The 115,343-nt window shown below is 61.5% G+C and carries 94 protein-coding genes and 1 pseudogene (1 of these 95 cut by a window edge); 42 read left to right on the top strand and 53 right to left on the bottom strand.

Annotated features, from left to right (window positions below; all coding sequences use genetic code 11):
• On the bottom strand, positions 1-456 hold the 5' end (the start) of the coding sequence (locus tag PLH32_07410; protein ID HQJ64425.1) for a T9SS type A sorting domain-containing protein. 2,577 nt of this gene lie to the left of the window's left edge; the window shows 456 of its 3,033 coding nt (coding positions 1-456); the start codon lies at positions 454-456; its stop codon lies off the left edge, out of view.
• Positions 457-1,238: 782 nt separating this feature from the next.
• Here PLH32_07410 and rfbA point away from each other — a divergent pair.
• A complete protein-coding gene (gene rfbA, locus PLH32_07405) occupies positions 1,239-2,108 on the top strand; it encodes a glucose-1-phosphate thymidylyltransferase RfbA (protein ID HQJ64424.1) in 870 nt (289 codons plus the stop codon).
• 25 nt (positions 2,109-2,133) lie between these two features.
• On the opposite strand, the gene PLH32_07400 is transcribed toward rfbA, so the two are convergent.
• Entirely contained in the window at positions 2,134-5,151 is a 3,018-nt protein-coding gene (locus tag PLH32_07400) for a hypothetical protein (GenBank protein HQJ64423.1), read from the bottom strand.
• Between the two features lie 431 nt (positions 5,152-5,582).
• A complete protein-coding gene (locus PLH32_07395) occupies positions 5,583-6,002 on the bottom strand; it encodes a hypothetical protein (GenBank protein HQJ64422.1) in 420 nt (139 codons plus the stop codon).
• A 152-nt stretch (positions 6,003-6,154) separates the two neighbouring features.
• Between PLH32_07395 and PLH32_07390 the strand changes: the two genes are divergently transcribed.
• From PLH32_07390 to PLH32_07370, 5 genes are all read left to right on the top strand, one after another.
• Entirely contained in the window at positions 6,155-7,873 is a 1,719-nt protein-coding gene (locus PLH32_07390) for a succinate dehydrogenase/fumarate reductase flavoprotein subunit (GenBank protein ID HQJ64421.1), read from the top strand.
• Positions 7,874-7,897: 24 nt separating this feature from the next.
• Positions 7,898-8,332: a succinate dehydrogenase, cytochrome b556 subunit gene (locus tag PLH32_07385; protein HQJ64420.1), complete on the top strand. Its 435-nt coding sequence runs from the start codon at positions 7,898-7,900 to the stop codon at positions 8,330-8,332.
• Positions 8,333-8,398: 66 nt separating this feature from the next.
• Positions 8,399-8,764, top strand: coding sequence for a hypothetical protein (locus PLH32_07380; protein ID HQJ64419.1), 366 nt, complete (start codon positions 8,399-8,401; stop codon positions 8,762-8,764).
• Positions 8,761-9,585 (top strand): succinate dehydrogenase iron-sulfur subunit, encoded by an 825-nt coding sequence (locus PLH32_07375; GenBank protein ID HQJ64418.1) that lies wholly within the window; start codon positions 8,761-8,763, stop codon positions 9,583-9,585. The genes PLH32_07380 and PLH32_07375 overlap by 4 nt, the downstream gene beginning before the upstream one ends.
• A gap of 173 nt (positions 9,586-9,758) precedes the next feature.
• Positions 9,759-11,330, top strand: a complete 1,572-nt coding sequence (locus tag PLH32_07370) for a glycerol-3-phosphate dehydrogenase/oxidase (protein ID HQJ64417.1) — start codon at positions 9,759-9,761, stop codon at positions 11,328-11,330.
• Position 11,331: 1 nt separating this feature from the next.
• On the opposite strand, the gene thrC is transcribed toward PLH32_07370, so the two are convergent.
• From thrC to PLH32_07355, 3 genes are read right to left on the bottom strand one after another with little or no spacing between them, the layout of a single operon-like run.
• Positions 11,332-12,639: a threonine synthase gene (thrC, locus tag PLH32_07365; protein ID HQJ64416.1), complete on the bottom strand. Its 1,308-nt coding sequence runs from the start codon at positions 12,637-12,639 to the stop codon at positions 11,332-11,334.
• On the bottom strand, positions 12,636-13,589 hold the full coding sequence (locus tag PLH32_07360) for a homoserine kinase (GenBank protein HQJ64415.1): 954 nt from the start codon (positions 13,587-13,589) through the stop codon (positions 12,636-12,638). Before PLH32_07360 ends, thrC begins: the two co-directional genes overlap by 4 nt.
• A complete protein-coding gene (locus PLH32_07355; protein ID HQJ64414.1) occupies positions 13,589-15,058 on the bottom strand; it encodes an aspartate kinase in 1,470 nt (489 codons plus the stop codon). Before PLH32_07355 ends, PLH32_07360 begins: the two co-directional genes overlap by 1 nt.
• A gap of 229 nt (positions 15,059-15,287) precedes the next feature.
• Here PLH32_07355 and PLH32_07350 point away from each other — a divergent pair, with 229 nt between their 5' ends.
• The 4 genes from PLH32_07350 to PLH32_07335 all read left to right on the top strand — a co-directional run bounded on the left by PLH32_07350 (position 15,288) and on the right by PLH32_07335 (position 20,994).
• Positions 15,288-16,508 (top strand): galactokinase family protein, encoded by a 1,221-nt coding sequence (locus PLH32_07350; GenBank protein ID HQJ64413.1) that lies wholly within the window; start codon positions 15,288-15,290, stop codon positions 16,506-16,508.
• 73 nt (positions 16,509-16,581) lie between these two features.
• Positions 16,582-17,316 carry a nucleotidyltransferase family protein gene (locus tag PLH32_07345; GenBank protein ID HQJ64412.1) on the top strand — a complete coding sequence of 245 codons (735 nt, stop codon included), beginning with the start codon at positions 16,582-16,584 and terminating at the stop codon, positions 17,314-17,316.
• A gap of 57 nt (positions 17,317-17,373) precedes the next feature.
• Positions 17,374-18,858 carry a pitrilysin family protein gene (locus PLH32_07340; GenBank protein HQJ64411.1) on the top strand — a complete coding sequence of 495 codons (1,485 nt, stop codon included), beginning with the start codon at positions 17,374-17,376 and terminating at the stop codon, positions 18,856-18,858.
• A gap of 24 nt (positions 18,859-18,882) precedes the next feature.
• The gene (locus PLH32_07335) at positions 18,883-20,994 is read left to right on the top strand and encodes a pitrilysin family protein (GenBank protein HQJ64410.1); all 2,112 of its coding nucleotides are present in this window, start codon (positions 18,883-18,885) and stop codon (positions 20,992-20,994) included.
• Positions 20,995-21,151: 157 nt separating this feature from the next.
• On the opposite strand, the gene PLH32_07330 is transcribed toward PLH32_07335, so the two are convergent.
• From PLH32_07330 to PLH32_07320, 3 genes are all read right to left on the bottom strand, one after another.
• A complete protein-coding gene (locus PLH32_07330; protein ID HQJ64409.1) occupies positions 21,152-22,027 on the bottom strand; it encodes a DUF3078 domain-containing protein in 876 nt (291 codons plus the stop codon).
• A gap of 132 nt (positions 22,028-22,159) precedes the next feature.
• The gene (locus PLH32_07325) at positions 22,160-23,545 is read right to left on the bottom strand and encodes a pitrilysin family protein (GenBank protein HQJ64408.1); all 1,386 of its coding nucleotides are present in this window, start codon (positions 23,543-23,545) and stop codon (positions 22,160-22,162) included.
• Positions 23,542-24,876: a pitrilysin family protein gene (locus PLH32_07320; GenBank protein ID HQJ64407.1), complete on the bottom strand. Its 1,335-nt coding sequence runs from the start codon at positions 24,874-24,876 to the stop codon at positions 23,542-23,544. The genes PLH32_07325 and PLH32_07320 overlap by 4 nt, the downstream gene beginning before the upstream one ends.
• Positions 24,877-25,092: 216 nt before the next feature.
• Between PLH32_07320 and PLH32_07315 the strand changes: the two genes are divergently transcribed.
• From PLH32_07315 to PLH32_07275, 9 genes and pseudogenes are all read left to right on the top strand, one after another.
• Entirely contained in the window at positions 25,093-27,261 is a 2,169-nt protein-coding gene (locus PLH32_07315; protein ID HQJ64406.1) for a CHASE2 domain-containing protein, read from the top strand.
• A gap of 67 nt (positions 27,262-27,328) precedes the next feature.
• Positions 27,329-28,063, top strand: coding sequence for a 23S rRNA (guanosine(2251)-2'-O)-methyltransferase RlmB (gene rlmB, locus PLH32_07310; GenBank protein HQJ64405.1), 735 nt, complete (start codon positions 27,329-27,331; stop codon positions 28,061-28,063).
• A gap of 454 nt (positions 28,064-28,517) precedes the next feature.
• Positions 28,518-28,718, top strand: a pseudogene (locus tag PLH32_07305) (GHMP kinase).
• Between the two features lie 516 nt (positions 28,719-29,234).
• The gene (locus tag PLH32_07300) at positions 29,235-30,146 is read left to right on the top strand and encodes a UTP--glucose-1-phosphate uridylyltransferase (protein ID HQJ64404.1); all 912 of its coding nucleotides are present in this window, start codon (positions 29,235-29,237) and stop codon (positions 30,144-30,146) included.
• 193 nt (positions 30,147-30,339) lie between these two features.
• A complete protein-coding gene (locus tag PLH32_07295) occupies positions 30,340-30,798 on the top strand; it encodes an Rrf2 family transcriptional regulator (GenBank protein HQJ64403.1) in 459 nt (152 codons plus the stop codon).
• A 1-nt stretch (position 30,799) separates the two neighbouring features.
• The gene (locus PLH32_07290; GenBank protein HQJ64402.1) at positions 30,800-31,915 is read left to right on the top strand and encodes a 4Fe-4S binding protein; all 1,116 of its coding nucleotides are present in this window, start codon (positions 30,800-30,802) and stop codon (positions 31,913-31,915) included.
• On the top strand, positions 31,908-33,161 hold the full coding sequence (locus PLH32_07285) for a DUF438 domain-containing protein (protein ID HQJ64401.1): 1,254 nt from the start codon (positions 31,908-31,910) through the stop codon (positions 33,159-33,161). The genes PLH32_07290 and PLH32_07285 overlap by 8 nt, the downstream gene beginning before the upstream one ends.
• 309 nt (positions 33,162-33,470) lie before the next feature.
• Entirely contained in the window at positions 33,471-34,187 is a 717-nt protein-coding gene (locus tag PLH32_07280; protein ID HQJ64400.1) for a class I SAM-dependent methyltransferase, read from the top strand.
• Positions 34,188-34,353: 166 nt separating this feature from the next.
• Positions 34,354-35,724 carry an MmgE/PrpD family protein gene (locus tag PLH32_07275; GenBank protein HQJ64399.1) on the top strand — a complete coding sequence of 457 codons (1,371 nt, stop codon included), beginning with the start codon at positions 34,354-34,356 and terminating at the stop codon, positions 35,722-35,724.
• Positions 35,725-35,769: 45 nt separating this feature from the next.
• Here the strand turns inward: PLH32_07275 and PLH32_07270 are convergent, their stop codons facing one another.
• Together PLH32_07270 and PLH32_07265 are read right to left on the bottom strand one after the other, a co-directional pair.
• Entirely contained in the window at positions 35,770-36,213 is a 444-nt protein-coding gene (locus PLH32_07270; GenBank protein HQJ64398.1) for a MauE/DoxX family redox-associated membrane protein, read from the bottom strand.
• On the bottom strand, positions 36,206-36,715 hold the full coding sequence (locus tag PLH32_07265) for a rhodanese-like domain-containing protein (GenBank protein HQJ64397.1): 510 nt from the start codon (positions 36,713-36,715) through the stop codon (positions 36,206-36,208). The genes PLH32_07270 and PLH32_07265 overlap by 8 nt, the downstream gene beginning before the upstream one ends.
• Positions 36,716-36,848: 133 nt before the next feature.
• On the opposite strand from PLH32_07265, the gene PLH32_07260 reads away from it, so the two are divergent.
• The 4 genes from PLH32_07260 (at position 36,849) to PLH32_07245 (ending at position 41,020) form a co-directional block, all read left to right on the top strand.
• The gene (locus PLH32_07260; protein ID HQJ64396.1) at positions 36,849-38,438 is read left to right on the top strand and encodes an aspartate:alanine exchanger family transporter; all 1,590 of its coding nucleotides are present in this window, start codon (positions 36,849-36,851) and stop codon (positions 38,436-38,438) included.
• Positions 38,439-38,526: 88 nt separating this feature from the next.
• On the top strand, positions 38,527-39,018 hold the full coding sequence (locus tag PLH32_07255) for a ferritin (GenBank protein HQJ64395.1): 492 nt from the start codon (positions 38,527-38,529) through the stop codon (positions 39,016-39,018).
• 74 nt (positions 39,019-39,092) lie between these two features.
• Entirely contained in the window at positions 39,093-39,680 is a 588-nt protein-coding gene (locus PLH32_07250; GenBank protein ID HQJ64394.1) for a YecA family protein, read from the top strand.
• Positions 39,681-40,258: 578 nt separating this feature from the next.
• A complete protein-coding gene (locus PLH32_07245) occupies positions 40,259-41,020 on the top strand; it encodes a hypothetical protein (GenBank protein ID HQJ64393.1) in 762 nt (253 codons plus the stop codon).
• 197 nt (positions 41,021-41,217) lie between these two features.
• Here the strand turns inward: PLH32_07245 and PLH32_07240 are convergent, their stop codons facing one another.
• The 4 genes from PLH32_07240 to PLH32_07225 are packed head-to-tail and all read right to left on the bottom strand — an operon-like array spanning position 41,218 to position 44,673.
• Positions 41,218-41,952: an ATP-binding cassette domain-containing protein gene (locus PLH32_07240; protein ID HQJ64392.1), complete on the bottom strand. Its 735-nt coding sequence runs from the start codon at positions 41,950-41,952 to the stop codon at positions 41,218-41,220.
• Positions 41,953-41,955: 3 nt separating this feature from the next.
• Positions 41,956-43,065 carry an MlaE family lipid ABC transporter permease subunit gene (locus PLH32_07235; protein ID HQJ64391.1) on the bottom strand — a complete coding sequence of 370 codons (1,110 nt, stop codon included), beginning with the start codon at positions 43,063-43,065 and terminating at the stop codon, positions 41,956-41,958.
• Between the two features lie 2 nt (positions 43,066-43,067).
• Positions 43,068-43,688: an ABC-type transport auxiliary lipoprotein family protein gene (locus tag PLH32_07230; GenBank protein HQJ64390.1), complete on the bottom strand. Its 621-nt coding sequence runs from the start codon at positions 43,686-43,688 to the stop codon at positions 43,068-43,070.
• A gap of 1 nt (position 43,689) precedes the next feature.
• The gene (locus tag PLH32_07225) at positions 43,690-44,673 is read right to left on the bottom strand and encodes an MlaD family protein (GenBank protein HQJ64389.1); all 984 of its coding nucleotides are present in this window, start codon (positions 44,671-44,673) and stop codon (positions 43,690-43,692) included.
• Between the two features lie 160 nt (positions 44,674-44,833).
• On the opposite strand from PLH32_07225, the gene PLH32_07220 reads away from it, so the two are divergent.
• Both PLH32_07220 and lysM read left to right on the top strand, forming a co-directional pair.
• Positions 44,834-46,063: an anion transporter gene (locus PLH32_07220; GenBank protein ID HQJ64388.1), complete on the top strand. Its 1,230-nt coding sequence runs from the start codon at positions 44,834-44,836 to the stop codon at positions 46,061-46,063.
• Between the two features lie 155 nt (positions 46,064-46,218).
• A complete protein-coding gene (gene lysM / locus PLH32_07215) occupies positions 46,219-46,662 on the top strand; it encodes a peptidoglycan-binding protein LysM (protein ID HQJ64387.1) in 444 nt (147 codons plus the stop codon).
• A gap of 70 nt (positions 46,663-46,732) precedes the next feature.
• Here the strand turns inward: lysM and PLH32_07210 are convergent, their stop codons facing one another.
• From PLH32_07210 to PLH32_07200, 3 genes are all read right to left on the bottom strand, one after another.
• Positions 46,733-47,677: a D-Ala-D-Ala carboxypeptidase family metallohydrolase gene (locus PLH32_07210; protein ID HQJ64386.1), complete on the bottom strand. Its 945-nt coding sequence runs from the start codon at positions 47,675-47,677 to the stop codon at positions 46,733-46,735.
• A gap of 51 nt (positions 47,678-47,728) precedes the next feature.
• A complete protein-coding gene (locus PLH32_07205; protein HQJ64385.1) occupies positions 47,729-49,327 on the bottom strand; it encodes a L,D-transpeptidase family protein in 1,599 nt (532 codons plus the stop codon).
• A 242-nt stretch (positions 49,328-49,569) separates the two neighbouring features.
• The gene (locus PLH32_07200) at positions 49,570-50,175 is read right to left on the bottom strand and encodes a CDP-alcohol phosphatidyltransferase family protein (GenBank protein HQJ64384.1); all 606 of its coding nucleotides are present in this window, start codon (positions 50,173-50,175) and stop codon (positions 49,570-49,572) included.
• A gap of 498 nt (positions 50,176-50,673) precedes the next feature.
• Between PLH32_07200 and PLH32_07195 the strand changes: the two genes are divergently transcribed.
• Positions 50,674-51,102 carry an Hsp20/alpha crystallin family protein gene (locus PLH32_07195; protein ID HQJ64383.1) on the top strand — a complete coding sequence of 143 codons (429 nt, stop codon included), beginning with the start codon at positions 50,674-50,676 and terminating at the stop codon, positions 51,100-51,102.
• 77 nt (positions 51,103-51,179) lie between these two features.
• Here PLH32_07195 and PLH32_07190 read toward each other — a convergent pair whose 3' ends face one another.
• A complete protein-coding gene (locus PLH32_07190) occupies positions 51,180-51,611 on the bottom strand; it encodes an HIT family protein (GenBank protein HQJ64382.1) in 432 nt (143 codons plus the stop codon).
• Between the two features lie 16 nt (positions 51,612-51,627).
• Entirely contained in the window at positions 51,628-52,107 is a 480-nt protein-coding gene (locus PLH32_07185; protein HQJ64381.1) for a nucleoside deaminase, read from the bottom strand.
• Between the two features lie 245 nt (positions 52,108-52,352).
• Here PLH32_07185 and PLH32_07180 point away from each other — a divergent pair, with 245 nt between their 5' ends.
• The 3 genes from PLH32_07180 to PLH32_07170 are packed head-to-tail and all read left to right on the top strand — an operon-like array spanning position 52,353 to position 55,262.
• Complete coding sequence (locus PLH32_07180; GenBank protein HQJ64380.1) at positions 52,353-52,931, top strand: nitroreductase family protein; 579 nt, start codon at positions 52,353-52,355, stop codon at positions 52,929-52,931.
• Complete coding sequence (locus PLH32_07175; GenBank protein ID HQJ64379.1) at positions 52,931-54,304, top strand: MFS transporter; 1,374 nt, start codon at positions 52,931-52,933, stop codon at positions 54,302-54,304. Before PLH32_07180 ends, PLH32_07175 begins: the two co-directional genes overlap by 1 nt.
• A gap of 13 nt (positions 54,305-54,317) precedes the next feature.
• On the top strand, positions 54,318-55,262 hold the full coding sequence (locus PLH32_07170; GenBank protein ID HQJ64378.1) for an AEC family transporter: 945 nt from the start codon (positions 54,318-54,320) through the stop codon (positions 55,260-55,262).
• On the opposite strand, the gene PLH32_07165 is transcribed toward PLH32_07170, so the two are convergent.
• From PLH32_07165 to PLH32_07085, 17 genes are all read right to left on the bottom strand, one after another.
• Positions 55,259-55,825: a manganese efflux pump MntP family protein gene (locus PLH32_07165; GenBank protein HQJ64377.1), complete on the bottom strand. Its 567-nt coding sequence runs from the start codon at positions 55,823-55,825 to the stop codon at positions 55,259-55,261. The genes PLH32_07170 and PLH32_07165 overlap by 4 nt on opposite strands.
• Positions 55,826-55,838: 13 nt before the next feature.
• On the bottom strand, positions 55,839-56,483 hold the full coding sequence (locus PLH32_07160; protein HQJ64376.1) for a rhomboid family intramembrane serine protease: 645 nt from the start codon (positions 56,481-56,483) through the stop codon (positions 55,839-55,841).
• 76 nt (positions 56,484-56,559) lie between these two features.
• Positions 56,560-58,647, bottom strand: coding sequence for a hypothetical protein (locus tag PLH32_07155; protein HQJ64375.1), 2,088 nt, complete (start codon positions 58,645-58,647; stop codon positions 56,560-56,562).
• A 13-nt stretch (positions 58,648-58,660) separates the two neighbouring features.
• Positions 58,661-60,019, bottom strand: a complete 1,359-nt coding sequence (locus PLH32_07150) for a glycosyltransferase (GenBank protein ID HQJ64374.1) — start codon at positions 60,017-60,019, stop codon at positions 58,661-58,663.
• Positions 60,016-60,879 (bottom strand): D-glucuronyl C5-epimerase family protein, encoded by an 864-nt coding sequence (locus PLH32_07145; protein ID HQJ64373.1) that lies wholly within the window; start codon positions 60,877-60,879, stop codon positions 60,016-60,018. The genes PLH32_07150 and PLH32_07145 overlap by 4 nt, the downstream gene beginning before the upstream one ends.
• A 215-nt stretch (positions 60,880-61,094) precedes the next feature.
• Positions 61,095-61,841, bottom strand: a complete 747-nt coding sequence (locus PLH32_07140) for an ATP-binding protein (protein ID HQJ64372.1) — start codon at positions 61,839-61,841, stop codon at positions 61,095-61,097.
• Between the two features lie 15 nt (positions 61,842-61,856).
• The gene (locus tag PLH32_07135) at positions 61,857-63,995 is read right to left on the bottom strand and encodes a tetratricopeptide repeat protein (GenBank protein HQJ64371.1); all 2,139 of its coding nucleotides are present in this window, start codon (positions 63,993-63,995) and stop codon (positions 61,857-61,859) included.
• Positions 63,996-64,115: 120 nt separating this feature from the next.
• Positions 64,116-64,922, bottom strand: coding sequence for a histidine kinase (locus tag PLH32_07130; GenBank protein HQJ64370.1), 807 nt, complete (start codon positions 64,920-64,922; stop codon positions 64,116-64,118).
• 16 nt (positions 64,923-64,938) lie between these two features.
• On the bottom strand, positions 64,939-66,996 hold the full coding sequence (locus PLH32_07125; protein HQJ64369.1) for an alginate lyase family protein: 2,058 nt from the start codon (positions 66,994-66,996) through the stop codon (positions 64,939-64,941).
• Positions 66,993-68,192 carry a DNA polymerase IV gene (dinB, locus tag PLH32_07120; protein HQJ64368.1) on the bottom strand — a complete coding sequence of 400 codons (1,200 nt, stop codon included), beginning with the start codon at positions 68,190-68,192 and terminating at the stop codon, positions 66,993-66,995. Before dinB ends, PLH32_07125 begins: the two co-directional genes overlap by 4 nt.
• 17 nt (positions 68,193-68,209) lie before the next feature.
• On the bottom strand, positions 68,210-68,632 hold the full coding sequence (locus PLH32_07115) for a nucleoside 2-deoxyribosyltransferase (protein ID HQJ64367.1): 423 nt from the start codon (positions 68,630-68,632) through the stop codon (positions 68,210-68,212).
• Positions 68,633-68,659: 27 nt separating this feature from the next.
• The gene (locus PLH32_07110; GenBank protein HQJ64366.1) at positions 68,660-69,520 is read right to left on the bottom strand and encodes a class I SAM-dependent methyltransferase; all 861 of its coding nucleotides are present in this window, start codon (positions 69,518-69,520) and stop codon (positions 68,660-68,662) included.
• Positions 69,510-71,018 carry an oligosaccharide flippase family protein gene (locus PLH32_07105; GenBank protein HQJ64365.1) on the bottom strand — a complete coding sequence of 503 codons (1,509 nt, stop codon included), beginning with the start codon at positions 71,016-71,018 and terminating at the stop codon, positions 69,510-69,512. The genes PLH32_07110 and PLH32_07105 overlap by 11 nt, the downstream gene beginning before the upstream one ends.
• Positions 71,019-71,030: 12 nt before the next feature.
• On the bottom strand, positions 71,031-72,095 hold the full coding sequence (locus tag PLH32_07100; GenBank protein HQJ64364.1) for a uroporphyrinogen decarboxylase family protein: 1,065 nt from the start codon (positions 72,093-72,095) through the stop codon (positions 71,031-71,033).
• Positions 72,095-72,736: a fumarylacetoacetate hydrolase family protein gene (locus PLH32_07095; protein HQJ64363.1), complete on the bottom strand. Its 642-nt coding sequence runs from the start codon at positions 72,734-72,736 to the stop codon at positions 72,095-72,097. The genes PLH32_07100 and PLH32_07095 overlap by 1 nt, the downstream gene beginning before the upstream one ends.
• A gap of 501 nt (positions 72,737-73,237) precedes the next feature.
• Positions 73,238-73,768, bottom strand: a complete 531-nt coding sequence (locus PLH32_07090; GenBank protein HQJ64362.1) for a hypothetical protein — start codon at positions 73,766-73,768, stop codon at positions 73,238-73,240.
• Positions 73,768-74,361: a sigma-70 family RNA polymerase sigma factor gene (locus PLH32_07085; protein HQJ64361.1), complete on the bottom strand. Its 594-nt coding sequence runs from the start codon at positions 74,359-74,361 to the stop codon at positions 73,768-73,770. Before PLH32_07085 ends, PLH32_07090 begins: the two co-directional genes overlap by 1 nt.
• Before the next feature lie 247 nt (positions 74,362-74,608).
• On the opposite strand from PLH32_07085, the gene PLH32_07080 reads away from it, so the two are divergent.
• Positions 74,609-74,932, top strand: a complete 324-nt coding sequence (locus tag PLH32_07080) for a hypothetical protein (GenBank protein ID HQJ64360.1) — start codon at positions 74,609-74,611, stop codon at positions 74,930-74,932.
• Between the two features lie 224 nt (positions 74,933-75,156).
• The gene (gene trmB / locus PLH32_07075; GenBank protein ID HQJ64359.1) at positions 75,157-75,813 is read left to right on the top strand and encodes a tRNA (guanosine(46)-N7)-methyltransferase TrmB; all 657 of its coding nucleotides are present in this window, start codon (positions 75,157-75,159) and stop codon (positions 75,811-75,813) included.
• 133 nt (positions 75,814-75,946) lie between these two features.
• On the opposite strand, the gene PLH32_07070 is transcribed toward trmB, so the two are convergent.
• The 11 genes from PLH32_07070 to PLH32_07020 all read right to left on the bottom strand — a co-directional run bounded on the left by PLH32_07070 (position 75,947) and on the right by PLH32_07020 (position 86,093).
• The gene (locus tag PLH32_07070) at positions 75,947-76,813 is read right to left on the bottom strand and encodes an MlaD family protein (protein HQJ64358.1); all 867 of its coding nucleotides are present in this window, start codon (positions 76,811-76,813) and stop codon (positions 75,947-75,949) included.
• Positions 76,803-77,534 (bottom strand): ATP-binding cassette domain-containing protein, encoded by a 732-nt coding sequence (locus PLH32_07065; GenBank protein HQJ64357.1) that lies wholly within the window; start codon positions 77,532-77,534, stop codon positions 76,803-76,805. The genes PLH32_07070 and PLH32_07065 overlap by 11 nt, the downstream gene beginning before the upstream one ends.
• A complete protein-coding gene (locus PLH32_07060) occupies positions 77,531-78,322 on the bottom strand; it encodes an ABC transporter permease (GenBank protein ID HQJ64356.1) in 792 nt (263 codons plus the stop codon). The genes PLH32_07065 and PLH32_07060 overlap by 4 nt, the downstream gene beginning before the upstream one ends.
• A gap of 14 nt (positions 78,323-78,336) precedes the next feature.
• Positions 78,337-79,161: a bifunctional DNA-formamidopyrimidine glycosylase/DNA-(apurinic or apyrimidinic site) lyase gene (gene mutM / locus PLH32_07055; protein ID HQJ64355.1), complete on the bottom strand. Its 825-nt coding sequence runs from the start codon at positions 79,159-79,161 to the stop codon at positions 78,337-78,339.
• 125 nt (positions 79,162-79,286) lie between these two features.
• Positions 79,287-80,411 carry an ABC transporter permease gene (locus tag PLH32_07050; GenBank protein ID HQJ64354.1) on the bottom strand — a complete coding sequence of 375 codons (1,125 nt, stop codon included), beginning with the start codon at positions 80,409-80,411 and terminating at the stop codon, positions 79,287-79,289.
• 3 nt (positions 80,412-80,414) lie between these two features.
• Positions 80,415-81,524: an ABC transporter permease gene (locus tag PLH32_07045; protein HQJ64353.1), complete on the bottom strand. Its 1,110-nt coding sequence runs from the start codon at positions 81,522-81,524 to the stop codon at positions 80,415-80,417.
• On the bottom strand, positions 81,521-82,273 hold the full coding sequence (locus tag PLH32_07040; GenBank protein HQJ64352.1) for an ABC transporter ATP-binding protein: 753 nt from the start codon (positions 82,271-82,273) through the stop codon (positions 81,521-81,523). Before PLH32_07040 ends, PLH32_07045 begins: the two co-directional genes overlap by 4 nt.
• Before the next feature lie 8 nt (positions 82,274-82,281).
• Complete coding sequence (locus PLH32_07035) at positions 82,282-83,199, bottom strand: ABC transporter ATP-binding protein (protein ID HQJ64351.1); 918 nt, start codon at positions 83,197-83,199, stop codon at positions 82,282-82,284.
• 11 nt (positions 83,200-83,210) lie between these two features.
• Positions 83,211-84,101 (bottom strand): efflux RND transporter periplasmic adaptor subunit, encoded by an 891-nt coding sequence (locus PLH32_07030; protein ID HQJ64350.1) that lies wholly within the window; start codon positions 84,099-84,101, stop codon positions 83,211-83,213.
• Positions 84,102-84,112: 11 nt separating this feature from the next.
• Positions 84,113-85,462, bottom strand: a complete 1,350-nt coding sequence (locus PLH32_07025; protein ID HQJ64349.1) for a TolC family protein — start codon at positions 85,460-85,462, stop codon at positions 84,113-84,115.
• 1 nt (position 85,463) lies between these two features.
• Positions 85,464-86,093 (bottom strand): TetR family transcriptional regulator, encoded by a 630-nt coding sequence (locus tag PLH32_07020; GenBank protein HQJ64348.1) that lies wholly within the window; start codon positions 86,091-86,093, stop codon positions 85,464-85,466.
• A 372-nt stretch (positions 86,094-86,465) separates the two neighbouring features.
• Between PLH32_07020 and PLH32_07015 the strand changes: the two genes are divergently transcribed.
• On the top strand, positions 86,466-86,648 hold the full coding sequence (locus PLH32_07015; protein HQJ64347.1) for a hypothetical protein: 183 nt from the start codon (positions 86,466-86,468) through the stop codon (positions 86,646-86,648).
• A gap of 71 nt (positions 86,649-86,719) precedes the next feature.
• Here the strand turns inward: PLH32_07015 and PLH32_07010 are convergent, their stop codons facing one another.
• A complete protein-coding gene (locus tag PLH32_07010; GenBank protein ID HQJ64346.1) occupies positions 86,720-88,240 on the bottom strand; it encodes a FumA C-terminus/TtdB family hydratase beta subunit in 1,521 nt (506 codons plus the stop codon).
• 235 nt (positions 88,241-88,475) lie between these two features.
• Here PLH32_07010 and PLH32_07005 point away from each other — a divergent pair, with 235 nt between their 5' ends.
• From PLH32_07005 to PLH32_06995, 3 genes are all read left to right on the top strand, one after another.
• A complete protein-coding gene (locus PLH32_07005; protein HQJ64345.1) occupies positions 88,476-91,505 on the top strand; it encodes a fibronectin type III domain-containing protein in 3,030 nt (1,009 codons plus the stop codon).
• Between the two features lie 120 nt (positions 91,506-91,625).
• Positions 91,626-92,147 (top strand): cyclic nucleotide-binding domain-containing protein, encoded by a 522-nt coding sequence (locus tag PLH32_07000; GenBank protein HQJ64344.1) that lies wholly within the window; start codon positions 91,626-91,628, stop codon positions 92,145-92,147.
• An 11-nt stretch (positions 92,148-92,158) separates the two neighbouring features.
• Positions 92,159-93,199: an AI-2E family transporter gene (locus tag PLH32_06995; protein HQJ64343.1), complete on the top strand. Its 1,041-nt coding sequence runs from the start codon at positions 92,159-92,161 to the stop codon at positions 93,197-93,199.
• Positions 93,200-93,255: 56 nt separating this feature from the next.
• On the opposite strand, the gene PLH32_06990 is transcribed toward PLH32_06995, so the two are convergent.
• Positions 93,256-93,954: a cyclase family protein gene (locus PLH32_06990; GenBank protein HQJ64342.1), complete on the bottom strand. Its 699-nt coding sequence runs from the start codon at positions 93,952-93,954 to the stop codon at positions 93,256-93,258.
• Between the two features lie 231 nt (positions 93,955-94,185).
• On the opposite strand from PLH32_06990, the gene PLH32_06985 reads away from it, so the two are divergent.
• The 4 genes from PLH32_06985 to PLH32_06970 are packed head-to-tail and all read left to right on the top strand — an operon-like array spanning position 94,186 to position 99,212.
• A complete protein-coding gene (locus PLH32_06985) occupies positions 94,186-95,373 on the top strand; it encodes a hypothetical protein (protein HQJ64341.1) in 1,188 nt (395 codons plus the stop codon).
• Between the two features lie 18 nt (positions 95,374-95,391).
• Positions 95,392-96,276 carry a cytochrome c3 family protein gene (locus PLH32_06980; GenBank protein HQJ64340.1) on the top strand — a complete coding sequence of 295 codons (885 nt, stop codon included), beginning with the start codon at positions 95,392-95,394 and terminating at the stop codon, positions 96,274-96,276.
• A 23-nt stretch (positions 96,277-96,299) separates the two neighbouring features.
• Positions 96,300-97,664: a hypothetical protein gene (locus tag PLH32_06975; GenBank protein HQJ64339.1), complete on the top strand. Its 1,365-nt coding sequence runs from the start codon at positions 96,300-96,302 to the stop codon at positions 97,662-97,664.
• Between the two features lie 12 nt (positions 97,665-97,676).
• The gene (locus tag PLH32_06970; GenBank protein ID HQJ64338.1) at positions 97,677-99,212 is read left to right on the top strand and encodes a fused MFS/spermidine synthase; all 1,536 of its coding nucleotides are present in this window, start codon (positions 97,677-97,679) and stop codon (positions 99,210-99,212) included.
• A gap of 78 nt (positions 99,213-99,290) precedes the next feature.
• Here the strand turns inward: PLH32_06970 and PLH32_06965 are convergent, their stop codons facing one another.
• Positions 99,291-100,403, bottom strand: coding sequence for a hypothetical protein (locus PLH32_06965; GenBank protein HQJ64337.1), 1,113 nt, complete (start codon positions 100,401-100,403; stop codon positions 99,291-99,293).
• 461 nt (positions 100,404-100,864) lie between these two features.
• Between PLH32_06965 and PLH32_06960 the strand changes: the two genes are divergently transcribed.
• Both PLH32_06960 and PLH32_06955 read left to right on the top strand, forming a co-directional pair.
• Positions 100,865-103,636, top strand: a complete 2,772-nt coding sequence (locus tag PLH32_06960) for a FlgD immunoglobulin-like domain containing protein (protein ID HQJ64336.1) — start codon at positions 100,865-100,867, stop codon at positions 103,634-103,636.
• A 72-nt stretch (positions 103,637-103,708) separates the two neighbouring features.
• Positions 103,709-105,208: a NapC/NirT family cytochrome c gene (locus tag PLH32_06955; protein HQJ64335.1), complete on the top strand. Its 1,500-nt coding sequence runs from the start codon at positions 103,709-103,711 to the stop codon at positions 105,206-105,208.
• Between the two features lie 121 nt (positions 105,209-105,329).
• On the opposite strand, the gene PLH32_06950 is transcribed toward PLH32_06955, so the two are convergent.
• Both PLH32_06950 and PLH32_06945 read right to left on the bottom strand, forming a co-directional pair.
• On the bottom strand, positions 105,330-106,766 hold the full coding sequence (locus tag PLH32_06950) for a sodium:proton antiporter (protein ID HQJ64334.1): 1,437 nt from the start codon (positions 106,764-106,766) through the stop codon (positions 105,330-105,332).
• Positions 106,767-106,928: 162 nt separating this feature from the next.
• The gene (locus PLH32_06945) at positions 106,929-115,133 is read right to left on the bottom strand and encodes a FlgD immunoglobulin-like domain containing protein (GenBank protein HQJ64333.1); all 8,205 of its coding nucleotides are present in this window, start codon (positions 115,131-115,133) and stop codon (positions 106,929-106,931) included.
• Between the two features lie 15 nt (positions 115,134-115,148).
• Between PLH32_06945 and PLH32_06940 the strand changes: the two genes are divergently transcribed.
• A partial coding sequence (locus PLH32_06940; protein ID HQJ64332.1) for a hypothetical protein occupies positions 115,149-115,343 on the top strand: 195 nt, incomplete at its 3' end.

Genomic DNA, 115,343 nt, shown 5'->3' with positions numbered 1-115,343 from the left:
GTGGGGGCCGGGTGTCAGTGGAAACGAGGCTTCAAAACCCTGAACGTGGTTAGGATTGCCGTCAAAACCCACGCCCACCCAGGCGAAATCGGGGGGCACGCCGTTGTTGTCGGAGGTGCCCGAAACGATCGTGGCATTGCCGAGATCGGTCGCCTTGATCCAGCTGAGCGTGGGATCGAGCAGGCCGGGATAGCCGGTCCGGGTCAGGACCAGGACGAACATGGTCTGTGTCGCGCAGTCGTAGCGCAGATAGAGGTCGGATTGATACTCTTTGGAGGCCTTCCAGGCGCGGTGCATCTGGGACACCCAGTCGGTGGTAAGGTTCCAATCCGTGATCTGGCCGTCGACCACGGGCGCTGCGGACGGGAGAACCGCAGCGGCAGCGGGCCAAACCAGCAACGTCAGCAGTACGGCCAGCGTTCCTGGTCTGAGAATGGAGAGTAGATACTTGGTCATGCTAGGCTCCTTTGTTCGTGAGACTTGCAGGCAGCTGCGGGAACGTAGCAGGAGTTGGCAAGACCGGAGGCGTAGCGCTGGAGCCGATGCGGGGCACGGGAGCCGGAGAGCAGGCATCCCGCGCTGCGGATGGGGAAAAAGAGGCCGACAGTGCCCGAGGTCATGGCAACACTTCCCTGTGGTCCCGGTTGCCCGGTTAGTGCTGCGACGCGCGCCCGATCTCGTTATCCGGACTGTGTGAAGCGGACAACGGTGGGCGCTCCAGCGTGTGCCAGGCCCGGGTGGATGGCCGCCGGGCTTGGAACCGGTCTGGAAAAACGCCGCGGTTAAAGTACGACCGATAAAGTCGACGTATGCACATCAACCCCTAAACCGCAGAGAAACACTGCCCCAGGTACGTCGAAAGTGACGAAGTATATCCGCATTTCAAAAAATTAACTTATTTAGCGGTTTTTCGTCACTTATTAATATACGCGTTAGGCCGGTCAAAGTCAAGCGAATGTTCATTCTTTGCACATTATTTTTCAGGATGCGGGAGGGGCTGGCGCCCACCTCCATCCGGCCCCCGCCCCACGGGCCCGGCGGCCCCCTTCCATCTCGTCTCCACCCCGCCGGCTTTTACCGCGCCGTCCCGGATCGTTCTAGAAGATTATTTTTTCTGGTGCATGGAAGATAAAAGTTTGTTATTTTAAACCCGGTCGAGGCGGAGATTTTCTGTTCCGCAACACGCTACGCACAGCCGGGGGTTTGCAGGTACGTATTCAATAAAAAGGAAGTCTCCTGTGAAAGGCATCATTCTCGCCGGCGGCGCCGGCACCCGCCTTTATCCCATCACCCAGGCGGTGAGCAAGCAGCTTCTGCCCATTTATGACAAGCCGATGGTCTACTATCCCCTCTCCGCCCTGATGCTGGCCGGACTGAGGGAGATCCTGCTCATCTCCACCCCCGAGGATCTGCCGCGCTTCGAGCAGCTGCTCGGCGATGGCTCGCAATTCGGTCTGAGCATCAGCTACAAGGTGCAGCCCGCCCCCAACGGCCTGGCCGAGGCCTTTCTCCTCGGCGAGGCGTTCCTTGCCGGAGACAGCGCCTGTCTCATCCTCGGCGACAATATCTTCTATGGCCACAATTTCAGCGGCCTGCTGGAGGCGTCGGTGCGGCGGATCGAGCGCGAGGGTGGCGGTGTGGTGTTCGGCTATCAGGTGAAGGACCCCGAGCGCTACGGCGTCGTCGAATTCGACGCCTCCGGCCGTGCCCTCAGCATCGAGGAAAAGCCGAAACAGCCCAAGAGCAATTACGCGGTGGTGGGGCTCTATTTCTATGATCAGGAGGTCGTGCGGGTGGCGAAGAGCATTCAGCCCTCGGCGCGCGGCGAGCTCGAGATCACCGACGTCAACCGGGTCTATCTCGAGCGCAACCGGCTGCAGGTGGAGATCCTCGGGCGCGGGTATGCCTGGCTCGACACGGGCACCTATGAGAGCCTGCTCGACGCCGGGGCCTATGTCAAGACCATCCAGGAGCGGCAGGGGTTCCGCATCGCCTGCCTCGAGGAGATTGCTTTCAACAAGGGGTGGATCGACCGCGGCCAGCTGCTCGCCCAGGCTCGGCGGCTGGAGAAGAATGAATACGGCAAATATTTGAAATCGCTGGTGTAATAACAGGCTGGAGGCTCCCGCCTGTTCAGACCAAAACCTCCCCGATCAGCTCCTGCATGATCTCCTCCCCCCTCTTCAGCTCGCGCTGAATGCGCGCCTCGAGGGTCTCGGGGCGCTTCTCGCGCAGTCCACGGATCCGCCAGGTCTCCAGCACGGGGTGGAGGTGCTCCAGATCGACCTGGTCGTCGGCCGCAACGGCGAGGCGGTTGAGATTGCGCACCAGCCGCAGCAGTTCGTAGTGACGCGAGAGTTCTTCGAGAGCCTCGGCGTGCGCGGGCAGGATGGCCTCGAGTTTTTTGAAGAGGCGGTAGTTCGAGTTTTCGTGGATCTCGAACCGGGCGCGAAAAATGTCCAGCAGCATCTCGACGTCGCGCAGGCCGCCGGGTAATTCCTTGAGGTTCAGTCCGGCCGGCGCGGCCGCGTGGCTCCCCTCCGGCCCGGTGGGAGCCGGCGGGTGGGCAGGAGCCGGCGCGAGGCCGTGCGCGCAAAACCGCTGCCGCCCGGTGATCTCCTCCAGCATCGCCGCAATGTAAGCCTCCTTCTGCGCCAGGATCACCTCCTGCACGATCTCCCGGTAAAAAGTCTCCCACTGTCGGCGTCCGCCGACGATCATCCTCGCCCCCAGCAGCTGCGACATATCGATAAAACGCTCCGCATTCTCCGGCCCGAGCAGCGAACGGATCTGCGCCGGGGTGCAGATGAACGAACCGAAATGGTCGCCGAGGCGGTAGTGCGGCAGAATCCCGCTACGGCTGATCTCGCGGTGTATGCGCTTGAGGATGTCGATGTAATAGGCGTGGTCGCCGGGCTCCTCCGAATCGAGAAGGATGATCAGGTCGTGGTCGTCGTCGAAGGCGAGCATATGGCCATACCCCCCGGTGACGAGGATCGCCAGGGCAGGCCGCTCGCGGCGCGGATGCCGTCCGGTCTCGTCCACCCGCTGCTTGCAGGTATCATAAAGGAGGCGGATATAGGTGTCGGAAAAGTAGATGAATTCGTCGGCGATCTGGCCTGAAGTGGCGTTGCCGAAGAGCAGCAGGCAACAGCGGAAGAACTCGAAATCGTGCCAGGCGGCGATGCCATGCAGCCGCTCATGGTAGGCGGGGGTGCGGTTGATCTCCGCCAGCAGCCCCTTGCCGAACTCCTGCAGCCGCTCGGGGTCGTCGAGCAGGCGGTAGACGGCGGGGTGTTGTTCGAGCACCCGGTTGGTGATGCGCTTGAGGTAGCGCGAGGAGGCGTAATGGAGGCCGGCGAGGTAGCTGAGACGATTGCGCGCCGGCACGAGACGGGTGTCCCAGAGCGCCCCGGCGATGATCTCCTGAAAGCGGCGCTGCTGCTCGCCGGTGAGGCTGCCGAGGAAGGCATGGACCTCGTGCGGCACATATTTAAAGACCGTGGCGAAGCGCTGGACGATCTCGGTGCCGATGGAGCGTTCGAAAAAGAGTTCGACCATGCGCCGGTGCAGCGGCCGTCCGCCGGGATGGCGGTAAAGCAGGTTGAGGAAGGAGAAGAGGGCGATGAAGGAGTTCCAGCCCCACTCGATATATCCCTGCAGCAGCGCCTCGGTCCGCTCCGGATCAGCGGTCAGGTCGTTGACGAGACGGCCGAGGAGGGCGTGATCCTCACGGCGCAGGACGGCGATGATATCATCCCAGAAGCGGGTACCGCGGAAGAATTTCGTCTCCTCGAGGAAGCGCACGGCGAGGTTGCCGACGCGGGTCTCGCCGGAGCGGGTCACCTTGCGGCGGTGCATGAGGCGGCCAAAGGTGGTGATGGTGCCGAGATGGGTGATGACGTCGGGAAGGAGTTCGCGGACCGTCCCCTTGGCCAGCCGGGCCTTGGCGTAATAATCGGCGAGGAAAAAGTCATAGGCCGCGGCTGTGCCCGTCCGCTGATAGCCCATATAGCCGGCGACGAGGGCGAGGTTGTCGCGCGTGGCCGGATCGCCGACATAGATCTCCTCCTCCTGGCTGACCAGGAGGTGGTAGAGGAAGCGGAAGACCTCGAGATAGGTGAGGCTGACATCGAGCTTTTCGTAGAGGTGGGCGCGGCGCTTGTCGCGCAGGCGCAATGCGTCGATCAGGGCCCAGGCGTTGACCTGGCGGAGGTTGAAGATGGTCTTGGCGGCGAAGAGGCTGGCCTTGATCATGCGCAGGCCGTCGACCTTGGGATCGAGGCGGTCGTCGGCGAAGGACTTGAACATGAAGGAGCGGATCTCGCCGGTGATGCCGCGCAGGTAGCCCTCATGGAATTTATGCAGCTCGGGCCGGTCGGGCTGGAAATAGTAGCGGCTGGTCACCTGGCGGAGGAAATCGCTGAAGAGCGCACGGCTGCCGAGGATGCGCGCGGCGCCGAGCATCTCGTTGATGATGACAAAATCGTGGATCTCGGTATCGAGCAGGGCGTTGTAATCGGCGATCGAGGCGGAGAAGGAGGCCTCGCGGCAGACGTTCTCGGAAAGGTGGTAGTGGGTGACGATGGCCTTGCGCAGCATCTCGCCGTTGAGGCGGGCGATGGCGCTGGTGAGCTGGCCGCGGAGTTCGGGGCCGCTATCGACGACGCCGACGTCGATATCGTCCTGGTCGGAGCGCGTGCCGACGCCCATGAAGACGAAATCGCCCGGATAGGTATCGGGCAAAAAGATCCGCAGCAGCTCGGTCATGTAACCGGCGACGAGCTGGCGCACCTCATGGCCGACGTGGAGCATGAAGGCGCGGAAGACGCTTAGCCGGGCCTCGACGCGGGCGACGTCGAGGAGCATGGTGTCGAGGGCGTTGAGGTTGAGCTGGAGGAAGTGGAGGGCGAAGAAACAGCCGAGGTCGGCGAGCTTCTCCTCCTGGGATCGGCCCAGGCCGGCGACCAGACGCATCTCGGCGCGGTAATCGAAGGGACGTTGCCAGAGATGGACGCTCTCGCAGAGGCGGCACACCTCGAGGCGGGCGCAGAGGCCGTCGTAGCTTTTATCGATGACGTGAAGATATTTGTGGTAATGGTTGCCGAGGATTTGCGCCCGCCGTTTGAGGCGGGTCAGTTGGTCATCCATCGCTCCTCCGGAAAGCTTCTCGCGTCCGAAATCTCGCACCCACCCACAACATGCTCGTGCCCACCCGGGCCAGCTCGCGCACTCGCAAACACTTCGTGCCCACCCGGGCCAGCTCGCAGACTCCGTGAAATTACACTTTTGCCGCGACATTGTCAACGCTTTAGTTATACGCCTTTTTTGCGGCGCTGCACATGAAATGATTGGTGAAAATCGAAAAATACTTTAATATTACCGAAGTGTGTGGCGGGGCGGAGAAAAGAGCATGGCCGATACGAGTCAGATGCGACGTTTCGGGCCGATGCTGGCCCTGGCGATAATGGTGCTGGCCGCCGGGTATTGGCGCACCGTTGGCGACACGGTGGACAATGCCTGGATCACCTTCCGCTGCGTCGACCACCTGGTGCTACGTGCGGATTTGGCTTCAGGGAGCGTCAGGGGGCCAGGCCCAGGCTGGCCTGGATTGACGCGGGAAGAGTATACAGGCCGGCCGTCACTGGAGCCATAGAGAGGCCAGGCTGCGGGCCGATATAGCATTGCGCGATGAACTGGCGCGCCCGGCGCAGCTCGCGCAGAGCGGGGCGCCAATGCATCTGACCGGAGAGCAGATCGAGCAATTCCAGCGCGCGCTCCAGGCAGTAACGGTATTCCCGGGGATCATCCAGCAGATGGCTGGCCCGGTTCAATTCGTTGGCTACCATCTGCAGCTGCTGATGTTTGGGAAAAGAGCCAAAGCGTCCGGCGAGCGTCTTGTGCCGGCAGAATGCGCCGGGGGGCGCCCGGGTGGGAGCCAGATTGGAGGCCCGGGGGGCCGAAGCCGCAAGGAGGTGCAGATTTCCCTTGACATAATCCATTTAGAATCCTAACTTGAAATGCTTCCTTGATCATGAACTTGAGGCCCATCCCGCATGAAGCAGGCGTCGCCACATCGCTGCACCCCCCAAGATCATCATCCCTATACCATACCTGCCGTTGTATCACACCGCCTTAACAGAGGAGGAGATGCATGTCAAAAGTTTTGACCCATGATCTCGTCATATTCGGAGCCGGACTGGCCGGCCTGCGCGCCGCCATCGAGGCCTCACGCCAGGCCCAAGGCAAGATCGATATTGCGGTGGTCACCAAGAACCAAATGATGCGCGCCCACTCGGTCGCGGCCGAAGGCGGCACCGCCGCGGTCATGCGTACCGAGGACGGTGACAGCCTTGAGCTGCACGCCTGGGACACCGTCAAGGGCAGCGATTTCCTCGCCGACCAGGATGTGGTGGACCTCTTCGTCAACACCATGCCCGGCGAGATCCTCCAGCTCGACCATTGGGGCATTCCCTGGACCCGCCGCGACGACGGCCGAATCGCCCAGCGTCCCTTCGGCGGCCACAGCTACCCCCGCGCCGTGCTCGCCGCCGACAAGACCGGCTTTTTCGAGCTGCAAACCCTCTACGACACCCTGCTCAAGTATAACAACACCACCCACTACAACGAGTTCTTCGTCACCGCCATCCTCGTCGAGGGCGGGCAGTTCCGCGGCCTGGCGGCGATGAACATGACCACCGGCGAGTTCACCCTGATCCGCGGCAAGGCCCTGATCATCTGCACCGGCGGCGCCGGCACCCTCTTCGGCTTCACCACCTACTCGCAGACGGTCACCGGCGACGGACTGGCGCTGGCCTACCGCGCCGGCCTGCCCCTCGAGGATATGGAGTTCCTCCAGTTCCATCCGACCGGGCTGGTCCCCTCCGGCATCCTCATCACCGAGGCCTGTCGCGGCGAGGGCGGCACTCTGATCAACGCCAAGGGTGAGCGCTTTATGGAGAAATACGCCCCGCAGAAAATGGAGCTGGCCCCGCGCGACCTGATCTCGCGCTCGGAGATGACCGAAATCGAGGAGGGGCGCGGCGTCAAGGGACCCGGCGGGCTCGACTATATCTATCTCGACCTCACCCATCTCGGGGCCGACAAGATCAACGAGCGGCTGCCGCTGATCCGCGAGGTTTGCATGGAGTTCAATGACCTCGAACCGATCGATGAACCTATCCCCTGCCGGCCGGTCGCCCACTACTCGATGGGCGGCGTCGAGACCGACATCAACGGCGCCACCCGCGTGCGCGGCATCTGGGCGGCCGGCGAGGCCGCCTGCGTCAGCCTCCACGGCGCCAACCGCCTCGGCTCCAACTCCACCGGCGAATGCCTGGTCTGGGGCAAGATCACCGGGGCCGAGGCCGCCAAATATTGCGCCTCCCAGAGCGCTCCGCCGGATCTGGCAAAGGATCTCTTCGAGGAGGAGGAGAAGCGGATCTTCGGCTCGCTCCTCGGCAAGAACGGCAAGGAGAATCTTTACGATCTGCGTAAGGAACTGCGCGCCACCATGGACAAGTACGTCGGCGTCTACCGCACCGGCGAGGAACTGGGCAAAGCCCTCGAAATCATCCAGTCGCTGAAAAAACGTTTTGCCGACATCGCCATCCCCGACAAGAGTAAGGCCTACAACACCAACCTCGCCCACGCCCTCGAGCTGCAGAACCTCATCGATCTGGCGGAGGTGATGGTGACCGGCGCCCTGACCCGCACCGAGTCCCGCGGCGGCCACGCCCGGCGCGATTTTCCGGTGCGCGACGACGAGAATTGGCTCAAGCACACCCTGGCCTTCCATACCCCCTCCGGCCCCAGACTCGACTACAAATCCGTGACCATCACCAAGTGGAAACCGGTGGAGCGCAAGTACTAACCCGATCTTGATGAGGATTGACCTATGGCAGAACGCGCAAATCACTACCCCAACAAACTCGGCCTCTGGGGCTGGCTCGGCGGCGGGCGCTATGGCTTGGAGCGCTACGCCTATGCCCTGCACCGCCTCACCGGCATGGGAATACTATTCTATTTTGTCCTCCATATTTTCGTCACCGGCTCGCGCCTCGGCGGCGCCCAAAAGTGGGCTGCCGAGATGGGCTTTTTCGAAAACAACCTCTTTAAATTCGGCGAGTACCTCGTCTATGCGGCTTTCGCCTATCACGCCCTCAACGGCATTCGTCTCGGTCTGACCGAGCTGGGTTTCCTCATGGGCAAGCCGACGCGGCCGCTCTATCCCTACCGCAGCGCCGTGATGAGGCAGCGCCCGGTGCTGATCGTGGTCATGGTGCTGGCGGCGGTGCTGATCATCGCCGGCGGCGTGGATCTGTTCGAGTAAGCGCGGAATCGTGGCGGCGGGAAGCTCTCCCCCGTTAGCAGTGTTTCCGGATAAGGAGAATTGCGAATGCGTGAATCCACATTATGGTTCTGGCACATCATCGCCGGCGCGGTGATCCTGGTGCTGCTCGGCCTGCACATGGCGATCATGCACCTCGATGAAATCCTCGGCTTGTATATGGATCCCACCGGCTGGGAGTCGGTCATCGCCCGCAGTCAGCAGGGCTTCTTCATGGTGACCTATATTCTGCTGCTCGGCGCGGCGCTTTATCACGGCCTCTACGGCTTCCGCACCATTCTGTTCGAGCTCAACCTGCGCAAGGGGACGCAGAAGCTGATCACCTGGCTTTTTCTCATCGGCGGGCTCTTTCTCTTCGTCTATGGCACCTATGTCGCCATCGCGGTCTATCAAATGAAGGAGGTGGCGTCATGAGCGAAGCCCCCAGCAAAGTGACCTTTGAAGTGCTGCGTTACACCCCCGGCGCGGACGCCAAGCCGCGGATGCAGAGCTACGAAGTGCCGGCGCCCAAGGGACTGACCGTCCTCGACGGTCTGCTCTGGATCAAGGAGAATCTCGACCCGACTCTGAGCTGGCGTTCGTCCTGCCGCATGGGGGTGTGCGGCTCGTGTGCGATGTTCATCAACGGCCTGCCGCGGTTGGCCTGCGCCAATCAGGTCGCCCACCTCGGCGGCGCCAAGGTCGTGGTCAAGCCGCTGCCCAACTATGCGATCATCCGCGATCTCGTGCCGGATCTCGAGCCCTTCTTCGCCAAACACGCGGCGATCAAGCCCTACCTGATCCGCAAGCAGGTCGAGGAACTCGAACATCCGACCGGCGAGTATTTCCAGAGCCAGGAGGAATTGATCAATTATATCCAGTTCGCCTATTGCATCAAGTGCGGCGCCTGCCTGGCCGCCTGTCCGACCGTGGCGACCGACGAGTCCTATCTCGGCCCGCAGGCGCTGGCGCAGGCTTGGCGCTATATCGCCGACAGCCGCGACGAGGGGGCGGCCGCACGCTCGCAGGAGGTCTTTTCCGGCCATGGCGCCTTCCGCTGCCATTTCGCCGGTGCCTGCTCGCAAGTTTGCCCCAAGGGAGTCGATCCGGCTTTTGCCATCCAGCTGATGAAGCAGTACATGTTCCGGCAAAAGCTCGGCGCATGCAAGGAGCAGCATGGCACCGCGGTGGCGCCGCCGGTGGAGAACTGGACGCCGCGCGAGGGCGTTCCGAAGGCCCCGGAGCATTCGGTGTGAGCGGCCGGCCTGCAGCTTTCTGCTGATTGTATCTACCCAGGGGCCTGGCGTGGTCGACATGCCAGGCCCCTGGTGTTTACGGCCCGCTCTGGTTCCCGCCCGAATGACCGGTCGGCTATGAGGCGGCGGCCAGACGGAGAGAACGAGAAGGCGTCCAAAGTCAGGAAAAGTGCATGAACAGAGACCGATTTCTGCAGAATCTGACATCCGAGCCCGGTAAAATCTGGGATGTGATCATCATCGGCGGCGGGGCGACCGGTCTCGGCTGCGCGGTCGATGCCGCCAGCCGCGGCTTCACGACCTTGCTGGTCGAGCAGGCCGATTTCGCCAAGGGCACCACCAGCCGCAGCACCAAGCTCGTCCACGGGGGGGTGCGCTACCTCGCCCAGGGCGACCTCTCGCTGGTCTTCGAGGCCTTGCACGAGCGCGGACTGATGATGCAGAACGCCCCCCACCTGGTCCGCAACCAGCCGTTCATCATCCCGCTCTATGAGTGGTGGGAAGGCCCCTTTTACAATGTCGGCATGAAATTCTACGACATCATGGCCGGCAAGATGGGGCTTGGCCCCTCGCAAAAGATCTCCCGGGAGGAGACCCTGGCCGCCATCCCCAATCTCGACCAAAAGGGGCTGCTCGGCGGCGTGATCTATTACGACGGCCAGTTCGACGATGCCCGTCTGGCGGTCAATCTCGCCCAGACCGCCGTTGACAACGGCGCGACCTGCCTCAACTACCTCCGGGCCACCGGGCTGACCCGGGATCCGGACGGGCTGCTGGACGGGGTCAACCTGCTCGACGTGGAGAGCGGGAAATCCTTTCACGCCTCGGGCCGGGCGATCATCAATGCGGCGGGGATCTTCGTCGGCGAGATCCAGGCCATGGCTGAAAAGGAGGCTCACCGCGCCGTCCTGCTCAGCCGCGGCGTCCATATCGTCCTGGACCACTCTTTTCTCCAGGGTGAGGCGGCGATCATGATCCCCCACACCTCGGACGGCCGCGTGCTCTTCGCCGTCCCCTGGCACGACAAGGTGATCGTCGGCACCACCGACACCGAGGTCGAGGAGCCGCTGCTGGAGCCGCGGGCCTCGGCCGAGGAGATCGAGTTCATCCTCAAAACCTGCGAGGCCTATCTCAGCAAGGATCCGCGCCCTTCGGACATCCTCAGCGTCTTCGCCGGACTGCGCCCCCTGGCCGTCCCCGAGGAGAAGAGCGGCCCCACCAAGGATGTCACCCGCAAGCACCAGATCCTCATCTCCCCCTCCGGCCTGATCACCGTGACCGGCGGCAAGTGGACCATCTACCGCAAGATGGCCGAAGATGCCATCGACAAGGCGGTGCAGGTCGGCGGTCTCCCCGAAAAGGCGTGCATCACCAAAACCCTGCCGGTGCACGGCTATCTGCGCAATATGGAGTTCGACGCTCCGCTGAGCTATTACGGATCGGACCGGGGGGTGCTGGAGGAGACGGTGCTGGCGGAGGAGCCGGCCGGTCGTGAGCGGCTCCATCCGGCTTTTCCCTATCTGAAGGGGGAGGTGACCTGGGCGGTGAGGCACGAAATGGCGCGGACGGTGGAGGATTTTCTTGCGCGCCGGGTGCGAGCCCTCTTTCTCGACGCGCGCAGCAGCATCGAGGCGGCCCCGGCGGTCGCGGAGATCATGGCGCGGGAGTTGGGGAGGGATGCTGCCTGGACTCGCGGGCAGGTCGAGGCCTATTCAGCCCTTGCGAGGGGATACCTGGTGGAATAGGTCAAGCGAACGTTTCAAGCAAATAGTTCGAGAGCGCTGCCAACTCCGGCGCCATCGATACCGACTGTTTGGGCAGGGCGAGGCAGCGCACCAGCCGCTCGGGCAGTTCGGGCTCCTCTCCTGTCGCCCGCTTCACTGTTTCAGCGAATTTGCCCGGGTGCGCTGTGGCGAGGATCACCACCTGCGCGTCCCGCCGCGGCTTCTCCTCGATAAAATCCTCTGCGACCGCGCATCCCACCGCGGTGTGGGGATCAACGAGCACGCCGAAGCGGCGGTGCATCTGATTCATGCTCCAGAGGGTCCGCTCATCGTTCACCACTCCGCTTTTCACCACCGTTTTCATCGCCCGCCAGTCCCCCGCGAACAGCTGCTCCATGCGCTCGAAGTTGCCGGGATGGCCGACGTCCATGGCGTTCGACAGGGTGTGCCGCGAGGGGCGCGGCGAAAAGACTCCGCACTTGAGATAATCGGGAACGACATCATTGATGTTGGTGGCGGCGAGAAAGCCGGCCACAGGCATCCCCCAGTGCCAGGCGTAGAGTCCGGCGGTGAGATTGCCGAAATTGCCGCTGGGTACGCAAAACCAGGGTCTCTTTTGACGGAGGGTGGAGTGCTGCGACACCGCATGCAGATAATAGAAACTTTGCGGCAGGAGGCGGCCGATGTTGATCGAATTGGCCGAGGTCAGGCGCAGCGTGGCACGCAGGCGGCGGTCGCGGAAGGCCGCCTTTACCAGGCGCTGGCAGTCGTCGAAGCTGCCTCGGACCTCGAGGGCGTGAACGTTGCCGCCGAGGGTGGTGAGCTGCTGCTCCTGCAAGGCGCTGACGCGTCCCGAGGGATAGAGGAGGATGACGTCGATGTTGGCGCGGTTGTAAAAGGCGTGGGCCACAGCGCTGCCGGTGTCGCCCGAGGTGGCGACCAGGATCTGACAGCGCTCCCCCGCGAGCAGTTCCTCGATGCAGGCGGCGAGGAAATTGGCGCCGAAATCCTTGAAGGCGCAGGTGGGGCCGTGAAAGAGTTCGAGGAGGAGCATACGGCCGTCAAGGCGCACCAGGCGCGGGGCGAAGAAAAAGGCGCGGCGCGCGATACGCTGCGCCGCCGCCGCATCGATCTCCGGGGCGAACAGGGCCGCGCTGACCGCGGCGGCCAGATCGCCAAAAGTGACACTCTCGTCCAATCCGGCGATGAGGGTGGAGAGATCGGGATGATCGACGGGAAGGTAAAGTCCGCCGTCGGGGGCGAGACCTGAAAAAAGGGCCTCCCGGAAGCTGACCGGATCGTGCGGATGCAGGCGGCTGGCGAATTTCATGCCGCGCCCCCGTTTCCCGGGATCTCCAGGAGCTTCGGCCCCGCGGTGTTAACCTTCGAGATATAGAGATCGGAGGCCAGGCCGGCCTGCCGGAAAGCGGCGGTCATGGCGGCGCCGGCCGAAGCACAAGCCGCCAGATCGGCGCAGAGCGCAAAGACCGAGGGGCCCGACCCCGAGATCGAACAGCCCAGGGCGCCGGCGGCGAGCGCGGCCGCCTTGACCGCGTCGAAGCCGGGGATGAGCACCGAGCGCACCGGCTCGGCGACTACATCCTGAAGGGAACGGCCGAGCAGTTCGAGATCGCCGCGGTAGAGCGCGGCAACCAGGGCGGCGAGATTGCCCCACTGGCGGATGGCCACAGCGAGCTGGATCTCCTTGCGCAGGATGCGGCGGGCATCCTCGGTGCGCACCTCGGTGTGGGGATGGACGACGGCGCAGGCCAGCCCCGGCGGCACCGGCAGCTGGATGATATCAAGGGGTTCGGTGCTGCGCACTAGGACGAATCCGCCCAGCAGCGCCGGCGCGACATTGTCGGCATGGGCCGATCCGCAGGCGGCCTTTTCGGAGAGCAGGGTGAAGGGTAACAGCTGCTCTTTGCCGAGGGGGCTGCCGGCGAGGAGGTTGGCGCCGGTCACCGCGGCGACGGCGCTGGCGGCCGAGCTGCCGAGTCCCGAGGCCAGCGGCATGCGCTTCTCCACAACCAGTTCGAGGCCGAAGGGATCGCCGATCGCCGCGAGCAGGGCTCCGGCCGCGACCGCCGCCGTGTTCTTGCCGGAATCGAAGGGGAGACGTCCCTGGTCGCCGTGAATGGCGGTGACGCGCACGCCGGGCAGGCGTGTGCGGGTCAAGGTGACCACGTCGCCGGGCTGTTCGAGGGCGAAACCAAGGACGTCAAATCCGGAGGCGACGTTGGCCACGGTGGCCGGCGCGAAGACGCGGATCTGTTCCATCAGGCCTCTCTCCTGCCGGCGGGTGGCTCCGCCGCCGGGCGGCCGGCCGCTGTTACCGGCGCGGCGAGGAAAGCGGCATGGATGGCGCGCAGGGCCAGGGCGTGGTTCTTTTCCTCGATGACGATGGAGATGTTGCGCTCGGCCGAGCCCTGGGCGATAGCGAGGATGTTGACGCCCGCTTCGCCGAGTGCGGTGAAGAGACGGCCGGCAAGCCCGGGCTTGCCGCGCATCTTTTCGCCGATCACCGAGATGATGAGGAGTTCGTCGATGCGCTCGAGGGCCTGGATGCGGCGGCTGGAGAGTTCCATCGCCAGTTCGGTCTCGAGGGCGGCGAGGGCGCGGGCGGCCTCACCGCTGCGCAGTACCAGCGTGATGGTATGCTCGGAGGAGGCCTGGGAGATCATGATGATGTTGATGCGCTCGCGGGCGAGAGCCGAAAAGACCCGGGCAGCGATGCCGGGGATGCCGATCATGCCGCCGCCCTCGATGTTGACCAGCGAGATGTCCTCGATGGAGGCGATGCCGGTGATGGGGTGGCCGTTCTCCCCATCCCGGCCGTTGCTGCGGCCCTCGAGGTGGTGCGGCGCTCCGATCAAGGTGCCCGGCGCCGCCGGATTGAGGCTGTTCCGGATGCGGATGGGAATGCCCTTCTCCACGGCCGGCAGCATGGTGTAGGGATGCAGCACTCTGGCGCCGAAATAGGAGAGTTCCATCGCCTCCTCGTAGCTGATTTCGGGGATGACGTAGGCGTCGGGGACAAGACGCGGATCGGCGGAGAGGACGCCGTCGACGTCGGTCCAGATCTCGATCACCGCCGCGCCGGCCCCGGCGGCGACGAGCGAGGCGGTATAGTCCGAGCCGTTGCGGCCGAGGGTGGTGGTGACACCGTCGGCGGTGGCGGCGATAAAGCCGGGAAGGACGGCGACGCCCCGGAGGCCCTGCAGGCGGCTTCGGATGCGGGTGTAGGTCTCCGGGAAATCGACGCCCGCCGCGCCGAAAGCGGCATCGGTGCGGATCAGCTCGCGGGCGTCGAGGAGCAGGGGGTCGAGCCCGCGGCTTCGCAGATGGGCTGCGGCGAGGGTGCAGGAGAGGCGCTCGCCGAAGCTCATCACCAGATCGAGGGTGCGCGGCGAGCATTCGCGGATCAGCTCGATGCCGTGGAGTATCTCCTCGAGTTCATTGAGCAGGAAGCTCAGGGGGGCGATCACCGCCGACTGGCCGGGGGCGGCGAAGAGGTGGCGCACGGCGGCGAGGTGGCGGGCGCGGATCTCCTCGAGGGCGCTGCGCCCCCCTTCGGCGCCCTTGACCGCCTGGCGCGCAGCGGCGATGAGCCGGTCGGTCACCCCCTGCATGGCCGAGAAGACGACGGCGATGGAGTCTGCCGCGGCGGCGTCCGCGATAATGGCGGTAGCCGCCGCGATGCGCGGACCGTCGGCCAGCGAGCTGCCGCCGAATTTCAGAATTTTCATACAGCCCCGTTCCGGATGAGGATTTGCTTTAAAGATTGCAATATACTGGATCACGGTCATTATGTCAAGCAAAAACCACCGCGGCTCTCAGCTCCGATCCCGCTCGCGCCCGCGGCTTCTCCCCCCTCGTTCCCACCCGGCTCCGCCGTGGCGATTTTTTCCCTTGAATTGCAGCGGAATATTGCCTAAACTGTAAGAGGCCAGACTCTGCCCAGGGGGCAAAATTCCTATGTCCAACTCTCATAGCCAAAGCGAACGGATCATGCTCAAACACTTCCACTCTCTCTTTCCGGGGACACGCAAATCGGAGATCCGGCACGTCTACAGCCCCTATCGGGTCTGCCCGGTTGGGGCCCATATCGACCATCAGCATGGTCATGTCACCGGTTTTGCGCTCGACCACGGCGTCGATCTCCTCTATGTGCCGACCGAAACGGCTGTCATCAACCTTTTCAGCCGCAATTTTGAGGAGCAGGTGCTCTTTCCCCTCGAGAATGTTCCCCACAAATACAGCCATTGGGGCCGCTACGTCCAGGCGGCCATCTACGCCCTTTCCAAACAGCACAAGTTGAAGGTGGGCATTCAGGGGCTCATCTCAGGTTCTCTGCCGGTGGGCGGCCTCTCTTCCTCAGCCGCGGTGCTGCTCTGCTATATCATGGCCCTCGCCGACGTCAACGGAATCGATGTCGGTGAACTCGAGCTCATCCAGCTGGCTTTCGAGGCGGAGCGCGAGTACATCGGCCTCAACCTCGGCAAACTCGATCAAAGCTGCGAGGTGCTTTGCCGCAAGGATCACCTGCTCTACCTCGACACCAAGGATGAATCCTACCGTCTGATCCCGCCCGGTCCGCAAATGCCGCCATTCGATATTCTTATTTTTTTCAGTGGCTTAACCAGAACCCTCATGCAGACCGGCTACAACACCCGCACGGACGAGTGCAAGGTGGCGGCCTTTGATCTCCTCGCGTACGAGGGGCTGCCCTATGGCCTGCTTGCGGAAACGCGCCTGCGGGATGTCGATCAGGCCATCTTTGAGAAGTGGAAGGACAAGCTGCCGGCGCCGCTGGCCCGGCGCGCTTCGCATTACATGTCCGAGTTCGCCCGCGTCGACGAGGCCGTGGCGGCCTATCAGGCCGGCGATATCGTCCACTTCGGCCAGGTGATGTTCGCCTCGGGGCTGAGTTCGATCCAGCAGTGGGAATCGGGCTGCCCGGAGATGATCGCCCTCTACGAGATCATGCGCGATACGCCGGGCATCTACGGCGGCCGCTTCAGCGGCGCCGGCTTCAAGGGGTGCTGCGTGGCGATCGCGGATCCGGCCCGGCGCGAAGAGATCATGCGCTCGGTCGGCGCTCGCTACCTGGACAAGTTCCCGCGGCTGGAGGGAGAGTACTCAGCCCATGTCTGCAAGACCGCCGACGGGGCCGGCCACGTCGGGGCGCCGGCATGAGCCACAGCAGCGGGCAGCCGGCGCGCACGGCGCCGGGTGGGCGCGAGAAGGTTGGGAGAAGAGAGGAGGTGCGATGAATGGCCTGATCCTCGCGGCGGGCTATGCGACGCGCCTCTACCCGCTGACCCGAAACTTCCCCAAACCATTGCTGCCGGTCGGCGGCCGCGCCATCCTCGACCGCCTCCTGGAAGACCTCGAGGCCATCCCGGCCGTCCGCCGCCATATCGTCGTTACCAACGCCACCTTCTTCCCCCACTTTGAGCAGTGGAAAAGGCGGAGCCGCTATGCGAAAGAGCTCGTCCTGGTCAACGATGGCACCACCTCAAACGAGAACCGCTTCGGCGCGGTCCGCGACCTCCTCCATGTTATCGAGACCCTGCAATTGAATGAGGATCTGCTGGTGCTCGCCGGAGACAACGTCGTCGATTTTTCCTTCCGCGGTCTGGTGGACTACGCCGAGACTAAAGCAACGAGCTGCATCACCTGCCATCACGAGCCCTCACGGGCTGCACTGCAAAAGACCGGGGTACTGATCGCGGATGCGGATTTCCGCGTCGAGGCGATCCAGGAGAAACCGCAGCATCCGGCCTCGCACTGGGCCGTTCCGCCCTTCTATCTCTACCGCGCGAGCGATCTCGGACTCATCCGCAACGCGCTCGCGGAGGGTTGCGGCTCCGATGCCCCGGGCAACCTCGCGGCCTGGCTCTGCCGCCGCACCCCGATGCACGCCTGGGTGCTGCCCGGCCGGCGTTATGACATCGGCGATCTCGACTCCTACGAAGCGGTGAACAAGCTTTTTTCGGCCTGACCTCCGGAGCCGGAGGAGATCGCCTGACAGGATATGAATTAACCAAGGAGGAGAACCATGCGAAAAACTATCCTGCTGCTGCTCTTCGCCGCCGCCGGTTTGCAGGCCCAGGGCTATCTTGACCTCCAGAACCGGGTGGTCAAACACACGCTCGACAACGGCCTGCGGATCCTGATCCTCGAACGCCACGACGCTCCGGTGGTCTCGTTTGTCACCTATGCCGATGTCGGCGCGGTCAATGAGCGGATCGGCATCACCGGCATCTCCCACGTCTTCGAGCACATGGCCTTCAAGGGCACCCGCACCATCGGCACGAAGGATATCGACGCTGAGTTCAAAGCGATGGCCCGGGAGGATGAGACCTTTTACGCCTGGCGTGACGAGTATGCCAAAGGGGCGCTCGCCGATTCCGCCAGGCTGCAGCAGCTCGCCGCAGACCACAAGGCGGCCATCGAAGAGGCCAAGAAATACGTCGTCACCAACGAGCTGGGCCAGGCCGTCGAGATGGCCGGCGGCACCGGCCTGAATGCCTTTACCAGCTACGACCAGACCGTCTACTTTTACAACCTTCCTTCCAACAAGGTGGAACTGTGGATGTCGCTCGAATCGGACCGTTTTCTCAACCCGGTCCTGCGCGAATTCTACACTGAGAAGCAGGTGATCCAGGAGGAGCGGCGGCTCGGGGTTGAAAGCCAGCCGATCGGCAAACTGCTGGAGGAGTTTTTCGCCGCAGCTTACAAGGCGCATCCCTATGGCGGGCCGGTGGTGGGTCACATGTCCGATCTCAGGACCTTCAGCCGTCAGGATGCGATCGAATATTTCAAGGCCCATTATAATCCGGCCAATCTGGTAGTGGCTATCGTCGGCGATGTCAGAGCCCCCGAGGTGATCAAAATGGCCGAGACCTACTGGGGCCGTCTGCCCAAGGGCGCCGCACCGACTCCGGTCTTCACCGAAGAGCCGGCACAGCTCGGGCAGAAGCGCATCGAGGTGGAGGATGCGATGCAGCCGATCATCATCCTCGGCTATCACCGCCCCAGTATCTATTCAAAAGATGCAGCAGTGCTGGATGCGATCAGCGACATCCTTGGCAGCGGCCGCACCTGCCGCCTTTATAAGAGCCTCGTAAAGGAGAAAAAAATCGCCGTCCAGGTTTTGGCCGTCTCGGGGATCGCCGACAAGTATCCCAATCTCTATATCTTTCTGGCGGTGCCGGCGCAGGGCCACACCAACGCCGAGTGCGAATCGGCCATCCTGGCGGAGATCGAAAAGCTAAAAAAGGAGCCGCTGACAGCCGAAGAGCTGACCGCAGTCAAGACCCGCGCCAAGGCGGGCTTCCTCGAGGGGCTCAATTCCAACAGCGGTCTGGCGCAGCAGCTGGCCGAAGCCGAGATCCGCTTCCAGGACTATCATGAGATGTTCACGCGCGTCGCCAAGATCGAAGCCATCCAGGCCGCCGACATCCAGCGCGTGGCCGCCGCCATCTTTACCAAACGCAATTGCACCGCGGCGGAGATCGTTCCCCCGGCTAAAGCCAATTAAAGAAAGGGCACAGGAATGAAAAACATGATCAGAATGGTCCCGGGGCTGATCCTTTTCGCCCTGATCTTCAGCCTGGCCCCGCTCTCCTCCGGCCAGACCTATTACAAAAATCTGCAATACGGCAAGCTCAATGATGTCACCATCCCGCAGCCCAAAGAGGTGACCCTTAATAACGGCCTTCGTCTCTTCCTGCTCGAAGACCACGAACTGCCCTTCATCAAGATGGAAGCGCGCTTCGTGGCCGGATCGGCTTGGGAGCCGGCGGAGAAAGCCGGACTGGCCGGGATCACCGGCATGGTGATGCGCACCGGCGGCAGCCAGAGCATGCCGGGCGACCAGGTGGATGAGCAGTTGGAAAAGATCGCCGCTTCAGTGGAAACCGGCATCGGCCTCCTCGAAGGAAGCGCCGGCCTCTCCACCCTTAAGGAGCATTTCGACAAGGTGCTGGCCATCTATGCCGATATCCTCCGCCATCCCGCCTTTCCACCCGAAAAGATCGAACTGGCCAGGATCGAGTACAAGAGCGGCATCTCCCGGCGCAACGATGATGTCAACCAGATCGCCCGGCGCGAGTACACCCAGCTCATCTACGGAGCCGATTCGCCCTACGCCCGCGATGAGGAGTATGCCACCATCGACGCCATCACCCGCGATGACCTCATCGCCTTCCATCAGCGCTACGTCCAGCCCAAAGGCATGGTGATGGCGGTTTGGGGGGATTTCAAGACCGCCGAGATGCTCAGCAAGCTGCGCCGCACCTTCGAGGCCTGGCCTGCGGGCACCTCGCCCTTGCCCAAGGCACCCAAGGTGGAGTATGCCTTCAAACAGACGGTCAATCTCGTCGCAAAAACCGATGTCAACCAGAGCAATATCTGGCTCGGACATATCGGCGGGCTCAAGAACACCCCGGACGAAGCGGCGCTGGTGATGATGAATGAGATCCTCAGCGGCGGCTTTTCCAGCCGGCTCTTCAACCGCCTGCGCGCCACTGAAGGGCTGGCCTACCATGTCTCCGGAGCGTATGGCACTAATGTACTTTATCCCGGCATGTTCTACATGCTGCTGCAGACCAAATCGAGCCGCACGGTCGAAGCGATCCACTCCATGCTGCGCGAAATGAAGCTGATGGCTACCACGCCGGTGACCGAGGAGGAACTGCGCTATGCCCGCGAGAGCTGGCTCAACTCCTATGTTTTCAATTTCGATAGCAAGGATGAGATTATCCGCCGCATGGCTGGATATGCCTTCACCGGCTTGCCGCTGGATTACCTGCAGCGGCTGCGTCAGCAGATCGAAAAAGTGACGGTGGCGGATGTGCAGCAGGTTGCGCAGAAATATCTCCATCCGGAGGAGGTGCAGATTCTGGTAGTCGGCAATCCGTCCGAATTCGGCGAGCCGCTGAACTCGCTCGGAACTGTGAACGAGATCGACATCGCCATCCCGGTGCCGGGAGGCGCCGCCATGCCCGAGGCCACCGCCGAGACCAGGGAGCGGGGCAAGACGGCGGTCCTCTCGATGCTGGAGGCCATGGGCGGCGTTGACAAGCTCGCCGCGGTTACAAGCGCCGAATACACCGCAAAACTGGTGCAGTCTTCGCCGATGGGCGAAATGACCATGAACGCCAGAATCATGGTGGTCTTTCCGGACAAAAGCTGCAGCGTGATGAAGCTGCCGCAAGGGGAAATCAAGATGATCCTCAACGGGGAGAAGGGGTTGCTGGTGGCGCCGCAGGGGAGCATGCCGGCTCCTGAACCGGTGAAACAGAACATGATCGAGAACCTCTTCCGCGACCCCTTCATGCTCGCCCGCCAGCTCGGCGCGCTCGAGGTCCAGTGGGTGGGCGAGCCGGGCTATCTGGGCAAGCCGGCGCAGGAGGTGATCGTCGCCAAAGGCAAGCTCAGTTATCATCTCTTCATCGATGCGGCGACGCACCTGCCGCTGGCCATCCAGTATACGACGCTGAGCCAGCAGGGCCCGACCGAGGTGGAGGAGCGCTATGAGGAATATCGCCCGGTGAATGGCATTCAGGTGGCCTGGAAGACCCTGGGATTCGAGAAGGGGCAAAAGGTCTCGGAGACCCTTTTGGAGACAGCGGTGCTGGACGGCCCGGTGGATCTCACCGTTTTCGAGAAATGAGGCGGAAATGCGGTTCAGGCCCGCGTACACCGATTTCCGGGTGGGCGCGAACTCAAAAGCCCTGTGCGGTTGCACAGGGCTTTTTAATTGAGGCGGGCGCGAGGGCCCGCCGGGTGGGAACCAGAGTGTGGGGCGCCGGAAAGGGCCGGCTCAGCCGCTAAAAAAAGGTATAGTTCAACCCCAGCGAGACCGCCTGCTTGACCTGAGCGCGTGGCGAGACCCGCGGTTCGTTGATCGTCAGCACGTTGAACATCGCCGTGACATACTTGCTGACCTTGGCGGCCAGCGCGGTATTGGTCCGCAGCATTGGGTGACTGAAATCCGTGAACCCCGTAAAGCTCTCGATCAGAGAGGTGAGCAGGAGGTTCTGCGAAAGCTTCCAGTCCACATTGACCGCCGACTCGGCGCCGCCCTGGACCACCGATTTCTCGAGCTTGTCTTTCGTCTTCTTGTCATCGGTATAGATCGCGGCGTAATTGCTGGCCAGGGTCTCGCGCAAGCCGGCGCCGAGACGGATCTTGACCTGCGGCAGGGTCTGCCAGCCGATGCCGACCGTCTGCGTCAGGTAGGCCGGATCAAAGCTGCGTGAAACCTGGGTGCGCACATCCTTGGCGTCGTAGCTATAGCCCGGGGCGAACTGGGTCTTGAAGGTCGCCGCTACATAGGGATTGACGAACAAGTTGTATTTACGGGTGTAGATACTCTGCACCTCGAAGCGGTCATCGGTCTTGCGGGTGCTCTTGGAACCGAGCTTGGTATTGCCGAACCCAAGAATATAGGAGGTGCTCCAGTTGTTCTTCCCCGCCTCCAAGGCCGACTTGCCGTCGAGCAGCAGATTCCAGGCGATAGCATCCTCACCGCCCTGCTTCCAGTCGGTGAAAGAGACCTGGTTGCCGAGCAAGGAGCCGACCAGCTTGTGCGTCCAGGGGGGCGCCGGCTTGGCGGTATCCGCCGCCGCGGCACCCGCCGGGGCGGTCTCCTGCGCCCAGGCGGACAGGGAAAAGAAGAGCATCATACAGATCAACTTTTTCATAATGGCCTCCATGGTTTCCAAAACAGGCGGTACAGGGTGCGTCAAGCACTTTTAGTGGCGCGGAGATCAGAGTATGCAGTGGACCCGGACCCTTCCTCTCTCCGTGGCACTGCGCCTCAGTGTGAGGCCCAATCAGAATCCCGCCTCCTCGATGGAGCGCACCTCGAATGAGGCGAATTTCTCAAGTTGGGCGCGGATCTCCGCAGCCTTGCCAACCACAACCAGGACGACCGGATCGGCGGGCATCAGCGTTTGCGCCATCTCCCTGGACTGGTCGGGCTGCACTGTCGCGATCGACTGCAGGAAGCGGGTGTAATAGTCGCTGCCAAGTCCGTAGAAGTGCAGGTCGGTGTAGGCCTGCGCCTTGGCCATCTGGCTTTCGAGGCTGGGCGGAAACTGACCAAGGATGTAGTTGCGGCCGCTGGTGATCTCTTCGTCGCTGAATCCCTCCTGCCGCGCCTTGTTGATGAGGTCGAAGGTCACCTGCAACATCTCGCCGATTTTTTCGTTGCGCGTATACGAACTGATGGAATAGAGGCCGAGATGATTCCAGGACTGGAGGGTGGCGCGGGCGCCGTAGGTGAGGCCGCGTTTGACCCGCAGCTCGGTGACCAGCCAGGAGGTGAAGCGCCCGCCGAAGAGGGTGTTCATCACCGTCGCGGCGGGAATCCGGGGATCGCCCATCGGCAGGCCGGGGGCGCCCAGCATGAAATAGGCCTGGGTGGCATCGGGTTTGTCGATGAGCAGGTACCGGCTCTGACCGCGCGGAGGAAGCGCAGGCAGGCTGGCCGCTGCAGTGGCGCCCGAGGCGGCCTTCCAGCCGCCGAAATGCTTTCTCACGAGGGCTTTGAGGTCCTCGAGCCGGATGTCACCCACCACCGCCATCACCGCCATATTGGGGTGATAATGGGCGCGGTAAAAGGCGGCGGGCGCTTCCGGGGTCATGGCAGCCAGAGCGCTCTCGTTGCCGATGCTCAGCCGTCCGAGGGGATGCGCCCCGAACCAGGCTTTCTGGAAGTAATACCGGACCGCCTCCTGGGGATTATCCTTGATGGCTACCAGGTCATCGATGCGCCGGCCCTGCTCCAACTTGAACTCGCTGGCGGCGAAGGCCGGCTGCAGGAGGCACTCGCCCGCCAGCGCCATCAGCGTGGGCAGATTTCCACTCAGGGCGCTGCCGCTCATCTCGGCGTACTCGGCGCGGGCGCGGGTATCCAGTTCGGCGCCGATGAAGTCGATCGCCTCGGCAAGCTCGGCTGCGGATTTGCTCCTGGTTCCCTTCAGCAGCAGCTCGGCGGTCAGATCCGCCAACCCCTCCTGCTCCGCACTCACAGCGCAGTTGCCTGCGCCCGAAATGATCAGGCGGAAGCTGACCAGCGGCAGATCGTGCTGGGCCAGGTGATAGACGGTGAGGCCGTTGGCGAGGGTGAATTTTTGCGGCTTGGGCAGTTCGAAGGCCCCCGCCTGCAGCGCCAGGGCGGCGACCATCAGTCCGGTCAGAATCAACGTCGGTTTCATTCAGCACCTCCCTGTTCCGGAACCAGTACCCCGGTGGTCTTCTTCAAGGGTCCAAGCCACCTTTTCGCCGCGTTCTGGACCTGAGCGACGGTCACCGTATCGAAGCGCTCGGGCCAGGAGAAAAGCTGTTCCCAACCGCCGAAGAGCAGCTCGGCCGTACCGAGGATATTAGCCTTGCCGCTGATACTCTGCTGTGGACGGTAAAAATCGGTGCGGATGGTGTTGCGCGCCTTGGTCAGTTCCGCCTCGCTGATCCCCGCGGCGGCAATCTTCGCGATCTCGGCATCAATGGCCGCCTCGATCGTGTCGAGATCGGCCTCCTGGCGCGGATCGACATAGATACTGAAAAGCAGAGGATCGACGCTCTCCTGCATACCGCCGTGAACATCGATTGCGAGCTGACGGTCGCTCACCAGGCTGCGGTAGAGGCGGCTGCTCTCGCCGTGCAGCAGGGTGATTTCCAGAATGCGCATCGCCGGAAACGCCTCATCGAGGCAGGCCGGTGCATGCCAGGACATCTGGAAGTTGGGCGACTGGGCCTGCTTGTGCAGCGTCACCCGGCGCGCACCGATTTGTTCCGGCTCGGTCGTGGTCACCGCCGCCGGAGCGGGACTGGCCGGGATCTTATCGTAGTACTTTTTGATCATCGGCAGGATCTCGGCCGTCCTGAAATCGCCGACCACCACCAGCACCGCATTGTTGGGGGCGTAATAGGTGCGATAATAAGCAATGATCTCGTCACGGCGCCAGTTCTGGATATCGCTCATCCAGCCGATCACCGACCAGTGGTAGGGATGGGCCATAATGGCGGTGGCGCGGACGGTCTCATCGAGCAGGCTGGCATTGTCATTTTCGACGCCCATGCGGCGCTCGGAGGCGACCACGCCGCGTTCTGATTCGAGCACCTCGGGATCGAAGGTGAGGCCTTGCATGCGGTCGGCCTCGATGGCCATCATCTTCTCGAGGGCCGCGGCGGGAAACCAGTCGGTATAGGCGGTCAGGTCATCGCTGGTGTAGGCATTGTTGGAGCCGCCGTTGAACTCCATGATCTTGTCGAGCTGACCCGGACCGGTCTGGGCTGTGCCGTTGAACATCATGTGCTCGATGAAATGGGAGACGCCGGTCAGCCCCGGCCGCTCGTTGCGCGAGCCGACGCGGAAAAAGGTGAAATAGGCGATATTGGGAATGGCGTGATCCTCAAAGAGGAGGATCTTGAGGCCATTGTCGAGTTTGGCGCTGGTGATGTTCTCCCGGCTGAAGGTCGCCGCCAGACTGACAGTCGAGCCGAGCAGGAAGAAGAGGCCAAAGAGGGGGAGCAGTTTGAGGTGCATGGTGGTTCTCCTCTGATTTGTGATATCAAAGTATTCATTTCCAAAAACTTTAGCAAGGAAATTTCTTGGTGGGGGTCGGCGCAAGATGGCGCTGCAGCCGCGATGGCTGGCTGCCCGGATGGGCGCGAGGCGTCGCCTGCTTGGCCCTTGCATCTTTTCGCCAGGATGTCTATATTGTCGGTACCATATAGGGATCGTTGACCAGGAGGCCCTCGCATGCACAGCTCACTCTTGCGCCGCTCGCTCGCCGGCGGTGCCCTCGGACTTCTCGCCGCCCTGCTGGTGCTGCTGCTCACGTATGCCGTCGAGCCCCGGCTCTTCGACGCCTTCGAGGCCAAGTCCCTCGACTGGCGTTACCTCGGCCGCCTCAAGACCCTCTGGGAGCGGCGCCAGGGCGCGACCATCGAGGATATCATCGTCGTCGACATCGACGACCGCAGCCTCGAAAAACTGGGCCGCTTCGATCAGTGGCCGCGCGACTACCATGCCCGCCTCATCGATTATATCGCCGGTGGCGGCGCCCGCGCCATCGGCTTTGACGTCCTCTTCATGGAACCCGACCGTGACGCGGCGATGGACTCCGCCCTGGTCGCCGCCACCGCTCGCGCCGGCATGGTCTATCACGCCATGGCCTTCTCCAGCGCCAATCCCGACGCCTTTCTCTACCCTATGAAAGAACCGCCCGCGGGACTCGAGGCCGGGCGCCTCGCGCTGCAGCTCCATGCCGGCACCCTGCCCGGCATCCGCAGCGCCGACCGCATGGACGGCCGCCTGGTTCCCCTCTACAACGCCGCCGCCGGCATCGGCTTTGCCAACTTTTCGCCCGATAACGACAGCGTCATCCGCACCATGCCGATGTTCATCGGTTTCGCCGGCCGCCACTATTGCGCCCTCACCTTGGCCATGACCATGGGCATGATGGGAGCGCGACCCGAAGATCTCACGGTGATCCCCGGCAAGGCCATCACCATCGCCCCGGCCGGCAAAGCGGCCATGCGCATCCCCATCGATAAGGCGGGCCGCATGCTCATCAGCTACCAGGGCACCTTCCAGACCTTCCGCTATATCTCTTATTACGACGTGCTGATGCAGCGGGTGCCGCAGGAGACCTTCCAGGACAAGATCATCCTGGTCGGAACCTCGGCGGCGGGGCTCTCGGATATCCGACCGGTCCCTTTCCAGGATTCCTTTCCCGGCGTCGAGGTACACGCCAACGTCCTCTACAACATTCTCCAGCATCAGTATATCGAAAAACAGAGTCTGCTGTATACGGTTCTCACCCTGATCGGGCTGGCCCTGCTGGTCGCTTTCCTCACCGTGCTGCTCAAACCGGTCCTGGGCGGTCTCGCCGGCGCCCTGATCATCACCGGCTACGCCCTGCTCGGCCGCCACTGGTTCGCCGAGCAGGCCTTCTGGCTCGAATTGGTGCGCCCGGTGATGGCCATCGTCATCGCCTATCTCTTCGTCATCCTCTATCGCTTTATTGACGAGGAGCGCAACAAGCGCTTCATCAAGAATATGTTCCAGCACTATATCACCGCCTCGGTGGTCGACGAGCTGCTCAAGCGGCCGGACATGCTCAAGCTCGGGGGCGAGAAACGGATGGCCACCGCCTTTTTCTCGGACATCAAGAATTTCACCACCGTCTCGGAGAACCTCTCGCCCGAAACCCTGGTCGCACAGCTCAACGATTATCTAACCGCGATGACCGAGGTGGTCTTCAAGTATCAGGGCTACCTCGACAAATATGAGGGGGATGCGATTATGGCGGTTTACGGTGTGCCGGTCGAGATGAAAGACCACGCCCGCCGGGCCTGCCTCGCCGCGCTCGAGATGCAGAAGAAACTGGTCGGGCTGCGGCAACGCTGGCGTTCGGAGAACAAACCCGAGTTTCATGTGCGCATGGGCATCAACTCCGGGCCGATGATCGCCGGCAACATCGGCGGCAAGGAGCGCTTCGACTATACCGTGATCGGCGATTCGGTCAACCTCGCCTCCCGCCTCGAAGGGGCCAACAAGGCCTACGGGACCAGCATCATGATCAGCGAGTTCACCAAGGAACTTCTGAACGGGGAATTCCCGCTGCGCGAACTCGACCTGCTGCGCGTCAAGGGCAAGAACCAGCCGGTGCGGGTCTACGAGCTGCTCGGCGGCGCCGCGGCCGAGGTTGACGCCCGTGTCCGGAAGGCGGTGCCGCTCTATGAAGAGGGGCTGGCGCTCTACCGCGCGCAGCAGTGGGACGCGGCGATCGCCGCCTTCGAGCGCGCCCTGGCCGCCCATCCCGAGGACGGGCCGAGTCAGACCTACATCGAACGTTGTGCCTGGTTCAAGGAGAATCCGGTGGGCGCTGAGTGGGACGGGGTTTTCGAGATGAAGACCAAGTAGGGACGCCGCGCCGGCGATGACCGCCCCGACAGAGGCGGAAAACCGATACGTTCCGGAGAAGCATGCAATGTTAGCCTATATCTACGGCCGCAACCCGGTGCTCGAGTGGCTGCGCGCCGGCTACCCCGCCGAGAAGCTGCTCTTCTCGCGCGAATTGAGCGGTGCCGCCCTGCAGGAGATCGAAAAGCTCGCCGCCAGCCGCCGGATTCCATTTGAAACGGTGGCGCGTCCCGAGCTGAGCCGGGCCGCCGGCAGCGACCATCATCAGGGGGTGGCCGCGCGCATCCTTCTTCCCGATTACGTCGAGGTCGACGAGATCCTGGCGCGCGCTGAGCAGCGTAACGAGCCGCCCCTGATTGCCGTCCTCGACTGCATCCAGGACCCGCATAACTTCGGGGCGATCCTGCGCAGCGCTGATGGCGCCGGCGTGCACGGGGTGATTATCCCCAAAGACAACGCCGCCCCGATGACCGCCGCGGTGTTCAAGGCTTCAGCCGGCGCGGCTGCCCACGTCGCCGTCGCCCGCGTCACCAACCTCAGCCGCGTCATGGACGATTTGAAAGAGCGCGGCCTCTGGTTCGCCGGCACCGACGAGGAAGGGGATATACTCTATACCGAGTTGGATCTCAAAGGGCCGGCCGGCCTGGTGCTCGGCAGCGAAGGCAAAGGGCTGCGCCGTTTGGTCCGCGAAGAGTGCGATTTCATTGCCCGCATCCCGCTCAGCGGCAAAGTGAACTCCCTCAATGTCTCGGTGGCGGCCGCGCTGCTCTTTTTCGAGGCCCGCCGCCAGCGTGGATTCTGACATTTTTTCCATACAGGCTTCTCACGGAGGCACAAAGACATCAAGAGAAAAAGTGATTATCCAAGATCGTATTCCTTGTGCCTCTTTGGCTCCGTGAGAAAAGGTTTGCTTGTACAGCCTTAGAAGCACTCTGCTCTCTTAACCTATTGGAGATACAACAATGAAGCTTTTTGTGCCGGGGCGCATCTGTTTGTTCGGCGAACACAGTGACTGGGCGGGCGGGTATCGCCGGATCAACGCCGCCATTACCAAGGGCTATGCCATCATCGCCGGCACAAATCAGGGCCTTCATGCCAACGTCAAACCCCATCCGAGCAAATTCATCTTTCGCGCCACCCTCGGCGACGGCACCCGGCAGGGCCCTTATGAGGTCGCCATGGAACGCGACGCCCTTCTGGCCGAGGCCGAGAAGGGCGGCTTTTTCAGCTACGCCGCTGGAGTCGCCTATCAGATCATGACCAAGCATCGGGTGCGCGGGCTCGAAATCGACAATTTTCTCACCGATCTGCCGGTCAAGAAAGGGCTCTCCTCCAGCGCCGCTGTCTGCGTTCTGGTGGCCCGCGCCTTCAACCGCGTCTATGACCTCAAGTTGACCATCCGGGGCGAGATGGAACTGGCCTACTTCGGCGAAATCACCACCCCCTCCCGCTGCGGACGCCTGGACCAGGGCTGCGCCTATGGCAACCGCCCTATCCTGATGACCTTTGACGGCGACCGCATGGATGTCGAGGAGATCTCGGTGCCGAACGATCTTCACTTCATCATCGTTGATCTCCATGCCAGCAAGGACACGCGCGAGATCCTCAACCAGCTCAACCACTGTTACCCCTTCGCGGAGAACGAGGAGCAGCGCCAGGTTCAAGCCTATCTCGGGCCGATCAACGAGCGCATCGTCGCCGCGGCTGGAGAGGCCCTCACCTCCGGCGATGCGGCCCGCATCGGCGCCTGCATGACCGAGGCCCAGGCCGAATTCGACCGCCATCTCCAGCCCGCTTGCCCCTCGCAGCTTACCGCGCCGGTGCTGCACCAGCTCCTGAGCTGGGACAAGCTGCAGCCCTACATCTATGGCGGCAAAGGCGTCGGCTCGCAGGGCGACGGCTCGGCCCAATTCATCTGCCGTGACGAAAAGAGCCAGGCGCGCGCCATCGAATTGATCGAGAAGGAGATGGGGATGTCCTGCCTCAAGCTCGTGCTCAAGGCGGGCCGGCGCGTGCGCAAGGCAGTCATCCCCGCCGCCGGTTTCGGGACCCGGCTCTTCCCGGCCACCAAGGCGGTCAAGAAGGAGCTTTTCCCGATTATTGACCGCCAGGGGCGCGCCAAGCCGGTGATTCTGGCAATCGTCGAGGAGGCCCTCGCCGCCGGTGTCGAGCAGGTCGGCATTATCGTTCAGAGCCAGGACCGCGAGCTCTTCGAGGAGATCTTTTGCACGCCGCCGCCGATCGAGAACTTTAACAAGCTCTCTCACGAGGATCAGGAGTACAGCCGCTACCTGATGGAGATCGGCAACCGCATCACCTTTCTCACCCAGGATGTGCAGGAGGGTTTTGGTCATGCCGTCTACTGCGCCCATGACTGGGTGGGCGACGAGCCCTTTTTACTGCTGCTCGGAGATCACCTCTATGCCTCGGAGGTCGAAAAATCGTGCTCCCGCCAGCTGCTCGATCTCTACGAACGAGTCGGCGTCAGCGTCGTCGGTGCCAAGATCAATCCCGGCGCCGAGGTGGGTCATTTCGGCTGCATGACCGGGGTATGGAAGGAAGCACACGTCTCGCTCTCCATCACCGAGTTTTACGAAAAGCCTACGCCCGAGTATGCCCGCCAGCATCTCCATATGGAAGGCATGGGCGAGGATGAATTCCTGACGGTCTTTGGCCAGTACGTTCTCGACCCCAAAATCTTTGCCTATCTCGAGGAAAACATCCGGCTGAACCTGCGCGAGCGGGGTGAGTTCCAGCTCACCTCGTGCCTGGACCGGCTGCGCCAGGAGGAGGGTTTTGTCGGCTGTTTGGTCAGAGGACGGCGGTATGACATCGGCAATCCGGCCGCCTACCGTCAGTCGGTGATCGATTTCGCGTCGGCGTGAGCGGCAGCCCGCCGGGCAGTCTCCCACGCCCGCACCCTTTCGCGCGCACCCACGCCTACCCGGCCGCCTTCCGCGGCCGTCCCCTCTCAGCCCGATCGGATCCGGCCGGGCCAAAAAATGCTTGCATCCTTTCAATACTTGTGTTATATTTAAGACATAATACTCTTTTATCTTATAATAAGGCGGACCAACTATGATCCTCTCCAGGAGCTGCGACCATGCCATCCGCGCCTCGTTGTATATAGCGCTGCAAGCCGATCGTGCCTTTGTGCCCATCCGCGAGATTGCATCCGCGCTGGAGATCTCCTTCCATTTTCTCACCAAGATTCTCCAGTTGCTGACGCAAGCGCGCATCATGGCTTCGTTCAAGGGGCCCAACGGCGGCGTAACCCTGGCGCGGCCGGCCGCTGCGATCTCTTTGAAAGAGATCGTTCTGGCGATCGACGGCAACCGAATCTTCAACGGCTGCATGATCGGTCTGGATCACTGCGACGACGATCATCCCTGCCCCATACACGATCAATGGAGCGGGCTGCGCTCTAATCTGGAGCAGCTTTTCAGCGCCACAACCCTCGCCGACCTGGCCGAGCGGGTCTGTCAGGACGGATTCCGCCTGACTGATTTGCACTCGACTGAAGCCGTGAAATCATAATATGAAAAGCAGGCCGTTGTCACCTCAGCGCATCCGCCGCATCGTTCAGTGGGGCTTTCTCTTGCTCATCCTCTGGATTGGCGTGCAGTTCGTCCGCTTCGTCCACCAGGCCGGCGGCACCGGGCCAATCACCGTCACCCGTCCTCCCGGCGTTGAGGCCTTTCTCCCGATCAGCGCCCTGATCAGCCTCAAGTATTGGTTGCTGACCGGCCACTTTACGACCATCCACCCCGCCAGTCTGGTGCTGCTGCTGATCATTGCCGCCACGGCGGTGGTCCTAAAGAAGGGCTTTTGCGGCTGGGTCTGCCCCTTCGGCCTGCTTTCGGAGTATCTGGGCAGGATCCATCTCTGGATCTTCGGCCGTCCCCGCCGGCTGCCGCGATGGCTCGACTATCCTTTGCGCGGGGTGAAGTACCTCCTCCTCGGCTTTTTCGCCTATGCTATCTTTTGGGGTATGGACACGAACGCCCTGGCGGCTTTTCTCGACACCCCCTACAACCGCGCCGCGGATATCAAGATGTATCTTTTTTTCGCGCACGCCTCGGCCGTCACCCTCAAGGTGCTCGCCGCGCTGGTGCTGCTCTCCATCCTGGTGCGTCACTTCTGGTGCCGCTACCTCTGCCCTTATGGCGCCCTGCTGGGACTGCTGAGCGGGTTGAGCCCGCTCAAGATCCATCGCAAGGCCGAAAGCTGCATCGATTGCGGCAAATGCACCCGGGTTTGCCCGGCCGACATCAAGGTCGACAAGGCCCGCACGGTCTGGTCCGACGAATGCAACGGCTGCCTGCAATGTGTCGACGCCTGCCCTGTCAGGGAGACCCTGCAACTGTCGGTTACGGAACGGGGGGGGATTTTGCCGCGTCGCTGGTATCCCCTCGTTCTGCTCCTGCTCTTCGCGGCCGGCATTGGCGCCGCCCGTCTTGCCGGCCGCTGGCACAGCTCGATCTCGACCGAGGAGTATCGTCAGCATATCCGCAACATCAACCGTCCAGTATACAACCATTTCCGCGGCCAGACGCCGCCGTCAGTACCCGGGCCCGCGCCGGCAGCGCCCGGACAGCCGGAATCCCTCATCCATCATCCGAACGAACCACTAAAAGGAGTACCTCATGAATGAATTGATCGCCAACGACCGGCAGCGCAAGCAACTGCTCAAACATATGATCCTGCAACTGCACAAGGGGGCGGCGCCCGAGGCCGTGCGCCAGCAGCTCGCCGACCTGATGGGCCAGGTGCCCTATGAAGATGTGGTCGCGGTCGAGCAGGAGCTGATCGCCGAGGGGCTGCCGACCGAGGAGGTCCTCAAGCTCTGTGATATCCACGGAGCGGTGCTCAAGGGCCAGATCGACGACAGCGGCGCCCGGACCGCGCCGGAGGGCCATCCGGTGCACACCTTCATCCAGGAGAATCGCGCCCTCCAGCTGGAAATGGCGGCCCTGGAGGCGCTCTTCGCCCGCGCAGCGGAGGGCTACTCCACCGACCTCATCTACGAGATAGCCGATCATTTCAACGCCCTGGCCGAGGTGGACAAACATTACCGCCGCAAGGAGTATCTCCTCTTTCCCATCCTCGAACAGAAGGGGATCACCGGTCCGCCGACGGTGATGTGGGGCAAGCATGACGAGGCGCGCGCTAAGCTCAAGGCCGCCCGCGAGGCCCTGCAGGCCCTCACGCGGACGGACCAGGAGGCCCTGGCCGACTCCATCGATCTACTGCTCCGGCCGGCGGCGGATGCGGTCGCGGAGATGATCTACAAGGAGGAGCAGATCCTCTTTCCGATGTGCCTCGACAGCTTCACCGAGGGCGAGTGGGCACGGATCCAGGCAGGCTCGGCCGAGATCGGCTACTCTCTCTTCGCCCCGTCAGCCGTCTGGACGCCGGCCCCGGAGTCCCTTGCGGCCGAAGGAACGGCGGAGAGGGCCGCGACGGCCTTGGGCACCGCCCTCACCGGACGGATCCAGCTGCCCACTGGAAGTTTTTCGCTGGAGGAACTCACCGCGGTGATGAGCACCCTGCCCTTCGATATCACCTTTGTCGACGCCGAGGATACGGTGCGCTTTTACTCCGAGGGACGCGAACGGGTCTTCGAGCGCAATCTCGCCGTGATCGGCCGCAAGGTGCAGCTCTGCCATCCCCCGAAATCGATGCATATCGTGCAGCAAATCCTCGACGATTTCCGCAGCGGCCGGCGGAGCCGTGCTCCTTTCTGGCTCACCGTGGGCGGCAAATTCGTTCATATCGAATATTTCGCTCTGCGCAATGCCGCGGGCGACTATCTCGGCACCCTGGAGGTGACGCAGGACCTCACCGGAAAACGGCAGCTGACCGGCGACCAGCGCCTGCTCAGCTATGCGAAGGAGTAAACCATGAGTCTGGCCATCACCCAGGATACCAAACGGCATGACCTGCTCGAGGCCGTAGGCAAGAAAGGCTTTGCGGTCTGGATCCTGTAGGAGGAGACGGATCTCTTCCGCAACTATTTCTGCAAGGTCTGACGGAACAGGAAAGGAGCGACTGTGAGCCGCGGTGAGAAGAAAGAGCCGGCGGGTGGGAGCCGAAGTGCGGGGCCGGTATCGACGCGTGCGTCCCGGGGTGGGAGCGGGAGCGGGCGGGGGAGGCCGAGGGATAGGGTCAGCGGCCGCGATGCCGCCGCATTCTACCGGGAGATGGCGGTGCAGTATGACACGATGACGCGTTTTGGCGCGCGCTTGCCGGGGGAACGCGAGATGCTGTCGCACTGGCGGGAACGTTTCGGTTTCTCGCGCGCCCTCGATGCCGCTTGTGGCACGGGACTGCACGCCATCGCCCTGGCGCAGCTGGGGGTGGCGGTGACGGGCGCTGATCTCTCGCCGGAGATGCTGGCGCAAGCGCGCCGGCATGCCGCGGCGGAGAAGGTGACTGTGCGCTGGGTCGAGGCCGCCATGGAGCGCCTCGATCAGGCGGTCGCCCCCCCCTATGATCTTGTGCTATGCCTCGGCAATTCGCTGCCGCATCTGCTCGATGCCGGCGCGCTCAGCGCAGCCTTGAGCGGATTTCACCGTCTGCTGGCGCCCGGCGGCCATCTGCTTCTCCAGCTGATTAATTACACGCTTGTTCTGGCCTGGCAGCGGCGGGTGATCGGCCTCAGCCGCGAGGGAGAACGCGAATTCATCCGCTTCTACGATTTCGGCGAGCCCCTGCTGCGCTTTAATATCCTCGAGATCGACTGGGCACAGCGGCCGCCCGGACACCGGTTGCAGAGTGTTCCGCTCTATCCATGGCAGCGGCCGGAGGTGGAAGCGGCGCTGGGTGAGGCCGGATTCGGCGACCTCGAGATCTATGGCGATCTGCAGCGGGCAAGCTTTGCGGACGGGACCTCGCCGAACCTGGTGGTGGCGGCCCGGCGCTGAGTCGAGGCCGGGCCAGCGCCGGCCCTGTCGGCCTGAGCCGGACCAGGCCAAGCGAGCGGAGAGCGGCGCGCACGCCCTGAGGCGCTTTTTCTTTGCTTTCTCCCGCAGCTTTATTAAATTAGCCCGCCTGAATACTGCCACATTCCATTGTACAAGGAGAGCCCCCATGAGCATCACGCGACAAATGGCCCGCTTCGCCCTCGGTCTGCACTATGACGCCATCCCCGAACCCGCCCGCAAGGAGGCGCGCCGCTTTCTGCTCGACAGCTTCGGCTGCGCCCTGGCCGCCCTCGGCAATGAGGACATGCGCGCCGCGCATCGCTTCATCGAAAAGCTGGGCGGAACGCCGGACGCCACGCTTATCGGCAGCGGCCTGCGCACCAACGCCCCCAACGCCGCACTGATGAACAGCCTCCTGATCCGCGCCATCGACTATAACGACATTTACTGGAAGCAGGACCCGAGCCATCCCTCCGATATCATCCCGGCCGCTCTGGCCGCCGGCGAAAAGGCCGGCCGCGATGCCCGCGATCTCATCGCCGGCATCCTCATCGCCTACGAACTGGAGATGCGCTGGTGCCTTGCCGCAACGCCCGGCGTGCGCGAGGTCGGCTGGCATCACGCCACCCTCACCCAGTTCGTCTCCCCCTTCGTCGCCGCCCGCCTGCTTGGTCTGTCAGAAGAACAGACCGTGGCCGCCGCAGGCATCAGCGGTTCAAGCCATTTCACTCTCGGCGGCGTGGTCGCCGGCCACCTCACCAATATGAAAAACACCGCCGATCCGATGGCCACCGCCGCGGGCGTCGCCGCGGCCTTGCTGGCCGCCGAAAACTACACCGGACCGGTCGAGGTGATCGAGGGCAAAGAGGGCCTCTTTCACGTCCTCCACAACGTAAAGTGGTCGACTGAGGCGCTGCTCGATGGTCTGGGCGAGAAATGGCTCATCACCGAATGCGGCTACAAGCCTTTCCCCACCGAGGCCCTCACCCATCAAGCGATCTCCGCAGCGCTCGAATTGCGCGAACAACAGCAGCTGACCGAGGCCACGATCGCTCGCGTCCTGGTGCGGACCACCACCCGCGGAGCGGACATCCTCTCCGATCCGAGCAAATACAAGCCGACGACCAAGGAGACCGCCGACCACAGTCTTCCCTATTGCATCGCCGCGGCCCTGGTGGACGGCCATGTCCTCCCCTCCTCCTTCAGCGAGGAAAAGCTTGCCGATCCGCGCATCTGGAGCATGCTGGGCAAGATCAAGGTAGTGGCGGATGCGGAGATCGACCGGCTTTTTCCGGGGACCAAACGGGCGATTGTCGAGATCACCGATACCGCCGGGCGGACGCATACAGCCCAGGTGGACCATGCCAAGGGCAGCCCTGAGAATCCGATGAGCGATGCGGAGGTGGTCGCCAAATTTACGGCCAATGCGGAGGCGGTGATGGGGGCGGAGCAGCGGGAGCGGCTGATCGAGGCGACCTGGGCGCTGGGCACCCGGCCGCTCGCAATCCGCGATTACATGCAGCTGGTGGTGGTTTAAGGGATATCCGGTTCCCCGGTGCTGAGCCGGCGCGCTTGCACCGGCTCAGGCGAAATCCGGACGCGGCGCTGCGATGGCGCGCAGGTAGAGCCAGACGGCGGCGATCAGCAGCCCGAGGTCTTCGAGCAGACGCGTCACCCCGACACGGCTGCCCGCGCCGGAGGTGGAAAAGCAGCCGCAGGAGATATCGAGTCCCCGGGCCAGCGCCGCCGTGATGGCGAGGATGAAGAGCAGGTTCATCCCGGCGACGAGCAGGGTTGCGCCGGCCACGCCGCGGTTGAGCAGCAGCGCCAGGCCGCAGCCCAGTTCGAGCCAGGGGAGGATGGCGGCGAGCAGGGCCGCCAGGAAGCCGGGGAGCATCTGGTAGTGGCCGATAGCCACGGCGAAAGCAGCCGGATGGGCGATCTTGTCGAGGCTGGCATAGATAAAGAGCGCCGCCAGTCCCAGGCGCAGCAGGGTGGCGAGGCGGGCGCCGGCTGGGTTACTCATGGGCTTCCTCCTGCACCAGGGCATGGTGCTGCCGCCACTCCTCGATCCCGCCGCGGTACACCGCCACTTTTTTAAAGCCCCGTCCGACCAGCTCCAGCCCCAAATGTTCAGAGAGCTCGCAACCGCCGCCGTCGCAATAGCAGATCAGCCAGCGGTCGCGCGGCAGCAGTTCGATCCGCGCCCGCTCTTCGCTCCCGTCCTCGAAGGGGAGGCTGACCGCCCCGGGCAGATGGCCGGCCCGGTATTCGTCACGGCTGCGCGCGTCAAGCAGCAGCGCGGCCTCGCGCCCGAGCAGCAGCTGCAGCTGTACCAGGGTGATGGGACGGGGCAGTTCCGCCCCATCGCTCTCTTCCATGGCGGCCATGCCGGCTATAGCCGAGCCACCCGGCTGGAGCGCGACGCCGCGGGGATTGAGGTGATTGGCCACCAGGCCGGTCAGTCCGGCGGCGAGCAGCAGCAGCAGCGCCTGGCGCAGCGCCCAGGCGGGAAACCAACGCAACATCGGGGATATCCTTTCCAAGGAGATCTGCGGATTCGTGTACGTCTAATATAGAAAATTGACCCTCCATAGGCAAAATAATTTTGATATTTGCCTGAAATTGTCTAAATTTTCTCCCTTTTCGGAGAATTTGCAGATGACCGCCCTGTTCCAGTCCAGCGCCTTCATTCTCTTTTTCATCGTCGCCCTGGGTATCGTCCTCGGCCGCTTTCAGATCAAGGGCATCTCGCTCGACGTCTCGGCGGTGATTTTCGTGGCGCTGATCTTCGGCCACTATGGCTATCGCGTCCCAGCCGATTTTCAGAATGTCGGTCTGCTTCTTTTCATCTTCACCATTGGCATTTCCGCCGGTCCGGGTTTTTTCGAATCCTTTCAGCGGCGCGGCCTGCAGCTGGTACTGACGACGGTCCTGATCGTCGTCACCGGGGCCGGTGTCACGGTAGCCCTGGCCTATGCCTTTGACGTCGATTTCAAGATGGCCAGCGGTCTCTTCACCGGCGCGCTCACCAGCACGCCCGGGCTGGCGGCGGCGATCGAGGCGGCCGGATCGCCGCTCGCCTCGATCGGCTATGGCGTCGCCTATCCCTTCGGTGTGATCGGCGTCATTCTCTTTGTTCGTTTGATGCCTCGTCTGCTGCGCGCCGATCTCACCCTCGCCGCCCGCGACTATGCCGCCGAGGCCTTCATCGCCCATCCGGAGATCCTCAACCGCAATTTTATCGTCGAGAACGTCAATATGGACGGCCAACCCCTCGGGGCTTTGACGATCCGCTCGATGACGGAAGCCACGATCTCGCGGGTGATGCACAATGGCGTGGCGGTCACGCCTTCACCGGAAACCCGGCTCTATCTCGGCGATCTGGTCAAGGCGGTGGGCACCACCGAGGCCCTCGAGAAGACCCGGCTGCTGATCGGCCCGGAGACCGACCGCGAGATCCCCCTGTCCAAGGGGTATGAGGTCCAGTGGGTGCTGGTCACCAACCGCACGGTCGTCGGTCAAAGTCTGGCCACCCTGCACCTGCATACCAATTACAACGCCAACATCACGCGCATCCGTCGCGGCGATATCGACATCGCCCCCCGGCGCGGCAGTGTGCTGCGTTTTGGCGACAAGCTGCTGGTGGCGTGTGATTCGGATAACATGCATCAGGTGGTCAAGCTGCTCGGCAATGACGACAAGCGCATTTCGGAGGCCGATTTTCTGCCCATCGCTCTCGGCATCGTCGCCGGCATCCTGCTCGGCAAGATGCCGATACCGCTTCCGGGGGGCATGGAATTCAGCCTGGGATTGACCGGCGGTGTGCTTGCCGTCACCCTGATCCTGAGCCGCATCGGCAAGACCGGGCCGGTCATCTGGAGCCTCTCCGGGACCGCCAACCAGGTGCTGCGCCAGCTCGGCCTGCTCCTCTTTCTCGCCGCGGTCGGCACCGAGGCCGGCGCTCATATCAGCACGGCGATCGGGCAATACGGCGCGCGCATCTTTCTGATCGGCGCGGTCATCACCCTGCTGCCAATGATCGCCGGCATCGCCCTGGGCTATGGCCTGCTGCGGATCAACATTCTCACCCTCCTCGGCACGCTGACCGGGGCGATGACCAGCACGCCGGGCTTAGGCGCCCTCGATCCGATGAGCGACTGTGCCGCCCCGGCCGTCGCCTACGCCACCGTCTATCCGGTCGCGCTGGTCTGCACCATCATTTGCGCCCAGATTATTTCGCTTTTATGAAAGTCCGGAACTATTTCAGGGGATTTTTTGTTACAAGTGAGTGAATATTCTAATCAGCGCACTATGAAGCTTCGCAAAGGAGGACCTGATGATTTCCAAAAAGATGGAAGCCGCTATCAATACGCAAATCAACAAGGAGATGTACTCCGCTTATCTTTATCTTGCCATGGCAGCGGACCTGAAGGAAAAATATCTCGATGGTTTCGCCCGCTTCTTTGAGATTCAGGCCAAAGAAGAGATGGGACACGCCATGAAGTTCTACGCCTATGTCAACGAACAGGGCGGCCGTGTTGTCCTCGAGGCCATCGAAAAGCCCCAGACCAGTTACAAGGATGTCGAGGAGATCTTTGCCTTGACCCTGGAGCATGAAAAGTTCATCACCAGATCGATAAACGAGCTGATGGCGCTGGCCGTCAAGGAAAACGACTATGCCACCGCCGGCCTGCTTGACTGGTTCGTCAAGGAGCAGATCGAAGAGGAGGGCAACATGGACAAGGGGCTGCATCTGGTCAAAATGGCCAAGAATGCGCCGCATGCCCTGATGATGCTCGATGGACAGTTCGGCAAACGCGGAGACTGAACTTCCAGACCTGAATCCCGTCAAGGAATGGATCCAGCGGTCCATTCCTTTTTTTTTAATGTGAGGAGATGATCATGGCCACTTCGCCTACTCTGATCAAGCCCGCCGAGCTGGAACGGCGACTTGCGGCTCTCTGCAGCAGCACCCCTCCGCTCGCCGCCGCACACGGATTGATGACCGCCGTTATCGTCGGTCCCGAGCCGCTGCCGCCGCAACGCTGGATCCCCTTCGCCCTCGCGGCCAACGGCCAGCTGCCGGAGGGCCAGGACCAGCAGGAATTGGAGACCCTCATCCTCTCCCTTTTCGGTCTATATAACGATACCGTCGCCGACATTGCCGACAGCCGGTTCCAGCCCTGGCTGGGAGAGGCCATGGATCCAGAGACCCAGATGCAGAATCTCGGACTCTGGTGCGTAGGTTTTTCCAAGGGCATGCAATTCAATGAAGGGCGCTGGTTCACCGAGAAAGACAAAAAGGTGGCGGAGCTGCTGGTGCCCATTTTTTATTTCATCGATCCGGGCCGCTTCACCCCTCTTTATCTCAAGGAAGGGGCGGACGAGGAGGACCGTTTCGAGCTGGATCTGATCATGCAAAGCCAGCTCACCGAGTCGGTCCTGGCGATCCATGACTATTGGCATAAATCACAGGCGTCCGGGTGCTAACTCCAGTTTTCAGAGTTATCCACACTAGACTTATCCTTTGATTTCATTAGAGATAATGCACTAAATCCCGGCGCAATAATTTGACGCCAAAATCACCCCGTCGCCGGGCTCGCTCCTTTTCGGGGCCCGGCCAAGCCCAATAAATTCAATAATGGCGAAAATAAAATATTTTATATTTTTCCTTGCCTTTTTTGATTCTAGTTCTTAGATTCGCATCAGAAAAAATTCCCCTTGACGGGTATCTGCTCATTGTGATGGGATGGGGACGGGTGGAATACAGAACCGAGGCGCAATCTCCGGGCAGCCGGGTGCGCTGTTTTATCCCCTCCAAGACACCTTTTCAGCATCCGATAGTCTCCAGCAACTCAGAGTAATCCATAAGCGTCCGCGCGGATCTCATCCGCCGCGCTACGCCATTTAGCCCCGCCCCTCTCCGCTCTCTGCGCGGGCGCTATTGTATTGCTTCTGAGAACCAGCGTGTAGCATCAGCGTGACTCTGCCGCAACAAATCGCCGCATCCGTTTGAGAGTGCAGCATACCAGCGTTCTGTTCCGTTGTACGGGTTCAATGAGGAAAGCATGAGCAAGTCCATTTCTGCGCTGCTGTTGTCACTGGCCTGCGCCTGGCCGCTGCTTGCTGACGAACATCCCGCCTATTCGGTCCGGGATCTGGAGGTGACGCCGGAATTTATCATCCGGGATTTCTGCCTTTACACCTACTCGGATGCCTATCTGATGGGCTACTCGCGTCTGCTCTATACCGGCAAGCAGCCGGTCGATTACGTACGGCTGGAATGCCATTTTTACAGGCGCGGTTTGGCGGCAGGAACGGCGGAACTGTATGGAGACTATGGCACCTACGGCCAGAGCGGCATGCGGCCCGGCAGAGAGAATTATTTTTCCAGCATTCTTCACCGGACCGAATTTGACAGTATCGCCTTCAGCATCTCCTATGAGAGCAGCACGGGCATGAAACCCCTGCTCAACAAGGAGGGCCTCCAAGTGCTGCGCACGCGCACGATGCGATACGCCGCCGGCGAAAAAATCGTGGGCCAGGTCCGTAACAGTTCGAGGGCCCTGATCGCCTATCCCTCGGTGCTGATCTGCTTTTACAAAGGGGGGCAGATGGTGCAGTACCAGCGCGCATTCGCCGACGTTCCGGGCCACTGCCTGCAGCCGGGCGAATCCGCCACCTTTTACTGCTATATCGATCCCATGCCCTACGACGAGGTCATCTATCTTTCCAACACTGCGGTTCCGCAGCAGAGCAGCCAGCACCTTCATCCTGCCGGGATGCAGACTGCCGGCAACCCGGTTTTGTTCTATCTTTCTGAAATTTGACGACCCGGCTGCAGCGCCCGTTCCGCCGACGATCGTGCTCCCGACCCCGGGCTCTACTACCTCCTGTACCTCCGGAAAATGCAGCCGGGCCTTGTTCCGTGAACCACGTCGCCCGATACAGGCTGGCCTTGCCAGCAGTCGCGACACAAAAAAAGCCCCGATCCATTCGGGGCTTTTTTTATGCACCTCTCTCCGGCTCATCCCTCCCGGAAAAAACGCTCGATCTTCTCGATGCCGGAGCGTTCCGCCTCCTGCAAGGTCCCGGAAAAAAGCACTTGGCCGTGGTCAAGGAAAATGCAGCGGTCGGCGATGCGCTTGATGCTTGATACCACGTGGGTGACGATGACCATGCTCATCCCCAGCTCGTCGCGCAATTTGAGCAGCAGGTAATCGAGACCGGCGCTGGTGATGGGGTCGAGGCCCGCAGAGGGCTCGTCGCAAAAGAGAAGGCGGGGATCGAGAATGATGGCCCGCGCCAGGGCGGCGCGTTTGCGCATCCCGCCGGAGAGTTCCGCCGGCAGCTTGTTCAGTGCGCCCTCCATTTCGACCAGCCGCAGCTTGGTACGCACCAGCCGTTGAATCAGTTCCGGCGGCAGGGTGGTGTGCTGCTCGAGGGGGATGGCAACATTCTCGGCGATGCTGATCGAGTTGAGCAAAGCCGAGTTCTGGAAGAGCACACCGACCTGCTGCAGCAAGGCATCGAACTCGGGCTCATCCATGGCGGTGATCTCGTCGCCAAAGATCTCGATCGTCCCCCGGACCGGCAGATAGAGTCGGATGAGATGTTTGAGCAGAGTGGTTTTACCGCACCCCGAGGCGCCGAGAATGACCGTCACGTCCCCCTCAAAGGCACGGAGCGAGACATCGCGCAGCACCTCCTCGCCCTCATAGGCAGCATGCAGGCCATCCACTTTGACGATCTCGCGGGCCATCACTCAGTACTCCAATCCCTGGCCGAAATAAAAGATCAGGCCGAGAATGCTGTCGGCGAGGATCACCCAGAAAATCGAGGCCACAACCGCTGCGGTGGTCACCCGGCCGACATCCTCGGAGCCGCCCTTGGCACTAAAGCCGTAATAGGCCCCGACCAACACGATGATCAGTGCGAAGACCAGACTCTTGACCAGTCCGGTGACAATGTCGCGAAAAAACAGGACCGTCATCACCTCCTGGTAAAAGGGCTTGGGGCCGATGCCCAAATAGGTATAACCGATGACCATGGCACCGCCGATGCCGATGATGATCGCCAGGACGGTGAGCAGGGGCATGGTCAGGGTGATGGCGTAGATCTTGGGCACGACGACGTACCGGGTGGGATGGAGGGCCATCGAGCGCAGGGCGTCGGTCTCCTCGGTGACCACCATGGTTGCCAGCTCGGCGGCAATCGCCGAACCGCTGCGTCCGGCGAAGATAATGGCGGTGATCAACGGCCCCATCTCGCGGGTCATAGAGATGGCGATGAGATCGGCGACGTAAATCGCTGCGCCGAACTGCCGCAGTTGGGCTGCCGATTGGAGGGCGATGATGAAACCGATGAGAAAAGCGATCAGGGCGACGATGGGCAGGGCATTGACCCCGATCAGGATACATTGATTGACAAATTCGCCCTTGCGGATCCCCTTGCGGTTGAAGAGTCCGATTACCGCAAAAAAAGCGGCATCGGCGATGAGGTAGAGGATGGTGCGGGCGCTGCGGGCGATGCTCAGAGCGGAATCGCCGAGGCGGTAAAAAAAGCTCTCCTTCACCAGGGGTGCAACGGCGGGTGCTTCTAGACTGGAAAAGAGCTTGATCGCCTCCTGCGCCTGCGCGGGAATGCGCACCAGTTCCATAGCCGCGCCGCGCTGCTGCACCTCGGCGCGAAGCTGATCTAGAACGGCTACGCCGGCGCTGTCGATGCGCTCAAGCCCGGAGAGATCGATCTGCAGTTTCTCCCCCTGCCAGCGCTCGAGCCGCAGGCGGATCTCGGTCAGGGCCTCAGCTGCCTCCTCCCGGCTCAGGATGCCATTCAGGCTGAGGCTGTCGCCGATGAGCAAAATCCGTAGCATGTTTATTCCGGAGGATACTGATAATAGTCGGCAACGCGGAAGATGAACTCCTCCGCCTCGGCGAAGAGGGCCCGGCTGATCGCATCAGCGAAGCCATTCATGCTCCGGTCGCTGCGCAGGCGGGTGCGACGTTCGAAGGGATAGCTGAGCATGACGGTATTGGTGGGCAGATAGACCATCTGGAAGAGGCCGGAGATGCGGGCATATTCGGCTTTGGCCTCGAGAACCCGTTCCAGGGCATCGATCTCGGTCACAATCATCACATCGGCGGCGGTATGGTTCTGGCGCGTACAGCTCTTAAAGATCGCCGCCTGCTCAAAAGCGGTCTCCACCACTCCCACGATCATTTGGGCGGGTTTTTCGGCCCAGTAATGGTAATAGTAATAGACCAGCTCATTGGAGTTGCTGCGGTGGGCGATGCGCAGCCCTTCATAGGGCTCTGCGATCCGCACCGGACTGATATAAGCATTGACCAGAAAGGGGGAGGGCACCGCCAGCAGGCGGGTATCGACACGGGCATCGGATTCGATGAGGTAGTACCGGCGCACCAGGGTCGTCCGGCTGCCGCAGTGGACCAGCAGCAGCGCACCCAGCAGCACCGCTATCCCTTGCATCCGTCTCATCTCATTTCTCCAGTTGGTAATCCGGGATGCCTTTAGGCTTGCCGCCGCGCAAGAGGATCGAGGGGTCTTCGCTGATCTGGCGCGAGAACTCGTTGAGGTTGTCCAGCGTCTCCTGGGTCGCCTTGAGCGTCGCAGTGACCTCCGCCTCACTCTCGGTATACCGCCTTCCCATCTCCTTGAGTATGGAATTGGTGCGGTCGAGCGTCACATTGAGATCGTGGACGATCTTGAGCAGGTCGGCCTCGTTGATGGTGCGCGAAAAGCGGGCGAGGTTGCCGATGATCTCGCGCACGGAATCGGACTCGGCGTAGCCGCGCAGGCTTTTTATGGCGTATTTGGCCGAGGCCGCGCTCTCCTGCAGATCGCTGGAGATCGCCTCGCCGTTGGCCATAAGGTGGGTGAAGGGTGCATTGTTCTTCGCCAGGATATCGTTGAGTTCGGCCAGAGCGGCGTTGGTGTTGTCGATGAGGGTGAGCATTTTGGCGCGGTTGGCGGCATCGGTGAGCAGGGCGATATTGTTGAGCACCCGTTCCGCCTTGTCGGCGATCACCTCCGCCTTGCCGGTGATCTCGTCGGTGATCGACCGGCCGGTCCGGATGAACGCACCGGGCTGCAGGAAGGCCGAGGTGTCGCTGCCGGCATGCAACTCGATCACCTTGAGGCCGGTGATGCCCAGAAAGGTGATCTCCGCCTCAGTGTCGCGCTTGATCGGAGTCGCCGGATCGAGGCTGACCTCGACGATAACGCGGCGGATATTGTCGGGATCGATATAAATTTGGCTGACAAAGCCCACATTCAGACCGTGGTACTTGACCGTCCCGCCCTCGAGCAGGCCGGTCAGCGAGACATCGCTGAAGCCGATTTTGTAGGTTTCCCGTTTCTGAATGAAACGCGGCGCCAGCACGGCGACCAGCAGGGCGATCAGGGCGATCGCGGCTACAGTGAGGAAAAGGCCGAGGCGTATTTTCTGCGAACGCGTTACCATCGAGGTTCCTCTGCGAACAGACCGGTTTAGAATAATTTTACGATGATTTTAGTTGATAAGCAAGATTAAAATATACGCCGCTGCCGTCCGGAGTGATGATAAAATAGTGGCAAGAGAGGGGCAAAACCTGTACATTACTACGCTATTTGAGGAGTCGTCCATGCTGCACTATCCCTTGGGGCTTATCGTCACCCTGTTGGTGATCACCCTGACCGGCGTCGCGGTCGGCCGTTTGCCCCGGCTGCGCATGAACCGCGCCACCATCGCCCTGAGCGGCGCAACCCTGCTGGTGCTGCTCGGTGCCATACCGCTGCGCCAGGCCTATGCCGCCCTCGATCTCGACACCCTGGTCCTGCTGCTGGCGATGATGATCATCATCGCCAATTTGCAGTTGGCCGGCTTCTTTCGCCTCACCGGCCGCCGCGTGATGCAGTGGGCGCGCTCGCCGCGGCAGCTCCTCGCCTGGATCATGGCGGTGTCGGGGCTCTTCAGCGCCCTCTTTCTCAATGACACCATCGTGCTGATGTTCACCCCCCTGGTGCTCGAGATCACCCTGGCCTTGCGCCGCAATCCCCTGCCTTACCTGATCGGACTGGCCACCGCCGCCAACATCGGCTCGACCGCCACCATCACCGGCAATCCGCAAAACATGATCATCGGCATCGCCTCGGGGCTGAGCTATGCCCGCTTCTCGGCACGGCTACTGCCGGTGGCGGCAGTCGGACTGGTGATCGCCTGGATTGTTCTGGTGCTGTTCTATCGCAGCGAATTCGGCAAAGGGCGGCTCATGCCGCCCCCTCTCGAGGCGGTCGTCTGGCATAAAGCCCTGCTCATCAAGGGCTGCGCCGCCGTCCTCTTCATGCTGGTCAATCTCCTCTCTGGTCTGCCGATCCCGCTCTCGGCCCTGGCGGCCGCGGCCTTTCTGCTCATCACCCGCCGTCTCAAGCCGGAGCGCGTCTTCCGCGAAATGGACTGGTCACTGCTGGTCTTTTTCAGCGGGCTCTTCGTCGTCACCGGCTCCATCGAGGCGGCCGGATTGAGCGAGCGGATCTTTCGCTGGATCGCCCCGGTCGCCGACCGCGGCGTCGCACCGCTCGCGATCGCCTCCGCCCTGCTCAGCAATCTGGTTTCGAATGTGCCGGCGGTGCTGCTCTTCCGTCCCCTCATCCCCCACTTCACCCGGCCAGAGCTCTCCTGGCTCACTCTGGCCATGGCCACCACCCTGGCGGGCAACCTCACCCTGCTCGGGTCGGTCGCCAACCTCATCGTCGCCGAGTCGGCGCGCCAGCGCGGCGTGCTGATCTCCTTCCGCGAATACCTGCGCGCCGGTGTGCCCATCACCCTCCTGACCCTCCTTTGGGGCATCCTCTGGCTCACCCTGGCCGCCTGAGGAGCATGACCACCATGCCCTGAACCACCAGACCCCAGCGCCGGGCGATTTCATCACGCGCCGGGAAGAAATTCCCCTGCCGTGCTGTTTAAAAGGTATTGGCATCCTTGTTAATCAACGCAATCCGTACCTGACCCTAACCCGGAGGAAGTATAATGGGACTCATCGATTTCATTAAAAATGTTGGCGCCAACCTATTCGGCAAAGGTGAGGACGAAGCCACGACCATCACCAATCTGCTCAACACCGAACTGCCGAACCAGATCACCAACCTGCAGGTCAAGTTCGATGACGGCGTGGTCGATCTCTATGGCCAGGCCGCTTCCCAGGCCGTCAAGGAAAAGGCGGTCCTTCTTGCTGGCAATATCAAGGGTGTTGCCAAGGTCAATGACGTCTATCTGACTGCCCCGCAAGCTCCACCAGCGGAAGAAACGGTCTACTATGAAGTCAAGTCGGGTGACAGCCTGTCCAAAATTGCCAAGGCCTTTTATGGCAATGCCATGAAATACCCTGTCATTTTTGAGGCCAACCGTGAAGTGATCAAGAATCCGGACCTGATCTATCCGGGTCAAAAGCTGCGCATCCCCAAGATCAACTGAATCGGCGTAATGCCCAAAAAAAAGCCCGCCTCTCCCTGGAGAGGCGGGCTTTTTCATTGTCCGGGAGCGCTCAGTCCCCCCAGCGCGCACTGAAACCGCGCACATCCACATGCACAAAAGGACCATGGCGCCGGGTGGCGCGATACCGCGCCAGTCCGCCGACATAGGGCGTGAACCACTCCGCCCGGGATAGCCAGTCGGCCACCTGCAGGAGCACCCCGGCATCCGCGTAATCCCGCCGACCGTCCTTGTTGAGGTCGTCCATGATCTGATCGAGATCGGCATCGATATAGATATCCGCAGCGCCACCGTAACAATGCTGACTGTACTTGCGGTTGCCAATGTGGCGGTTATAGGCTGGGGTGCGATAGCCGCTCATGACCGCAAAGGTTTCGCAGGCGTAGCCTTTCTCGTTGACCTTTTGCAGCAGGTATTCCAGTTTGAAAAGCAGCCGCTCCTGCAGGACCATGTATTTCGGGAAATCGCCCTGCTGTTTGCAAACGAACTGGCCCAGGGTGAAATGGGGGGTGAGGCGGCGCTCCAGATCCGCCGCTGTCACCTTGATAAAACCTGCGGGGGGGCGGTAGACATCGAGTTCGCGCAAGGCGACCGCGGGATAATGGCCGATGAGATAGCCGTTCATCGTTTCGCCCTTCATGACGCTGCGCGGTACCATGACGAAGATCTGCAGATGCATGGTGTCAGCGCGGTCCAGGCTGATAATCTGTCCCTGGTGGAATCCCGGCGCTGTCGGCGCTGTATACAGCCAGGTGTTCAATCCCTTGAAGCGCAGGGTGCCGCTGTCGACCTGGACAACGAAGTGATGATGCGCGGCGTTCTCCTCAACCCGTAGTGAAATTTCATCGCCGGGGAGAAGGAAGATGGGCGCCCAGGTGAAGGAAGTAACTTCATTTTTAAAATGCAGGGTGAAACCAGCCGCTCCAGGCGAAAAGGCATGAGCAGCGGTCATCAGGAAGAGCAGCAAAACGGTTACGAGTTGTTTAGGGATTGCCATCGGGCGACCTTTTCGTTTAAAAGGGCGGCATCTGCCGCGCCATCCGCTGCATCAGGGCGTTGTCAGCTGCGCCAAAGCAGGCGCGGCATCGAGGCTTACCGGGATCGCCTTATCGCGCTCATAGATATCCTGGCGGAACTGCACGATCCCGTCTTCGTCGACCCATGCGGTCATATAGACCAGCATCACCAGGATGGGTCGGGGCACCTTGAGGACCGTCTCGACGCGTGAGGCGATGAGGCGGCGCAGCCGGGCTTCGTCCCAAGCCGGATCATCCAGGAGGTAAAGGGCCAGCTGCAGCGGCTTTTCGATGCGGATACAACCGGAGCTGAAGGCCCGGGTCGAGCGACTGAATAGTTCATGATGCGGCGTGTCGTGAAGATAGACATCGAACTGATTGGGGAACATGAATTTGATCGTCCCCAGTGAATTACCGGGCCCCGGATCCTGACGCAGGCGGTAAGGCAGACGATTCTTTGAAACCTTGCTCCAGTCTATGGCAGCTGGATCCAGTTCCGGGGCATTTTCGCTCCATCCCTCGTAGACTCTGATCCGCTCCTTTTTAAGATAGTCGGGATTCCGCCTTGCCTTGGGCACAATGTCGTTGAGCAGAATGGTGGTAGGGACCGTCCAGTAGGGATTGACCACCATATAGGTCATCATATCGCTGAAGACCGGGGTGCGCCGGTAGGTCTTGCCGACGACCACGCGCATTGTCAAGGCCACGGTGTCCGCCTCGAAGAGTTGAAGTTGGAAATCGGCGATATTGACCCGGATGTGGCGGTGTCCGGGATTGCGTGGCAGCCAGCGCCAGCGTTCCAGATTGACGGCCAGCTGGCGAATCCGCGCTTCGACTGGCACATTCATTTCGGCCAGCGTGCTCTTGCCGATCTTGCCGTCGGGATCCAGCCCATGGCGCAGTTGAAAGCGGCGCACGGCCTGTTCGAGCTCTGCGTCGAAGGTCCCTTCGACCGGGGCCGGTTTGAGGCTGAGATCGGCGGTGGCACGCAGCCGGGCGCGGACCTGCATCACCCGCTCGTCCCACATCCCCCTTTCCAGTTTGCGGCCTTCGGCGACGAAAGGCCAGCCGCCCTCGACAGCGAGCTGGCGGTAGTAGCCATAAGCTTCCACAAGGCGGCGGTAGTCCTCCTCTTGCGGCGGCAGACGGCGCAGGTCCTCGAGCAGGTTGCCCGATTCGGCCGCAGCATTGAGGCGGGTGACCAGATCCGCCTCGTTTTTATGGAGATACCACTCGGCATCCACCTCGTGGGGATTGTACTGTCCCGCCGCCAGGTGCACGCCAAGAACCAGATAAGCATCACTGAGCAGTAGTTCGAGATCGGTCAGCTGGACCGGGTCGACCGGCGCGGAAGCGAGACGATCGCGCCCGCTCCTGAGCAGGCCGGTGAGCGCCGCCAGATGATACCGGCCGGGATTCAGACCATGCGCTCTGGCATTGCGGATCAGAGCGAGAAGGGTATCGGCCTCGCTCCGTACGCCCGCTTCATTGACCCAGATCGGCCGGAATCCGCGCCGGCCATAGAGGGTCATAAGGTCTGGCGAGAGCCGCTCGACGCCGTAGCGGGTGGCGAGCTGGTTCTCGGCGGGCAGTTGCTGCAGGCGCTCCTGGATCAGGCCGTTCAGGCGCATCTGCAGCGCTCCATTCTGGGCCGTTAAGGGGGTAGCCAAAAGGCCGATTAGCAAGAGGATACCGGTTCCGGAGCGCAATGTCGTGCCTCTGGTTGGGAGTGATGCCACAGCGGCCGGGCTCGAGCGGCCCGTCACAAAATAAAACTCTCCAAGGAGAAAGACAATGTCAATTTTACACGTCGATCCGGCGCGCCGCAAACCGCGTGGGGGGACCCCCAGCGGGCGAACGCGCTATCCTCGCTTCACGCATAGTCCCGCGATTTGATGAAAACCAGCACGATCGATTGCACGACGGTCGCAGCCATCAGCGCCAGGGCGGCATAGACCAAGCCGAGGCTCCAGGCGGCGGAAAAGGGATTGACCAGAATGGCGGCGATGAAGAAGACGAGATACTCAATCCGCAGTGCGAAGCGCCAGACCACCTTTTCCGTCGGATCGGGCACCGCACCGCGATGGTTGGCATAGGCGACGATGAAGGGCGGCAGCAGGGTGCAAAAGAGGAGCAGGAAGAGCAGGATCTCCATGGGCAAAATCGCCGGCGGAAAGTCCAGTCGGAAGAGGCAGAGGATCATCAGGGCATCAACGAAGCGGTCGACAGTGCCATCCCAGAAGGCGCCGAGGCCGGTGGCGTGTCGGGTGTGACGCGCCACTTTGCCGTCCACCAGATCCATAAAGCCGCTCAGAGTGAAAAGAAGCGCCCCACTGACTGGCGAACCAAGGACCACCGCGCCATAAGCGGCGAGGGCGAGCAGCAGGGAGAGGGTGGTCCAGGAATTGGGCGACAGAAAGGCGAAGGCTTTGCCGATCCAGCGCTCGAGGCGCGGCATGTCGATGAATTCCTTGATCAAGGGGAGGGGTCTCCTGCCGGTTCGGATCCGGATTTTCGGCGGTTCAGGGAAACAAGTCTGCGTTATTAATAATTAATTTAACAAAACGGCCGGCGAAAACCAACAAAAAAGTGCCTGCGCGCAGGCCGATTCGCGCCCCTTCAACAATCTCGCGCTCACCCGGCGCTCCCCTCGTTCCCTCCCTGCGCTCCTCTCACGCCGACCCGGTCTCGAACCCGCGCCTCGGCGAAAGTCTCGTGCTCACCCAACATTTGGATTCCCGCTCCCTAGTCCACAGCATATCTGCCATTTTGTCAGCCTGTCCGATATAGTCTGTCTTTTTGTCAGTATTGTCGTCGTCCTGGCAGAACTCACGCGGAAACCGGAAACTGTTTCTAATTTAATTAATTTCAATTTATTAAGTCCTTCATTAAAATTTGGCACGCCATTTGTAACACAGGTCAACGAAAGCGTTCAAGATCAACCAATCCACTTAACATACATCAAAAGGAGGTCGTTATGTTTCTGGTAAAACGTGATCGTGAGAATCTGGTGCGCAATCCCTGGTTTGATGAAGCCTTCATGGGATGGCCGTTCTGGAGTCGTTACGAGGAAGATTCGATGGTTTGGTCGCCGCGCGTGGATGTGCGGGAAAATCCGGATGAGATCGTGGTCAAGGCCGATGTTCCCGGCATGGACAAAAAGGACCTCAAGATCTCGGTCGAGAACAACCTCTTGACGATCAAGGGCGAGCGCAAATCGGAAGTTGAAGAAAAAGAGGCGAACATCTACCGTTCCGAACGCCACTTCGGCGCCTTTCAGCGCACCTTCAGCCTCTCCAGCCGGGTCAAATCCGATGCAATTCGTGCGGATTACAAGGATGGTGTCCTGACCATCGTTCTGCCCAAGGTGGAAGAGGTCAAACCGCGCCAGATCGAAATCAACTAAACGCGCATAAACAAAAAGCCCCGTTCCTGAACAGGAATGGGGCTTTTTTATTTCTCTCCACAGCGATCGCAGCTGGATCAGCGGGCCTTGACCAGAGCCTGGCGGATCTGCTCTGCCGCCGCAGCCAGTTCGTTCTTGTCGGCTTCAGCGCCATAACCCGGCGGAAATTTCAGACCGAAGCCATCGCCGGCGAAGCGAGGCACCACGTGCAGGTGGGCATGAAATACCGACTGCCCGGCCACTTCGCCATTCGCCATGTGCAGATTGACGCCCTCACAGCGCAGGCCCGAGCTGCGCAGTGCGGCTGCAACTTTTTGTGCGGCCGGTAGCAAGGCTTGTGCTGCGGCAGGCGGGAGTTCCCAGATATTGGCAGCATGCTCTTTCGGGATGATCAGGACATGGCCCGGATTGATGGGCATCAGGTCCATGAAAGCCATGCATCGCTCATCTTCATAGATGACCTGCGCCGGAATCCGCTTCGCCGCAATTTCACAAAAGATGCAGAACATGCTTTCTCCTTTCCTCTCAGTAACTTCGCCGGTCCTGCTTGCTGCGCCATTCATTAAAAAGCTCAAGGCACTCCGGCCGCCCATGCTGCACGAGCCGCAGGCGCTTCTCACTGGTTTCACCGCGTATTACCGCATAGATAAAAGCATCATCAAAGCCGATGGCCGCGGCATCATCATGGGTGCAGCCATAATAGAGCAGAGGTATCTTGGCCCAGTGGATGGCGGCAAAACACATCGGACAGGGTTCGCACGTGGACCAGATTTCACAATCGCCAAGATCGAAGCGGCCAAGTTTTGCCGAGGCCTTGCGGATCGCAACGATCTCGGCATGCGCAGTGGGATCATTGGTCCTTAAAACCTCATTGTGCCCCCGCGCAATAATTCGGCTGCGATGGACGATGACTGCTCCGAATGGCCCGCCGTGATTATGGCGGAGGCCTTTCTTCGCCTCCCGGATCGCCGCCGCCAGATGTGAATTGGTGTGTTCGTTTGCCAAGATCACCTGGCCCATTCCAGTTCGCTGTGCTGTACACCTTCATGTTAAATATAGCCAATCGGGTGAGTCAAAATCAAGCAAAAAGTCTGATGCACGGCCGGCCGGGTGGGCGCCGGAGTATGGATGGGCGCCGTAGAGTGCCGCAAGTGCATCGTGCCGGGCGGGGCGGCGGCCCCGATTAAAAATGATTGAGCAAGAACCGGAAATCACGTATATTTATCTTTTAAAATCAAAGGAATCGAATCATGAACCTACCCCGTCTTCCCGAAGCCCACGTCGACCCCCAGTTCCCGGAACGCTGGTCACCGCGCGCCTTTTCGCCCCGGCCGGTCGCCGAAGCCGATCTGCTCTCCCTTTTCGAAGCTGCGCGCTGGGCACCTTCGGCCGCCAATTCCCAGCCCTGGTTCTTTCTCGCGGCCGTCACCCCGCAGGAGCATGCTCGGTTTCTCGACCTCCTTCACCCCGGCAACCAGATCTGGGCCGCTCGGGCGCCGGTGCTCCTCTTTCTCCTGGCGCGGCGGATCAGCAGTTCAGGCCGTACGCTCGAATGGGGGCCTTTTGATGCAGGCGCGGCCTGGCTGGCCCTGGCGCTACAGGCGCGCAAGCTCGGCCTCTTCGCCCATGCCATGGGCGGCTTCGATCGCGAGAGGGTTTATTCCGCCCTCCATATCCCGGCTGCTGAGTATACCGCCCAGGTGGCCATCGCCGTCGGTTACTATGGTGACCCCCTGGAACTCAGCGAGGAGTTGCAGCAGCGTGAGCACCCCTCCATGCGCAAATCCCTGCAGGATCTGTATCACCTCGGCGCCTTCGCGGCGGTATGATGTCCGGCACATCGCTACAGCGCGCCACCCTGGCGGTGGCGATCCTCACTTCGTTCAGTACGCCTTTCATGGGCGCCGGCGTCAATCTGGCGCTGCCCCGAATCGGTGCCGAGCTGGGTCTCGATGCCGTGATGCTGAGCTGGATCGCCACTTCCTATCTCATGGCGGCGGCGGTCTTTTTGCTGCCCTTCGGGCGGCTGGCGGACATCCGCGGCCGCAAGCGGGTTTTCAGTTTCGGGGTGCTCATCTTCCTGGCTGGATCGGCTTGGGCGGCCCTCGCCCGCAGCGGAACGCTGCTAATCGTAGGCCGGGTGGTGCAGGGCTTCGGCGGCGGCATGGTCTTCAGCACCGCCACTGCCATGCTCATCTCGGTCTTTCCTCCCGGGCAGCGCGGCCGGGTGCTCGGCTGGAACATCGCCGCGGTCTATCTCGGGCTGGCGCTCGGCCCGCCCATCGGCGGTTGGATCGTCGGGGCCTGGGGATGGCGCACCATTTTCGGGATCAACGCCCTGCTGTGCGCGCTGGCGCTGCTGCTCACCTGGCGCTATCTCGATCGGGAATGGCGCGAGGCCGCCGGCGAGTGCTTCGACTGGAGGGGGGCGGCGCTCTACGCCCTGACGGTGATCGCCCTGATGTATGGACTCTCGGCCCTCCCTGGGCGCCAGGGTTATCTCGCGCTGACCGCATCCCTCATCGGGCTCTTCTTCTTTTTACGCTGGGAAGCGCTCGGGGCTTTTCCGCTGATGGATGTGCGACTGCTGCGTGATAACCGCGTCTTCGCTTTGTCCAATCTCGCCGCCCTGATCAATTACGGCGCAACCTTTGCGGTCGGCTTCATCCTCAGTCTCTATCTGCAGTATGTCCAGGGTCTGGAGCCGCGCCAAGCGGGGCTGGTGATGATGTCGCAGCCGGTGATGCAGGCGCTCTTCTCGCCCCTTGCTGGTTATCTCTCCGACCGCTACGAGCCGCGCCTGATCGCCTCAGCCGGAATGGCGCTGTCGAGCATCGGACTGGCGATGCTGGCGACCGTTACAGCCGCCACCCCGCTGCTCTTCATCGGGGCAAGCTTGTTTCTCCTGGGCATCGGCTTCGGGCTCTTTTCCTCACCCAACACCAATGCCATCATGGGCTCGGTCGAGCGGCGCCACTATGGCCTGGCCTCGGCGATGGTCAGCACGATGCGGATGCTCGGGCAGATGTTCAGTATGGGGATGGCGGCGATGGTGATTGCCCTCTACGTCGGACACACGCAGATCACGCTGCAGAATCAGGGGCAGTTTCTCGGCGCCATGCACCTGCTGCTCGGAGGCTTCGCAGCGCTCTGCTTCGCCGGGATTTTCGCCTCGCTGGCGCGCGGCAGGATGCACGCATAGAAGAGGCGCACCGATGACGATCTTTATCCAGGCCGCGAACATTGTCGCACCGGTCTTCATCCTGGTCTTCGCGGGCCTGTTGCTGCAGCGCGCCGGGGTCATCGACGCTCATTTCAACGCGGTCGCCTCGAGGCTGGTTTTCACCGTCACCCTGCCGGCGCTGCTCTTCACCAAAATCTCGGCCACGCGATTTCAGGAGTTGTTCGACGGGCGCCAGATCCTCTTCGCCTGGCTCTTCATCCTGATCACCTTCGCCCTCAGCACGCTGGCGGGGATCCTGTGGGTCCGGGCTGGGCGCGACCGTGGCGCTTTCATCCAGGGGGCTTTTCGCGGCAACTTTGCCATCCTGGGTTTCGCCATGCTCAACAGCGCCTATGGCCCGGAGGTGCTCGCCCCAGCCGCGGTGGTGCTGGCGGTGATTATGCCCCCCTACAACATCCTCGCTGTGCTGGCCCTCTCGCTGACACAGAAGCGCGAGCGTTCCATCAGCGGCTGGACCGTCACCCGCCAGATTCTTACCAATCCCCTCATCCTCGCTGCGGCGGTGGCGGTGCCCTTCTCGCTGCTGCAGATCCGGCTGCCGGGAATGATCCTCGAAAGCGTCACCTATCTCTCCTCCCTTACCCTGCCCCTGGCTCTGCTCGGCATTGGCGGCACCCTGAGTTTCAAGGGCATCCGCGCGGATCTCCGCCTCTCCGTGTTGGCCGCGTTTCTCAAGATCCTCCTACTGCCGCTGATCACCATCACCGCCGCCGTTTACGCCGGTTTTCGCGGACAGGAATTGGGCGTGCTCTTCTTTTTCTTCGCATCACCCACCGCTATCGCCAGCTATGCCATGGCCGACGCCATGGGCAGTAATGCCAGGCTGGCTGGGCATATCATTCTCGCCTCGACGCTCGGCAGCATTTTTACCATCTCCGCCGGCATCATCGTGCTGAAATGGCTGGGGGTTTTTTAAGGGAGGAGCTGCAGATGTTCAAGGAGGATCTTGACGCCGATGGCGACGAGGATCAGGCCGCCGAGGATCTCAACAAACCGGCCGAGATGAGCCGTGGCGATCTTGCCGAGATAGACTCCCGCCCCCGAGAAGAGAAAAGTGGTGACGCCAATGATCAGCACCGCCGGAAAAAGCGGCACATGCAGGAGGGAGAAACTCAGGCCCACGGCCAGGGCATCGATGCTGGTGGCCACCGAGAGCAGCAGCAGTACCCGGGGTTCGGTGGCGATGAGCGGATCGCCGGAATCGTGCCCCGTCAGGGCTTCGTAGATCATCCGCACCCCCACCAGGGAGAGCAGGGCCAGGGCGATCCAGTGGTCGACGCCTTCGATGTAACGGCGCAGGCTTGATCCGGCAACCCAGCCGAGGATGGGCATCAGGGCCTGGAAGAAGCCGAAGGAAAAGGCGATCTTGAGTCCATGGGAGCTGTTGACGCTGGGAATGGTTAGGCCGCTCGAGATCGAGACGGCCAGGGCATCCATGGAAAGTCCGACTGCGATGAAGAGGAGGGTGAAAAAATCCATACCGCCTTCCGTTTTAAGTGAGCCGCCGCTGCCAGGCGGACATGATAAGCGCCCCCGCGACAAATCCCCCCACATGAGCCAGCCAGGCTACGCCACCGCTCTGGGCCGAGCCAACCGCCCCGCTGAACAATTGCATGACAAACCATAATCCCAGCACATAGACCGCGGGAATCTCAAAAATCCGCCAGATCCAGAGGAATAGCGGCACCAGCACGGTGACCCGGGCGCGCGGGAAGCGCACGGCATAGGCGCCAAGGATCCCGGAGATGGCGCCACTCGCGCCGATCATCGGTGTCATCGACTGCATATCGAAAACATAGTGCGCCGCAAAGGCGAAGAAACCGCAGACCAGATAAAAGGACAGATAACGGATCGGCCCCAGCATCGATTCGATGTTATCGCCGAAGATATAGAGGTACAACATGTTGCCGGCGATATGAAAAAAGCCTCCATGCAGGAACATCGAGGTGAGGATGGTGGAGAGATGCGAGCCGCTGGTTATGTAATACGGCACAGCGCCGTATTGCACGATGAATTCGTTCATTTGCATGCTGGGCAGCAGGCTCTGGTGGATGAAGACGATCACATTGATCGCGATCAATCCCAGCGTAACCGCCGGAAAGTGATTGCGGGCATTCTCATCACGGATGGGAATCATGGCCTGGCCCCTTTTTCAAGGTCATTTCCTGCCCTCGGGGCCGGCAGTCGCCGCGACGGCTCAGCCCCTCAGGCGGTTACCGGACATAAAAGCTCTGTGCTTTACCTGCGCGGTTGCCGCAGCGGTCGCTTACGGTGAGTTCGAGCGTATGCCGGCCCGGACGCAGCGGTGTTGCGACCGGATGAAGGAGGCGTTCCCCCTCGGGGTCGTACTCGACGATGACCGGCCGACCGTCGAGGCGGAGTTCGTACTGCTCCTCATCGCCAATGCCGGAGAGGGCGTCGTGCACGCGCGCCTGCAGTAGGGGTGTGCGCGTGGTTCTTGCCCCTTCCGCCGGCAGCAGCGCGGTGATCGCGGGCGGCTCGCTATCGCGGATGAGAGCAAACTCACCCAGCTCGCGGCTGCGACTACCGACGCTGCCGCCGCTGCCTGCCTCCCTGCCGAGATATTGCCAGTCGCCGCCCGGCGCCCGCCGGTAGAGCGCCACCTGCTCCGGATGCATCGTGTCCTCGACGTGGATGCGCACGGTCACCATTCCGCTCAAGGGGACATCCACGGGATCGATCTGATAGATCTTGCTGGCCAGCGGGAGTTTTTCGGCGCCGCGGTTGCGCGTGCGCGCCCGGACCGAAATCGATTTGAACAACGACGCTTTGTCGAAGAAGAGTTCACACAGCCCGTCCTGGGTCACGAAGATCTTCTCCCGTCCCTCGCGCACGGTGACGTACTGGAGCATCACCTCGTGGAGGACTTTTCCCTCTCCGGTCTCCGGATCGAAAAGCCGGAGTCGCACCGGGCCGGGGTGGTTCGGGTAGAGCGTCAGGCCGCTGCGGAAGCCCGCGCGGCCGCTGCGTGCGAGGAGGAGGTTCTCCTGGTGGCCGTCTCCCCAGGTGGCCTGGAGCCCGGGGATCTGCCGGACCGGCTGGGAAGCGGCGACGGTCAGACGGACGTAGGCGTCATAATAATCGGCATCGATGGTATAGCCGGCCTTGTCGAGCGCGAGGCCCCCGGTTTCCGGCTGGCGTACCGCTTCAGGTGGTCCGGCCTGAAGCCTTCCTTCGACCGTCGTGCAGTTGCCGCTGAAATCCCGAGCCTCGATGCGGAAGAGATGGATCCCCTTCTCCAGGATGGTCACGCCGGCGGGGAGGTCCCAGAAGAAACCGAGGGCGCGGGTGATGCTGGTCAACCAGGAGTGGGCCATACTGGCGGGATCGCATTCGAGGGCGCCATACCAGAGGGCCTCGCTGGCATAAAAGGGCAGGGTGTTGCCGGCCTCGCGGAAAAAGCGCTGAAACAACGCCTTGTCGCGCACCAGCGTTCGGTACTCGCGGTCGAGGTCGGCCTGGCGGTCGATTTCGTAGGGATAGGTATCGTAGCGAGTAGCGAAGACCTCCTTATCGTCGATCAGAAGGCGATAGCGATAGAGATTCATGCGGTTCTGGGCGCCGTCGATCTGGTCGAAGAACTCGGCAGCGAAGCCGATGCGTCCATAGACCGGAATGGTGCGTTCGATCCGCAGTCGGCCTTGTTCAGCAGGGATGGGCAGGTAGACCACCGGCTCGAGGTCGCCGGCGACGCGCGCGGCGGCGTCGAGGGGGATGACCATGACCCTGCGGACGGCCGGAGCCAAAGTGTCCTTGATCTCAAAGCCCTTGAGCAAGGGATTGACGGGCGATTCCGCCGCATCGCGCAGTTCGAAATGGAGATGGGGCGCCCCGGAGCCGCTTTGGCCGGTCCAACCGACGATTTCCCCTTGGGCGACCGGGATCTCGCCCGGTGCAAAGCGCAGTTCCACCGCGTAGTGTCCGGTGCGCTCCTGTTCCGCGGCGACCCGGCGGGCGATCTCCGGGTTGAATTTCTGCAGATGGCCATAGACGGCCGTTTCGCCGGTATCGAGAAGAAGAAATACAACGCGGCCGTAGCCCCAGGGAGAAACCTGGACGCGGGAGACGAATCCCGGCCGGACGGCCAGGGCCTTGTATCCCACCTGGCCGAAGGTTTTGATATCCATGCCGGCATGGAAGCGGTGGCCGCGGTACTCGCCGAAAGTTGAGGTCAGCAGCCGGCTGGCGTCGGTGGGCCAGGTGAAGGGCGGGGATTCGCTCGCCGCGGCGGTCAGATAGGCGGCCAGAAGGGCGGTCAGGGTCATCAGGATTTTTTTCATCGAAGGACTGGTATCAGGTTTGGGTCAAGTCGTCCAACAGGGCGGCCAGCCGGGCGGTCTGTTCCCGGCGGTCGAAGGAACGCAAGTCGCGCTGCAGGGCCGCGCGGGCGAGCTCGGGATCCTGCTGCAGGCGCGCGAGGGCGGCGCGGATGGCCTCGGGCTGGTCCGGGGCGCAGGCGATGACGCCCGGCTGGCCTTGTAACAGTGCGAGGGTCTCGGCCACGTTGCTGATCAGCAGGATGGGCTTACGGCTGGCCAGATATTCAAAGCTTTTGCCCGGGATGAACCTAGCGCGTGGATCATCGCAGGCGATGAGCACCAGGGCATCGGCGGCGGCCATCGCCGCCAGGGCCTGGCGATGCGGCAGGTAGCCGGACCAACTGATCCTCTCCGTTAGCCCCAGGCTGCGGACGCGTTCGGCGAAACTCCCGCTGGCGTCGAAGCCGACAAAGTGAAGATGAAGGCGGCTGGGCTCCTCCGGGCGCAGGGCGGCCAGCAGGGGTGCGGGATCGCTGAAACGGCTGATGGCACCGCAGTGACAGAGCACGAAGCGCCTCTCCGGGGGGGCGGTTGCCGGTGATAGCCGGTCTCCGGCGCGATACGGCGGGCCGGAATCCGGGAAATCGGCGGCGTCGAAACCATTGGTCATCAGCCGAGTCTTGCCGGCCCCGCCGGCGGCTTCGAGTTCGGCGACGATGCCGGGGGTGACGCCGATGAGCAGGTCGGCGTCCTGCGCCACGCGGCGCAATAGGGCGGCCTGGCGGCGGCGGTGCCAGGGGGTCGGCTGCGGGACGACGACGCTGTCAGCCCAGGCGTCGCGGAAATCAGCAATCCAGGGCAGGCGGTAACGCCGCGCCAGCCGCCGGGCGATGAGATGGGTGGAGTGGGGCGGCGAGGTGGACCAGATCGCGCTGCAGGCGCCGGAGCGGAGCAGCCCGGCGGCAGCGCGACGCGCATGCCAGCTCCACAGTATCTTGCTGTCGGGCAGCAGCACCCAGGGCAGCAACCGGCGGTTGATCCAGGCGAGCATCCCGCTCCCGCCAACAGCACGCGCCCTGCCGCCCGCGCCGGAGGCGCCCCCGGAGGCCGCCGCGGGCTGTGCCGGTTCATTGACCGGAGCGCCCGGGGTGGTTTTCCGGCGCGCGAGCGCCAGCAGCCGCTGTGGATCAAACGACCCGGCGCGCACAATCTCCACCCCGGCCAGATCGTCCAGAAGGGAGACATCCTCCGCCCAGTAGGCGATGGGCTTGACGGTCAACACCGTCGCCTGCCAGCCGAATTCAGGCAGGTATCGCGCAAATTTGGCCGAGCGCTGTGTCCCCCCCATCCCGAGCGGTGGAAAATAATAGGCCAGCATCAACACCCGTTTCACCGTGGGCCTCCCCGCAGCCGGAGTTTCTCCCCCGACTTGAAAGCCAGCCAGAGCAGATTGCACCAGGGATCGTAGAGCATTGTCCGCCAGCGGCGCGCCACACGGTAAAAAAGGGGCCGGCCGGTACGAAAGGCCAGCAGATGCATCAGCCGCAGATGGACACGCTGGTACATCCGCGATGCGAGCCGGTTGGTTGGGTGCAGGTCGTAGCGGGTCCAGAAGCCGCGGTCCCACAGACGCCAGTTCTTCTCGATGCTGGCCAGGCCGCTCTCATACCGCTGCCAGGCCTCGGGCAAGTCGGTGTAGTCGGCCCAGTCTGCGGCGCCGAGCAATGCGAAGAGGTGACCATTGAAGACATGCGATGCCGGCTCGGTCGGATACTCCTCGAACCAGGGCGAACCGTCGGCAAGCCGGCTGAGGGTGCCGCCCTCGGCGACCGGGAGATCGAGCAGCCGGATGGCCGAGCGCGCGATCTCGAGAAAATCACTCCGCGGCTTGAGCCCATGACAGCGGACCAGCAACGAGACCGCCTCACCTTGGGCCATCGCCGAAATCCAGGGCGCTTCCAGCCCGTAAAACGGCAGACTGAAATCGTAAATCCAGCCGAGCAGCCCACAGCCGGTGGGTTTGGCATGGGCCGCCAGCCATTCGGCACAGGCCAGGGCCCGGGCGCGGTCCTCCTCCTTCGCCTCTTTAGCATACTGCTGCAGGCAGTAAAGACCGTATTGGGCGATGGTAATCGGATTGTAGCGCAACCCCTCGCTCCCATAGTCCACACGCGGCACGCCGGCGGGATCGTAGTCGTAGGAAAAGTCCTCCAATCCCTGCCAGTCAAAGGGATAGCTTAACTTAAGCCGCATGCGCAGCGGTTTCCTTGATGGGGTGAAGGGTGTAAGGGATGACCGGAGCACCGGTGCCGATACGTAACCGGCGCTACAAGGTACGCATTTTTAGCGGGAATTGCAAGGAGGAAGCTGTACGACCGGGCGGGTGTCGCGTCGATGCGGCGTCCGTCAAAGTAGGGACGAGAGCGGGGGCGTAACCGCACGACTTGGCTCAACACGGAGCCTCGTGCTCAGAGCAGATAGTCCTTCTTGACTCGGCGCATCGCCTGGAAGAGATTCTCCCGGCAGCCGGGATGTGTCTGCTCGAGCGCTGCCAGCCACTCCTTGATTTCCTGCCGTTTAGAGGCGCCGTCGCTCGGGCATTCCTGCCCGAAAACCGGGACCCGGCACTCCGCCGCGTAGGCCTTGACCATGGTCTCCTCGACATAGAGCAGCGGCCGGATCAGGTGGTAGCGCCCTCCATGGACGGAAAGCATCGGCGGGCTGGTGCTGATCTCGCGGTTAAAGAGCATGTTGAGCAGCAGAGTTTCGATGAGATCGTCCTTGTGGTGGCCCAGGGCGATCTTGTTGCACTGGAAGCGTTCCGCTGTGGCGAAAAGGTGCTTGCGGCGGATGCGGGAGCAAAGAAAACAGGGATTTTCGCGGTTGACCTCGCTGTGGGCGAGCGGGCCAATGGTGGTATGCAGGATGCGGCCGCTCACCCCGAGACTATGCCAATAGTCGCGCATGGTTTGGCAGCGCGCCTCGGCGGCGGCGCCGAATCCCAGATCAACATAGACCGCGCGCAGGCTCGAGCCGGCGGCATAGAGGGTGATGCGGCTGGAAAGGATTTGAAGCAAAGCCATGGAGTCCGCACCGCCGGAGACCGCAACCAGGAGCCGGTCGCCTGGCTGGAGCATCCGGTACTCGCGCACGGCCCGATCGACCCGCGCGGTGAGAGCACGGACGGCCTCGGGGATGTTGCGGCGAGCGGCCACCCGGACAGGTCGCTCTCAGTAACGCGGCGGCGGGGCGCCGCGCAGGGTTTCGATGTCGCCGATCAGCAGGGAGAGTTTGTCCAGAAAGGCCTGTTCCTTTGCGGCATCGCCGTTGACCGAGCCGCCGCCGAGGGCCATCGCCTCCTTGATCCGGGCATACCCCGCCCGCAGCCGACCCTCCTTGAGATAAGCGAGACCCTTGGCGTAGGTAATCTTGGCCTGCTCGCGGGCGTCCCTGGCCTGCTGGGCGATGGCGAGGGCACGGTCAAAAAAAGTCTGGGCCTGGCTGTAGTTCTTCTGGGTCAGATGAATGTCGGCAAGATTGACCGCGCTCATCAGCACCATCACCGAATCCCCCTCGGCTGTGGCTTGGTTGATGGCCGAGAAGTAGCGCTGCCGCGCCTTGAGGGTATCGCCGAGTTGCCAGTAGATAGCGCCAATGTTGAGGTCCGCCCTGGCTTGGCCGCTGTGATCGCCAAGCATTTCGAGGTAATCGCCGGCCTTGAGAAAATTGGAGAGCGCGATTTCGCGTTCGTTGCGCGCCAGCCGGGTCAGCCCCATCTGGAAATAGGCACGCGCCAGGGCGGGCTCGCTGGCGAGCGACTGCGATTGCGTCAGGAAAGTGTCCAGATAGGCGACGGAGCGGTCCAGATCCCCAGTTTCGCGCATGATCTGACCCAGGCGCTGATAGACCATCGCAGCCTCATAGGGCCGTTTGATGGCAAGATTGATTTTGGCGGTACGGTGATAGGCCTGAACCGACTCGTTGGTCCGTCCCTCCTTTTCGTAGAGTTGGGCGACCTTTTGCCAGGTCAGAGCCTGGGTCAAACTGTCCGGCGGAATGTTCAGCAGACGGTTGAGGGTTTGCCGCGCCTGCTGCCAGGCCTGCTGCCCTGTGTAAACCGCAGCCAGCTCGCGCCGGCTCAGAATCAGCCCGGAGGGATCGGCCATGGGGCCGAAGAGGGCCTCGGCCTCCTGCAGCGCAGTGATGGCTTCCGCGCTCTTGTTCTCCTGCGCCAGCAAAGTTCCGAGATAGAGAGCGGACCAGGCCTCCAGCGGCTTGCTCGCCGCTCCATCGGCAGCGAGCCTGTAGAGCGTCTCACCCGCGGCCATCCGGGCCGGGGACGGGCTGGTTCCGGTGCCTGCCAGTCCCTGGTGCAGCCGTAAGGCCGCGCGGAAGGCAAGGGCAGGAGTTGCATTCCAGGCCTCCTGTGTCACCACGGCCAGGGGATCCGGTGGCGCTTCGAGGAGCGCAGCGTTGATCTCGTGGGCCGCTGTTGAATCGGCCGGCAGCTCGACACAAGCGAGTTCATCGACCTGGGGAAATACGGGCAGGGTCCATTCCATGACCGGTTTCTGCGGCGGTGCCGTGAGGGCCTGGGCGAAGCGGACCCGGGCGCCATCCGGCGCTGGACGCAGATCGAAGAGCCAAGCGGCCTGGGTGGCGGCCTTCAGGTCGCGGGCCACACCGCAAATCTCCTGCGCCTGCGGCAGCAGCTTCTCCCTGGAGAGAATTTTCACACGCAGCGGCTGCTGGCTCTCATCGAATTGCAGGGCCGCAAAAAACTGCTGGCAGGCCGAACGGTACTCCTCCTGCGTCAGATCGCCGGTCAACAGCACCAATCCCTGCTCGCCAGCGCCAAAGGGATGGCCTGTCAGGGAATCCCGTACGGCGAATCGCTGAATCAGGGACGTCAGCAATGGCGACTCCACCGTCACGGTATCGGCCGGCAGGGGCTGCTCGTTTTCCGCAGCCAGTACGCCCGAGGGGAATTCCATCGCCCGGGCGGTGATGACGATGCGGCCTGCGCGCCTCTCAAGGCGGCAAAAAAGGACGCCATCCAGCTGGAGTTCGAGATTGGCGCGCGCCAGGCTGAACGGCTCATAGAGTTCCGGAAAATCGGGCTTGATCGCCCCATCGAGAAGAGCGGCCAGGGTGTCCGCCGGCACCAGTTCCACCCCGGTCTGGCGCGGCAACCAGGCCAGAGCGGCATTCATGGTTCGATTGAAACGGTCGACCGCCGCCGGCTCTACGGCAGGATTGGCAAGGGGGATCAGACTCAGGCGAAGTCGCTCCGGCGGGGCTGAAGCGGCTGTGAAATACCCTCCGCTGACCAGGAGAGCGAGGAATAGTACGGATAGGTGCTTTCTCATCACTTGTTTACTTTGCTGTTGATTCACATGATGCCTGCTGCGGAAGCGATTCACGGCTGCATCCCTGTAGTACTGGCTTGCGGCGGCAAGTGCGGAAAGGAAAGACCACAGCGGCGGCGTTCAGCCGGCTGCATCCTCCCATTTCAAACGGATGCGCGCGCATTCTCCAGTCGGTTCACTCGCCATAACTTCAAGCGCCGTATCGGCGCCAAATCGCTGCTGCAGCGACCGCTCCAGTTCGCGAAAACCGAGTTCGTCCAGCAGCCGCTGCCGCCGCGCCGGATCGCTGATGCCCCGGCCGTCGTGCCGGACCTCGAGCAGGATCTCCCTGCCGGTTTGCCATGCCTTAAGCGTCACCTCCACCGGCCTGTCGTCAAGCTCCACTCCGCTGCGTACTGCCCAGGCTGCGAGCGGCTGCAGCATCAAGCTGGGAACAGCGTACTCGAGACAATCGTCCGCCACCGCTTCGGTTACGCGCAGCCGATCGCCGAAGCGCATGCGTTCGAGGGCGAGAAACATCCCGGCGCAACGGATCTCGAGGTTGAGCAGGGTATCCGGATGGTGATTCAACTCATGAACGAGGCGGAGATACTCAGCCAGTTTTTCGATGACCGTCCGTGCCCGCTCGGGATCGGCCACCGTCAAGGCTGCGGCATGATGGAGCGTATTGAAGAGGAATAACCGGTTCACCTGCCACGGCACACCGGGTACGACCGGTTCCACCGGTGTCGGTTTCGCGCTTTCTCTAGGTTCATCGAGGAGGCGCATCAGCAAAGCGCCCGTCAAGCCGGCAGCGCCGCCCAGGGCCACAATCCACACAGCCGGCTTGCCGGGCATGTCAAACCAGGCCGCACAGTTCAGATACAGCAGGGCGAGGGCTGAACCGGATAAGACCGCGCCGATTCCATTACGGATCCTGGATGTCATGGGCTCCTATTTTCCCTCAAGCCTGTGCGTCTTCGCACAGGACTCGAATTGTAGTGATAATATGCACAGGGAGTGGTTCATATGTGTTGACACAGAGCACAGGATTGGCATTCTTCTGCCCGAACCGGGGTGAAAACCAGCCCTGCGGAGGCGATTCTACACCCTCGACCACCTCAAGACGGACAGAATCCGGCCCGGCGATCCGGATCAGGAGGCGGCAGTCCGGATAACAGGCTTCAAGCTGGTCCGTATCGGACCAGTGCCAGCCGCAGGGCGCGAGATGCCAGAACAACTCCGCCCGCAGCGTCCCGCAGCCCAGCAGGTCATCCACCACCTGCCAGGCGCCCTCGTCCCAAGCGACCAACCGGCGGTGGACGACACCAAGCCGCCGATAGCCGTCGTGTTCAGCGCGGATGGCCGGCCCGCCTGAAACTTCCGGGGGCAGAAAACGGGCCCGCGCCTGGCGGCCCCATTGGAAGGGTCCGAGCGGCTGCGATTGATCCCGGCCATCGATACGCACCGTGTTGTGAGCCGCAGTGCCCCGGAAATAGTCGCGCCAGCAGGCCTCGCCTCGGTAAATAAAAGTGCCGCTGTCGATGAGCAGGGGCCGGCCGCCCGCGGTGAGAAGGAAATTCAGGGCATCCGCATGACCGTGCGCCGCCATCGCATCAAGTCCCAGAGGGCCGGCATCCAGAATCGCCCGCTGCGTCAGGCCGCCGCCGCGCTGCTGCCATACGGCATACCCCCCCTCCGGGAACAGGCGCAGCGCTTCCGGGTGGGGGCCCGCCGCTTCCGGAAAGCACCCGGCTGCCGCCGCGCCGTATTGCCAGAAGAGAGCAGGCGAAAAACCGGCCGACCGGGCGGCAAAATCCGGCCGTCCAAAGCGCAGGGCGGCCTCTCCGAGGAGGTCCTGCCAGGGCGTCGGCTTCATTCCCTCCGCATCCCGGTGACGCGGATCAAGCAGAAGCGCTTGGCCATCGTCGCCATCGCCGATCGGCGGCACCTGCCCGGCACCATCTATCAGGGCCGCGACGAACTCGGCCATCCGTTCCAGCCGTTCCGGGAGCGCTGCAGGAACCGGCCGGCCCGCCGCATCGGCTGCTCGGATCGCCAGCGTGCCATACTCATAAAGGTAACGCTGATAACCGGTGCTCTGTTCCTTGATCACGCCATCGTCATGCACCTGGCGGAGGAATTCCGGCCAGAAAAGGGTCAATCCCTGCTCCAGCCAAGCCCGGGCATGGTTCAGCTCAGGGAAAAAATGAGCGGCACAGATCAGGCCCGCACACTCGCCGAGCAGATGGTTGTTGGCCGAGGAGCCGCGCGAGAGGTGGTGGCGGATGTGCTCGGCGTGCTGATGGACCGAGATGAGGAGTTTTTCGTAAAAGCCGGCCGTGCAGGCGGAGGCGGATTTCACCAGTTCCAACGCCCAGCTCCAGGAAATGAGCCGTACACCCAGTTCGAGCGAGCTGGTCCAGTTGATGCCGCGGCCGCAGGGATTCGCCGCGAGCCAGGCGTGCCACTGCCCGAAGAGGGCCCGGGTCCAGCGCTCGTCGCGGCTCAACAGCCAGGCCTGACCGAGGGTGACGAAGTGTTGATGCCGGTTCAGCTCCCAGATCTGCCGGACCCCAGGGCAGAAGCCCGGGCGCCAATAGGGCATGGCCGTCCAGTGTTTCAATGGCATGGAGCGCCGGGTTAGGGGATCATAGTGCCAGTCGACAGGACCGTCAAAAGTGAAATCGGCCGAGAGCAGGGAGAAATGGCCTGCAGCCGCCCGCTCGGCGGCGGTCATCAGGGCGGCGTAGCCATCCGGCCAGCGGGCGGCAAACCAGGCCCCAGGATCGGTCGGCAGAGCGGTCTGCAGCGGCAGTGGCCGGCGCTGCCGCGCAGCGGCCAGTAAACCTTCGGGAGTGTACTCCGATTCCACAAGGATTGCCGCCAGGTCGGGGCCGGTTTCCCCGCCACGCAGGCGCGACCCTTGGGCAGCCAGGTTGCGGTACAATCGGCTGGCCATCTCGCCCGGCCGCATCACCCGTAGCCGGTAGGCATAACGCTGCAGTTCCGTCAGCGTCATGGCTCGTCCCGGATCCACTGTGAATCACGGCGGTTCTGAAGGAGGCTGGCGCGGCTGATCGCCCGGGTGCCGAACTTTTTACGCACGTCATCCATGATGCGGTCGACTTTATCCTTGCGTGCGGCCTCCGGGGTGAAGAGATCCATCTGGCCTTCACCCTGCTGCAGCTGTGAGACCGCCACCCCCAGCAGGCGTATCCGTGCGCCCTTGCGGTTGAAACTGGCGAATAGCTCGCTGGCATGATGGAAGAGTTCGGCACTGGTGTCGGTGGCGGTCTCGAGGGAGCGAGAACGCGTGAAGGTGCTGAAATCAGCAAGCCGGATCTTGAGGGTGATGGTGCGCCCGCGCACCTCATGGCGGCGCATATCGTACGCCAGATCATCGCAGAGGCTGAGGAGTGTCTGGCGCATCTCCTCCTCGTCGCCGGTATCCGCCGCAAAAGTGGACTCGCGGCTCATCGATTTGGCTGAATGGTCGTCGCTGACCGGCCGCTCATCCAGGCCATGCGCCAGACGCCAGAAATGGAGGCCCACTTGGCCGAACTTGTTGATCAGCTCCAGTTGGGCGCATGCAGCAAGATCCCCGATGGTGAAAATCCCCATCGCCTGCAGCAGCGGCACCGTCTTGGGCCCGCACCCCCAAAGCCGGGCAATCTCGAGCGGAGCGAGAAAGCGCTCTACCTCGCCCTCCGGCACAAGGACCAAACCATCGGGCTTGCGCAGATCGGAGGCGATCTTGGCGACGAACTTGCTGGGGGCGATGCCGATGGAGCAGCTCAGATTGGTCTCCTTCCGGATCTCCGCCTTGATCCGCTTCGCCATGGCCTCGGCCCCGCCGAAGAGTTTTTGTGTGGACGTGATGTCGAGGAAGGCCTCATCGATGCTGATCTGCTCGAGATCGGGGCTAAAGTGGGAGAGGATCTCCATCACCTGGCGCGAAACCTCGGCATAGCGCTGGCCGCGGGGCTGGACGTAGATGGCGCCGGGATTGAGCTTCCAGGCTTTCGAGATCGGCATGGCGGAATGTATGCCGAAGCGTCGCGCTTCATAGCTGCAGGTCGAGACCACGCCGCGGCCCCGGCCTCCCCGGGGATCGGCGCCCACCACCACCGGTTTGCCGCGCCATTCGGGATGGTCGCTTTGCTCAACCGCCGCAAAAAAGGCGTCCATGTCCAGATGCAGAATCGTCCTTGGCATGGCTCAGGCCCACTCCCTTATCGTGATACGGCTCCCAAAAAGGCAGTGATCCGCTGCTGCCACTCCTCCTCCGCACCATAGTCGGCGACCGAGAAGCCCGGCCGGCTGATCCCGGTGATCATCCGCGAGATGAAAAGGCCGCGTGCATGCAGGCAGAGGAGCGGTTTGCTGCAATCCAGAGCATAGCAGATCTCATAGCCGACCCCCAGCGAGGGATTAGAGATCTCGGCCACCACGCAGTCACAGGACTCGAGCCAGGCGGCATCGCGCTCAAAGATCTGGCGCGCGCTGAAGGGTTGCTCCTGGCGGAGGACATCCTGCGCGACGATATGCTCGGTCAGCACCCGATGGCCGCCCGCTTTGAGGAAATCCACCATCCTCCGGTAGGTGGGCAGATAGCTGCGCCCGCCGGCGATGGAAGCAGCAAAATAGATCTGCATCGACTTCTCCCGGGTGTGGCTCCGGCCTCAGGCCGGCTTTTTCATGACGATGTAGGAGCGCACCCCTTCCCGGACCAGGAGGAGGAGCACTTTTTCCAGCCCGATCGCGCGGCTGAAACGGTAGCAGGCCAGGGTGAAGGTATGAAAAAAAGCCTCGTTGGCGCGGCCAAGGTGCTCTGAACGGAGCAGCCGGTTGAGGAGCCGCACCGCCAGCAGCAGAGCGGCAGGCAGCTTGGCCGCATACTTGACTTCCTTCTCCAGAGTGCCCGACTCCACCACTAAAAGACCCGCTTCCCGGGCCATGGCTTCGAGCTCCTCGGGGCGATAGGCGGTGTGGAAATATTCCGGGCCGCTCGAACATTCTACGCCGTAGGTTTTGAGAATGCCGAGTTCAAGGTACTCCGGCCGCCGTCCGCGGTAATTCGGCGTGGTCAGCAGGGCCGCTCCGCCGGGTTTCAGCACCCGGGCCATTCCCGCAAAGATAGCCTTCGGGTTCAGGCAATGCTCGAGGACCTCGCTACAGAGCAAATGGTCAAAGGATCCGGCGCGGAAGCAGTCGAGCCGTTCCGCATCGCCCTGGATCAGCCGTCCGGCGAGCTCCGCAGGACACCGCTGCAGGGCCCCCATGCTGAGATCTAGACCGAAGGAGGGGCCGCCTTGCCAGGCTGCAAGGTACATGCCGCGATTGCAGCCGACATCGAGCAGGGTGCCGCGCAGACCGCGCAGACGGCCGAGAATAAAGTCGCGCCGCAGCAGGCCGCGCAGGGTGTGATAGACCTCCTCCTCCTCAGGGTATTTCTCACCGACTTGCTGGTAGAAGGCTTTCAGAGCGGCTTTTTCCTGGTCGGTCATCTCCTCCTCGATCCCTGCATGAATTTCAGCCGGCACGCCGGTCTGCTACCAACTTACGCAATTTTTGCGACAAAAACCCGGATTTTTCCCCGGCGCTGCTGCGAAAGAAGCCGCTGCCCCAGAGCAGCAGGGGCCAGGAGGCGAGGAGGAACGCTCGCAAAACCGTCGAGCTGCGCAGCGCTGGCAGCATTGCCAGGCCGAAAACCGCGGCGCTGCAAAGGACCAAGCGCAGGATCCGCAGCCATTCATAGGGAATGGGGTAGTAACGCTGTGCAAATCCATACAGGCCCAGGGCCATACCGGCATAGGCGATCGCACGTGCCCAGGCCGATCCGAGGGGGCCATAAAGCGGGATGAGCCAGAAATTGACGGCAAGGTTTACCGCCACCCCGGCCAGAGTGACCAGAGCGATCAAGCCGCTCTTCTTCTCGAGGTAGAGGGCCGCCTCGAAGATGAGGTAGAGAGCATAAAAGAGCGAAGCGAGCATGATCAACGGCACCACCCGGCTGCTCTCCCAAAAGGCCGATCCGAAAAAGGTATAACCGTCAATGCGCAACCTCAGCAGCTCATCGACAAAAAGGCTCATCAGCAGAAAAAGGGCGAGACAGGCAGCGAGCATCCAGGTGAGGATGCGGCTGAAGATCTTTTTGGCTTCGTTTTCGCGGGAAGTAGCGAGAAAATAGGGCTGCCAGGCGAAACGGAACGCGGCCACCAGCAGGCCCATGATCATTCCCACCTTGGCGCCTGCATTGTAAAGACCAGCGGCGGCCACCGAATCGAGCCGTTCCAGCATCAGACGGTCGGCGCTGTCGAGCAGGGCGATGGCTAATCCCGTCGGCAAAAAGGGCAGTCCGAAGCGCAGCAGCTGCTTCAGCCAGTCGCGGGAGAGGCGCCCCGCGCCGCTGTGCAGCAACACCCCCAAAGCAGCAGCCAGGGTCAGGGCGGAGGAAACGAGATTGGCGATGAAGATGCCCTCAACACCCATCCCGGCGGCAAGGATACAGTACAGATTGGCCGCCAGCAGGACGAGAGCCGAACCCACCTTTATGAGAACGTAGAGCCACGACTTTTCCTCCGCACGCAGCAGCAGCAGCGGAATAAAAGCCGCGGTGTCACAAAAGAGGATCCCGGCCAGGAGGCGGATCAGCAGCACCAGATCGATCCCGGTGCCGCGCGCACCAGCTCCGAAAAAGAGGGTGACCAGGTGCGGAGCCAGGAGCCCAAGCAGCAGCGAAAAGATCAGACTGGTGCACGAGAGGGCCAGCGTCGCCGTGGTAAAAATGGCACGGCGCTCCCGCTCCTGGCTGGCCAGAATGTAAAACCGCATAAATCCGGCATCCAGACCGTAACTGTAAAGCAAGGTGAGGATGGTCAGCCAGGTCATTGCCAGCCCGGCAACCCCGAATCCGTCCGTCGAAAAAATATTGGTGTAGAGCGGGAGCAGCAGAAAGCCAACCGAGCGGCTGAGAACATGACCCAGACCATAGACCGCGGAGTGCTTGACGAGACGTTTGATGGGTTGATAAAGCGACATGGGCGGCCCGTCTCAAGGCTGCGTCGAGAGTTGCCCGAACGCCCAGGTGGCCTCGAGCATGGCACGATAATTGGTCAGCGGAATATAGTTGGGTATGCTGTTGCCCGAGCCGACACAATAGCCGCCACGCCGGCCGACATCCTCGATCAGACCGCGCACGGTCTCCCGGATCCGCTCCGGATCGCCGCGCGCGAGCAGATCCATATCGACGCTGCCGACCAGGCCGAGACGATCGCCATATTTCTGCTTCACCTCGCGAATTTCCATCGCCTTGGGCTCGATCGGCTGCAGCGTGGTCACGCCCACCGCGATCAGCTCATCCAGCACCTCCCAGAGCTTGCCGTCGCTGTGGTAGAGGAAGGGCATATTCCGGGCCTGGCAGAGCGCCGCGATCTTGCGCATCCACGGAAAAAGATAGCGGCGCAGGGTGGCCGGCGAAATCATCAACCCCGAAAAGTAGGCGATATCGTCGCTGTAAAAAAGCCCCCCGACCACCTCGTACTGCGCCATGCGCTCAAAGAGGGCATAGATGATCGAACCGATCCGATCGAAGAGGGCAGCCACCAGTTCGGGGTTCTCGACCAGGGCGTAACTGAAGGTTTCGAAGCCCATGAATTCCCAGGTGAAGGTGAAAATGTCGCCATACTGACCAATCACCCGCATCTCCGCGGGCATGGTGCGCTCCGCTTCGTCGAACCAGCGGAACGCGGCATCGGTCACCTCCGCCCACCGAAAGCGCTCGAACTCCTCCCAGGTGGTAATGATCCCCTTGCTTTCGGTCCCCCAGGTGCGGGCGCGGTCCAGCGCGGTAGCCTCGGACTGGCGGAAGCCACTCTCCGGCACCGCGGCGCCCGGATTCATGTTGATCACCGGAGCGAGCTTGATATAATCGTAACCAGCGAGGCGGTAAAACTCGATCTTGTCCCCGAGGGTCTGGAGGGGCCGCCCGATGAACTGCCCCATGACTCCCTCATCGATGCCCAGTTCCATGAGAGGCACGCGATCGGCCTTGCCGCCCAACAGGACCGTCTTCAGCCGGCCGAAATTGGGTGAATAGGGCGCGAATCCGCCGGTCATCACTCCCCCTTTCCGGAAATCACGAGATTCTCGAGGGTGCCGAGTCCCTCGATCGAGCACTCCACCCGGTTTCCGGGCTGGAGCGGACTGACGCCCTCAGGGGTGCCGGTCAGCAGGATATCCCCGGGCTCGAGGGTCATATAGCGCGAAATATAGGCGATCAATTCGGGAATTTTATAGACCATCTCGCCGGTATTGCCCTTCTGCCGCACCTCGCCATCCACTTTCAATTCCATCGCCAGCCGATGGGGATCCGGAAGGAGGTCCGCCGGGATCAGCCAGGGCCCGATGGGGCAAAAAGTGTCGATCCCCTTGGCCAGGGTCCAGGGTTTGCCCTTTTTCTGCTCTTCGCGCTGCATCTCACGCGCGGTGACGTCGTTGGCAATGGTATAGCCGGCCACATGCTCCATGGCTTTCTCCGCTGGGATGCGGGCACCGCGCTTGCCGATCACCAACGCCAGCTCCAGTTCGTGATCCACCCGGCCGATCCCCGCCGGAATGCAGATGGCGCCCTGATGGGGAAGCAGAGAGGAAGGCACCTTGGCGAAATACATCGGCGACTCGGGAACCGTGTTGTCCAGCTCGGCGGCGTGGGCCCGGTAATTGCGGCCCAGACATAGAATTTTGGTCGGCCGCTGCATCGGCACCTGCCAGGTGAACGGCTCCCGGATGATCAGGTCATCAAGGCTGCGAACTTCCCGGACCGCGGCAAGGACTTGATCAAAGGTCTCTCCGGAGAAATAGTCGAGCTCGACCATGAGCTGCAGGAACGGCAAATCGGGGGCCTGGGGGAAATTCTTGATCTCCTTGAAATAGTGCCACAAGCGGGTGAAATTGAGCAGACCATCCCCTGTTTCAATACCGATGCAGGGTTCGCCCTTTGCCGTGAGATAGGAAAATGCCTTCATCGCCTCGTCTCCTGATGGGAACGCCGGTTTAATTCAAAAGTATATCAAACCCTGGAGTAAGAATCAAGGAAAATATCAGTGCCTGGATACCCGCCGAAAGCTGGTTTCCACGCGCCCTGCTCTCGGTCCCCCCCCTTCGCTCTCGATCCCGCCCACGCGGCCCTCAAAAAAACAGCCCGGCCGGGGAAGATTCCGGCCGGGCTCGAAACCGACACCCTTGGAGGCGAAGGGGGTTCAGCGGCTCTGCGGCAGATCGTGACGACGGGCCAGGGCGATAAGCTGGTCCAGAAGCAGCACCAGGAGGAGCGCTCCGCCCAAAAGAACCAGGCTGTTAATCGGTAGGGTGGTCCCGCGGAAGTATTCTTCCAGCTGGGGCAAAATGTTCAGGTGCCGGAACCACTCCCAGGAGAGACCGCTCTCAGGCAGGCGAAGTCCGCGCATCTCCGTCAGATAGGTTCGCGGATGCAGAAAGGGCAAGGCGATCCGAAAGGCGGCAATGATCCCGCCCATCAGAATCAGGGAGTGGAGCAGGTTCTCGGAGAGCGGCCCAAGGCTCTCCCTCCGGATCTTGCGCATCACCTTTTCTGTCAAGGCTGGTGACGGCGACCATTCCGGTTCAACGGCGAGCGCTGCAAAGAGCGGCTCATAGCCATCGAGGCGTTCCTGGCAGAGCGGACAGCCGCGGAGATGGTCGAGCTTTTCCCTCTCCTCGAGCCGGCCATCGAGGTATAGTTGCAGCTCAGCATCATTCAAATGTTGCTTCATTAAGCCTCCACAGGGTACTGCGCGGCGAGGCGGTCTCGCAGTAGACGCCGCGCACGAAAAAGATAACTTTTAACCGTGCCCTCGGGGAGGGCGGTCACCTCGGCGATCTCGCTGTAGCTCATCTCCTCCAGATGGAAGAGCGTCAGGATCGCCCGGAAGGTCAACGGCAGAGCATCGATCTCGCGCTGGAGGGTGGCACGCAAATCCCGCGCTTCTACATGCTCCAGCGGTGAGGCCTCAGCCGCGGGGACCCATTCGAGCCGGCGGCTTGCCTCGGCATTCTCGTCGGATTCTGGCCCGGCCAGGTCCTCGTAGAGCGGCAGGCGTTTCTTCTGCAGATAATTGATGCAGGTATTGTGGGCGACTGTAGCCACCCAGGTGGATAATTTGGATTTATGCTCGAATTCGCCGAGGCTGCGGTAGATGCGCAGAAAAATCTCCTGGCACAGGTCCTCACGGTCTGATGCCCGGGGAATCATCCGCGCGACCAGGTGCACGACCAGTTTCTGGTAGCGCGCCAGCAGCAGGGCGAAATCGCCCTGGTCGCCCGCGAGGATGGATTCGATCAGCGTTTTATCGTCTCGGGTGTCCATTCCCTCTGATTAGACCGCCAAGCGGCTGAAATGTTGCACTCGGTGCATCCCGGGGCCAGCCATCACCTCTCGCCCACACCCGGTGTTCCCTGACCTCGGCTCGCCTGTACAGGCGGTACCTACATAATAAGATAAGAAATTCTCGGGTAATTGCAACAAGGTATTGCTCTCCTGCAACATTTTCCCCCCTGACCTGTCAGATAAGGTAGAGCGAAATGAAATCCCTCAACCAAGAAAGGAGAATCCTATGATGGAAGAATTGGTCCCTCTGGGCGCATTTGCCATGGTCGTTTTAATGGTGAAGATCCTCTCGGATAACAAATTGAAGCGGCAGATGATCGAGAAAGGGGTGACGGCCGAGATCCTTCAGGCCCTCTTCGCCCAGCCCGTTCGCGAGAATGCCCCCACTTCGCTCAAATGGGGTCTGGTGCTGAGCGGCGTTGGACTTGGTGCCTTGGTCGGCACGATCTACGGTGATGGCCAGGACATCTTCACCCTGGCCAGTATGCTCCTTTTCGGTGGACTGGCCTTGATCATCTTTTACTTCCTGGCCGCCCGCAAAGCCGGCTGAGATAGGCACTCTGCTCTTACCCGCGACCTCAGGCAATCGGGTGCGGGTGAGAGCCGGAAATGGGGGCTTGCGGCCTAAGCAGCGGGTGGGACCGAGAGCGTAGGTCGGTGAAAACCTGAATCGGGGCCCGCGGGCAAAGCAGCGGGTGGGATGAAGATTTCTTGGGTACCCTGCTTTTTTTCTCCTTGCAATGCAAGAGAATTCTTCGTAAATACTCCCCCGATATGGCCAAACAAAAACTCATCCGCTTCGCCGCCCTTCCAGGATTGGCGAACGTACGCCAGGATCCCGGCAGCCTGCGGGGTCACTGGCACTCCGATTTTTTTCACAATGATCGTCCCATCACCCTCGAACTGGCGTGCGGCAAAGGCGATTACACCTTGGCGCTGGCCCAGCGCTATCCGGAGCGCAATTTTATCGGCATCGATATCAAGGGTCCGCGCCTGTGGGTCGGCGCCACCCGCGCCCTGGAGCTCGGCCTGACCAATGCCGGCTTTGTGCGCGCCAGCATCGAACAGCTTGGCGAATATTTTGCACCTGGAGAAATCGCTGTGATCTGGATTACCTTCCCGGATCCCCATCCAGCAGGCGGCAAGCATAAAAAGCGGCTCACCTCCACGCGGTTCCTCGATCTCTACCAACTCCTCTTACAACCGGATGGCCTCCTCCACCTGAAAACCGATGATGAAGGCCTCTACGCTTTCACCTTGCGGATTCTGGCAAGGCGTAAAGCGGAGGTTCTGGCCAGTACTCCCGACCTTTATTCCGGGCCATCCGATCCCGATCTGACTGGAATTCAGACTGCCTACGAGCAGAGACATATTAAGGAAGGGAAACGGATCAAGTACATCCGGTTTCGCCTGAAAGCGGGTCGGGACTGAGCGTTCCGGCGCGAACCGGTTGGGGACGAAAGGTTACGAAGAGCGTACTGCAAGAGCCGGGTGGGGACGAGAGGGTACGGAGAAAGGTTGATGCCGCCGGGCCGGTCGCAAGGACCAGCCCGGCGGTTACACTCTAGAAAACCGACACCTTGATGTACTTGTCCGGATTCTGCTTCAAATCCTCGATGAGGAGTTTGAGTTCGGTCACCGTCGCATTGAGATTCTTGACATATTCCTTATTCTGCAGCAGCTCGCCCGCTGACCCCTCACCGCTATTGAGCCGGGTCGCGATCCCGGTCAGCTGATCGGAGAGGAGGGAGAGTTTGCCGGCGGTCTCCTCAACCTGCTTAACGCTACCCCGGCTCTCCTTGGCCAGTTCGGTCGCCTCCGAGCCCGCTAGCCGGATGCTTCGGGCGGCTTCGCCAATCTCGGCGATCTGGCGATTGTACATGGGGACATCGAGGGCATCGACCTTTTTATCGACCTTGATGAGCACCTCGTTCATGGTCTTGATAGAGGATGAGGCCTCCCTGATCCGCTGATCGAGTTCACCCCCCTCCATCCGGCTGCGAAGATCCATCAGCATGGTTTTAGCGACTATCATGATATCCTTGTTCTGGCCTTCCAGCTGGCCCTCGGCCGGCAACACCTTCGGCGATTTACCCGGCTCGATGGTGATGGCCTTTTCGCCGATGAGGTTGAGGGTGTTGATTTCAATCTTGGAATCGATCGGGATATGAAAGCGGTCCTTGATATCGACCCGCACCACCACCCCATCCTCCTCGAAGCGCACTCCCTTGGTCCAGCCGATGCGATAGCCGCGCATGAAGACCTGAGAGCGGTCGCGCAAGCCGACAACATCCGAAAATTTAAAAAACACGCGGTACTCGCTCGACGAGATGATCCGCTGGCCCGAGAGCCACAGAATGGCCCAAAGCAGGATCACGGCGCTGAAAAAAATGATCACGCCGGAAATATAGCTCATCTTTTTATAGGTCATATTCTCCTCGTGTCTCGTATAAAAACTCCAGGGTTTCAGCCGAAATTTCTTCCTTGGTGCCGGTAAATGAGATATTTCCCTCCCGGAGGAGGGCAACCCGGTCGGCCACATCGCGCATCAATTTGATGTCATGGGTCACAATGATGGAGGTGGCGGCAATCTCGTTCTTGAGCATGAGGATGAGTTCGCTCACCTTCTCGGCATTGTTCTGGTCCAGTCCGGTGGTGGGCTCATCATAAAAGATATATTTGGGGCGCTTGATCATGGCGCGGGCGATAGCGACGCGCTTGCGCATGCCGCCGCTCAACTCCTCGGGGAATTTGTCGAGGACATCCTCGCCCAAGCCGACAAAATTGATCGCCCGGCTCACCTCGTTGTACATTTGAAACGGGCTCAATCGCTTGTGCATGCGCAAAAAGAGGCTCAGATTTTCGCGCACATCGAGAAAATCGAATAGAGCCGAATTCTGAAAAACGAAAGCGATGTGATTCTGGTAGGCCTGCCATTCCTTGCGGCTCATCTTGAGAATATCGTCTCCATCATAGGCGATCGAGCCCGCGTCCGGCTCGATCAACCGCACCAGAGTCTTGATGAAGACCGTTTTACCCTGTCCGCTCGGGCCGAGGATGACCAGGTTATTATTATCCGGAATATCCAGATCGATGCCGGTCAGCACCTCCTTCTCCTCAAAGCTCTTGTGGACGCCGCGCACGGTGATCATAGTAAAAGTTTTCCCAGATAGTAATCAAAGATGACGATGAAAACCGCCGAGACCACCACGGCGTTGGTGGAGGCGGTCCCGACGCCTTTGGCGCCGCCGGTGGTTCGCAGCCCGAAATAGCTTCCCACCAGGGCGATCAGGACGCCGTACACCGCCGGCTTGATCAGGTTGCCAAAATAGAGTTCGAACGCCTTGAAGTCCATCTGCATGCCGCTGCCGAACTCCTGCGCCGAGATCCAGTCGGTGGCCACCGCTGAAACGAAGAAGGAGCTGAAGATCGCCAGGGCGTTGGCGAAGATGGTGATCACCGGCAGCATCAGCAGGCCGGCGACGATGCGCGGTACCACTAAAAAACCGACGGGATCGAGCGACATGGTTTCAAGGGCCTCGATCTGTTCGGAGATCTTCATGCTGCCAATCTCCGCGGCGAGTGAGGCCCCCAGTTTACCGGCCAGCACCAGGGAGAGGATGATCGGACAGAGCTCGAGGATGGTCGTCTTGAAAATGACATTGACGAGGATTGCACGAGTGAGCAGTTCGGAGGATTGATAGGTGCTTTGCACCGTCGCCCCGAGACCGATGAAGACCGCGATCACTGCCGCAATCGGCAGGGTCTTGACGCTGAAGGCATAGATCTGCTCGAGGAATTGACGGCGGTAGAACCATAGCGACGGCAGCGCCTTGATGCTCTGAATGAAAAGCACAGCGATGTCATACACCGTGGTGAAGAACGAGATCGTGCGCTCGCCCAGCTGTTCAAAGAATTTGTCGGAAAGTATTTTGGCCATAGGCCAATGAACCTTTATTTTTGACAGGTTTCACAGAAAAACGAGCTGCGTCCCCCCTGGACCAGGCGGAGGATCTCCCGGCCGCAGCGCGGGCAAGGCTGCTGCTGGCGGCCATAAACGGCCAGATCAAGCTGAAAAAAACCCGGCTCTCCCTCGGCATTGCGGAAATCGGTCAGGGTGGTACCGCCGCGCTCCACCGCTTCCTGCAAGACCTGGACGACCGCGGCATGCAGCGCCGCGCCCTCCTGCGCACTCAGGCTGTTCCCCCGCCGCTGCGGATGCAGGCCCGCGCGGAAAAGCGCCTCATTGGCGTAGATGTTACCCACGCCAACCACCACCCGCTGATCCATTATCAAGGTTTTGACCGTCCGCTGCGTCGATGCCAAACGTTGCCGGAGAAAATCGGGTGTGAAGGCCGGTGAAAGGGGCTCAAGCCCCAAATCCCTGAGGAAGGCCATTTCGAGCGCCTCGCCCGGCCCGGCATAGTCCAGACTGCCAAACCGCCGCGGATCCCGAAAATGGAGTTCACCACCGTCCGTAAAATGGAAAATAACATGGGTATGGGGTTCAGCCGGCCGCGGCGGATTGCAATAGCTCAACCGCCCGCTCATGCCGAGGTGAATAACGAGGACCCCGCCGCCGTCGAGATGCCAGAGCAGATACTTGGCCCGCCGCTCCAGAGCGAGAATGCGCTGATTGGAAAGCCCACGCAAGACGGTCGCAGAGGGCAAGGGACGGCGCAATTTGGGCGCGCTTACCTCCACCCCGGCAAGCAGCTTGCCGGTGATGTGCGGGGCCAGACTCCTGCAGATCGTCTCTACTTCCGGAAGCTCCGGCATCTCCTTCACTCCCCACGCCGGCGCCCCGTCTCCGGCGATGGTCATCCAGATTTAAGCTAAATTTTACAAAATATTTTTGATAAAACCAACCAATTCTTTCAGAACCCGGCCGCAAAATCCCGCCGCTATTTAACACGACTCTGAAACCGCAGCACCGCAAACGAAAAGATCACTGCACCAAAAACCAGCAGCGCCAGACCCTGGGTGTAGAGATGGTGCAACCCCGCCCCCTTGATTAAAAGCTCGCGTACGACCAGCACGAAATAGCGCATCGGATTGACCAGGCTGATCATCTGCATCACTCTCGGCATGTTCTCGATCGGGAAGAGAAAACCGGACATCAGCAGGAAAAACATCAGGAAAAAGAGGGTCAGAAACATCGCCTGCTGCTGCGTCGCCGAGGAGGCGGAGATGAACAACCCCAGTCCAAGGGTGGTGAAGAGATAAATCAGGGCGAAGAGTATCAGCAAACCGAGATGTCCAGCCAGCGGAATCGTATAAACGATGCGCGCGACTGTCAGCCCGAAAGCCAGCTCGATCAGACCGAGCACCGCAAAGGGCACCAGCTTGCCGATCAGCAGCTCGTGCTTCTTGATGGGCGCCACCAGCAGCTGCTCCATCGTGCCGATCTCGCGCTCGCGCACCAGCCCCATCGCGCTCACCAGCGTCGTGACCATGGTGAGGAGAAAAACCACAATCCCCGGCACCATATAGTCCGAATTCTTGAGTTCCTCGTTGTACCAGACGCGCAGATTGGGGGAGACAAGATGAACCTCCGCGGCAACCTCGCTCGTTTGCAACCGCGCCTCGATCTGGTCGGTCAGATCACGCTGCAGAATGCCGTTGATGTACCCTAGGGCAATGGTCGAGGTGTTGGAATCCTGGCCATCGACCAGCACTTGCAGGGCGGTACGCTCGCCCCGCTGCAGCCGGGCGTTGAAATCCTCAGGAATTACCACCGCCACCGCAGCACGGCCGCGGTCCAGGTACGCCTGCATTCGGCCCGGCCTCGGGTCGTAATAGGCCACATTAAAATATCCCGACTGACGGATATGCTCGACGATCCGACGGCTCGCGGATGAATTATCGAGATCGCAAATGACGGTCCTGATGTTGCGAACCTCGCTGGAGATGACGAAACCGAGCAGCAACAGTTGCACCACCGGTACCACAAACAGGATGCCCAGCATGCTGCGGTCGCGGCGGATCTGGATAAACTCCTTCTTGATGATATGCAGGATCTTGATCACCCGCTACTCCTCCAGATTGATCTTGAAGCGCTTGACGCTGATCAGGATCAGCACGGTCCCGAAAGCCAGCAAAAAGAGGGCCGGCTGCCAGAGCTGGGCGCCCTCCACCCCCTTAAGCATGAGGCCGCGGATGATAACGAGAAAGTATTTGGCCGGGACAATATAGCTGAGGTATTGCAGCAGCCTCGGCATCGAGGCGACCGGAAAGATAAAACCCGAAAGCAGGATCGAGGGGAGAAAGGTCGAGACCATCGCGAACATCAGGGCCAGCTGCTGATTGGGCACGCGCGCTGAGATAAAAATCCCCAGGCTCAAACAGGTGTAGATGAAGATCAGGGCATAGAAGAGCAGCCACAGGGGTTCGCCGCGGAAGGGGACCCCGAACCAGATCCAGGCGAAGAGAATCACCAGCAACCCGGCGAGAAAGGCCAGGAGGATGTACGGCAGGGTTTTCCCGGCGATAATCTCCAGGGCGCGCACCGGCGAAACCAGGATCTGCTCCATCGTCCCGGTCTCGCGTTCACGTGCCACCGTCACCGAGGTGAGCAGGGCGCAGATCAGCATCATGATGATCGCCACCAAGCCGGGGACGATAAAATTGACGCTCTTGAGATCGGGATTGTACCAGACACGCGGCTGCAGCTCAATCGGCGGCTGCAGCACCAGGGCATTGGCCTGCAGTGAGCGGTTGACGAAATAGGCCCGAATATAATTCATCGCCACGGTCGCGGTGTTGGCGTTGGAGCCGTCGAGAATCACCTGCACCTCGCTCAGCGGCCGGCTCCCGTAGGAGGCACCAAATCCCCGCGGAATGATTAGCACCGCAATCATCCGGCGGTGGAGAAAGGCCTCCTCGATCGCTTCGCGGCGTTCGAGGATGCCGCTCAACTGAAAATAATTCGAACTGATCAAACCCTCCACCAGATCACGCGCTGCCGGGCTCTTGTCCTCATCGAGCAGCCCCAGCCGGATGTCGCGGATGTCGAAGGTGATCGCGTGACCATAGAGCAGCACCATCAGGATCGGGAGAAGGAAGATGATGACCAGGCTACGCGGATCGCGCAAAATGTGGAGTAATTCCTTGCGGACGATCGCCAGGATGCGCGCCCTCATACGGTCTCCGCTTTGCGGCTTTCTTGCCGCACTAGATCGATAAAAAGCGCCTCGATGGTCGATTTGCGGTAGCGCTCCTTGAGCTCACGCGGCGAGCCCAGGGCGATAATCCGGCCGTCATGCATGATCGACAGCCGGTTGCAGTATTCGGCCTCGTCCATATAGTGGGTTGTGACGAAGACAGTGGTCCCCCTTTCGGACAGATCATAAATCAGCCCCCAAAACTCCCGCCGTGAGATCGGATCGACACCCCCGGTGGGCTCGTCGAGAAAGAGGATCCTGGGCTCGTGGAGGATGGCACAGGTCAGGGCCAGACGCTGCTTCCAGCCGGTGGGAATATCGCGGGTCAGCTTGCCCAGATGCTGCTTTAGATCGGTCGTGGCGATGGCGGAGGTGATGGCCCGGCCGAGTTCCTCCCGCGAGAGGCCGTAGATCCCGCCGTAGAAATCGAGGTTCTGCGCGACGGTCAGATCGTCGTAGAGCGAGAATTTCTGTGACATGTAACCGATGGTAGCCTTGATCTGCGCCGTCTCCGAGTAAATGTCATAACCCGCGACCGTGGCCCTGCCGGAGGAGGGCAGCAGCAGCCCGCAGAGCATACGGATGGTCGTGGTCTTGCCCGCGCCATTGGCGCCGAGGAAGCCAAAGATCTCGCCCTCGCGCACCTTGAAGCTGATGCCGTCGACGGCAACAAAATCGCCGAAACGGCGCGAAATCCCCTCCACCTGAACGGAGTACGCTTCTGTCATGGCACTGCTCACTTTAGCAATTCGACAAACACGTCCTCAATCCCCGCCGCAATCGGGGCGACCGAATCGGCGCGGATGCCGGCCGCCTCCAGCAACGCGGTCACCTGATGCTGCAAGGTTTCGTCATCCCCCGAGGCGCTGAGGTGAATCCGGTCGCCGAAGACCTGGACCCTTGTGAAAGCCCCGCTGGCGCGTAAGAGGCGCGCCGCCACGAGATTATCCGGCGTGACCACCTCGAAGAGTTTCTTGGTGTAGAGCCCCGGGATGGCCTCCGGGCGCTCGACGGTGAGCAGCCGCCCCTTGTGAATAAACGCCACCCGGTCGCAGCGCGCCGCTTCATCCATGTACGGAGTGGTCACGAGAATGGTCACACCCTCCTGGTTCAGGGTGCCGAGGATCTCCCAGAACTCCCGCCGGGAGACCGGGTCGACGCCCGTGGTCGGCTCGTCCAGCATCAGGATCCTGGGCGTGTGGATCAGGGTGCAGGAGAGGGCGAGCTTTTGTTTCATTCCCCCCGAGAGACGGGCGGCGAGACGGCTGGTGAAGGGAGCGAGCCGGCTGAAGTGCAGTAGCTCGGTCATGCGGCGTTCGCGCTCTCCCTTGGGCACCTGGAAGAGATCCGCGAAAAAGCGCAGGTTTTCCGCAACTGTAAGATCCGGGTAGAGCGAGAAGCGCTGCGGCATATAGCCGAGGAAGCGACGCACCTCGCGGGGCGCCCGGCGCGGGTCAAGGCCGCCGACGCGGACGTCGCCGGCGTCGGCGAAGAGTAGACCGCAAAGGATGCGCAGAGTGGTGGTCTTGCCGGCGCCGTCGGGCCCGATCAGGCCGAGCATCTCCCCCGGCTGGACGGTCAGGCCGAGTCGGTCCAGGGCCGTCACCGCGCCGAAGGACTTGCGCAGGCCGGAGACTTGAATATCGTACGCCATCGGGCGAGCCCTCAGAGCAGGGTCACGTCGGCTGGCATGCCGATTTTGAGGATGCCGTCGGGGTTGTCCACCGCCACCTTGACCGCATAGACCAGATCGGAGCGCGCCTCGCGCGTCTGCACATTCTTGGGCGTGAACTCGGCCTTGTCGGCGATCCAGACGATCCGGCCGGGGAAGGTCTTGCCGGGATAGCCGGAGAGGGTGAGCTGCGCCGGGCCGTTGAGCCGGATGCGCGTGATATCCTTATCCTTGAGGTAAATACGGACGTACATCCGCGTCAGGTCGGCCAGGGTGACCACCGGCGCAAGCGGGCGTGCCACCTCGCCCGCTTCCATATAGGTGTCGATGACGACGCCGCTGATCGGCGCGGTCACGCGGCTGTCGCGCAACTGGCTGCCGATGAGCCCGATCTGCGCCTTGAGCTGCGCTTCCTTGGCGTCGAGAGCGGCCAGACTGGTACGCCCGTTCTCGAATTGCGCCTCGGCCGCCTTGCGCGCGGTCTCGAGATCATCGAACTGCTGCTGTGTTGCACTGCCATCCTCGAGCAGCACTGCGATGCGCTGGCTCTTCCGGGTGAGGTTGTCGAGGTTCTCTCCGGCGGTGCGGGTGAGGCGAGAGGCGTTGATGCGGTTGAGCCGCAGTTCCTCCAGCGCGGCCAGAGCCTGCTGTTGCTGCAGGACGATCTTTTCGCTGTCGATGGCGGCGATGAGCTGCCCGGCTAAGACCGATGCCCCCTCGTCGACCAGCAGGGCGGTCAGAGTGCCGCCCGATTTGGCGCTGACCAGGACCTCGGTCGCCTCCAGCGTTCCCGAGCCGGTGATGACGCCGCTCTCCTTTTTGCCGCAGCCGCTGAAGAGCATCAGAACGGCGATGACGAACACGACCTGGGATAAGACTTTCATAGACTCCTCTTTCAGAATTGAGAGTACTCCTTTTCGCCGAGGCCCACAGCGCGGCGCCAGTTGGCGCGCGCCAGATCCGATTCGATCTCCGCACCGCTCTGCTGCAGCAGGGCCCGGGTCAGCTCGGATTGTGCATCAAAGTAATCGGTGTTCGACGCCTGACCCTGCTGATACTGCTTCTCGGTCACCGCGAAGCTGGCCCGCGCCTGTTCGGCCATCCGTCCAGCCACCTCCAGCCGTTTGGACGCCTCATTGAGGCGCAGATGAGCCTGCTTGACATCGAGCGCGATCGCCTCCCGCAGCTGGCGCTCGCTCTCGGCGATCCCCTTCAGCCGCAGTTCGGCCTGCTCGATCCTGGAGACCGTCCGCCCGCCGTTCCAAAGATTCCATTCGGCGCCGACTCCGACCAGCCAGTAGTCCATCCACTCATTGCGGATCATGTCGAGGCCGGGTTTGCCATAACCGTAGCTGGCAAAACCGGCGAGTGCGGGAAGACGCCCTCCCCTGGCTATCTTGCGGCCGGCATCGGCAGCCTGATGGGCCCTGGCCAGGCTCGCCAGTTCTTCCCGGTTGGCTGCGGCCAGTTGCAGTGACGCCTCAAGCGTGCCCGGTTCGATATGGCCGGGGCCCATCGCCGTCAGGCCGGTTCCAGCCGGCAGGGGAGCCGCCAGGAGGTTCTCGAGTGCGGCCGCCGCCAAAGCGACGCCGTTTTCGGCCTGCAGCAGCGCCAGATCGGCTTCCGAGGCCTTGACCTCAACGCGCAGCCGCTCGTCGCGGCGGGCCAGCCCCTGTTCGACCATCACCTCGACGTCACGCAGATGAGCGGCGATCTGCTCGCGGGCGCTGCGGGCGATCTCCGCCCCCTTTTGCGCCTGCAGCAGGGCGGCATAGGCCGATTCAACCCGGAAAATCAACTCGCCACGCTGACGCTTGAGTTCACTCTCCTTGGCGCCGGCCATCGCCTCGGCGGCCCTCCTGGAGCCGCTTAGCCGGAACCCGGTGAAAAGGGGCTGACTCAGCGTCAACCGCAGGTCCGAGTTGTCCAGCGAACCCAGCTTGATCCCACCCTTCGGGAAGAACTGCTGGAACAGCGGCGCATCGAAATGCAGTTCGGGGATGGTGCTCTGGCGGCGATAGCTGCCGCTGAAATCGAGGGAAGGCAGCCGAGCCGCCTTCGCCTGGTCGGCATCCGCAGCGGCGATCCCCGCCTCGCTTTCGGCCACCTTCAAACCCGGATTATTGGAGAGGGCTGCATGCACACACTCCGGCAGACTCTGCTGCGCTGCCGCCGCCCCTCCCAGCGCCAGCAGCAACAGACTGAGGATGGGAAATCGCCTGGGAATCCATGATGGAGATGACATGTCACTCCTCCTGACGCGGAATCAAACCGTAGAGCATGAGGTCCACGATGGCCTTCTCCCGCTCCGCCAGCATCCGGGCTTTGTCGGAGAAGGCCTCGGGAAAGGCGGCTGCGAGGATCGGCTGCACAATGAAGACAAAAATATTGAGCGCTACAAGATTCCAGACCGTTTGCAGCGGATCGACCTTGCGGAGTCGCCCGTTTCGGATCGCTGCCGGTATTTCGTCCCTGAGGGCCTGCAACGGTCCGCTGAAGCGGCGGAAATTGCTCCGCACCAGCTTCTCGACCACCGGGTTGCCGCTGTGAATCTCGCGGACAATCATCCTCGGCAGCTCGGGATGCCGGTTGAGAAAGTCCAGGTGCAGATGGACCAGTTGCGGGATCACCACCTTGGGATCGATCGCCTCAACTTGGAGGATGGAGCTGAACAGTTTTAAAAGATTAGTAAAGTTTTCCGAAAAAATGGCGGTGAAGAGCGCCTCCTTGGAGTTGAAATAGTAATAGATCATCGCCTTGTTGGCGCCGGCGCGATCCGCAATTTCCTGCATACGCGCCCCGTCAAAACCCCGCTCGGAGAAGACTTCCGCGGCCGCCTGCTTGATCCGGTCACGCATATTTTCCCGGTCGCTCATGGTTCTCCTGCTGCAAGGATCCACTCCCGCTGTGGAACGTGTGGAACAACGGCCGTCCCGAAGGGTTCAAAAGCGGCAGTCTTTTCCCCGCCGCTGAATTAACCATTTGGTTTAACCAACTATTTAGTTAAAAATACTACATCTTGTGGAATTTGTCAAGTATTTTCTGCGTTTAACGGCAACTTTTGCCGACCTAAAAAAAAGTTGCTACCTGTGAAGAAAATACTTGACTTCCAATAGCATGGCTTTTATATTTAACCAAGCTGTTTCTGAAGCTACATCGCCTCCTCTAACTGTGCTCACTCCATGGCCGTCCCCCCCCCGGCTTTGGAGTCTCCCTCATCATTTTCGGCTTCGTCAGGAGAAGCAGCCATGGGAGATCAACCCATCTACTTTTGGCAGTTGATCAGCAGCGGCTTAGGGCTTTTTTTGGTGATCCACGCCGCATTTGCCAAGGAGTTCCTCTTCATCACCGGCGACGAACGGCTCCTGCGCATCTCCAAATTTTTCCTCGGCCTGGCGCTCTCGCTGCTGCCCTTTTTCAGCCGGCTCTGAGAAGCTGCCAAAAAACAGAAACGCCCGGGAGTCCCCTCCTCCGGGCGTTTTTTTTGCGCCGGGTTCCGCGATTATTGTGTCATCAACGCCTGCAGTCGCTCTCCCGAAGCGGCCAACACCTCCTGGTGCAGCGAACGGCCGTGCGCATCGATGGTCACCACCGCAGGGAAATCCCGCACCCGCAACTCCCAGACCGCTTCGGGGCTGCCCAGTTCTTCGAGATGGACGCTGACCACCTCTTCGACGCACCGGGCATAGATCTGCGCCGCTCCGCCGATGGCGTGCAGATAGACCGCTCCGTGCGCCGCCAGGGCCTGACGCGTCCGCTCCCCCATGCCCCCCTTGCCGATGATCGCCTTGAGGCCGTATTTTGCGATGATCTCCGCTGCATAGGGTTCCTCGCGGATCGAGCTGGTCGGCCCTGCGGCCACTACCTGGCGCCGCCCGCCGGCCTCGATCACCACCGGACCGCAATGGTAGATGATGCCGCCGCGCAAGATTTCGAGCTCGCCGCCTTCATGCAAATACTTGTGCACGGCATCGCGACCGGTGAACAGGGTGCCGCTGAGCAGGACGATCTCCCCGACCGCTAGGGAACGCACCGTCGCTTCATCCAGCGGCGCCTGCAGCCGCCGCACCCGCGCCGGATCGAAGACCATCTCCGCAGGCGCAGCGGGTTCGGCGGCGAATTCGCCCGCTTCATGATAAAGCCAATCGACCAACGTGCCCTGCGCATCCAGCAACAGACCGCGGCGGCGATAGGCCCAGCACATATAGGCGACGCTGACAAAGAAGGAGGCAGGCAGGCGATTGCGGCTGCCGATCTTGCAGCCGCCGAGGGTCAGGCGGCCGCCAAAGCCCATGGGGCCGATCCCGAGGCGGTTGGCGTCCGCCACTACGCGCGCCTCCAGGTCCGCCAGCGCGGGCACGGGGTTAACATCATCAACCGGCCGCAGCAGCTGCTCTTTCGCATAGGCATACCCTGTGGCGCGATCGCCGCCGATGCAAACCCCGAGAAACCCCGGTCCGCAGCCGTGGCCCTGCGCCTGCAGCACCGCCTGGAGAATGCAGGCATGAACCCCTTGCAAATCGCGGTTATAGCGCACGCCGTCAAAGGTGGCGGGGAGCATGAACTGCGCACTGGTATTCTCGCAGCCGCCCCCTTTGAGGATGAGGCGGATATCCAGGTTCTCTCCGGGCCCCTGCTCGAAATGGCAGACCGGGCTGCCGGGCCCCAGGTTGTTGCCGCTGTTCCGGCCGGTGAGGCTGTCGACCGAATTCTGCCGCAGATAGCCATGGCGGGTCGCATCAACCACCGCCGCCTCGATGGCCTGGCGGATGGCGATCTGGTCGGCGCCAACCGGCACGCGCAGGTAAAAGGTGAGGGTGCCGGTATCCTGGCAGATCGGCGCCGAGCGCTGCCGTGCGAGGCCGATGTCAAGGGCGACCATCTCCAGAGCCAGTCGGGCCCGCGATTCGGGCTCCTCCAGGCCGCGCGCATCGGCCAGCACAACCTCGACATCGCGCGGCAGAAAGGCCGAAGTGCGGCGGATGAGTTCGAAAAGATGTTGCTGCAGCAGGGTGTAATCCATACCACCTCCGTATTTAAGGGTCGCGCTCTACAGCATGTAACCATTCGCGGCCCGGTATTATTCGCGCCGTTCCGGCGCGCCCGGTTTGCGCACATCCTTCAGCGCCCGCCCGGTTTCCGGCCGCCGACGTAACTTGCACCCCCGCTGGCGCCTACCCGTTTTCCGGCCGCCGCACTTTTTGCTTGGAGGATTGCGCGAAATTCTTTATCATGTGACCATCTAACCGGGAGTCTAAATGAAACCGTGCCTCCGCCTCATCCTGCCGGGCCTGATTGCGCTCGCCCTGGCCTGTGCGCCGAAAGCAGTTCTGCGCAAACCCGCCTACGACTACAGCAAAATGGACAAGGAAAGCATTCACGTCCATAAAAAAATCGAAGCCCTGATTGCCGAGTGCACGGCGACCAAATCGCCTCTGCCCCTCTCCAACGGGGTGCGCATCGAATCCCTCATCCTCAAGTCCAGCGAAAAGTCCCTCGCGGTCACTTTCAGCAAAAACTTTTCCTATCCCGCCTTCCGGCCTGATAATGTCAAAGCGACCTATGCCCGGCTCCATGCGCTGCTCGGCAAGAAATACGACCGTTACAACATCACCCTCTACACGCTCGGCCAGCCGATCGAATCCCTTATCCCCAATCTCTACCGCCGCAATGCCCGTCAATGGGACCGCAGCCGTATGGCCCGGCAGACGCCGCGACCGGCGGCCCTGGTGCGGCGCATCAGCCGCCCCAGTCAACCCAGCCTCGGACTGCTGAATCGCACCATCGACGTTCGTCCCAGCCACGGCTGGTATTACAATGCCGGGACGGACCGTTGGGAATGGCAGCGTCCGCGCCTTTTCGAGACCGTCGAGGATCTGCTCCCTTTCTCGTTCACCACCTTTTATCTCATTCCAATGCTCGAGAATGCCGGAGCGGTGGTCTTTACACCGCGCGAGCGCGACATCCAGACCCGTATGGTGATCGTTGACAACGACACCCCGGCATCCACCGGCGCCGGCTACCACGAATCCGGACCCGGGTGGCACTGTGGCGCGGAGAAAGGCTTCGCCATCGGCCGTCCACCCTACGAGGTCAATCACAATCCCTTCCTTCAAGGCACCCATCGTCTCTGCACCAGCGACACCGTCGGGACGAGCTGCGCCTTTTGGCGGCCGGAGATCCCCGCCGACGGCGATTATGCTGTCTACATCTCCTGGCATGCCTCTCCGGACAACCTCGATGATGCCCTCTATACCGTCCGCCATGCCGGTGGCGCAACGCAGTTTCTGGTCAATCAGCAGATCGGCGGCTCCACATGGATCTATCTCGGCACCTTCCGCTTCCTGAAGGGCTGCCATCCCGACAGCGGCAGCGTCGAGCTGAGCAACCGGGGCCACACCCCCGGCCGTCTGGTCAGCGCCGATGGCGTCCGTTTCGGCGGCGGCATGGGCGACATCCTGCGCAATGGGGCGGTCAGCGGCAAGCCCCGTTTCGCCGAGGGGAGCAAGTACTATCTTCAGTTCGCCGGCTTTCCCGACACCCTGATCTACAATCTCAACGATGGCCGCGATGATTATCGAGATGACTATAACAGTCGCAGCGAGTACGCCAACTATCTCTACGGCGATCCCTTCGGGCCGAAGAAGAGCCGCCACGATCCCGGCCGCGGCATCCCTTTTGACCTCAGCTTTGCCTTTCATACCGATGCCGGAATTACCCGCAACGACACCACCATTGGCACCCTGAGCATTTACAGCTATCAATCCGCGGATTCGACGTTCAGCTTTCCGGACGGGGTATCGCGCATGGCCAACCGCGATTTCGCCGATGTGCTGCAGACCCAGCTTGTTGAGGATCTGCGTCGGCTGTATGATCCGGTCTGGAGCCGCCGTCCGCTGATGGACGGCGATTACAGCGAGTCTCGGCGCCCGCAGATCCCTTGCACCCTGCTCGAGTTGCTCTCACACCAGAATTTTCTGGACATGAAGTATGCCCTCGATCCGCGTTTCCGTTTTGACACCGCGCGCGCTATCTACAAGGCGATGCTCAAATTTATCGCCTTTCAAAACCAGAGCGCCTTCGCCGTCCAGCCCCTGCCGGTGGACCATTTTCAGGCCCTGCTGAGCGGCCCGGGGGAGGCAACCCTAAGCTGGCAGCCGGTCAGCGATCCCCTCGAACCGTCGGCCGAGCCGCAGAATTACATCGTCTACATGCGCCAGGAGAACGGCGGTTTTGACAACGGCACACCGGTCGATCAGCCGCGCCTGGTGGTCCGGCCGATCAAGCCGCGGGTGCTCTACAGTTTCAAGGTGACCGCGGTCAATGCCGGCGGCGAGAGCTTTCCCAGCGAGGTGCTCTCCCTCTGCCAGCTGCCGGAGGACCCTGAGCCGGTCCTGGTGGTCAACGGATTTGACCGGGTCGCGTCTCCTGCCTGGATCGACGGGGCAGAGTACGCGGGATTCACCGATTTCCTCGATCAGGGGGTAGCCGACCATTTCAGCATCGGGTATACCGGGAGCCAGACCGACCTGAAGACCGACTCCCCCTTCCGAACCAATGATGCCCCCGGTCACGGTGCCAGCGCTGCGGCCTGGGAGGCGAAGCCAATCTGCGGCAATACCTTCGATTTTCCCGCGGTTCATGGCCGTTCGATCCGCGCCGCTGGCCGCTCCTTCGTCTCCTGCAGCGATGAAGCCCTCACCAGCGGGCGGGTCGATCTGCGCCGCTTCAGGCTGGTCGATCTGATCCTTGGGGAGCAAAAGCGGACCCGCTGGCCTACCGCCGCCGGCGATTCGCTGCGCGGCCCGCGGTATGCCGCTTTCTCGCCAGGACTCTGCGCGGCCCTCGACAGTCTGCTCAACCGCAAGGGGGGGCTCTTCGTCAGCGGGGCGTACATCGGCAGCGATCCTTGCGCCGGGAAAAAGTCCGACGACTCTCTGGTTCAGTTCATCGAGCGGCGCTTGCATTACCGTTGGACGGCCGATCACGCCGCCACCGAGGGGATCCTCTTCAGCGCGGATGACCGCTTCTGGCCGCGCGGGACCCCGTTCCGGTTCATCACCCGGCCGGATTCACAGATCTATGCCGCCGAGGCTCCCGACGCCATTGATCCGGTCAACGGCAGCCGCACCATTCTCCGCTACAGCGAGAACCAGTTCAGTGCCGCCACAGCCTTTAAAAAAGGCCATGCTGTAGTCGCTATGGGATTCCCCTTCGAGACCCTCGCCGCAGCGCCGGAGCGGGATCGGTTGATGCGGGCTATTCTGGCCTTTTTGACGCAACAATAAAAATCATTTCATTTTTGGCCAATTTGCATTATATTTCGATTGAAGAGGGGCCCGCTGCGCCTTGCAGACGGCCCCGCAAAGGGAGTCCAGTCGATTCACGCAGCTGAATGGGGAATGCCCATGAAAGGTTTGTTCGTCAAGAAAGCAGCAGAACATCCCGAGCAGAATGAAGAGGAGATCAGCCAGCTCCTCAAGGCCATGCCGATCTTTCAGGATTTAACACGGCGGGAACTGGCGGCGGTGGTGCGCATTCTGCACCAGCGGGAATACCAGCCCGACGAGGTCATTTTTCGTGAGAACGAACCGGGGATGGGGATGTACATCCTCCAGACCGGCCGGGTGGCCATTCTCTCCGAAGCCGGCAAACTGCAGCTGGCCGAATTCAGCGATGGTTCATTCTTTGGCGAGATTGCGCTGCTCGATGCCGCGCCGCGCTCGGCGACAGCCGTGGCGCGCGCCCACTGCCGCATTTTCGGCTTTTTCCAGCCCGATCTGTATGGCCTGATCGAACGCAATCCGCAGCTGGGTATCAAGATCGTCCTCGGCCTCTCGCGGCTGGTTTGCGAGCGGCTGCGCCAGACCAACCAGCGCACCTATGCCATCAACGAGGCGCTGCAGCAGATGCGCCAGACGCCGCAGTAGGAGGTGAACGCATGATCTCCTTCCGCGACCCCAGTACCCGCAAGATGCTGCTGCTCCTGTTTGTGCTGGTGCTGATCATCATCCTGCTCGCCATGGGCGGCGTCGCCCAGATGATGATCATCGCCATTCTACTCGCCTACATCCTCGATCCGCTGGTAGTGCGCATGGAAGCGCACGGCATCTCACGCACCGCTGCGGCGGGGATCATCCTGCTGACCATCACCCTGCTGCTCATCATCAGTCTGCTCACCTTCGTGCCAGCCCTCAAGGCCCAGCTGATCGCGATGGGCAGCGGCGAGAGTTCAGCCAAGACCGATCTTGCCCTCGCCAAGCTGCAGGAGGTGGTGCGAGCCAAGATGGGCTGGCTCGGATATGGCGATATCGACCTCAAGGTCAAACTGGCGGAATTCAAGGCCTCTTTCGGCAAGAAGATCATCGACTTCCTCGTCAAGGATGTGGTCGAGATCGTTCTCGCCCTGGTCACCATCCCCTTTCTCATGTTCTTTTTTATCAAGGATGCGCGCAGCTGGAAGAAAGGACTGATCCGGATGGTCCCCAACCGCTATTTCGAGTTCAGTCTCGATCTCATCCACAAGATGGACCAGCAACTTGGCAACTATTTACGCGGCCAGTTCATCGATGCGGTTTCGATCGGCACGCTCGCAACGATCGGCCTGGGTGCCCTGAGCGTGCCCTATTTCTTTCTACTCGGGCCGTTCTCCGGCCTGGCCAATCTCATCCCCTACGTCGGCCCGTTTGCCGGCGGCATTCCGTCGATCATCATCGCCATCATGGAGAACGGCGATCTCTCGGCCGGGGGGCACGTTGCGCTGCTCTTTCTCGGCCTCAAGCTGGCCGATGATCTTTGTATCCAGCCGCTCTCGGTCTCGAGCAGCGTTCACCTCCATCCGGCGCTGGTCCTGGTCACCTGCATCATCGGCGGCAACCTCTTCGGCCTCATCGGCATGCTGCTTTCGGTCCCCGTCACCGGCTTTGTCAAGGTGGTGGTCACCGAGAGTCTCCAGACCCTCAAGGCGTACCGATTTTCCTGAGTATGGCCTGCAAAAAAACCTTCCGGCCTCATCCTCCGGAAGGTTTTTTTGTCCTCTCAGGCCCGCGGTGTCAGGGCCAGCAGCCTTGCCGGTGCGCCGCTGCCGCCTGTGATGGCCAAGGCACCGATGATCAGCCAGGCGCCCGTTGGCGGCGCCTGCGCCAGGCGGGCCAGATTCTCCAGGTGCAGGCCTCCATGGTGCGCCAGGAGGGTGCCGGCGGCAAAATCAGCCGAAGCACCGCCATCCACTCCGGGAGTATCGATTCCCACAATGCGCACACCGCGCTCCACTACCAGCAACTGCATCGCCTCCAGACTGATCCCCGGAAAGTGCATGGTGCCACCGGCATCGCGGGCCAAATAAGCTGCCGCGTCAGGCCAGCGGCTGCTCCAGCCGGTCTCCACCACCACTGCGGCATCAGCAGCGATCGGACCGAAGCGTTTTTCCCAACCGGTCACGCCCGCAGCGGTGAGTAGATCGTCCTGATGCAGCCGGCGGGTGATCTTGACCAGGGGAGCCACAAGCTGTTCCGCGGAGAAGCGGTCCATGCTGGTGCCGCCGGTGACAAAATGGCAAGGTGCTCCGCAATGGGTGCCACTGTGCTCACCGCAAGAGAGGGCATTCAGGAGATAACCCTCCCGTTCATATCCTGCGGTTGGGGTGATCCAAACGGGGGGATCCCCCGGCCAGACCGGCATATCCGCTGCAAAGGGATGGGAAAGATCAAGAATCCGGAAAGGAAAGACCGATCTCATGGTGCCTCCTGCTCGATGGGCGAGTGAAACCCGGGCCAGGCTGCAATGTAGGAAAGCAGCGCCTGAATAACAAGGCAAAATACGGTTCATGCTGCAGAACGCCCAACATGCGCACAATTTGCTTGTTTTTTTGCTGCATAGTCCTTATGTTTTTTCGTGGCATTGGACCATTTCTAATGTCTTGTTATTTCGTATAGTTGAACCATTTTTTAATCAACCTCGCGAGGAACCATGAAAAACCGTTTGCACTTCCTGCTGCTCCTCCTGTTTTTTATGGCCGGTGCTCTCGCTGCTCAGGGCATCACCTTCCATGGCAGCGCGCGCAACTCGATCTATGCTTTCGAGAGTGACAAAGTGCATACCCGTTTCTTCCAGTACCTCAATTTCACTGCCGTCAGCCCCTGCAGGCACCTCGCCCTGAATTCCAATCTTCGTTTTCTGACCGATGCCAACCAGGATCTCGATAATGATATGCGCTTCCGCGCCTTCGCTCTTACGCTCGAGGCCAGAAACTTGCTTGATGGCAAGCTGAACCTGGCTTTCGGCCGGCAGTTTCTCCATCCTGGCACCGCCCTGGGCGCCCTCGACGGCCTCAATGCCCGCTATGCCTTTGATCAAAGATTTTCGCTGCAGCTTTATGGCGGCGTTGAGAGTGTCGCCTCCCGTGCCTTCAAGATCCAGAAATTCGCGGATGCATCGGTTGTGGGGGGCGCGTTTCAGGTGAAGAAGGTCTACGCCTCCACCGCCCAGCTCTTTTATTTGCGCAAATTCAACAGCGAGGCCGCCTATTGGCAAATCACCGGGGCCAATCTGGAGAGCAACCTGGTACCTTATGTGCAGCTGCGGCTCCAGTCCCACTATGATCTCGAGAATGAGCGGCTCCATCGTTTGCTGCTGAACGCCAGCCGTTCCTGGAACGGAAAACTGGCCACTTTTATCGAATACAAGCGGCAAAATCCGCAGGTTTACGCCAACTCCTATTATACCATCTTTGAAGTCAAACCCTACTCGCAGATCCGCACCGGCGCCGACTATGCGCTTACGCCGGGTCTGGCCGTCGAGGCCCAGTATCAGCACCTGATGTTCGACGCCGATCAGGCGGACCGCATTCTGCTTTCTCTCAATAACGACGACGGCAGCATCGGCATGATGTACGAAACCGGCTACACCGGCGACCAGATCAGCGCCTATTTCAACTATGGCTACGAGATCCTGCCCAAACTGGTCGCCTCATTGTATGCCGATTATTCAAAATACCGCACCGAGACCATATACGAATACGACGACCAAATCGCCAATGCCGCGCGCTTGAGCTACTCCCTCGGCCGCTGGAACTTTGTCGGCGAATATCAGTGGCTGACCAACCGTTTGAAAGAAAACGATTCGCGCTTTCTGAACCATATCACCTACCGCTGGTAGCCGCAGAGGAGCCCTTCCATGAAAAGAATGTTCAGCCTTACCGCGCTTTCTGCCCTGGTCCTCCTCCAGACCCTGACCGCGGAGGCGCAGAAATCGGAACTCAAGTTTTCGCACAAACTGCATAGCGAGAGCGTCGGCGCGGCCTGCACAGACTGCCACACCGCCGTCGCCGAGAGCCTCCAGCCGTCCGACGATCTCCTGCCCAATATGGAGAGCTGCTATACCTGTCACGACCGCGAAGCCGAATGCAGCCTCTGCCACAGCGATGTCGACCATGCCAAACCCGAGCCGCGCACCAGCGGCTATATTGCCAAATTTCCCCATGCCAAACACATCTCGGACAAGGTGACCTGCACCACCTGCCATACCGGCGTCGCCGCCAGCGAGACCGTCGGAGCAAAGCATCTGCCCAAGATGAGCACCTGCTCCGGCTGTCATGACGACCTCGCCAAACCGGGGTACTGTTATGACTGCCATGCCAAGGGGGAAAAGCTGGCGCCCGCTTCCCACTCACTCGACTGGCCCAAAGCCCATGGCATTCGGATGCAGACCGAAAAAGACGAATGCAAGCAGTGCCACACCGACGATCAATGCTTGATTTGTCACAAACGGGGGAATCTCGACCGCAAAGCTCATCCCCTCAATTTCATCCACAATCACGGCTTGATGGCGCGGGGTAACAAGGAACAATGCCTGACTTGCCATGACGACCAGAGCTACTGTGTCACCTGCCATCAGAGCCAGATGGTGATGCCGCGCTCGCATGCCAGCGCCGCCTGGTCCAATCCCGCCACCGGCGGGACGCATGCACGCGCCGCCCGCGCCGACATGGATGGCTGCACTGTGTGCCATGCCGAATCGGCCAGCGAGCCGATCTGCATCCAGTGCCACGCATCCAAATAACCTGAGCCCATCGGGAAGAAAAAATGAAAAAAACAATTCTTGCATTGCTGCTCTCTCTCCTTGCGATCTGGTGGGCCGGATGCTCCAAAGATCAAACGCCTCAGCCTTCCAACTCGCATCCGGATAATTGGGTAAAAACCACCTCGGCAAGTTCGAGCCGGGCGGACCATGGCCAAAAGGTACTGTCCGCCGGTATGGCCTCCTGCGCCAGTTGCCACGGTGCGGACCTCGCCGGAGGAACCTCCAAGGTTTCCTGCTTCAAGTGTCATGATACTTATCCCCACAGCGAGAATTGGCTCACCGTCGGGCACAGCCGGTTCCACGGCAGCTACCTGGCCAAGGCCGGCTTTGCAACCACGAGTTGCACCCCATGTCACGGTGAGGATTTGCAGAACAGCGAAGGCAAAAAGCCCTGCTCCAGCTGCCATGCCCTTTATCCGCACGCCACGGGGTGGATGCAGAGCAGCTCCGCCTCCTTTCATGGCGCCTGGGCGAAAAATGCCGGCTGGAACTTGAACAGCTGCCAGCCATGCCACGGCAGCGACTACAGCGGCGGTGGCAATAAGCAGTCCTGCTACACCTGCCATGCCTCTTATCCGCACCGAGACAGCTGGGCCGAGGGCTCTGGCAGCACTTCGCATGGAGCCTGGCTCGCCGTGCGCAGCTTCAAGCTGGATGAGTGTAAGGCTTGCCATGGCGCAACGCTGCAGGGCGGGGATGGCAAGCAGGCCTGCACCGCCTGCCACACGGCCTATCCTCACGAAACGGCTTTCAAGTATGAAAAATCATCATCGCAGTTCCATGGCGTCCAGCTCAAGTCCCAGGGCTATAACCTGAGCGGCTGCTCCGGCTGTCATGGGGCGGATTTCCAGGGCGGCATCGCCAAAGCCAGCTGTACCAAGTGCCACGCCTCTTACCCGCATTCTGCGGACTGGACCCATCCCGCCGGAGCCGCCTCACACGTAGCCTGGCTGCGCAAGGACGAGCATGACCTGACTCCGTGCAAGAGCTGCCACGGCGCCGATTATCTCGGCGGCACCTCGGGCAAAAGCTGCACCCTTTGCCATACCGGCATTGGTGGACCCGAGAATTGCACCCTCTGCCATGGCAGCGCCGATGGTATCCAACCGCCGAAGGATACCCAGGGTAACATGGCCGAGACCGCCATGGGCGTGGGGCGGCACAAGTTCCATGTCCTGGACAAAAAGTACACCTGTCTGCTCTGCCACAAGGTGCCGACCGTCTACAGCGACCCCGGCCATGTCAACGACGATACCCCCGGCCGGGCGGAGGTCATCGATCTGTGGCAGTGGAACCACGCCAACGGCACCTGTGTCACCGGATGCCATGAAAACGACCCCTCCAAGAACTATATCTGGAACCACTGAGCGTCTTTTGGCATGGCCCGATTTCTCCTTTACCTCGTCGTCTCGGTGGCGGGCGCTGCGGTGCTCGCCATCGAACTGCTGGGCACGCGGGTGCTCGCTCCTTTCTACGGCTCCAGCCTCTACCTCTGGGCGGCTCTGATCACTGTAACCCTGCTCTCCCTGAGCCTCGGGTACTATCTCGGCGGCCGCTGGGCGGACCGCGGTGCCGCTCTGGAGCGGCTCGCAGCGCTTCCGGCCGGCGCCGGCCTCTGGCTGATGCTGGTTCCCCTGCTCAAACAACCCGTGCTGCTTCGCTTGCAGCCCCTCGGGCTCCGCGCCGCCGCACTCCTGGCGGCCACCCTGCTCTTCGCGCCCTCGCTCACCCTGCTGGGCATGGTGACCCCTTACGCCCTTAAACTGAAAACCCACCAGCTGGAGCAGCTGGGCCGCACCGCCGGATCGCTTTCCGCACTCTCCACCGTGGCCAGCGTCTTCTCCGCCCTTCTCACCGGATACTGGCTGATCCCGGCAGCCGGCATTAACCGGATGACCTGGGGCATCGCCTGGCTGCTGCTGATCACTGCGGCGGCGGTCCTGCTCGGTGGGCGCCGCAATCTCAAGGGGGCCGGCCTAGTCCTAATCCTCGGCCTTGCTCTCACCCTGATGGCTTCAGGCCTGCAGACCAGACCGGGGGTCGGGGTGCTCACCGTACAGCAGAGTCCCTTCGGCGAGATTCGTGTGGTGGAGCGGAACGGCACCCGCTTCCTACTCATCGACGGGGCGATCCATACGGCTACGGAGGCGCGCACCCTGGCGACGGAAATGCCCTATGTGGCCGCCTTCGACCTGGTGCGCAACTTTTATGACCGGACCGGGGAGATGCTGCTGATAGGATTGGGCGGGGGATCGGTCGCGAAAAACTGGTCGGCGAAGGAATGGCAGGTCGATGCGGTCGAGATCGATCCGGTCGTGGCGGAGATGGCCGGCCGTTTTTTCGGCCTGGAAGGCGGCGAGGCGAGGATTCATCTGGCCGACGGCCGGCAGTTCCTGCGTTCAAGTTCCCGGACCTATGATGTCATCCTCCTGGATGCCTTCGGCTCGAGTTCCATCCCCTTTCATCTCACCACCCTCGAAGTCTTCCAACTGATACGGTCGCATCTGTCGCCCGAGGGGGTCCTGGCGGTCAATGTCGAATGCGTCGGTTGGCAGGATCCCCTGGTGCAGAGCCTGGCGCTGACCCTCAAGCGCGTTTTCGAAACAGTCCTTGCTCTGCCCTGCGCCGAGCCGCCGAACGCCCTCGGCAATGTGCTGCTTCTGGCCGCTAACCGGGCACTGGAGTTTCCCGAAGATTGGCTGGGGAATCCCGGCGATTTCCTCGATGACGACTACCAACGCTGGTGCGCCGTCCAGCGCAACCACGCCTGGGACAACCGCTACACCCCCGCAACGGAACAGGCGCGCCTGCTCACTGACGACCACAATCCTTCCGACCTCTGGGCTGAGCGCATTAACCGTGCCGCACGGCACCGGCTCGCCGAGCTCTTCCCTGCCCCCTCCCTCGCCTGGTAATAAAAAAACACCCGCCGCAAGGACGGGTGTTCAAGACAAAACCGCTCGTGCATGGGGACTTGCCCCGCACGATTCATATCAGTTGCCCACCATCGTTGCACCGAGGAAGCTGAGCACCTCATTGATGGGATTGGCGACGGCAGTGGTGTTGCTGCCCGCAAAGAGTAGTCCGATCGCCTTGGGATTGGTCGTCACATCCTGGACCATCAAGGAGCCGGAGTCGCCGCTGTTGAGGAACTTGCTTTGCTTGTTAGCGATGATGATCTGGCCGGTAAAGGTCTTGGTGAAGGCCGTGCCGCCGGCGCACTCGTTCTCATAGCTCACCGAGACCGTGCCGTTGAGTCCCGAGACCGAGCTGCGCGTCAGGCCGGTGGTACGGCCGCTCTTCTTGACCGCCTGGCCGACCGAGGCGGCAACCGTAGTCGCCGAAAGGGTGCCGATCTCGAGGATCGAGCCGTCGGTTCTCACCATCCCTGATATCACCTGGGCGACGGCGCAATCGACATTGTTGCTCGGCAAAGAATTTTTCACAACCAGGGTGGCGACGTTCTGGGCGCCGGCGGCGCTGCAGTTGACGTCGATCAGGCCGGGCTGAATGACTGGATCACCGCTTGTGGCGACTCGGCTATTCCCACCGGAAACGATGTCGGCTTCGAGAACGTGATAGTTGCTGAGGATGTACTGAGCTGAACCGATTTTGATCAGGGAGCCGAGGGTGCCGCCGCAGCAGTAGCCGTTGGCCAGGTCATAGGACCAGCCGCCGGAAGTGCCGAGCTGGATCGGAGGGGTTTGCTTCGCGGTATGGCTCGTGCTGCTTGAACTCTTCATGGCCTTGATCTCGCCGGTGACCTGGACCAGCAGGGGGACGCTCTCGAGCTCAGCGGGAAGACCGCCCGGGCCCTTTTGCAGGACGGGCGATTTGGTCATCACCACGATCACCGGCTGACCCGCTTCGGTGACAGTCACATAGGTTCCGACCACCTCGCTGTTCTTCATCAGACTGGCGGTGTGCCGTTCCTGCACGGCCGCCACGGCCTGGATAGCGGGATTATCCAGGGTCCACTCGCCGGCGGCAGCAACAGGCTCCGCAGCGGTTGGCGCTGCCTGCTTTTCGCCGCAGCCGGTCAGCAGCGCCAGTACCAGCACGAGTGCCGCGCCGACCAGGGCAAATTTCCAGATTAAACTTTTCATCGAATTGACCTCCTTGCGTATGGGACGCTGGTCGAACCTCCCCCCCCCCCACAACTGCGGGTTTCCGTTAAAAATAACCATATGAACGCCCAATTGCAAGCCTTTTCTACACTTTTTTAGGTCGCTTCTCGCCATGCAACCCTGCCGACGTTGCCTATTTCAGCACAATGGACCCCTGCATCCCTGGATGTTCACGGAATCGGCAGCAGGTGCCGTATTTTTCAGCAAAACAAGCCATGCCTGCAAAGAATCCCAATAAAAGATTTGCCTGAAAAAAAACCTCCGCCTATATTATTCCATAATTAAATATTTTACATTCCCTTAAGTCAATTTATTTCGTTTTATTGAACTATTTTTGAAACCCTAAATTCCATCCATTTTTAAGCTAAAAGAGGAGGTCTATCGCTGAATTCGGTGTACCTTGATATTCTAATCAACTACCCTATCACCCGGGAGGTCCCATGAATCCGAAATTCATCACCATCTTTGCTGCCCTCACCAGTCTTCTGCTCATCACGGCCTTCGCCTGGGCGGCGGCTCCGACGGCCAAGATCACCGTGGACGCCCTGAGTTCCGTCGATGTCGAAGGCAGCACCATGATGACCTCGAGCGGCCTCAAGGTCATCGGTGTCGGCGAAACCTGGTATCTGATCGGTTCCGCTTCCTCCGGCACGGTGACCAAATATGTCTGGACACTCAAGACGAAGCCGGCCGCCTCGAACGCAGCCCTTTCTGCTACCAACACGGCCAAGGTCGAGCTGGTTCCCGACGCAATCGGCCAGTATGAAGTGGTCCTGTCGGTCACCACCGCCGACGGCACCGGTGAAACCACCGTTGTCCTCACCGCGGCAAAGTGGTGCGGTGTCGGCGGCCAGTGGGGATTTGGTGTCGATGTCGCCGGCGGCCAGTGCACCTATTGCCACTACGAGAACACCAACCAGTGGAACAAGACCAAACACTTTGTCGGCCTGAGCGACAACATCGACACGCCGGGCCATTTCGCCAGCTATTGTCTTTCCTGCCATGTAACCGGCTACAACGCCGCGCCGACTGCGGTCAACAACGGCTTTGATGACATCGCGGCTGAGCTCGGCTGGGTTTTTCCGGCCCCACTGCAGGCGGGCAATTGGGCCAGCCTGATCGCCAATTATCCGCGCCTGGCCCAGATGTCCAATGTCCAGTGCGAGGTTTGCCATGGCCCTGGCAGCCAGCATGTCGGCAAAAAGAGCGCGATCGACATGAGCCTGAATGAGGGCACCTGCGGCCGCTGCCATGAGGAGCCGCCCTACAACGTCAAGAACATCCAGTGGGCCAAATCGGGACACGCCAGAGTGATGGAGAACTACTCCACACGCGCCACCTGCGACCAGTGCCACTCGGGCTGGGCTTTCATCCGCCGCGTCGACCCCAAGACCACGAGCCTTGATGGCCGCCCGACCAACGGCTTTGGCCAGCAGTCCTGCGCGGTCTGCCACGATCCGCATTCCGGCACCTATGAAGGCCAGATCCGTACCATGGCCGATGTCACCCTCGGCGATGGCAGCGTGGTCACCTATGGCGGCACCGGCAAACTCTGCATGGCCTGCCATCACGGCCGTCAGAATGCCGAAGTCTACTCCGCCAATCCGGCCAACATCTCGACGCATTTCGGCCCACACGGCAGCGCTCAGGCGGATATGATCAATGCCAGCAACGGCATTCACTATGGCCTGCCGGTCGCCAAGACCGGCCATATCCTCACCACGGAAGACGCCTGCGTCACCTGCCACATGGCGACCGCAGGCAACCCTGGCGACCACAATCACACCTTCTCCATGGTCGACGACAAGGGCACTGAAAATACCGCCGACGATGTCGACAAGGTCTTCGTCTGTCAGCCCTGCCATGGCGACATCAAATCGTTCGACGATATCCCCGCAGCCCAGGATTATGATGACGACGGCACCCTGGAAAGCGCGACCGCCGAGATCGAGGGTCTGATGGAGGAACTGGCCGAAATTCTGCCCCCCACCGGCTCGGACGTGGTCCTCACCAAGGCTGATTATGACTGGACGGGACAACCCGTTCAAATCGCCGAATACCGCAAACTGCTGCTCAAAGCCGCCTTTAACTATTACTTTGTCGAGGAAGATCTCAGCGGCGGCATCCACAACACGGCCTATGCAGCCACCCTGCTGCGCCGCTCGATCGCCTCGCTCAAGTATGGCGATATCGGCTCCGGTGTGATCCGCAGCATCAGCGATGTGCCGCATGACCAGGGCAAGCAGGTGCGGGTGATCTGGAGCAAATTCCCGGCGGACGGTCCCGGAGACATGCCGATCCGGAACTACAATGTCTGGCGCCGCGTCGATGCGCCCGCAGCGGGCATCACGCTGGCGGCCGCACCCAGGCTTTACCGCTCCTTCGACGAGGTACCGGCGACTCTGACCTCCGAGGTTCGCGTCAAGTTCCAAGAGGATCTCTATGACTTTGTCGCGTCGGTTCCGGCTGCCGCGCTGCCACAGTACAGCGTCGTGGCCCCGACCCTCTATGATTCGACCAAAACCGGTGGTCAGCACTGGTCGGTTTTCGTCGTCACCGGCCAGACCGACCTGCCCTACTGGTACAGTGCCTCCGCGCCCGACAGCGGTTATTCGGTTGACAATCTGGAACCCATGGTGCCGATGAACCTGCGCGCTGACGTTTCCAGCTCCGGTGTCTCCCTCACCTGGGATGAACCGGTGGACGCCGATTTCAAGTTCTTCACCCTCTACCGCGGCGAAACCGCCTCCTTCGATCCGGATGCGGTTCAGCCTTTGGCCAAACTGACGACCCATGCTTTCGTCGACGGCTCGGCCCTGAACAAGAAGACCTATTACTACAAACTGGCGGCGACCGATTTCTCGGGCAACCGCAGCGCTTTCGCCAGCGTGATGCTCAACGTCACGGCCGTCGATATCAACGCCAGCCTGCCGACCGAATTCGCACTGGAACAGAACTATCCGAACCCGTTCAATCCCAGCACGATGATCTCCTTCGGCCTGCCGGCACAGCAGCGCATTGCTCTCAAGATCTACGACATGCGCGGCCAGCTGGTGCGCACCCTGGCCAGCGGCGCCTTCGCGGCTGGCACCCATCAGTTGAGTTGGGACGGCCGCAACGACAGTGGCGATGTCGCCAGCGCCGGCACCTATATCTATCGCCTCGAAAGCGAGGGACAGACCCTCACCAGAAAGATGATCTTCCTGAAATAGTTAGTCTCATCCTGGCTTAACCGAAGCCGGGGCGCATAACGCCCCGGCTTCTTCTTTTTGGGAGAACTGTTCATGAAACTGCGTTTGCCTGACTCCTACTACAATCCGGTCTCCTACACGGGCACGGTGATCGCTCTGATCGCCCTCTTCATGTTCGTCTTTCTCTATGTCCTGGCCTCGCTCTCGAGCGTCGACCGGGCTTATGTGGGCATTGTCCTCTTCATCGTCATCCCCGCCTTCATCATCCTCGGACTGCTGCTCATTCCGCTGGGGATGTGGCAGTTCATCCGCCGACGGCGGCGTCAGGGCAAGACCCTGGAGAAAGGCTTCCCGGTGCTCGATCTCAACCAGCCCGAGCAGCGGACCGCCACAATCATATTCGCCCTCGGCACCACGATCTTTCTCTTCCTCTCCGCCCTCGGCAGCTATGAAGCCTATCATTTCACCGAATCGGTTCCCTTTTGCGGCCAGCTTTGCCACAAGGTGATGGAGCCGGAGCACACCGCCTACCAGAACTCGCCGCATGCTCGTGTGACCTGCGTCGAATGCCACGTCGGCGCGGGCGCAAACTGGTATGTCAAATCCAAGTTGAGCGGCTTGTATCAGGTTTATGCCACCCTGGCGAATGTCTACCCCCGGCCCATTCCCGTGCCGGTGGCCAACCTCCGCCCGGCGCGCGAAACCTGTGAGTCCTGCCACTGGCCGCAAAAGATTTACGGCAAACAGCTGCGCCGCGAGATCTATTTTCTTCCAGATGAGAACAACACCCGCTGGGAAATCAATCTGCTCCTCAATACGGGCAGCGGCAATGCCGCCCTGGGGCAAAGTTCCGGGATCCACTGGCATATCAATCCCGACATCCGTATCGATTATTTCGCGGCGGATGCAAAACGGCTCGAGATCCCCCGCGTTGTCATGACCAACCGCAAGAACGGCGAGAAAATAGTCTATGATAGCCCGTCGGCCGGTTCTGAAACGGCGGCCCTGCCAGTCCGGGAGATGGATTGCATCGATTGCCATAACCGGCCGAGCCACGGCTACCACGATCCCAACCGCTTCATCAACAGCGCGATGGCAGCCGGCGAGATCGATCCCGCCCTGCCCGGCATCAAGCGGGCAGCGGTGGAGGCTTGCATGACCACCTACGGGACCCCGGACTCCGCCCAGGCCGGGATCGCCGCCCACCTGCGTACCTTCGGCGCCACCCTGGCCGGCGCGCAGAGCCCGGAGACGGGAGCGTTGATCGAACGCGCACTCGCCGGAACCCAGAAGGCCTACAGCCGCAACCTCTTCCCGGGGATGAAGGTCTCCTGGAACGACTATCCCGACCACATCGGCCATCTCAATTCCCCCGGTTGCTTTCGCTGCCACGATGGTGAGCACGTCAGCGCCCAGGGACGGGTGATTTCCAAGGAGTGTAATCTCTGTCACGACATCCAGGCGCAGGGCAAGGCCGGAGCGATGGTCTATTCGAATGCCGGCAGTTCGCTCGAGTTCGTCCATCCCGAGGATATTGGCGACGGCTGGAAAGAGGCCCCGTGTTCGGAGTGTCACGCCCAGCCGCCGATTTGAGGCCCGCTCACGCCCCCCGAACCCGTTGTCAGCCGGCCTTTCGCCGCGGCAGCCTCCAGGGGGAGCACAAAGGAGGGAACTCCGGGCGCCGCTGCATCCAGCGGCGCCTTTTATTATGGGGTCAGAAAAAGATGAAGGTCGTGAGAATGAAGGTCGGGATGAGGATCAGGAGGGAGTAGCCCATGTAACCGAAAAAGTTTGGCATCTTGACGCCCTGCTCCTCGGCAATGGAGCGTACCATAAAGTTGGGGGCATTGCCGATGTAGGTGTTGGCGCCCATATAGACGGCGCCGGTGGAGATCGCCTTGAGAAAGATTCCCTTTTCAGCGATCAGGGCGGGAATGGCCTGGGATTCCGGCAAACCGGCGTAGAAATTGCCGAGCGCGGTATTAAGGAAGGTCAGGTAGGTCGGGGCATTGTCGAGAAAGCTCGACAGGACGCCGGTAATCCAGAAATAGTGCCAGGGCTCCTTGACGGCGTTGATGATGAAGGCCAGATGGCCATGGGTGCCAGCGCGTAGCATCGCCAGTGCGGGGATGATGGTGATGAAAATCCCCGCGAAGAGCAGCGCTACCTCGATGATCGGCCCCCAGGTGAATTCGTTCTTCTTGCGCACCTCGCGGGCCGTGGTCGCCCACGAAAGGGCAACCAGAATCAGCAGCACGAGATCCCGGAACAGGTTGGCCAAGCCAAGATGAATGCCGAGCATCTTGACCTCTCCTGCATGATAGGTGCCGCTCATCAGCACGGCGCCGATGATACCAGCCAGAAAAATGAGGTTGTGCGCCCCACGGATGCGCAGCGGCACCTTTTCTCCTGCCGGTTCTTTCAGCGTGCCCGCCTGTTTTTCGCGGTGGTAGAGATAAGAGTCCATCAGGAAAAAGAGCACCAGGACCATTGCGACGACGAAGAGCGTTTCGGGGAGGAGCTTAAAGGTCCAGAAAAAGGGGACACCATGAAGAAAACCCAGGAAGAGGGGCGGATCACCCAGCGGAGTCAGTGCCCCGCCGATGTTGCTGACCAGAAAAATAAAAAAAACGATGACGTGCATCTTGCTGCGGCGATGGGAATTGGCGCGGATGACCGGACGGATCATCAGCATCGAAGCCCCGGTGGTGCCTATCCACGAAGCGATCACCGTGCCGATCAGCAGCAGCAGGGCGTTCAGCAGCGGATTGCCGCGGAGAGTCCCCTCCACCAGAATGCCGCCAGCGACGGTGAAAAGGGCGAGCAGCAGGATGAGAAAGGGAATGTAATCGATCAGCACAATGTGCAGGATCTCATGGAGCGCGGGATGGCCGTAAGCAAGGACGAAGGGCAGGGCCACGACCAGCGACCAGAACGCGGAGACCTTGCCGTAATGATGGTGCCAGAAATGGGGGGCAAAGAGCGGGAAAAGGGCGATCGAGAGCAGGATGCCAAGAAAGGGGATGATGCTCCAGACCGGAAGCACCTCGCCCAGGTTTATGCCGCCCGCAGCGGCTTCGGCCTCCCCCGCCAGCAGCGAAGGGGCAAAACAGAGTACCAGCGCCGCCAAATACCACAGTCTTTTTTGCATGCCGTAGCGATCCTTCTTTGCAGGTGGGCCAGGTGGAAACCCGGTTATGTGCACCTTGCAATAAATTATCCTTCAACTTAAATAAAAAATCGCATACCGTCAATATAAAAAAAGCCGCCCGGATCGGGCGGCTTTTTTGTACTGCGCGGGGGATGGCCAACTCTACTTGAGCAAGGCCATCTTTTTGGTCACGCTCATGCCGTTGGCGACGATGCGGTAGTAATAGAGTCCCGTCACCACCGGTGCGCCGGCGTCGTTGCGGCCGTTCCAGACGATCTGGTGGTATCCGGCCGGAACCTCACCATCGACCAGGGTACGGATGAGCTGGCCGTTGGTATTGTAGATCTGCAGCAGCACCCGTCCCTCCGCCGGCAGCTGGTAGCGGATGGTCGTCACCGGATTGAAGGGATTGGGATAGTTCTGCGCGAGCTCGAACTTGCTCGGTACCGGCATCTCCGCCACGACCGGACCGTGCTGGGTGGTCACGCCGCTGCGGCTGATGTCCTCGAGCTTGTAATACCAGCGCTCGCCGGCCTGGGCGCTCTGGTCGATCCAGGTATACTTGCCGTCCGTCGCCGGGGGAATCAGGGCGCTGTTGATCTTTTCATACGTCCCCTTCTCGGTACGACAGCGCAGCACGTTGAATCCGAGGTTGTCGCTCTCGGCGGCCGTCTGCCATTCGAGGCTGACGCCCTCGTACTCGACGCTGGTACAGGTGAAACTCTTCATTTCGACGCTGACCTGCAGATTGACCGACCAATACTTCGTCAGGGTGTGTGCGGCATCGGAGATCTCCACTGTCACCAGATAAAAGCCCTGGGGATAGTACTGGGAATTGAGGGTGAAGGATGAGGAGCTCGAGACCGCCTGTGAACCGACTTTCCAGGTGTAGTAGAGGGCGTCGTTGTCCGGGTCCTCGACCTGAACCGAGAAGGTCACCGAGTTGGGCCACTTGACCGTAATGCTCTCCGTCGCGGGTTCGGAGGCGACGAGGCGCGGCGCCCGGTTCTCGTTGGTCACGGTGATCCGCACCGAATCGATGGCTTTGCCGCCCTGGTTGTCCTGCACCGTAAAGACCGGCACGTAGGTCTTGCCGCCCTGGTCAAAGGTCGGCGTCCAGTCGAACCAGTAAATAGTGCTGCCGTCCGGTTCAAAGGTGGCGCCGTCGGGCAAATTGGCGGCGCTGTAGTAGATCTGGTCGCCGTCGGCATCGGTGGCGTTGACCGAGAAGCGGAGGTGTTCACCCTCGTTGATGGTGTAGGAACCCAGCGCCGCGAAGACCGGATAGTTCTGGTTGTCGCCCTGGGCGGTGAAGCGTACCGTCGGCGAACCGCTGGGCAGGCTGGCCGTCGCCAGCGCCTCGTTGGGGCCCTGCTTGCCGAGCTTCCAGCGGGCGCTGGCGATGCCGTCGGCGCCGGAGGTCACCACGCTCGGTCCCTCGATGCTGCCACTGCCGGGCACTACGACGAACTGGACAGTACCGCCTCGAGCCGGGTTGCCGTAGCGGTCCTTGATCAGCACCTGGATCGGATCGGGCATGACCTTGCCAACCTGGCCGCGGAGATTGGGATTCTCGATCTTCTCCATGGTGTAGGCATAATCGGCTTCGCCATTGAGTAAGAACTCGATGAAGGCGGGATTGAGATTGACCGCCGAGGCGCGCACCTTGTTGAGGCCGGCCCGTGTGCCGAGGGTGTAGTTGGCAATCGCGGTGCCCTGGGCGTTGGAGGTGGCGGTCAGGCCGGTCACGCCGCCGTCGAGGGTGCCCTTGCCGGAGACCGTGCCGTCGTCGACCACGTTGAACATGACCGGCCAATCCGGAACGGCGTTGCCGTACTCATCCTCGACGCGCACCACCAGAGGCGTATAAAGGGTGCGGCCGACAGTGCCAGTCTGATCGCCGCCGAGGAGGTAGACAATCTTGCTGGCCGGTCCAGAAGTGGTCGTCGCCGTAAAAGTGACCGCGCTGATGGCCGCATAGGAGGGCAGGCTGGCGCTATAGAGCGTGTTGCCCTTCCCACTGCCGGCGACGGCTTGGGCGGTGGCCTGGCCGTACATGTCGGTGGTCGCCGGATTGGTACTGGTGATGGCGCCGTTGTTGACCAGGACGGTGAACTTGACCTGAACATCGGCTACAGGCCAGTCGTTGATGTCATTCAGCTGCACCTTGAAGAGCTGCGGCAGGGCCTTGCCGGGCTGCGCCGTCTGATTGTCACCGCCTAGGATCGTCAGTTTCGCCGGGGGGTTGGCGACGGCGATCTCGGTAAAGCGTACGGGCGAGTTGCTCAGGACAGCGCCGCTGCCGTCGTTCTTGATCGCGCGGGCTTCGACGAAATTGACGCCCGCCGACTTGCCGAGTTTGTAGCGCGCCTGGGCCACGCCCGTGCTGTCGGTATAGATGACCTGCGGATCGATCATCGTGCCGCCGCCCTGCGTGGGCATAAAGGTCACCGGATGATTGGCGATGGTGTTACCGTTGCGGTCACGCACGACCACACGCAGCGGCAGAGGCAAGGCCGTGGCGACGTTACGGGTCTGGGCATCGCCGTCATTGCTGGTCGCGCGCGCGATCTCGTAGGCGCCGAGGGGATTGAAGGTGATCATGACGCTGTCGGCGATGCTGATGTTGTTGTTGACGTCGCGCGCCTTGATCCACTTCCGTCCCGCCCTGGTCGAAGTGGCGAATCCGACCGCATCGCCGTTGACATCGGACGTGGTCAGCGGCTGGGTGATGTAGGTGGTCGCGTCATTCGGGAGCAAGGTGACATATTTTCCGGTCACGGCATTATCATATTTATCGCGCAAGGAGACCTTGATGGAAGCCTTGGTGGTGCCGTCCGCCGGAACCGCGGCATCCACGGCGAGAATCTTGGAGCGCTTGCCGTCGGTGATGTCCGGCATGGCGACAGCGGTGAAGCGGATCGGCGAGTTTTTCAGAGCCGCCGTGCCGTTGGTTGAAGTAGCCTCGACCACGTTGCGGTCCAGGCCGGCGGTGCGTCCGAGCCGCCACTTGACGCGGGCAATGCCGTCTGCGTCGGTGTTGATGACCTTGGTCAGCACGGTATCGGTGCCGAGCGCGGCATAATCGGAGGCGCCGACGATGATCCGGAACTCGATGGGATGGCCCTTGACCGGGTTGTTATATTTGTCACGCGCCATCACCGCCAACTCGCTGCCGAGGAACTTGCCCACGGTGCCGCTCTGGGCGTTGCCTGCCGACAGAACCAGGTTATCCGCATTGCTGGGCGTGCCGGAGATCAAAAAGAGCAGCGGCGAACCGGTGAGCTTGGCGCCGTTGTACTCCGCGGTCGCCTCGATGCGGTTGTTCTTGTTGCCGGCGATTTTGCCCAGATAGAACTGGACGGAGACCAGACCGTTGCTGTCCGTAGTCTTGGTCGCCGTCGTATTGACGGTGCCATCCAGGGTGCCGCCGCCGGCGGTGACATTGGAGGTCACGGTAAAGGTAACCGAATGATTGGCAATGGGGTTCTTGAATTCGTCCGTCACTCTTGCCTTGAGCAGCTCACCCAGCTTGTTTTCCGTGATGCCGAGGAAGAGCGTCGTATCGCTTGCCATGAGCAAAAGTTTCGGGTCGCCGACGATGGCGCTGGCATAAAAGAGATAGGGTGAGTTGACCAGATTGGTGCTGTTATAGCGGGCGCTCACCTCCATGGCGTTGTTCTTGCTGCCCGGGCGCTTGCCGAGCGTCCAGTAAACGCTGGCATAGCCATCCAGATCGGTGTTGACCGTTGTTTCGGCCAGGCCGTTGATGCTGCCACGCAGGCTGTCGACACCGCTGACATGGAAGAGGACCGGGGTATTGGGCACGCCGTTACCGTATTTGTCCTTGACCTGCACGCGGACCGCCTTGGCCAGGGGTTGTCCGACCTTGCCGATCTGATTGGCCGTCGCGGCATCGGGCACCAGCTGATAGGCTACATCAGGCAGGGCGGTGGCCTTGAAGACCAGCAGCGGATTGAGGACCACGCCGGAACGGACCTCGAGCACGTTGTTGGCCGTGCCGGAGGTGGTGCCGAGGGTCCAGGTGATCTGGGCGATGCCCGAGTCGGCGGAGGTCGGCACGGTCACATAGCTCGCGCCATTGACCTTGCCGGCTCCCTGGGTCACGGTGAAGGTGACCATGTAGCCGGTCTTGGACTGGCCGTTCTTGTCGGTGATCCGCACCTTGACATTCTGGGTGATGGCATTGCCTACTATGCCCTTGAGGGTGTCGGGCGTGGACCACTTGACCATCTGGTAGGCGTCGCCGGTGACCGAAGTGGCGTTGAAAAAGGCCGGGCTATCGGTCAAGGCCGCGCCGTCATTGCGCAGAGCGTCGACGCGCACCTGCACAGAGCCAAGATAGCCGGTCGGCATCTTCCAGCGTGCACTCGCATAGCCGTCGGTTCCGGTGGAGATGGTCTTGACAGTGCTCTCGCCGTCGATATCGACAAAGGTGCCGCCCGAGCCGACCACCTGGAAGGTGACGGAGTGGTTGAATATGGCGTTGCCATAGACGTCCGTTACCTGCGCCTTGATGGGCTGAGTCAGTTCCTGGCCATTGGGGCCGCTCTGATTGTCCGTCGTTGCGAGCTTGACCAGTTTGGCGGCGGTGCCCGCGCGGCCGCTGGCCCAGAGGCGCAGCGGCGAATTGATGAGGTGCATTGCGGGCTGGTCGGCGCGATAGGAGGAGACCTCGATGACGTTGGCGCTGTCGCCGGCGGTTTTACCAAGGGTCAGTGTCGCCGCAGCCATGCCGCTGACATCGGTGACCACCGCCTTCTCGCTGAGGCCGTCGAAATTGCCGCCGCCCTTGACCACCTTGAAGCGGACCGTATGGCCGGCGATGACGGCATCGAAGGGGCCGTACACCTTGACGACGAAGGGCTTGGAGAGTCTGGCGGTGACTGTGGTATCCTGTGCATTTCCGGAGAAATATTCGATCCGGGAAGCCACCGGATTGGTGGCGGTCTCGGAGAAGGTGACATACTCCGGATTCAGGCCGGTGGCGGTGGCGCGGACGGTGTGAACTTCGCCGACCGCACTGCCCATTATCAGGGAAACCGCTGCGCGCCCGGAGCCATTGGTGTAGCGGGTCAGGGTGCGGGTGCCGGCGGTCTCGAGATACGCGCCGGTGCCATCAATGATCGAAAAACTGACCTGATGACCGGCGATGCCGTTGTTCTTGTAGTCGGTCACCTTGACAACCAGTGAATCGGCAAGGGGCAAACCGATCGAGCCGTTCTGATTATTGCCGGAGGCGATGGCCAGGATGCTCGGGGGCCCGATGGTGCCGGTGGCAGTGAAGATCTGGACCGGTATCGCGGCCAGGCCCTGCAGTTTGGCTTCGACCGTGGTGGTGCCGGGTTTGTCGCCGAGGGTCAGGTAGACTGCGGCCTCGCCGTTGGTGTCGGTGAGCACCTTGAGGCTGCTCACCGGCGCCGGAGCTGCGACCGAGCTCACCTTGCCGTCACCGCTCTTGACGGTAAAGGTCACCGGGTAGTTGGGGTAATTGCCGCCGGACGTGCCCAGCACCTTTACCTTGAGCTGGGTGGGCAGCATGACGCCGACCATGCCGGTCTGTTGGTCGCCTGAGATCTTGGTCATGGAAGCGGGCGGCTTGCCGGTCTTGATGGTGAAGGTCAGCGGCGAGTTGGTCAGGGCGGTGCCGCCGCCGCCGGTGGCCGCGGCCTGGACCTTGAAGAGGGTGTCGACCAGTCCGAGGGTCATGGTGACCTTAGCCTGGCCCTTCTCATCCGAGGTTGAGGTCGCGCTGGAGAGCGAGCCGCCGACGCCCGAGAGCAGGCTCCAGTTCACCGTGGTACCGGGGACGCCGTTGCCATAGGAGTCAATAATGTCAGCGATCAGGGTGGCGCCGGCAGTCTCATCGCGGGTGCCGAGAATCGGATCAGTGAGCTCGGGATCCTTGATCATCGCGACAGCCGGCCCCGGCGTCGGGTCGAGGGTGAAGGTCACCGGGGCACCGGTCAACAGGGTGGTGCCGTCCGCCTTGTAGCCCAGGGCGGAGACCACCACATTGGTATCGGCGTCGGTGCCGAATTTCAGACGCGCCGCAGCGTAGCCGGCACTGTTGGAGACGTTGGAGAGGTTCGGGCCGGTCTCGCCCATGGTGGAGCCGGAGGGGCCAGTCACGCCGCTGGCAATTAGAGCGATCTTGTCCCAGTCCCAGCCGGGTTCATAAATAACCAGGCGGATATTCTGCAAACCCTTGGTCAATTTGAAGCTGCTGGGAAACTTGTACCAGGCCCAGGCGCCCGAGACATCCGTCACTTCGCAGTAGAGGGTGTCGGTTTTGGCGGTTCCGTAGCGGACGATCACATTATTCCGGCTGGTGGAGGTGGTTCTATACCGCAGATAGAAATAGTAGGAGCGCTCTTCAGGGACATAGACCGGAATAGAGACCGCTTCTTTGTAGCGATACCCGGAAGTGAACGAGGTTTTGATATAATGGCCACCGGAGGCGGTCGCCGAGGTGGTGTCCTTGGCAATGGAGATGCCGAGCGAACCGGATTCCACCTCTTTCCAGATTTTGCCGTCAAAGGTGCCGGTTTCGACGGTGCCCTTGCCCTGGGTCACCTGGAAATCCACAACGACATTGCTCACCGGATTGCCGGCATCGTCGGTCACCTTGACCTTGAGGGAATCGGCTACGTACTGGTTGATGGGCGCGGACTGGTTGCTGCCGCTGATGTAGGCTATGCGGCTGGCACTGGCTGAACCGAGATTGGGAAGATAGACCGAATAATTATCTATATTAAAATTGCTGACACCATCCTCGTACATCACCACGCCGACGTACCAGGTATCGCCGGGCGCCGAAGGCAACGTCAGATTCAGTGTCGCATCAAACACATCGTCGATATAGTGAGAAACCGTCAGGGAGGTGCCGCTGACCTTGACGATGGCGGTAACTTTCTGCCCGGCAGCAGGAGCGGTCTTGGTCACATTGGTCTCACTCACGAGGCTGCTGAACGTCGTACCGCCGCCGGTGATTTGGTAGAGGGAGAGCTTGTTTGCGGAGCGGCGTAGCCAGTAACCATTGGCCGTGGATGCGGGCGAATCCAGCATCAGGGCAAAACCGACTGGTATATATCCGCTGGTTTGGTAATAGATGGCCGAGGCGCCCATGGTCATCGAAAGCTTGATTGAATCGGCGCCGGCCGATTTGTTTGCGCCGGAACGGGCGAAAGCGGCCAGACCGTAGCCGTTGGCCGACGAGATGGTCAATTCGTTGTTCTCAGTGGCAAATTTGGGAGCGGACCAGTCGGAACCGAGCGAAGTCCGGTTGAAATCATCGACGATGGGGCTGTTCCAACCCGTGGATGGCGTCCCGCCGCCACCGCCGCCGGCCAAGGTGGTCGCTGAGGCAACATTGGAGAGAGGTGAGGTATTCGGAACCTCATCTTTGATCACCAGGGCGAAGTAGTATTTGGTACTCGCGCTCAGGCCGGAGACCGTGACCGACTCGGACGAGCCGGGGGCTTTCGGCGTGCCGGTCGTAGCTTTGGTGGCCGCGGAGAAATTGGCGCTGGTGATCGTGGAGGTGCTATAACGCAGATCGTAGGAGGTCGCCGCGCCGGTGCCGGTCGGGCCGCCATCATCGGACTGGGCGGTCCAGGTTACCGTGATCGAGCTGGAGCTGGCCGCCGTTGCCGAGATCGTCGCAGCGGCAGGGGCGGTGGTGTCGGTCGTCGTCGGCGGCGTATAGGTGCTGAAGGTCATCTCTTCGATGTCATTGTCCACCGCTGCACCGCTGTAGAGCAGGGCGCCGCCGTAACAGGTGGAAGCGAGGCTATAATCGGTGTTGGTAATCGAGCCGAGGGGATTGCCGTCGAGAAAATACTCGAATTTTCCGGTGGCGGTATTGACCCGTACCGTAAACAGGGAACCTGCCGCCATGGTCGGCGGCGATGAGACGTTTGCCGTCGTCCCCGAGCTGGCGGTCACACCTGCGGTGATCTTGAAGAGCTTGATCTGCCCGCTGTAATAATTGGCAAAATAGCCGTTGCCCATGAAGTTGGCGGTTTGCATGAAGACCACCCCACCGTAGCCGGTATAAGCGGTCTCGCATCCGTCACCGGAGGGCGCCCAGCGGATGTCGACCTGATTGGCATTGGCCTTGCCTGTGTAGACCGCGATCTGTTTGGCCCCGGTCAGTTTTTTGGTGGAATGCAGATTGCCATTATAGACCAGCGAATCACCGGCAGACCAGGATGTGCTGCTCAGAGTGCCGGATCCTTCGAAATAGGCGGTGACGGGATCCTGCCCAAAAGCCGTGAAGGCCAGAGCGAGTGTCAGGAGCACAACCAGAGTTGCGGCTTTTGAGAACGACAACGCGATTCTCATGATGGGTAACCTCCAATGCAGTTGCGATGCGTGGTTCTGTTTCATGTCAAAACACTTGTTTGCGCAACGAACAAGAAAATTCATATTTCGGCTATTATTTTCGATACTTACTTCAATATTTTCAATGGTGAGGATCTCCCACCGCCCTCCTATTTCGCAAACACTATGCCAAAAGGGGGGAACGGGATCAAAAGAAGAAAAGCAAAGGCC

Source organism: bacterium (assembly GCA_035419245.1).
In the GTDB taxonomy this organism is placed as follows: Bacteria; Zhuqueibacterota; Zhuqueibacteria; order Residuimicrobiales; family Residuimicrobiaceae; genus JAKPUX01.
The sequence above is the reverse complement of the archived record's forward strand: the minus strand, read 5'-3'. Positions and strand labels throughout refer to the sequence as shown.

Coding starts and splice junctions, on each gene's coding strand:
- dinB (HQJ64368.1), bottom strand. CDS start 68,192: ATGCCAAGGACGATTCTGCATCTGGACATGGACGCCTTTTTTGCGGCG.
- PLH32_07225 (HQJ64389.1), bottom strand. CDS start 44,673: ATGGTAACGCGTTCGCAGAAAATACGCCTCGGCCTTTTCCTCACTGTA.
- PLH32_07205 (HQJ64385.1), bottom strand. CDS start 49,327: ATGCGCCTGAACGGCCTGATCCAGGAGCGCCTGCAGCAACTGCCCGCC.
- PLH32_07165 (HQJ64377.1), bottom strand. CDS start 55,825: ATGGATTTTTTCACCCTCCTCTTCATCGCAGTCGGACTTTCCATGGAT.
- PLH32_07030 (HQJ64350.1), bottom strand. CDS start 84,101: ATGAAAGTCTTATCCCAGGTCGTGTTCGTCATCGCCGTTCTGATGCTC.
- mutM (HQJ64355.1), bottom strand. CDS start 79,161: ATGCCGGAGCTTCCGGAAGTAGAGACGATCTGCAGGAGTCTGGCCCCG.
- PLH32_07020 (HQJ64348.1), bottom strand. CDS start 86,093: ATGAGCGACCGGGAAAATATGCGTGACCGGATCAAGCAGGCGGCCGCG.
- PLH32_07350 (HQJ64413.1), top strand. CDS start 15,288: ATGTCCAACTCTCATAGCCAAAGCGAACGGATCATGCTCAAACACTTC.
- PLH32_07245 (HQJ64393.1), top strand. CDS start 40,259: ATGAGCAAGTCCATTTCTGCGCTGCTGTTGTCACTGGCCTGCGCCTGG.
- PLH32_07135 (HQJ64371.1), bottom strand. CDS start 63,995: ATGAGAAAGCACCTATCCGTACTATTCCTCGCTCTCCTGGTCAGCGGA.
- PLH32_07175 (HQJ64379.1), top strand. CDS start 52,931: ATGTCCGGCACATCGCTACAGCGCGCCACCCTGGCGGTGGCGATCCTC.
- PLH32_06985 (HQJ64341.1), top strand. CDS start 94,186: ATGAAAAACCGTTTGCACTTCCTGCTGCTCCTCCTGTTTTTTATGGCC.
- PLH32_07210 (HQJ64386.1), bottom strand. CDS start 47,677: ATGGCAATCCCTAAACAACTCGTAACCGTTTTGCTGCTCTTCCTGATG.
- PLH32_07070 (HQJ64358.1), bottom strand. CDS start 76,813: ATGACCTATAAAAAGATGAGCTATATTTCCGGCGTGATCATTTTTTTC.
- PLH32_07060 (HQJ64356.1), bottom strand. CDS start 78,322: ATGGCCAAAATACTTTCCGACAAATTCTTTGAACAGCTGGGCGAGCGC.
- PLH32_07115 (HQJ64367.1), bottom strand. CDS start 68,632: ATGCAGATCTATTTTGCTGCTTCCATCGCCGGCGGGCGCAGCTATCTG.
- PLH32_07290 (HQJ64402.1), top strand. CDS start 30,800: ATGAAAAGCAGGCCGTTGTCACCTCAGCGCATCCGCCGCATCGTTCAG.
- PLH32_07005 (HQJ64345.1), top strand. CDS start 88,476: ATGAAACCGTGCCTCCGCCTCATCCTGCCGGGCCTGATTGCGCTCGCC.
- PLH32_07380 (HQJ64419.1), top strand. CDS start 8,399: ATGCGTGAATCCACATTATGGTTCTGGCACATCATCGCCGGCGCGGTG.
- PLH32_06970 (HQJ64338.1), top strand. CDS start 97,677: ATGGCCCGATTTCTCCTTTACCTCGTCGTCTCGGTGGCGGGCGCTGCG.
- PLH32_07155 (HQJ64375.1), bottom strand. CDS start 58,647: ATGAAAAAAATCCTGATGACCCTGACCGCCCTTCTGGCCGCCTATCTG.
- PLH32_07145 (HQJ64373.1), bottom strand. CDS start 60,879: ATGCGGCTTAAGTTAAGCTATCCCTTTGACTGGCAGGGATTGGAGGAC.
- PLH32_07190 (HQJ64382.1), bottom strand. CDS start 51,611: ATGTTCTGCATCTTTTGTGAAATTGCGGCGAAGCGGATTCCGGCGCAG.
- PLH32_07045 (HQJ64353.1), bottom strand. CDS start 81,524: ATGAGGGCGCGCATCCTGGCGATCGTCCGCAAGGAATTACTCCACATT.
- PLH32_07000 (HQJ64344.1), top strand. CDS start 91,626: ATGAAAGGTTTGTTCGTCAAGAAAGCAGCAGAACATCCCGAGCAGAAT.
- PLH32_07035 (HQJ64351.1), bottom strand. CDS start 83,199: ATGGCGTACGATATTCAAGTCTCCGGCCTGCGCAAGTCCTTCGGCGCG.
- PLH32_07300 (HQJ64404.1), top strand. CDS start 29,235: ATGTCCTGCCTCAAGCTCGTGCTCAAGGCGGGCCGGCGCGTGCGCAAG.
- PLH32_07100 (HQJ64364.1), bottom strand. CDS start 72,095: ATGACCGGCGGATTCGCGCCCTATTCACCCAATTTCGGCCGGCTGAAG.
- PLH32_06950 (HQJ64334.1), bottom strand. CDS start 106,766: ATGCAAAAAAGACTGTGGTATTTGGCGGCGCTGGTACTCTGTTTTGCC.
- PLH32_07230 (HQJ64390.1), bottom strand. CDS start 43,688: ATGAGACGGATGCAAGGGATAGCGGTGCTGCTGGGTGCGCTGCTGCTG.
- PLH32_07105 (HQJ64365.1), bottom strand. CDS start 71,018: ATGTCGCTTTATCAACCCATCAAACGTCTCGTCAAGCACTCCGCGGTC.
- PLH32_07295 (HQJ64403.1), top strand. CDS start 30,340: ATGATCCTCTCCAGGAGCTGCGACCATGCCATCCGCGCCTCGTTGTAT.
- PLH32_07095 (HQJ64363.1), bottom strand. CDS start 72,736: ATGCAGCGGCCGACCAAAATTCTATGTCTGGGCCGCAATTACCGGGCC.
- PLH32_07195 (HQJ64383.1), top strand. CDS start 50,674: ATGTTTCTGGTAAAACGTGATCGTGAGAATCTGGTGCGCAATCCCTGG.
- PLH32_07080 (HQJ64360.1), top strand. CDS start 74,609: ATGATGGAAGAATTGGTCCCTCTGGGCGCATTTGCCATGGTCGTTTTA.
- trmB (HQJ64359.1), top strand. CDS start 75,157: ATGGCCAAACAAAAACTCATCCGCTTCGCCGCCCTTCCAGGATTGGCG.
- PLH32_07400 (HQJ64423.1), bottom strand. CDS start 5,151: ATGGATGACCAACTGACCCGCCTCAAACGGCGGGCGCAAATCCTCGGC.
- PLH32_06955 (HQJ64335.1), top strand. CDS start 103,709: ATGAAACTGCGTTTGCCTGACTCCTACTACAATCCGGTCTCCTACACG.
- PLH32_06995 (HQJ64343.1), top strand. CDS start 92,159: ATGATCTCCTTCCGCGACCCCAGTACCCGCAAGATGCTGCTGCTCCTG.
- PLH32_07255 (HQJ64395.1), top strand. CDS start 38,527: ATGATTTCCAAAAAGATGGAAGCCGCTATCAATACGCAAATCAACAAG.
- PLH32_07345 (HQJ64412.1), top strand. CDS start 16,582: ATGAATGGCCTGATCCTCGCGGCGGGCTATGCGACGCGCCTCTACCCG.
- PLH32_07325 (HQJ64408.1), bottom strand. CDS start 23,545: ATGAAACCGACGTTGATTCTGACCGGACTGATGGTCGCCGCCCTGGCG.
- PLH32_07235 (HQJ64391.1), bottom strand. CDS start 43,065: ATGCTACGGATTTTGCTCATCGGCGACAGCCTCAGCCTGAATGGCATC.
- PLH32_07010 (HQJ64346.1), bottom strand. CDS start 88,240: ATGGATTACACCCTGCTGCAGCAACATCTTTTCGAACTCATCCGCCGC.
- PLH32_07285 (HQJ64401.1), top strand. CDS start 31,908: ATGAATGAATTGATCGCCAACGACCGGCAGCGCAAGCAACTGCTCAAA.
- PLH32_07375 (HQJ64418.1), top strand. CDS start 8,761: ATGAGCGAAGCCCCCAGCAAAGTGACCTTTGAAGTGCTGCGTTACACC.
- PLH32_07385 (HQJ64420.1), top strand. CDS start 7,898: ATGGCAGAACGCGCAAATCACTACCCCAACAAACTCGGCCTCTGGGGC.
- PLH32_07270 (HQJ64398.1), bottom strand. CDS start 36,213: ATGAGTAACCCAGCCGGCGCCCGCCTCGCCACCCTGCTGCGCCTGGGA.
- PLH32_07025 (HQJ64349.1), bottom strand. CDS start 85,462: ATGTCATCTCCATCATGGATTCCCAGGCGATTTCCCATCCTCAGTCTG.
- PLH32_07335 (HQJ64410.1), top strand. CDS start 18,883: ATGATCAGAATGGTCCCGGGGCTGATCCTTTTCGCCCTGATCTTCAGC.
- thrC (HQJ64416.1), bottom strand. CDS start 12,639: ATGAAATTCGCCAGCCGCCTGCATCCGCACGATCCGGTCAGCTTCCGG.
- PLH32_07315 (HQJ64406.1), top strand. CDS start 25,093: ATGCACAGCTCACTCTTGCGCCGCTCGCTCGCCGGCGGTGCCCTCGGA.
- PLH32_07240 (HQJ64392.1), bottom strand. CDS start 41,952: ATGGCCCGCGAGATCGTCAAAGTGGATGGCCTGCATGCTGCCTATGAG.
- PLH32_07395 (HQJ64422.1), bottom strand. CDS start 6,002: ATGGATTATGTCAAGGGAAATCTGCACCTCCTTGCGGCTTCGGCCCCC.
- PLH32_07160 (HQJ64376.1), bottom strand. CDS start 56,483: ATGATTCCCATCCGTGATGAGAATGCCCGCAATCACTTTCCGGCGGTT.
- lysM (HQJ64387.1), top strand. CDS start 46,219: ATGGGACTCATCGATTTCATTAAAAATGTTGGCGCCAACCTATTCGGC.
- PLH32_07170 (HQJ64378.1), top strand. CDS start 54,318: ATGACGATCTTTATCCAGGCCGCGAACATTGTCGCACCGGTCTTCATC.
- PLH32_07180 (HQJ64380.1), top strand. CDS start 52,353: ATGAACCTACCCCGTCTTCCCGAAGCCCACGTCGACCCCCAGTTCCCG.
- PLH32_07355 (HQJ64414.1), bottom strand. CDS start 15,058: ATGAAAATTCTGAAATTCGGCGGCAGCTCGCTGGCCGACGGTCCGCGC.
- PLH32_07040 (HQJ64352.1), bottom strand. CDS start 82,273: ATGACAGAAGCGTACTCCGTTCAGGTGGAGGGGATTTCGCGCCGTTTC.
- PLH32_06975 (HQJ64339.1), top strand. CDS start 96,300: ATGAAAAAAACAATTCTTGCATTGCTGCTCTCTCTCCTTGCGATCTGG.
- PLH32_06960 (HQJ64336.1), top strand. CDS start 100,865: ATGAATCCGAAATTCATCACCATCTTTGCTGCCCTCACCAGTCTTCTG.
- PLH32_07250 (HQJ64394.1), top strand. CDS start 39,093: ATGGCCACTTCGCCTACTCTGATCAAGCCCGCCGAGCTGGAACGGCGA.
- PLH32_07015 (HQJ64347.1), top strand. CDS start 86,466: ATGGGAGATCAACCCATCTACTTTTGGCAGTTGATCAGCAGCGGCTTA.
- PLH32_06990 (HQJ64342.1), bottom strand. CDS start 93,954: ATGAGATCGGTCTTTCCTTTCCGGATTCTTGATCTTTCCCATCCCTTT.
- PLH32_07265 (HQJ64397.1), bottom strand. CDS start 36,715: ATGTTGCGTTGGTTTCCCGCCTGGGCGCTGCGCCAGGCGCTGCTGCTG.
- PLH32_06980 (HQJ64340.1), top strand. CDS start 95,392: ATGAAAAGAATGTTCAGCCTTACCGCGCTTTCTGCCCTGGTCCTCCTC.
- rlmB (HQJ64405.1), top strand. CDS start 27,329: ATGTTAGCCTATATCTACGGCCGCAACCCGGTGCTCGAGTGGCTGCGC.
- PLH32_07340 (HQJ64411.1), top strand. CDS start 17,374: ATGCGAAAAACTATCCTGCTGCTGCTCTTCGCCGCCGCCGGTTTGCAG.
- PLH32_07370 (HQJ64417.1), top strand. CDS start 9,759: ATGAACAGAGACCGATTTCTGCAGAATCTGACATCCGAGCCCGGTAAA.
- PLH32_07220 (HQJ64388.1), top strand. CDS start 44,834: ATGCTGCACTATCCCTTGGGGCTTATCGTCACCCTGTTGGTGATCACC.
- PLH32_07320 (HQJ64407.1), bottom strand. CDS start 24,876: ATGCACCTCAAACTGCTCCCCCTCTTTGGCCTCTTCTTCCTGCTCGGC.
- PLH32_06945 (HQJ64333.1), bottom strand. CDS start 115,133: ATGAGAATCGCGTTGTCGTTCTCAAAAGCCGCAACTCTGGTTGTGCTC.
- PLH32_06965 (HQJ64337.1), bottom strand. CDS start 100,403: ATGAAAAGTTTAATCTGGAAATTTGCCCTGGTCGGCGCGGCACTCGTG.
- PLH32_07085 (HQJ64361.1), bottom strand. CDS start 74,361: ATGGACACCCGAGACGATAAAACGCTGATCGAATCCATCCTCGCGGGC.
- PLH32_07275 (HQJ64399.1), top strand. CDS start 34,354: ATGAGCATCACGCGACAAATGGCCCGCTTCGCCCTCGGTCTGCACTAT.
- PLH32_07130 (HQJ64370.1), bottom strand. CDS start 64,922: ATGACATCCAGGATCCGTAATGGAATCGGCGCGGTCTTATCCGGTTCA.
- PLH32_07390 (HQJ64421.1), top strand. CDS start 6,155: ATGTCAAAAGTTTTGACCCATGATCTCGTCATATTCGGAGCCGGACTG.
- PLH32_07065 (HQJ64357.1), bottom strand. CDS start 77,534: ATGATCACCGTGCGCGGCGTCCACAAGAGCTTTGAGGAGAAGGAGGTG.
- PLH32_07330 (HQJ64409.1), bottom strand. CDS start 22,027: ATGAAAAAGTTGATCTGTATGATGCTCTTCTTTTCCCTGTCCGCCTGG.
- PLH32_07360 (HQJ64415.1), bottom strand. CDS start 13,589: ATGGAACAGATCCGCGTCTTCGCGCCGGCCACCGTGGCCAACGTCGCC.
- PLH32_07090 (HQJ64362.1), bottom strand. CDS start 73,768: ATGAAGCAACATTTGAATGATGCTGAGCTGCAACTATACCTCGATGGC.
- PLH32_07260 (HQJ64396.1), top strand. CDS start 36,849: ATGACCGCCCTGTTCCAGTCCAGCGCCTTCATTCTCTTTTTCATCGTC.
- PLH32_07125 (HQJ64369.1), bottom strand. CDS start 66,996: ATGACGCTGACGGAACTGCAGCGTTATGCCTACCGGCTACGGGTGATG.